We start from the raw sequence: 115343 nt of genomic DNA, 5'->3' as shown, positions 1-115343 counted from the left end.
AGTAGCCAACCATTACCTGCGGTCCATTGACAATAATTTCACCGACTTCACCGACACCAAGTTCCTTTCCAGTTGACGGCTCAATAATTCTAGCATCGACATCATAGGAAGGGATTCCAAGACACTGCATTTTTGGTCGATTCGGCGGATTGAAATGGGTCTGGGCAATCGTTTCTGAAAGTCCGTAGCCTTCGACAAATCGCAATCCCGTCAGGTTAAATAATTTTTCACCAACCGCTTCTGGAAGAGCTGCTCCTCCACCAGCAAGATAGGTTAAGGAAGCAATGTCCTCCACCTTCAGATTTGGATTGGCAAGAAAATCGACAATCATGGTAGCGATTGTGACCCAATGGGTGCAGCCTAAGCTCTTTATTAGTTCCACTGCCGCATCCCGATTCCACCTCGTCATAATGACCATCATACTGCCGCTGAAAATTGGCATGTGCATGCTGTGCACCATACCCGTCACATGGAAAAGCGGCAAGGTCATCAGATGGATGGCATTTGGTGTTGTAGAGGACCAGTGGTAGCAGCCTACAGTATTCGCATTGACTGACCGGTTAGTATGCATACAACCTTTTGGAAGACCTGTTGTCCCTGATGTATAGGGCATAACAGCCAAATCATCACCTTTTGCCGTATGTTCTGATGGAGTGAGATTTGCCTGAATCGCATCAACCCAGTTGTAATGATTAGGATTGTTTACCACTAATCTTGGTGCCTCCACCTCTTTTGGAAGCATTTTTTCAAAGCCTTCACCTATATAATCTGAATAGGCTGTAAGGAGCAGGTGCTCCAAGGAGGTTTTTCCTAACAGAGGCTGAACTCGGTCTAAGAGTTCTTGTCCGGCGATTGCTGTTTTAATTCCGCAGTCGCGAATGTAAAATTCCAGTTCATCCGCAACCAGCATTGGGTTAATTGGGACTACAACAGCGTTGGCCCTTAGAATGGCGTAGAAACCAATCACAAATTGCGGGGAATTTTGCATAAAGAGCAGGACTTTGTCCCCTTTTTTTACGTCTAACTTATGCTCTAAGTATCCGGCCAGGGCATTTACTTCTTCATCTAATTGCTGGTAAGTCAATTTATTCCCATAGTAGAAGATAGCATCCTGATCAGGATAACGGCTTGCACTTACTCTAAGATTGTCATAGAGTGAAGTGGCAGGGACATTCAATGATTTTGGGATATTTGGCCAATGTTGATAATGAAGAGTTAACAATCTCGATCTCTCCTTTTTGCAAGAATGCTAGATGTTAGGTGTGTAAACGCTATCATTGCTAATTCCGTTTAAAATAAGGTCAAGAAATATATCCGCAACCTTTTCTTCAGGGACTTCTCCCTCCGGGTTGAACCAATAATAGCTCCAGTTGGTCATGCCAAGGATAGCCATTGTTATTATATCGGCGCGGCCCTTTTGGAGGATTCCTTGTGTAATACCTTCTTCAATTAATTTTTGGACATTATGACGAAATGCGCTTCGTTTTTCCTTGATTTCGAAGAAATTATCTCTGCTTAAATGCCGCATTTCTCTGGTAAATATCCGGGCACTTCTCAGTTCGATTCTAATGGTGCTAATCTGCATTAAGATAATCTCATGCAGTTTTTTGGCAAAATCATACGAAGAATTATTCATAATTTCTTCCTGCTGTTTGATTATTGACTCAATATACAACAGATGAATTTCCTTTAACAATTCCTCTTTACTGCTGAAATAATAATAAAATGTACCCTTTGTTACACCCAGTTCCTGGACAATATCCTGTACCGAAGTTGACTTAAACCCGTTTTTATCGAATAGTAAAATCCCCGTCTCCATTATCTTTCGCTTCATCGGTTTATCCTTTCAGCATTAAAATCAAAGTGCTGCTGTAGTGGAATGTGGTAGATGGCGTCTGACACCAAGATTGACTTTTCCCCTTTCAATAAGGCGTTTGGTCAAGTTTGGTGCCTGACACCTAGATGAGGACCACCACAGTCAGTACCTTGTTTTTATTCGCTCTCGATGATTGTAGCGATTCCTTGGCCGCCGCCAATGCAGGCGGTGATAAGGGCATATCTTCCGCCGGTGCGTTTTAGTTCGTAGCAGGCTTTGGTGACGAGGATGGCACCTGTTGCTCCCAACGGGTGGCCATGGGCGATGGCCCCTCCGTTAACATTGACTTTTTCCATATTCATTTCAAGCTCGCGGTTGCAAGCAATTACTTGAGCGGCAAAGGCTTCATTGATTTCGATTAAGTCCATGTCTTCTATGGATAATCCTGATTTTTCAAGAACCTTTCTAACAGCCGGAACAGGGCCAATTCCCATGATATTCGGGTCAACACCGGCAACTGCATAGTGACGGATAACCGCTAGTGGAGTTAAATTTAATTCCTCTGCTTTTTCCCGTGACATGATAACTAGGGCCGATGCAGCATCATTTAGACCTGAGCTGCTGCCTGCAGTGACTGATCCATCCTGGAGGAATGCTGGTGGAAGCTTTGCCAAACCCTCAATGGTCGTTTCCGGCCTTGGATGCTCATCACTATTGAAAACAATCGGCTCACCTTTTCTAACAGGTATAGTGATAGGAACGATTTGTTCATTAAAGCGTCCTTCTTCCACGGCAGCTTTCATTCGTTGCTGGCTTTGGAGCGCGAATGCGTCCTGCTCTTCCCGTGTAATATTGTATTTTTTCACGAGATTTTCAGCCGTAATCCCCATTGGCGGATCGCCTATTTCTTTAGGAGAGAGCTGCGATTTCCGGAAACTTGGAGGATTCGCACCATACGGTTTTTCCGGCCGGTCCATCAAGTAAGGAGCACGGCTCATACTTTCTGTTCCGCCGGCAATATAGATATCTCCATCCCCAGCTTTAATTGCCTGGGCTGCTAGATTAATAGCATTAATTCCAGATCCACACTGCCTATCGACTGTCACGCCTGGAATTTCGATGGACAGTCCCGTTTGCAATGCAGTTAATCTCGCAATATTTCCACCGCCTGATAAAACATTTCCCAAAAAAACGTCGTCTATCATGTCAGGCGTGATATTTGCCCTTTTAACTGCTTCTTTAATTACTTCAGCTCCAAAAACATGTGCTGGAACGCTCGCTAGTGCGCCTCCCTGTCTGCCAATGGCAGTTCTAACTGCCGAAACAATGACAGCATCTCTTTTCATTAAGCAAATCCCCTCCTGCTTTTTTATATTTACGATTCTATTAATTTCTTACATTACATGTGAGCCGCCGTCTACAACGACGATATCCCCGGTTACAAAGTCCGAAGCTCGCGATGCCAGGAACAACGCTACACCTTTCATATCTGTATCAGTCCCAAACTTACGTAATGGAGTGCCTTCTAAGATGGCTTCACCACCAGCATCAAGCAGCCCTTTTGACATTTTTGTTGGGAAGAATCCTGGTGCAATTGCATTAACATAAATACCATGCTGGCCCCATTTCACAGCTAAATCCTTGGTGAAGGTAATAACTGCCCCTTTGCTAGCGTTATAGCCAATCGCATTCATGTATTTTGGGTTCGACCCCTGAAGCCCAGCGACAGAAGCAATATTAATGATTTTGCCGCCCTTTTGTTCGATCATCACTCTTCCGACTGCCTGGGACATTAAGAAGGTTCCGGTAACATTCGTATTCATTACCTTATTCCAAGCCTCAAGCGGCATTTCCTCGACAGGCGCTCCCCAAGATGCACCGCTGTTGTTGACAAGAATGTCGATGCGTCCGAATTTTTCCATTGTTCGTTCCACAACGTTTCTAACATCTTCAGGATTGGAGACATCACATTTTAATGCTAGACTCTCGACTCCAATCTTTTTTAAGCCTTCACTTACTTCCTCACAGGCCTCAAGTTTACGGGAACAGACCACTACATTGGCGCCTGCCTCCGCAAATCCTTCAGCAATTTGCTGGCCAAGACCTCGGCCGCCGCCTGTTACAATGGCGACTTTACCTGTTAAATCAAAAAGCTCTTTAACATGCATCTATTTTTTCCTCCTAATACGATTAACGGTATTTTTTCAATTCATAGCGGGCAATCGCACGCTTATGCACTTCATCCGGACCATCAGCAAGTCTTAGTGTACGGATATTGGCCCAACTTGCGGCAAGAGGAGTGTCCTGGCTTACACCGGCGGCGCCAAATGCCTGAATGGCACGGTCAATTATCTTTAATGCCATGTTAGGCGCAACCACTTTAATCATGGCAATTTCGCCTTTTGCCTCTTTATTTCCAACTGTATCCATCATGTAGGCCGCTTTCAATGTAAGTAAACGGGCCTGCTCGATATCTATTCTCGCTTCGGCAATCCATTCTTGAACTACGCCTTGCTCGGCAATTTTTTTACCGAATGCTGTCCGTTCCTGAACGCGTTTGCAAAGAAGCTCAAGTGCACGTTCAGCTGCACCGATGGTTCTCATGCAATGATGAATTCTTCCAGGTCCTAGACGTCCCTGCGCGATTGCGAAACCTTTACCTTCGCCCCAAAGCATATTTGAAGCCGGTACACGAACATTGTTGTATTCAATTTCGGCATGGCCATGCGGTGCATGGTCATAACCAAATACAGTTGTAACTCGTTTGATTGTGACTCCAGGAGCATCGAGCGGTACTAGAATCATCGATTGCTGCTCATGTTTTGGTGCATCAGGATCATTTTTACCCATAACAATCGCAATCTTACAGCGAGGGTCTCCAGCGCCCGATGACCACCATTTTGTTCCATTGATAACGTATTCATCGCCATCACGGACAATACTTGCTTGAATATTGGTAGCATCGGATGAAGCAACATCCGGCTCAGTCATTGAAAAACAGGAGCGAATTTCTCCATTTAATAACGGCTTCAGCCATTTTTCTTTATCTTCTTCAGTCCCGTAACGGACCAATACTTCCATATTTCCGGTATCAGGCGCAGCACAGTTAAACACTTCTGGTGCAAAATGGACACGTCCCATGATTTCACAAAGCGGTGCATATTCAAGGTTCGTTAAACCGGCTCCATATTCACTCTCTGGTAAAAATAAGTTCCATAGACCAGCTTGCTTTGCCTTTTCTTTTAATTCTTCCATTATTGGCGGGATCTTTGAAAATGGATCGTTTTTATCAATTTGATCATGATAGAGCTTTTCATTTGGATAAATATACTCTTCCATAAATTCAGTAAGTTTTTTTTGCAATTCTACTACCTTATCGGAATAACTAAAATTCATCCTTACCACTCCTCTTTTTTCTACATACTAACTAGTTGGTATGTCGAATAACCTAATATTATTAAAAATTTTTCGAATATTCAATTCGATATTTTCGACAATTTTCTCATCGTTATAGTAGAATCATATTTTTTGCATATTTTTTAGGGGCATCTTTTCAAATTGCTATAAAATTCCGTAATTTAGCTGATTTATAATAGATCAGCATGGACACACAGTGATAGAAATTTCTATATTAATCTACTATTTTTAGTCGAAATTTTTTGAAAACAATATCAGGAACTTTCTTCTCTATGCATTTCTGACTATCTTATAGGTACCGGTTCCTTTGGCAATTAATGTTGCATTCTCGTCAATAATTTCCGCTTCCAGCACAGCCATTTTATAGCCCTTTTGGAGAAGTTTAGCCCTTGCAAAAAGATGACCGGTATTTGCTGGAGCAAAATAGTGAACATCCAGATTCATAGCTGTAACCGGGCATTGATATACGGAACGGAGAGCAATTGATTGCACCGTATCAAGCATCGAGGCGTGAACTCCTCCATGCAGGCTTTTATTCGTATTTAGCAGGTCGGTTTTTATTGAGAGCTTCAGCAAAATCTCTTCCTCTGAGGAATTTACGAGTTCAAATCCGATATGCTTGAAAAATGGATTCCTTTCCATCATTTCATATATCTCCCAATCCAATCGGGACACCCTATCACCACCTTTCAATTTCTTCATTGTTTAACAGGACTTGCCTTGAACATGCCTATAGCCTTGGCAGCAACAGCACCATCCTGCCCATAAACGATTCCCTCGGCTGTTATGACTTTTTCCTCGATATTAAGTATATTTGTTTTCGCATGATAGTTTTCTTTCGGTCTTAGGTCAAAAAAGGAAACGTTAAGGTTAATCGTCGTTGCAAACGAATTTGTTTCCAGGGAGGCAGTCGCCCCCATGGAAATATCCAGCATTGTTGAAAAAACGCCTGGATGGACAGTGCCATCATCCTGCAGCAAAATAGTCTGAAGCGGCAAATCAAGATGAAACGTGTCGGTTTTAGTGCTGTTAAAACCCAAGTATTCAAAAAATGTCGATCTCGTAACTGGTAATTTCACATTTCCTGCCCTTTCCTATTGATTAAAGGCTTCAACCAGGATTGCCATTCCTTGGCCGCCGCCAACACAAAGAGTGGCAATTCCGTATTTTTCACCACGGCGTTTCAATTCATAAATCAGAGTCGTCATAATCTTCGCACCAGTGGCACCAAGCGGATGGCCCAAAGCAATTGCACCGCCATTGACATTCACTCGGGACGAATCTAAGTTTAACTCACGAATAACAGCAAGTGATTGCGAAGCGAACGCTTCATTCAGTTCGATTAAACTAATTTCGCCAAGCGTTAAGCCTGTACGTTCAAGGAGTTTTTTCACTGCTGGAACCGGACCGATGCCCATAACTTCAGGTGATACACCAACAGCTGTCCAATCGACAATTCGCGCCATCGGTTTTAAGCCTAATTTCTCGGCATGGCTGCCTGATGTTAGTACAAGCGCAGCTGCCCCGTCATTCCGCCCGCAGGCATTACCAGCCGTAACCGTGCCATTTTGTTTAAACGCCGGCTTTAGACGGCTTAATGCCTCGATGGTTGTATCAGGTCTTGGATGTTCGTCCTCCGTAAACCAAACGGACCCTTTTTTCCCTTTAACTTCTACAGGGACAATTTCGTCCGCAAAGCGTTTCTCACTGATGGCAGCTGCTGCTCTACGCTGACTTTCTAGCGCAAATGCATCCTGGTCCTCGCGAGAAATCGAAAATCTTTCAGCGACATTTTCCGCCGTTATTCCCATTCCAAGCCCGCTGCCGTATGTTTCCTGAGGCTGTTGGCCAGCCTCGGCATTGGAATCAACCAGCTTTGGATTGTCACCGCCAAAGCGGGAGTTTCTTAGGTAAACAGGAGCATTACTGAGGCTTTCAGTTCCCCCAGCGACTACAATATCTGCTTGACCAAATGCGATTTGCTGCGCCCCTGAAGCAACTGCCTGCATTCCTGAGGCACACAAACGGTTAATCGTAAATGCCGGAGCTGTTTCCGGAACCCCAGCCCGAAGCGCAGCGACTCTTGCTACATTGGAGGATTCTGTCGTTTGTCTAACCTCTCCTAAAATCACTTCATCGACTTGCTCAGGCTTAATACCGGCGCGATCAATAGCCTCTTTAATCGCAACCGCTGCCAACTGCCCGGAATTAAGACTTTTTAATGTGCCGCCATATCTCCCTACTGGTGTTCTTACTGCACTTAAAATGACAATATCATTTTGCATATTAAATCACCTGTCCCTAGATTAATAGTTTAGCTGTATTCCTTCTCTAACTGCGCAGCAATAATGTTTTTCTGAATCTCTGAAGTTCCTTCATAGATTCTTGTGATCCGCGCATCACGATAAAAGCGTTCAATCGGATAGTCTGCAATATACCCAATTCCTCCATGGATCTGAACTGCCTTATCAGCAACACGATTGTATACCTCGGAACCGTATAGCTTCAGCATCGCTGCTTCTTTGATGACCTTCATTCCCTGATCAACCATCCAGGCAACGCGATACGTAAACGAACGCAGTGCTTCGATATCTACGGCCATCTCGGAAAGCATATGACTGACAGCCTGGTTCCTGATGATTGGTTTGCCAAATTGGATTCTCTCAAGCGCATATCGCGTTGACATGTCGAGAAGCTTTTGGCAGGAGCCCAAATTCCGGGAGGCCAAACCAGCACGTCCGTTGGCAAGAATTTTCAAGGCATTCATATAGCCCTGCCCTTCTTCACCAAGCACATTTTCCACTGGAACCTCGCAATCTTCAAAAATTAATTCTGCTGAATGAGAACCTCTTAAGCCCATTTTTTTCTCAACGGACCCCACCCTGAAGCCGGGGAAATCCTTTTCAACAATGAACGAGGTGATGCCCTTGGCCCCTTTACACGGGTCGGTCACAGCCATCACAGTGAAAACGCTGGCCTCAGTAGCATTGGTAATATAATGCTTCAATCCATTTAGGATATATTTATCACCCTTACGAACAGCTGTTGTTTTTAAGTTAGCAGCATTGGACCCCGCTTCAGGTTCGGTTAAGGCAAATGCGCCAATTTTTTCACCGCTTGCCATTTCCGGCAAATACTTACGCTTTTGCTGCTCATTTCCCATTTCAACAATCCCGACCGAACCAATGCCAGTATGAGCGCCAATTAACGTGGTATAGCCATTGTGTGTCTGGCCGATTTCCTCATATAGGGCACATTTGCCGACCATCCCAATTCCAAGCCCGCCATATTCCTCAGGAATACTTAAACCGAAAAGCCCCATCTCTTTTGACATATTGATAATTCTTTCCGGAATTTGGTTCTCCTCTTCAATTTGCATCGCAACCGCTTCGACTTCGGTTTGAATAAATTCTCTTACATTCTTTTTTAAAAAAAGAATATCCTCATCCAGTTCAAAGTTCATGACTAAATCCCTCCGTTATGCTTTAAGCCTTTTTTGCTTCTTCTTCTACAAGGATTCTTTTTAAGAGCTTTCCTACTGTGTTTCGAGGCAGGGATTCTCTTATTTCAAATTGTTTTGGTACTTTGTAGCGGGTCAGGTTTTGGTAGCAATGTTCCTTTAATTCTTGAATATCGATATCTTTGCCGGCTTTCGGAACAATATAGGCCTTGACGATTTCGCCGGCTTCCTTATCCGGAATCCCGACAACAGCTGCTTCTAATACAGCAGGATGTTCATATAAAACTCCTTCAACCTCCTGGGGATAAACATTAAAGCCACCGACAATCACCATTTCTTTTTTTCGTCCGACAATATAAAAGTAGCCCTCATCATCCATCGTTGCTAAGTCACCGGTATAGAGCCAGCCATCCTTTAGTGCTTGGGCGGTTTCTTCTGGTTTATTCCAGTATCCAAGCATGACCTGCGGCCCCTTAATTAAGATCTCGCCGACTGTCTTTTCCGGTACATCCACACCATTTTCGTCAACAATCCGGCAGTCTGTAGCTGGCAATGGAATCCCGATGCTGCCTATTTTGCTAACGCCATCAGGAGGATTGCGATGGGTAGTAGGAGAAGTTTCCGATAGTCCATAACCTTCCCCAATCGGCACTCCCGTCAGGTCCTTTAATTTTTTCATAATTTCAATCGGCAATGGAGCCGACCCGCTTGTACAGACCTTAAAGCAGGTTAAATCATATTGATCAATTTCCGGGTAATTGGCAAAAGCATTATACATTTTTGGAACACCCGGGAAGAACGTAGGCCTGTAAGTTTGAATGAGTCTTAGAACCTTCTCAAGCTCAAAACGGTTTACTAATAGAATGGCTGCCCCGAGATAAATCGGCAGATTCATGCCGCTCGTCATTCCGTAAACATGGTAAAGCGGGGTTGCGGTCAAAATGATTTCCTGTCCGTAAACCATTTTACTTCCATAAAGAACCTTGCTCTGCAACACATTCGCACTCAAGTTAAAATGCGTCAGCATGGCACCTTTCTTTTTACCGGTTGTTCCTCCGGTATATTGAATTACTGCAATATCCTTCTTTGCTGAAATTGAACATGTTTCCTTTAGAGGAACGGCACTTTCAATCAATTCCGAAATAGTTGGAATGTCATTGGTTTGCGAATCACCTGCAGAAAATATCTTCTTAAATGAATAAATTTCAGAAATTTTCACAATTTTCTCGAGACCATCCGGCTCAGCTACCAAATAAGCGGTTTCAGAATCATTGAATATTTCAAGCAGTTCCCTTGGTGTATAATGCGGATTGATTTGCACGACAATCATCCCAAGCTTCAGGGCAGCATAATAGGATACAACATATATAGGGTGATTTCCGACCATCAACCCCAGACGATCTCCTTTTGCTGCGCCAAGCTCTTTCCAAGCCGCTGCCAGCCGGTCAACCTTATCCTTCAAGTCATGGTAGGTCAGCTTTTCATTTTCATAAATAATGGCCGTATTCTCAGGGTATTTTTCAGCTGTGTGATCCAAAAATGTGTAAAGGCTCATTTCCGGAAATTCAATGGAAGATACCGCAGTTTCAGGATAGTGGCCGAGCCAAGGACGTTTGTGTTGTATTTGCAATTCGAACACCTCTCTTAGCACATTGATTACTCAAACGTTCCTCGTTTGAAAGTTTAAAAGATGATAAATAGTATTGAGGACTTGGGTTTCTACCCCTAATTCTTTTCCTTTTTTCACAATATAACCGGCAATAGATTCCAGTTCCAGCGGTTTCCCTTTAAGCTTATCCTGCAGCATCGAGGTTTGGTGATCTTGGGCAAACTGCCCTTGCATCATCACTGTTTCATACTGGTCTTCCTCGATCTCAACCCCTGCTGCTCTTGCAACAGCAATAGCTTCCTGACAGATTTTTATCGCCGTTTCTTTTAATCCCTTGTCCTCATAAATAGCCCTAACCTTTGCTTCTATTAAGGCTGTCAAAGGGTTAAAGGTGACATTCCAAAGCAATTTTTTCCACTTGATTTTTAAAATGTCACGAGTTGAATAGGCTTCAATATTAGCAATGTTAAATAGCTCTTGAATGACACTGAGTCTTTCCCGTAAATCTTCCTCTAAAGCTCCAAATACCAGCTTTGGCGGGACACCGATTTGTTTTACAGTTCCTGATTCCGTCACACCTGCCTGAATATAAGCAGCAGCAGATAAGATCCGGCCGCTGCCAAATACCGAAGCGAGAAATTCTTCATTATCTACCCCATTTTGGAGAGTCATAATCATGCATGATTCCTTTAATACACGGGTAAACTTCTCAGCCATTTCCATTGTGCTTGTTGACTTAACACAAAACAACAGCAGGTCTACATCCATAAAGTCCTCATAACAATCGGTAAACGTTGCCTCCACTGTGAATGATTCGGAATCGCTTTCAATAGTCAGCCCATTTTCCCTCATTCTTTCGAGATTGTTTCCCCTCGCTAAAAAAATGACCTCATTACCCGCCCTTTTTAAAAGGCCGCCAAAATAACCACCGACCGCACCTGTACCGGCCACGCCAATTTTCATGCTGCTTCCCCCTGCTTATTCCATATGTATGGCTCTGAAAGGAATCGCTCCCTTCAGAGAACATGATTAATCTAGTAAATCCGGCTGTTCCTTGACAATCCGATTCCATAATGGCTGGAACTGGAACCATCCCGCACTGGAAGTACCGACAGTATTATAGGTATTGCTAGCACTTTCATTTTCAATAATTACCGGTTTACCAACTGCCTCAGCAAGAAGCTGTGCCTGACAGGAGCGCTCCATCGTAATAAACCACCAGGCTGCCTCATCAACGGACCTTCCGACCGTTAAAAGACCATGGTTTCTTAGGATACAGGCTTTCTTATCACCAAGCGCTTGGCCAATCCGTCTGCCTTCTTCAATTTCATGAACAACTCCAGTGAAATCATCAAACAAGGAATGATCCTGATAAAATGCACATGCATCCTGTGTGATTGGATCTAGAAGGCGTCCTAGCGAAGACCATGACTTCCCATAGACTGAATGGGCATGGGCAGCTGCGATAATGTCCGGCCTTGCAGCATGGACCTGCGAGTGAATAGCGAATGCGGCCCGGTTTACCGGATAATTTCCTTCGACAACTTCACCTTGATGATTGCAGAGAATTAAGTCAGAAGCGCTGATTTGGCTGAAATGCATGCCGAACGGGTTTACCCAGAAGTGATCCTTCAGTTCGGGGTCGCGTGCGGTAATATGTCCTGCGACACCTTCATCAAATCCAAATTTTGAAAATAAGCGGAAGGCAGCAGCCAGTTTTTGTTTTAAATGCTGGCGTTCCTCTTCGACTGAGGAAAATACCGGCGGCTTATAACTTAATTTTAATTTGACCGTCATATAATCATCCCTTTTTAAATTTAACTTTGATGTGATTTAAGCTCCAATCAACAACCGATAACAATAAACCCAGCATTCAGAGGGGAGTCCATCTTTCGTGCCGGGTCTATTCCTTCAATCTGCAATTCTGTCTCTTATGTTAGTAAAGCTGGTATACAACTTCTCCTTTTATTACATCCTTCCCTTGCTGGTTCACAGCCTGGACATCGAAGCGAAGCTGATTATCTTCCTTATCCTTTAAAGAAGCCTTTAATGTAATCACGTCATTTAAGAAAACCATGCCTTTAAAACGGATTGAGTAATCCTTGACAAAGCCCTCTTCATAATATTCCGTAAACAACTTGGCCAGATTTCCCATCGTCCACATTCCATGGGCAATGATTCCCGGCAGACTGGCTTTTGTTGCTTCTTCGTCAATTGTATGGATCGGATTAAAATCTCCGGAAGCGCCTGCATATTTAATCAGGTCAATCCTGGAAACAGGTGATAACTGGATTTCCTTTAAGGAATCACCGGTTTGCAATTGAGTTAGTAAACTCATCTCGCCAACACCTTCCTTACAGCTTCAGATATGACTACAGTGGAACTAGAAGTGAAAATGACATTTCCTTCTGAATCCTCACCACAGTTTTCCATTACCAGGAAGCCCATTTCTCCAAAGTTCCCTTTTTTCTCAAAGTAATTTTTCACCTGAGAATAACAATAAATTTCCTCACCTACATATAATGGGCGCTCATAATGGAAAGACTGCTCCCCATGTATCAAGCCTTTATTAGGCAGGTACAGGTCTTCTATCACCCCATAATCAAATACCCTTGGGAAGGTTGGCGGGGCAATGTTCTTTTGATAACGTGAGAGTCTGCCGGCATCCTCATCAAAATAGATAGGATGCAAATCGCCAATGGCTTCAGCAAATTTCTTAACGGCTCCTCTTTCTACGGCATTTTTCACTTTATTAGATCGCTTGCCAATTTGATCTTTGAACAATTTAGCTCACCCCTAAATTAACATTTTGGTCCGCCGGCAACATAGATAACCTGGCCGTTAACAAACCCTGATTTCTCATCTGCAAAGAATGCAACAGCATTTGCGATATCAGCAGGTTTTCCGCTTCTGCCGACAGGAATATTGGCTACACTAGCCTGAATCATCTGGTCAAAGGAGATTCCAATTCTTTCAGCCGTTGCTTTTGTCATATCGGTTTCGATAAATCCAGGAGCAACCGAGTTGGCTGTGATTCCATAACGTCCTAGTTCAAGTGCAAGGGTTTTCGTAAAGCCCTGAAGTCCGGCTTTTGCTGCTGAATAGTTTGCCTGACCGCGGTTACCTAATGCAGAAGTTGAAGAGATATTGATGATCCGGCCATATTTTTGCTCAACCATGTATTTTTGAGCAGCACGGGCAGCATTAAAGGAACCTTTTAGGTGCACATCCATGACAGTTTGCCAGTCGGCATCAGTCATTTTGAACAATAAATTATCGCGGATTACCCCAGCATTGTTTACAAGAATATCAATGCGGCCAAAAGCATCATGAACCTCTTTAACTGCAGCCTCTACCTGCTCAGGGTCGACGACATTGGCTACCTTTGCATAGACTTGATATCCTTTTTCTTTCAGTTCGCTAGCTGTTTCGCTTAATGCCTCTTCATTTAAGTCGATAAGAGCAACACTAGCTCCTTCTTCTGCAAAATACTCGACAATCCCTTTGCCGATTCCACGGCTTCCGCCAGTGATAAACGCAACTCTTCCTTCAAATCTTCCTGCCATTATTGTTCCTCCTTACATCTGTATGTTTATTTTTTTAGACAACGCTTACAATAAGCTTATTAAATACCAAGTTTCACATGGCCCTTAAGCAGGTTACGAGAAATAATCAGGCGCTGAATTTCATCAGTTCCATCGTAAATTCTCCAAAGTCTGGCTTCACGGTACCAGCGCTCAATTGGCAATTCTCTTGTGTAACCCATACCGCCATGAATCTGCATAACTTTGTCAACTACACGGTTGCCCATATTGGCACCATAAAGTTTTGCCATGGATGCATAATGACGATTATCTTCGCCTTGGTCAAGTGTCCATGCTGCGTTTAACACAAGCCATCTTGCTGCTTCAATATCAACAGCACTATCGGCAATCATCCATTGAATTGCTTGTCTTTCTGCAATCGGTTTGCCGAAAGTCTCGCGTTCTTTTGCATAATCAATTGCCATTTGCAATAAGCGTTCTGCTGTACCAACAGCTCTAGCGCCAACAACCCATCTTGCAAAGCCAATCCACTCAAGTCCAAGATTGTAACCTTTATGCAGTTCGCCAAGAATATTTTCTTCCGGAACGCGGACATTATCAAATACCAAACCGGCTGGACCCCATTCTCCCATGGTATGTATAAATTCTGATTTCCAGCCCATATCGCGGTCAACGATGAAGCATGTTACACCTTCACGGCCTCTAGTTTTTTGGTGCAATTCTTTATCAGTAATCGCAATGGCCATAACGAAATCTGCTTCATTTCCGCCTGTAATGAATGTTTTTTCGCCATTTAGGACCCATTCATTGCCATCTTTAACAGCGGTCATTTTAATATTTGTTGTATCAGATCCAGCACCTGGCTCTGTCATAGCGAAACATGATTTCTTTTCACCGTTAATAGTTGGAATTAGGTATTTTTTCTTTTGTTCTTCATTACCATAGTAGAGGATGTTATCAGCAGAGCCGCCGAATGAGAATGGTACAAATGTTTTGGAAACCTCCATGTAAACAAGCGCCATCATCATTTGTCCAAGATCAGCACCGCCGTATTCTTCTGGAGTGTTAATTCCCCAGAATCCGGCTTCCTTAGCTTTTAGCCGCAATTCCTGCAGTTTGCCCTCCGGTAGGCTTGGCTTACCTTCCCGCTCTCTTCTTAGGACTTCATTTTCAAGCGGCATTAGTTCTTTTTCAACAAATTTTCGAATCGTTTGCTGAACCATTTTTTGTTCATCTGTTAGACGTAAATGCATGTCTTTCACTCCAATCTAGGATTCTAGTATTTTTTACTGCTATTAATATTATGCCGGTTTAGTTTATCACATACCTACCGGTTGGTATGTTTAAGATTATTTTATTTCGAAATTTCAGAAAAAACAAGTTTAAAATTAAATTTATATTTAAAATTTTTTCAGATAGACTATTTTTCATTATCTTTACAAATGATAAAGATGATATTCCATTCGAATATCATCGTTTCAAAATCCTATTTTGAGGTGATTTGATGAGCTACAGAGAGCGTATGGATGCACACTCGGATATGTTTGTAAAAAATTCGACAAGGCATAAGCGTCAGAAATCTCAGGTGAATGGCGAAACGCAAATGTCGCAAAACAACATCATCTTAAGGAGTAATGCCAAAGCCCACCGTTGGTAGGGATTTGCCAATGAAACGAATCAGGGAAAACCTTTTTCCAGGATTGCATTCCCGGGAAAAGGTTTTTCTTTTTAATACTCGACAGGATATTGATTTTGCTTGATAGAAGGTTTACCATAAAATCTAGTTATTTATTCAAGTTATTGGGGTGTTAGGTCATGTTTGAAGAATTCATAATTAGAGATGCAGAAATAAAAGATTTAGAAGATATTGTTCACATATATAATACAACCATTCCAAGCAGAATGGTGACTGCTGATATAGAGCCTATCAATGTTGAAAACCGGACGCAATGGTTTCACGATCATTCACCTGAATTTCGGCCATTATGGGTAGTAGAACATGATGGGAATATTTGCGCATGGGTAAGCTTTCAATCCTTTTATGGGAGACCTGCCTATAATGGCACTGCTGAAATCAGCATTTACATTCATCCTGATTATCGAGGCAAGAAACTTGGTAAATATCTGATCCAAAAAGCAATCGACTTCTGTCCAAATATCGGCATCAAGACCTTACTTGGCTTTATATTTGCCCATAATGAGCCAAGCGTTAAACTCTTTAACAGCTTTGGTTTTGAAAAATGGGCCCATCTTCCAAATGTAGCCGAATTAGACGGAATTGAAAGAGACTTGATGATCCTCGGCAAAAGAATTTACTAGATAATTGCACTTTGCCTGTTTTTCCATGAATATGATGTTTCTAAATCATCCATTATCAAGTAATATAGATAAAAGATAAATATATAACCCAGTAGAGGGAATTGGAGATTTTCATGCAGAAAAAAAAGCTGATTATCATCTACTTTTTTACTAGTTTAATATGGATTTATGGTTCCAACTATTTAGTTGAACATTTTGTGCCAGCTTCTTATATGGAAATATTAGCAAGAATCAAAGAAATTTTTTATTTAATGGTCACTGGGGCATTCATTTATTTCTTTATGAATAAAGCAAATGAATTGAATGAGTCCAAGGAAGACCAGCAGCGCCTTTCTACCCTGATTAATTCGATGGTGGATTTTGTCAATTTTAAAGATGGGCAAGGCCGATGGATTGAGGCCAATGATTTCGGGTTACAATTATTCCAGCTTGAAAATGTTGATTACCGAGGTAAAAAAGATTCCGAGTTAGCCGAGCATACAGACTTTTATGCCGATGCTCTTAGAAATTGTGAGATTTCAGATGAAGAAACTTGGAAAAATAAAAAAATTACCCGTGTTGAAGAGGCCCTCCCCCTTCCAAATGGGTCAACAAAATTTTTTGACACGATAAAGGTCCCTCTATTTAATCCTGATGGTTCTAGACAAGGACTGGTTGTTATAGGTCGCGATATAACAGAAAAAAGGGACATGGTAAATAAACTTGAAGAACGGGAAGAGCGCCTGAGAAGGACCGAAAAGCTGTCAGTTGTAGGAGAACTGTCGGCGAGCGTTGCCCATGAAATACGTAATCCGCTTACCTCCCTTAAAGGCTTCGTACAGCTCCTTAAAGTCGAGGATGAAAGACACCAGTTTTATTATCAAATCATGCTTGATGAGCTAGACCGAATTAATCACATTGTAGGTGAACTTCTATTACTGGCGAAGCCTCAAGCCGTAAAATTCACAAAGGCGGATGTTAAAAAACTCTTAAAAGATGTCATTTCATTACTAAGTTCTGAAGCCAGTTACCATAATGTCCAGATTGAATCTCGTTTTCCAAACGTCGAAATGACGATTGAATGTGAGCCAAACCAATTGAAACAGTTGTTCATAAATATCATAAAAAATGCGATTGAAGCATCTGGGAATGGCGGCATGGTTACCATTTCTTTTAAAAAGATGGAGCCTGAAACGATTTCAATTGTTATCGAAGACAATGGCTGTGGTATTTCTGAGGAAAGGCTTGCCAAAATTGGCGAACCTTTTTATTCATCCAAAGAAAAAGGAACTGGTTTAGGATTAACTGTTAGCTTTAAAATTGTTGAATCACATCATGGCACCATTCATTTTGAGAGCAGGGAAAATCAAGGTACATCTGTTCATATTGTCCTCCCTATCCTACAGGCAAGCAGTGTCCCACCCCATCAAGATAACAAAAAACAGCCTTCACTGCGTTAAGGAAGGCTGTTTTTTGCATTCTATGCTAAAAGAAATTATTACTGACTGGATTGTTGATTAGGCTGTTGGGTCGATTGCTGTTTCGGTTGCTTCTTTCTATTTCTAAAAAAAGCGATGACTAGTAAAAATAATGGAATAATAATTTGGAAGGGCCAATGTAAGTAGATGGTAACAACGTTTATCCCTTCCTCGATATGTTCTGCAAAATTTGAGGCAATCATTACTGATGACAGTAATATTAAAAAACCGATTGGAAAATTCAGCTTTTGATGGCTTTTAAACTTGAATAAATCGGCAGCTCCAATCACTGCCGCATAATAATAGATGGTTATTTTAAAAAAGCCGCCAATCACCAAATAAAGCATAAAAAACACATCCAGCCGTTCAATAAAATTTGCTAATTGAATTTTCCCAATTGTGGTTAATAACGGGAAATTGGATCGTACAAAAAGATCTGGTCCCAATACTGCTACGTTAACTAATGCGGTAATAGCGATATTGATACCTGCTAAACTCATTCCCCCAATACAGGCGATTTTGACCTTTTTTGGATTGTTTAAATAAGGCAGAAGCATGGTAAAAACAATCATCTCCCCAAATGGGAAAACGAGGGTTTCTTTAATAAATGTGCGAAGTACAGGTTTAAATCCATTCTCCAGCATTGGTCTAAGATTTTCAAAGTGGATAAGTCCAGAACCTGTAACAAGGATCATTCCGATAATTGCCATGATGTAAATTAGGGCGAAGTACAACTCACCAATTCTGGCAATTACCTCAAAACCTTTATGAATCCCATAAATGATGGTCAAAATCATTAAAGAGTTGATGACAACTAGAGGAGTAGCTGTGTAAATAGTCGTTGTTAACAGCTCTCCGAAGTCCCGTAATACTCTTGTCGCAATATAAATAAAATAGACAATGTACAACAAGGCAAGTATTCTGCCAATCCATTTTCCCATTATTTTTTGCAGATAGCCTGTCAATGGAAGTTCCGGGTAATATATAAAAAGCCGGTAATAAACAAAAAAGATTAAAATTCCTCCCGCCAGCCCTAATAAAATGCTAATCCAAGCATCTTGCCTTGCACTTGCTCCAAGCCCAACAAGTAATGAGCTTCCCATTTCAAATAGGACCACGAGGACAAACATCTGCGATGCTTTTATTTTTGCGTTTTCCATCCCTATCCCCTCACTAAGGGTTTATTGATTGATATCAAACCAAAATGGCTTCGTCCGGATTCCTTCACGACGTGTATAGGAATCTACCTTAACATTTACTTCAAGGTCCGCAAATCGTTCGTTCCAATTCCCTTTTAATTCTTTCCAAAGCTTTGGATTTTCCCGGTGAATTCTTTCACCGAATCCAAAAATATCACTTTTCTTCTTTTGAACTTCGGTTATAGTCGACTTAATTTGTTTTTCTATTTCTTTTGCTACGGACTTATCAATTTTTTCGATTTCCTTCGGGTCTGTTAAATCCACCGTCGTATTTGCTTCACTTATCCACCCTTCAAATTCGATCGCTACATTTACAACAGGCTTCCCCTGTTTAATATTTACGCTAACTTTTGTTTTAGATCGGATCGGGGCCATCGTGATAGCATTTTTTTTTCCATTCCAATCAACATTAATAGAAGTGCTTTTAACTTTATTCATAAGCCATACCACGCCGCGGGCCTTTTCTCGGTCGATCCACCCTGAAAGCTTACCATTCTTAAAAATCGCCAATCCTGAAGAAGCAAGAACGGCCTCTGATTTTGTCTTCTTTAGATCATCTGATGATCCAGACATATTTTGGTTGCCGGAAATTTTATAACCATTTACGAACGGCTCTCTCCCATGACTTATAAGGGCGTTTATGAACTCATCAATATCTACGCTCATATTTTCACCTAACTGCATTTCGGTAGATTCTATTTCTTTTGTAACCTTATTGACAGGCAATTTATCAAGATTAGCCAGTGCTGAGACCAATTTTTCTGCACTGGTTTTTCTTGCTACGACTATCTCTGTTGTCGTTCTAAATTCCGGATCACGATCCAAGGCATCAAGAATATCAAGGAGTCCATCTTTCGCCACTTCCTCACTTACGGCAATTAAATTGGTATGGGCATAATAAAGACGCCGAGAAACTTTTTGGGTCGCTCTTCTGGCAGCTTCAGTAAGTGTATCGCCTGAACTTGTATAGACCGCAATGGGAAGGCCCTGTCCCCCGCCTCCGCCTCCTTGCCCGGAAGTTACATTTCCCGGATTAACAATTTGAAATGAAACTTGAAACCGCCGATTTTCTCCTTTATCAACACCGATAGCCATTACAAATGCTAAATCTGTCAGCTCCTTTTGATTCCAGCAGGCGCTGAGAATCGGAAGGAACAAACCGATGAGTAAAAAAATCACCATGGTTTTTTTCATCATGATTCACCTTTCGAATCTTGACTATCCTCCTGTTTAGGAGGCATTGGTTTCTGATTATCTCCAGCTCTTACCGTATTTCCCTTACTTATAAATTTAGGGCGGTATTTCATAGCCCAAATAGGATAACGGATAAATATATCCTGCTGATTTTGAACATTGAAAGGTGCAATCGGCATCATATAAGGAATCCCAAAAGAACGTAATGCACATAAATGGATGGACATAAACATTAGCCCTAATACAATTCCATATAAGCCAAGGAAAGTAGCCAATGCCATCATTGCAAAGCGAATTAATCGTGCAGCAATGGCCATCATAAAGGTTGGTGTCGAAAAATTGGCAATAGCTGTAATTGACACAACAATAACCATTATAGGGGAGACAATTCCCGCCTGAACAGCTGCCTGCCCAATAACTAATGCTCCTACAATGGAAACCGCCTGACCCACCGCCCTCGGCAGCCTTAAGCCTGCTTCCCGTAATATTTCAAACGTCACTTCCATGATTAAAGCCTCTACAAATGCAGGGAAAGGGACATTCTCTCTTTGAGCAGCAATGGCAATGGCCAATGTGGTAGGAATCATTTCCTGATGAAAGGTTGTCGCTGCAATATATAAAGCCGGACCCATCAGAGCAATTAAAAAGGCTAAAATTCGTAGTATGCGAAGACTTGTCGAAATATCAAAGCGGGCATAATAATCGTCAGGCGCTTGAAAAAATTGAGCAAAAATAGCCGGCACTGTAATAACAAAGGGTGTTCCATCCACTAAAATGGCAATTCTCCCCTCCAATAAATGAGACGATATCACATCCGGTCTTTCGGAATGATGGGTCGTCGGAAAGGGTGTCCAAGTTTGGTCCTCAAATAATTGCTCAATATAACCTTCCGCCATCACAGCATCAATGTTAATTTGATTAAGCCGTTCTTTCACTTCCCCAATAATTTTTTCATTAGCGATTCCCTTGATATACATAATGGCAATATCGGTTTGTGCAACGGTACCCAGCTTCATCGATTCCAGCCATAAATTTGGGCTTTTTATCCGCCGACGTATTAATGCGGTATTAGTTCGAATTGTTTCCGTAAAGGAATCCTTTGGACCACCGATAGATAATTGAGTACTTGGTTCGGAAATGGAACGTTTATCCCAGCCCTTTGTTTCCACATTGATTGCTTGATTATAGCCGTCTAAAAAAAAGAGTGTATTTCCCGAAAGAAACGAATCAAAAACTTGATTCCAGTCAGTGGCAAACTGAAAATTTCCTAAACCCGCTGCTTTCTCAATTAAAAACTGAAACGGATCTTGAGTACCATTGAAACTTGAATTTAAAAGGGTCTCATTAAAAAAATCATTGATTAGTTGACCATTTGCCAGTCCATCCACATATACAATGGTTCCTTTAAGACCACCAATTTGATACTCACGGAACAACAAGTCCGTGCTGTTACCTAATTCTCCTTTAATTCGTGAAACATTGTCTTCAAAATTCCTATGGATAGGTTGTTCTTCAGGTTTTTGCGGATCATTGTGCTGTCTTACATTATCATTCTTTCGTCTTTTTTGTTTATTTTTCAACATGGTAGACCAAATCGACACAATTTCCCCCACCCTTTCAGAACAAAATGGATATATTAGGTAGATTGCCCAAAAATAAATGGGTTATCCTATATTTACATAGTATTAATTGGTTAAGCATAACTAACTGATAATAATAAAAGAATCATGATAATATTATTAGAAGGTGACCTATTTGAAAATATTACTCGCATCCGTTCTTATAACGCTAACCCTAGCAATGTTAATTATTTCAATAGATATGATAATGGGCACTAAATTTTCTGGAATTGTCACGAAAGAACTAAATCCTTTTAGGGTTATGGAACCTGCGGAAAATATAATCATCTTCTTGTTTATACTCTATTTTTTCATTAAATCGGTTGTATATTTTTTTAAGAAAAGAAAAGAAAATACAAAAAGCTCGCCTTAAAGCGAGCTTTTTTCATGATTATTTGGTTCTGTAGTTTCAGTATTTTTATGCTTCCGTCTAATCAGCATTACTAAAATGGGAAACCGATTCTTCCATATTTCTATTCTCTGAACATTTGGTCCGTAAACATATCGATTCCAAAAATAATAAGTCGTTTCCTCAATCACGAAAATCGACAAAATTACCATCACCATCCAGAACATTTACAGGACCCCTTTTTAAAAGGATTAATTAATCCTATTCAAAAAAAGTTTTTTCTTTCCTATTATTTATCAAATTTTACCTAACGGGAGATTTTTCGGCAATCAAAATCTGTTAAAATGATTCAGCTTTCACAGTCTTTGACTCCATAAACGTTTTGTTTCCTGCTGTGAAGAAAATAATGCTGGCTAGGGTTACTAACGAAATTATCAAAAACATGAACTGTCCTTGAAGGTGGCTTAGTAGATATCCACCGAGGATTGGACCGAAGAAATGACCAATCTTTCGAAACTGTCCGGCTCCGAAGTAGGTGCCGCGTAAATGTTCTGGGGCAAGTTTGTCCATCATCATGCTGTTGGCCGGGAAAATCAATATTTCACCAACCGTTAAAAGCACCATGGCAATAATTGCTGTTACCCAACCATTAATGAAGCTAAATCCGATTAATCCGGCTGTCATAAAGATAGCACCGAAAACCATTCCCTGCATCAAGCTCAGCTTCTCCGCGATATGGCTGATTGGCATTTGCAAAAACACCACCATGACAGCATTGATGGTAAGAAGCACAGAGAAAATCAGCACGCCATTCTCCACCGACTTTTCCAGGTACTGCGGCAGGTTCGAGTCTATTTGGGAATATCCCATGTTTATCAAGATAATCCCAACTAATAAATATCTTAATGCCTTATCCGTCTTTATGATTTTAAATGCATCTGCCGCAGAAACTACTTTCTTCGCAGCAGCTTCATTTGAGATAACTAGTTTATTCATTAGCCATAACAAGACTATGGCATACAATAGATAGGTACTGCCTGTAATGGCAAAGGAAACTTTTGCAGATGTATTCGCAAAATAGGCCCCAAGAAGCGGACCAACAGATGCCCCGATATTGATGGCTGTGTACCGTAACGAATAAACCTTCATGCGTTTCGTCTTGTCAGTTAAATCTGCCATAAGAGCTTGAGAGGTTGGTTCGAAAAAGGATGTACAAAGTCCATTAAGGGCGTTAAGAATAATGAACCAGATTTGCGCATTTGCAATAGTAAAGCCGAAGTAAACAAGTGTCAGCGTAAATAAAGCAGTCAGCATGATTGGCTTACGGCCAAAACGGTCCGACAGATGCCCACCGATAAATCCCCCCACCGTTCCCATTAACGGGCTCATCCCAACTGTAATCCCGATTACAATTGGAGAAAGCTCCAAATGCCTTGATAAATAGATAGACAAAAATGGCAGAGTCATAAAAGCGGAGCCCCTGGTTAAAACGGTTCCTAATAACAAGACCCAAACGATAGGATGAAACTGTCCAATATACTGTTTTATTCTGGTCATATAGATGTCCTCGCAAATTTTTAGATACATACTAGTAAACTATTTTATTAGAAAAATGTAAAGAATTTTCTTGAAGATATTGGAATGTGTTTCATTATACGAATACTTGGCAATAAAAGAATGTAGTATGAGTTTTGATTGGAGCATTGGATTATGAAACTGGCTTACATAACAGCTGACCTGATTGTTGGCTTTATCCTTCTCGTTCTTTGGATAAAAGTCATTGGAAGAAAAATTATTAAAAGGGCAACTCCCTTTACCTTTATTTCCTCCATTGTTCTAGGCGAAATAATTGGTAACGCCATCTATAATGATAAAATCAGTTTTTACTATATTATGTATTCGATGGTCCTATGGGGGGCTCTTCTTATAACTGTCGAATATCTTGGACAGAAGTTTCTAGTCTTTCGCGGCATGGTTGAAGGAAAGCCCTCAGCACTGATTAGAAACGGTGTGGTAGACCGGCAGGAATTGAAGAAAAACCGTATGAATATCAATCAGCTGCAAAGCCTGCTCCGGCAAAGTGAAACTTTTTCAATCCGTGAAGTCGCTTATTGCTATCTTGAGCCAAACGGGTCATTAAGTATTTTAAAAAAGACAAAATATCAAAAAACCACTCAAGAGGACTTTAATATGCCTCCCAAGCCGGTCTGTGTCCCCGTAACAATTATACGGGATGGGGAGGTTTTATGGGATGAAATTACCGATTTAGGGTATGATGAGGCTTGGCTGACAACTCAGCTAAATTCCCATAATATCACGGACTACAAGAATATTTTTATTGCTGAATGGCTGGAAGGGGAAGGTTTATTTGTACAACCCATTTCATAACACAGCGAAAAAGAGGCTGTCTCGCTTGACAGCCTCTTTTATGGTTAATTTGGATCTTTATAATTTAAGGCTCGGGTACTGTCGCCATACCCTTTGGTCGTCGGGTCTTGCACAATACCTAGCAATGATAGCAATACAAAAACAGCATTTGCCAAGGTAATTACCCAATCCTGAAGTGCATCCGAAAGCTGGAAACTAGTTATGCCCATGGAATTTAATCCGCCTAGAATCATTTGCGCGACAATAAATAGCTGCGAGATAAATGCAATCACCCAGTTCCGGTTCTTGAACCGAACTTTCCAGTTAATCATGACACCATCCCTTTCCATAAAAATGTTTTATCTTTCTACTAACATATGCTTACATTGGAATTGGTTGTCCACGATTGTCTTGGTATTAAAAGATTTCTATTCAAAGGTCTTTGTTGGTCTTTTTTAACTTGAATATTTATAATAGGAAGAAGCAAAAAATCACACGAAGGTTAGGAGATAATTATGGACAAGCTGCGCCCAATCTGGGAATTAGTCGTCCGTTTCTGGAAAAAGAAACATTTAACTCAAATTCTATTGTTGATTTGTCTAGTAGTCGTGCTTTCAACTATTTCATATTTTGGCTGGCTCGCCTCGAGAGCGAATGTACAGTCATTAAAGGAAGGCCTTAGCCAACCGACAGTTGTTTATGATAAAAATGGCAATGTTGCTTCAAATGTTGCAACAAACCGGACAAAAGGTGTCAAAATTGAAGAGCTGCCCAAATATGTTCCGAATGCAGTGGTAGCAATAGAGGACGAGCGATTTTATGAGCATAGCGGTTTCGATATTCAAGGGATCGCCCGTGCCTTCTTCGGTAACTTATTCGCCGGAAGGATTACTGGAGGAGGAAGCACCCTTACGCAGCAGCTCACCAAAAACGCGCTGCTTTCGCCAGAACGAACCTATAAACGGAAGGCTGAGGAATTATTTTTAGCGGTAAAAATTGAACAAGTTTATACTAAAGACGAAATTCTGCAAATGTATCTGAACCAAGTTTATTTCGGCAGCGGTGCCTGGGGAATTGGCAATGCCTCAAAGAAATATTTTAATAAGGATGCCAAGGACATGACCATTAGCGAGGCGGCAATGATTGCCGGTCTTCTGCATGCGCCGAATTATCTTGATCCTTATAGAAATTATAAGGGAGCAATGGACCGAAGAGATGTCGTGTTGGGTAAAATGAAAGAACTCGGGATGATAACCACAGCCCAGTACAGCCAGGCTAAAAAAGAAAAAATCCGCCTGCATGACGGTGGTGGCAGCTTCGTAGAGCGGAAATACCCTTATTATGTTGATGCTGTTTTAAACGAAGCCATTTCCCGATACGGCCTGACACAGGATGAAATTTTAACAAGAGGCTACAGAATTTATACGGAAATGGATCAAAATTTACAGGCGGGCCTAGAAAAGGTTTATGCTAATAAATCCTTGTTTCCTAGAGGGATGGGGGGAGAAACCGTCCAAAGCGGCTCTGTCTTGATGGACCCAGCATCAGGCGGTGTGCTTGCCCTCGTTGGCGGACGCGGTGAACAAGTGTTTCGCGGCTTTAACCGGGCGACGCAATTAAAGGCGCAGCCAGGTTCTTCAATCAAACCGTTGGCCGTCTATACAGCAGCTCTTGAGGAAGGTTATACTTATTCGTCTGAGCTGGTCGATGAGCCGCTTACATTTGGCAATTACAAGCCGGAAAATTTCACAAAAACATATCAGGGCAAGGTTCCTTTGTATAAGGCTTTGGAAGACTCCTTAAATGTTCCGGCCGTATGGCTGTTGGATCAGGTTGGTTTAAACAAGGGGCTTGATACCTTGAAACGTTTCGGAATTCCTGTAGAAAAAGAAGATAGAAACCTAGCAGTTGCACTTGGTGGGATGAGTAAAGGCGTTTCCCCTCTGCAGATGGCCAATGCTTACACTGTTTTTCCAAATGGCGGGAAGCGTCAGGACAGCCATTTGATTACAAAAATTGTCGGCCCAACAGATAATATTATTGCTGAGCGGGAAGCTAAAACAACCAAAGTGACCTCCAAAAAGGTGGCAAATGAAATGACCTCCATTCTTCTAAATGTGGTTGAATCTGGAACAGGTCAAAAAGCCCGCATCCCGGGAGTACAAATTGCCGGGAAAACCGGTTCAACTCAGCTTCCGTTTGCTGATATAAACGGCACGAAGGATCAGTGGATGGTCGGCTATACGCCAAATCTGGTAGGGGCCATTTGGATTGGTTTTGACCAAACGGACCGCCAGCACTACCTGCCAAGCTCAAGTTCTTCAAATGTCGTGCCTATTTTTAGAGAAATCATGAGAACATCAACAACCTCTCTTCCAAAAGAAAATTTTGATGTTGTGTCCATAAATGCTAAGCTAGCCGGGGAAACAAACCCTGCTGCAAACATACAAGACCAGGCAGAAGAAATTGGTAAAGAATTAAATGATAGTGCCAAAAAGATTGGGAACACGATAAAAGAACAAGCACCTGAATGGAAAAAGGGTTTGGAGGAAGTACTCTATAATGTTGGCGAAAAGGTCGACTCGTTGATTCAAAAACTGCAGAGTATGCAAAAATAGCACGCCGCTTGGCGTGCTATTTATCATCTGTTAACTCGATTGGGTTTTGATGAAATGTTTTTTCCTTATGCCTTTGTAAAAGCTTTAGCAGGACTGGACCAAGAGTTAAATAAAACAAAAAGTTGCCGGCCGCATGATATAAATCAAACGGGATCCCTCTTAGGTAGTAAACCCAAAAAGCAGCCGGGCCGCCAATGATGAAAACGTTTAAGGATACCATGAATCCAAAAAACAGCCCGGTAAAACCGGCGTATACCGATAAAAGCAGATGGGGAATTTTCTCATAAAACCTTCCAATTACGCCCGATACAACGGCAACTGCTCCCCATGCTATCAGCTGCATAACAACAAAAGGACCAAAGCCCAACACCAGGTTTGAACCCAAAACCGTCAGAACTGCAATAATCAGACCAAACCTTACTCCATAAATCAAGGCAGAGCAAATTATTATAACCGTTGATGGCTGGACGTTTGGAATCATCCCCATATAAATCCTGCCAACAATACTCAAGGTTGCTAAGCACGCCATCAAGGTCATGTTTCTTAACGTTAAAAGGTTCCGCACCCTGGGCCTAAATATGGAAAGAACGCTTTCCATCACTTGTCCTCCCTATAATCAACAACATAATTCCACTCTAATGTGTCGCCAGGATTAACATCCTTTACGCCGGATGAGCGGTCTCCTTTGACTCCATTTATTCTGTAGCTCCATCCGCTGTATGGCCCTTTGTCAAACTCACGCCAGCCGCCAATACCTTTTGTATATAGCGTGGCACCTGAACCAGTAGTTTCCAGCTTTATGCCGGCCTCTTGACAGACTTGTTTTAAAACATCAGCCGCTTTCGTTTGATCGTTTATTTCAACTGACCGCGGTGCAATTAAATAGCCATCAGGCGTCTTTACTGAAACAGTTACTGTGTCTTGCTTTTTTTCTTCGACCGGTGCAGATGCTGGTGCCATACTGCCCGCTGGCTGCTGCGTTACCGTTGAAGTTTGTTTTACAGGCTGAGTAGTAATTACTTTTACGGTTGAATTCTTTCCAGCGGTATCAGATGACGTTGCTTCTGCATTTGAAACAATCCCTTCCACATTCTCTACAGTTTCGGCAGCGGTTTGCTGATCCTGCTGGACTTGTTTAACCTGTGGGGTGGTTGTTGTTGTTGTAATCGTTTTGCCCGGAGTATAGCCATATAAAGCATAGCCAATCCCGCCGATAACCAAAAGCCATGATGCAATATCACCGATGATTTTCTGCCAGCCTTTCATGGTTACACCCCCAAGAACTTTCTTCTAAGAACTAAAGCCAGTGCCCCAATAAATGCGGTAGTGCCTCCTACCTTAAGGTTATTGGAATTGATGGTACCACTTTCTTTTTCAACTTTTACCTCAACTTTGGGTTCACCCGCTGCTGTTTGAACCGCGGCAGGCTGCTGGACGACTATCACTTGCGGCTGTGAAGATGTATTTCCTGCAGCTCCAGCTGTGCCAGCATTATTGTTTGTAATGATTTCTCTAATTACCTCTTTCGTTGACTCTGGGACAGGTAATTTTGAAACGTCTGTTGTCGGCGTAACAGTCACATAATTATTGTTGTTTACTACTGTTGGTGTTGGAGCAGGTGTTGATGGTTGGGCTGGTGTTGATTCAACTGGCAGTGGTGCAGCGAAGTGAAAAAGCCTATCACCATTCTTAAATAGGTCATATGCTACTAGCGCTTGAAATGCCTGTTCAGTTGCCATTGAGTTTTCGGCTGTTTCACTTTTCAGCCATTTAAAACCATCTTCCCATGGCTGTGTCTTATATGACAGCAATGCTTTAACTGGATTAGTTGACCCCTTAACAAAATCACCTGCGGTCGGGTCAACTCCTACTGATGATAAACCAATAATTGCTTGAGAGGTAGAGTTGGCGTTATCACCACTGTAAGAATCGCCGAATTCCGCGTTAGCACCTTCTGAAGTCTTTAAGAAATTTACAGCATTATCAATATCAGCCTTTACAACAGGATCTTCTTTGTGGGCAGATAAGGCGGTAAGCGCCATACCTGTAGAATCAACGCTAGCCGTACCATCCCAGCCTGCCCATCCGCCTGTTGGCAGATCAGAGGCTGTAATCTTATCAATCAGCTTCTGCTTAGTCCATAGTGCATCAGCTGGAATATCGTACTCACCTGAATCTAAAGCGATTAAAGCGTAGATATAAGCTGTTGTAGAGGTTAATGTTGTATCACTATAAGCCTTATTAATTAGGTTCTGACCTTTATAATTTTGCGGGTTTTCCCCTAGTGCACGAAGTGCTAATATAATCTTATGCAATTCAGTACCCTTCACATCTCCTGTTAAACGAACATCTAACTTATCAAGATAAGCTGTCTTATTAGATGCTGTCAGCTTACCTGCTCTACCGAGAGTTATTATATGCCAATCTGAGTCTAATACTGACGATTGAACATGCAGTGCTGTCTTGTGAATCTGGTCTGAAACATTCTCTTCGGCGTACACATTAATTGGCAGCGAAAGGGCCAGTGCACCAATTAACATGATTGATTTAATCTTGGTTAGTTTCAATTTCTTCTCTCCCTTTCTATCTTTACCCCAAAATTGGCATAAAAAAATCCTCCTATCAGTTAGGAGGAGGTGTTATGTATGCTAAGTAACAAACGAGTGACGTTTCCTGCTTAACACTCTCCTATCCACGTAGGCATTTGTGTTTAAAAACAGGCAGGTTTCCTGGCTCATGGTCATTGCTTCCTATGTCTTCCCATCTATTAAGACAGTGACATCGTATAGGTTGCTCCCATTTACAGTGGCGGGACCGCGTTGGCTTTTAACCAACTTCCCTATTAAGCTAAGAGTCTTGTTTTAAGACTTTAGCACCTGTTTTTTAAAGATTATTTTTTTATGCTGTTATTATTATAGTAAAAGTCTGGTTCATTTGTACATGTTTTTGTTTTTGCTTTCTTTTTTATAAATCAATTTATTGAATTAAACAAGCAAGGAGCAACCCTAAAAAGGTGCCCCCTTGGCCTTCTGTTATTCAAAATTTCTTGTTAGGTTGGCCATTTCGATGGCGCCAGAAGCAGCATCCCAGCCTTTGTTGCCTGCTTTTGTACCAGCCCGCTCGATTGCCTGCTCGATTGAATCTGTGGTTAATACTCCAAAAATAACCGGAATGCCAGTATCAAGCGTGATGCGGGATACTCCTTTAGCGACTTCATTACATACGAAATCAAAATGTGGTGTGGAACCACGGATAACTGTACCTAGTGTGATAACTGCATCATATTTTTTACTGTCTGCCATTTTTTTAGCGATTAATGGAATCTCAAATGCGCCTGGAACCCACGCGACATCCACATCAGATTCATTCACTCCATGGCGCTTTAAAGCATCCTGTGCCCCAGACAATAATTTGCTTGTAATAAACTCATTAAAACGTCCTACTACAATTCCGACTTTCAGTCCTGTACCAACTAAATTTCCTTCAAAAATATGTCCCATTTCTATTCCTCCGTATTTTTAATAATGAAGCAGATGGCCTAATTTATCATGTTTGGTTTTTAAATAGCTTTCATTTTCGGGTCTCATTTCCATTTGCAGCGGTACCCGCTCGACGACTTCCAGGTCGTAGCCCTTTAGGCCCTTAATTTTACGCGGATTATTCGTTAATAGCATCATTTTTCTGATACCAAGATCTCTTAAAATTTGTGCACCAATTCCATAATCCCTTAAATCAGGCTTAAAGCCGAGTTTTTCATTTGCCTCTACCGTATCATAGCCTTGTTCCTGAAGCTGATAGGCCTTCATTTTATTAAGGAGCCCGATGCCTCTGCCTTCCTGGCGCATATACAACAGCACACCATTTCCGGCTTGTTCAATCTGCATCAGGGCGGCGTGGAGCTGCGGACCACAGTCACAGCGGTAAGACCCAAAAACATCACCCGTTAAGCATTCCGAATGAACCCTGACCAGAATTGGCTTCTCCGGGTCAATTTCACCTTTAATGAGAGCAACATGCTCTTTGTCGTCTACCATATTTGAATACCCGATTGCTTTAAAATCGCCATATTCAGTCGGCAACTTGATTTCCACTTCCCGCTTTACCAATTTATCCTTTTGATTTCGGTATTCAATTAGATCTTTGATCGTAATCATTTTCAGGCCTAGCTTATCGGCGATTTTTCTTAGCTGCGGTACCCGGGCCATCGTCCCGTCTTCATTCATGATTTCACAAATGACGCCAGCAGGCTTGGCTCCAGATAGGTTTGCAAGATCTACTGCTGCTTCTGTGTGACCTGTTCTTCTAAGGACGCCGCCTTTTTTAGCGATAAGCGGAAAAACATGGCCAGGTCGTTTAAAATCGGCAGCTTTTGACTGAGGATCAATCAAATTCATGATTGTCGCAGACCGTTCAAAGGCCGAAATACCTGTTGTAGAATTTTTATGATCAATGCTGACTGTAAAAGCAGTCCCATGCGGGTCGGTATTGTTCGCTACCATCGGCATTAAATCCAGTTTTTTTGCTAATTCTTCCTCAATCGGAACACAGACAAGGCCTCTCCCATGCGTTACCATCAAATTGATAACCTCAGGAGTCGTTTTTTCGGCAAGCGCTATGAAATCTCCTTCATTTTCCCTGTCCTCATCGTCGCAAACAATGATAACCTTCCCTTGTTTCAATTCTTCGATTGCTTCTTCAATCCTGTCAAACATACCGTATCACTCCTTTGTTCAGTTTTTTCATGCAATTTTATAAAAATCCATTCGCTTCTAAAAATTGAGCCGTAATACCTGATTGGCCTTTAGGCTTCTGATTGTTCGAAAAATTATTCATAAAATGAGCGACATACTTTCCAATCATATCGCATTCCAAATTTACAATCTCACCCGGTCCTTTGTTACCGACCACAGTTTCCGACATCGTATGGGGAATTAGCGATAAGGTAAACGAGTTTTCGGTTACTCCAAATACCGTTAAGCTTGTCCCATCCACTGTTATGGAGCCTTTATAAATGATGTATTTCAATATTTCCGGCTCGGTCTCAATTTCATAATAGACAGCATTTTCAAGGGCATTTTTACTTTTAATAACCCCGGTGCCATCGATATGCCCCGACACAATATGACCGCCAAACCTTCCACCGGCCGCCATTGCTCTCTCAAGATTTACTTTTGAGCCGCGCTTTAACGAATTTAAACTAGAGGCTTTAACCGTTTCCGGCATGACGTCGACCGTAAAACGGTTTCCCGTAAAGGAGGTGACAGTTAAGCAAACCCCATTGACAGCAATACTGTCTCCAAGATGAACATCGGCGAGAATTTTTTTCGCTTCAATCGTCATCACAAATGAATTACCAGTCCGCTGTATAGCCGAAATAGTACCAATCTCTTCAATAATTCCGGTAAACATCCTTCTTTCTCCCTTCATTAGGGTTTCCAGGGATTAAAGATTCTTCTAAAAAGCAAAAAGACCCTGAGGTAAAAACCTTCAGGGCCTGTTTAAAGACAATAGAAAATTAAGGCTTAAAAAAGGCTAAATTTCGCCAATTTTAATCCTGCTATTTCCCTTCTCCCATCCAGACTTTAACTGTCGGCTCCGGAATTTCACCAGATCCACCGTTTAACAAAATTGTTAACCGGGTCACGGACTAAGAAGCATGTGCTTCATCACCGCCGGTAAGGATTTTCACCTTGCCCCGAAGGAATTACTGTTAAATTATTTTAATATTATTATACAGAAGTGCATCTGTAAAGGAAACCGAACTGATTAATGAAAATAAACTTTATTTATACACCATTACTGGCAAATAAATTTCAAAATGAAGATCACCGCTGGCATTTTGCTCTTTGTGCTCTTCCTTATAAATCTCTAAACTTAATGCTTGATGATCTTGCTCATAGCCATATTCTTTCATCCACGTAAACAAAAGGTTATATGTATTTTCTACCTCATCAGGTTTTCCTTTATGGGTTGTCACCACATAATTTTTACTTGGAATCGTAAAGCCAACCATTCCTTCCGGGATTTCTGTAATTTTTTCAACAGGTGCAGTGACGTAATAGGTAAACTCCGTCTCCCGGCTATGAAACGGGGCAATAAGAACCGGTTCCTCTGTCTTAAAGGAAATTTCCTCTAGGCGTTGTTCAAATTTTGTAAACAACTTGGGTATCTTGTTAGTTTCAGTATAACTTCCATTCCATGAAATTCCAACTACTCTCAATTCATTTTTTTCTACTACTTGGATATCCATGTTAAAACCCCCTTTTTTTCTATCTTATTTCTAATATTCTCACAATATCCTTAAATTCCTGCCAAAAAAATTCGACTTTTTCAAAAATTTATTATTTTAAAAAAATCAAAAACGCAGCCAAAATGGTGGCTGCACTTTGTTTCTAAATGTTGGAATTAATTTCAAAAATATTCCACAAGAACTTCTTGAAATTTATCTCTTAGGTAGTTTGTTTAATAGAATCCTCTCCCATCGGCTCCATGGGATCAGATTTTTAATGAGGATGGCCATTTGTACACCCTTACCAATAGGAAAACGTAATGCTGGTTTTTGCATTTTGGCTATTACTGCGATTTTTTGGGCTACCTCCCGTGGATCGCCAAACTTTTCTTCTCCGGATAGAATGTAATTTTCCATACCTTCCATTAGTCTGTAGTACGGTGAGTCAGGTTGGGAGCGGGTAATTTGTTTTCCTGAAGACCAAATACTGGTCCTGTACGATCCAGGCTCTACCAGTACTACATCCACGCCAAATGGCTTCATTTCTAGGCGGAGGCATTCACTCCAGCCTTCTAGGGCGTGCTTTGATGCCACATATGGTGACATTCCTGGAAAGGCGACAACGCCGCTGATGCTGCTAAGATTAATGATTTTTCCATGACGCTGCTGTCGCATATATGGCAAGATGGCTTTGGTAACTGCCATCACTCCAAAAACGTTTGTTTCAAATTGTTTGCGGTATTCCTCCATCGGGAGCTCCTCGACAAACCCGGCAGCGGCGTAGCCCGCGTTGTTTACGAGTACATCGATATGGCCTAGAGATTCCGTTAGTTTGGCGAGTTGGTTGATTGAGTTTTGTGAGGTAACGTCTAGTTGGTGGATGGTGAGTTTATCTTCGATGTTTTCTTTCTTGGCTTCTGAAAGGAGTCCTCCGCTTTTTTCAAGATTTCTCATCGTCGCAATAACATGAAAACCCGACCGAGCAAGCTCCAGAGTTGTTAAAAGGCCGAATCCGCTTGAAGATCCTGTGACAATAGCAATTGGTTCGTTCATGGTAATCTCCCCCTTTAATAAAAATGTAACAAATTTTTGATAAATATCTACAAAATTCAGCAAGAAAGTTATCTTTTTAAAAAAACCAACCAAAAAAGGCCGTTCGCACCCTAAAACGCGAACGGCCCAATTTATTTTTACGAAAAAAACAGACCCTTTAAAAGAGTCTGTTTAATTTTTAACAGTTATTAAGCTTTACGGACATTTACCGCTTGCGGCCCACGCTGGCCGTTTTCGATATCAAACGTAACTTCTTGTCCTTCGTCTAAGGTTTTGAAACCCTCGATTTGAATTGCAGAGTAATGAACGAAAACGTCTTCTCCGCCATCTCTTTCGATAAATCCAAAACCTTTTTCACTGTTAAACCATTTTACCTTGCCATGTTCCATTTCTTTCGGTGCCTCCTAGCATAATCCCATAACTAAATTTTGCAAAATAATGCTTGCACATATATTTTTACCCGTATGCATTCCTCATATACCAATACCAAACAAAAAAATTTTATTTATCCAAAACCCATTTGCGAATAGCCTTCGCCACGCCATCTTCTTCATTGGAAGCTGTCACCCAGTCAGCCGTTTCCTTTACAATCTCCTGTGCATTTCCCATGGCTACGCCCATGCCAGCTTCTTTAATCATGGCCAAATCATTACGGGAGTCTCCAACAGCCATTACATTTTTCATCTCAATTCCGAGCCGCTCGCACACAAGCTTTAATCCTTGCGCTTTGTTAATACCTGAAGCGTTAACCTCTATGTTGAATGGCGTGGAATTTGATAGTTCAAATTCACCTCTAGTTTCTAGCTCTTTAATCACAATTTCGCGAACGGCATCATCATGAATATTGAAGCCAAATTTCATCCACTCGACCGAATGCAAATCCTCTGGCATTTCATTGTGCCAGTTTCGTTCCGTACTGATTGCCCAAAATGTCGCTTTGTGCTCATTGGCAAGCTTCAGCATCCATTCAATTTGTTCAGATTTTACAAGCGATCTTCTCACAAGTTCGCGTTTTTCATCCCAAATCTCACTCCCATTTACCGTCACCAAAAAGGACGAAAGATTTAGAGAATCGGCATGATTATTACTATTTAAAAAAGATCGTCCTGTACTTAGAACAACAAATACGCCCTTATCCTGGGCTTCTTTGATTGCCTCACGGTTTGCCACAGAAATTTCATGCTGATTATTTAATAAGGTCCCATCCATATCAAGGGCAATTAATTTAATATCTATATGATTATTCAATTCCTCTTGCTCCCTTCTGTTCTGCTCATTACATTAGATTACCATTTTTGAATATGTCTTTTCAAAGAAGGAGACTTTTTAATTTACATAATATTTTTATGGGAACTACAAAAAACTCCCTGCGATATTCCGCAGGGAGGGAGATGAAAATAAAAAACTGATAGTTGCTCCTGATGATTAATGATGATGGTGATGGCCGCCTCTGGATGGGTTGGTAATTACCCACTCTTCATTAGGTACTTGGAAAAATTGAATCCAAACACCATCCAACCATTCATTATCCTTTTCCAGAATAAAATCAATATCCTTATCGGATTTTACCACTTCGTCCTTGTCGGTTGGTGTATCAAGCATCAGGTCATAATGGGCATGATCGCCGTGGATGTTGGAAACATAAACACGAAACAATTTACCCTCCGCTTCCTCTTGTCCAAGCATTTTTTTCAATTCCTTTGCAGCACTACGATTTACTTTTACCTTCATTTCTTCTAAGCCCTCTTTCTAAAATAATTAACGAGTATTTCGTTTTCTTTTCTCTCTAACCAGCTGGAACCAAATAAACGCGATGTATAGCGGTATAGCTACATAGAGAAAGTACGGAAAACGATATTGTTCTTTTTTGAAAAATAAATAAATGGCGCAGCCTAAAAAAGCAGTGACAATAATTCCGTATTTGGGCAGGGGAACGTCCTTCAGGCTTGGGATTTTAACGGTGCTTACCATTAAGAAACAAATCACAAAAAAGGCGATAGGGAGAACAATTGATGGCATTTTGCCGTGAAACAGCGTCAACAGCGTTAACACCCCGCCCCCAGCCGTGATGGGTACACCCGTAAAATACTTTAATGAAGATTTCACCGCATTTATGTTGAAGCGGGCTAATCGATAAGCTCCGAATAATGGAAACAAACCTGAAATCGCCATGCCCACGATGCCATATGTAGAAAAGTAGGAGTAATAAGCCATCATCGCAGGCGCAACACCAAAGGTAACGATGTCAGCGAGTGAATCAAGCTCTTTCCCCAGCTCACTTTCCACACGCAGTATTCTGGCAATCCGTCCGTCCATGCTATCGAGCATCATCCCGATTAAAATCAGAATGGCCGCATTCTTATAATCACCCTGGGCCGAATACATGACCGACAAAAAGCCAAAAAATAAATTAAATAGCGTAAACAAATTTGGAATACTGTTTCTAATAATATGTATCACTCCAATTTAAACTATAAAAAGGATTAAATTAATACCCTTTTATTCAAAATCATTCCTCTCTTAATAATATCTGTTAGGTTACGTTACTATGTCAATATTATATCATAACATATTTTAACAAAATTAATTTCAAAAACCTAGAAGAGGCTGTTCCGTAATGAAACAGCCCCCCTTTTATGATTTCATTATGATGCTTCTTTTTCTGACGTTTTTAATACTTTATCCTTTGAGAAGAGCCATCCGACTGCTGCAATTCCAACTAATACAACATAAAAACTTACCTTCCACTCGGTTGAGTGGGCAAAATCTTCATTTAATATTGCTAGTTCAGGATGGGAAAGTGTATAGACAGCCAGTTTTACCCCCACCCAGCCAACAATCGCAAACGCGGCAATCTCAAGGCCTGGGCGTCTTTCGAGAAGCTTAACAAACATATTAGCTGCAAAACGCATAATCACTAGACCAATAATTCCGCCGGCGAAGATGACCAAGAACTTTCCGCCATCTAATCCGCCTATATTCGGAAGCGACGTATTGGGAAGAACGACAGCCATGGCAACAGCTGCAAGAATAGAATCAACAGCAAAAGCAATATCCGCCAATTCCACCTTAAACACGGTGGTCCAAAATCCACTTTTTTTACTTATTTCCTTTTTCTCTTTTCCTTCAGCGTTTCTTTTCACTACTTTACGGAAAATGTGATTGCCGGCCATAAATAATAAATAAAGGGCACCAATGGCTTGAACCTGCCATACATCCACCAGGAAGGAAATGGCGAAAAGAGAAGCAAAACGGAAGATAAATGCACCAGCCAACCCGTAAAATAATGCCTTTTTTCGTTCTTCCTCTGGGAGATGTTTTACCATGATCGCCAATACCAAAGCATTATCCGCCGCTAGTAAACCTTCTAATGCCACCAAAATAATTAAAACCCAGCCGTACTCCAACAATAGAGATAAATCCACTATACAATTCCTCCTTTAAAAGGTTTTGGTTCATAAAATACCCTTTTGCCAAATAAAAAGGCCTTTACCGAATACAGTAAAGGCCTAAAAAAGCATATAAAAAGACCTTTACAGTAAAGTAAAGGTCTTGCTAACAACGTCCAGGTTGCCAATAAAGCCGGAGAATAAATTCTCGGAATGACGACTTTATTGTAGCAGCTACTCCCCTTTAAAAAGGAAATATTCTATTACTTATACTATATTAAACTTTTAAAAAGATGTCAATGTAAGTTTCTAAGAATGCAAATATTTTACAGTTCATAAACTGCGGAGTATTTTTTCTCGAGGTATTGCACCAGGTAGTCAGCATTCAATTCTTCACCTGTTACCTTGACAATTAATTCATTCGGTGTATAAAGCTTCCCATATTGATGAATATTTTCCTTTAACCAGTCCTGAATCGCATCAAACCTGCCATTTTCAATAAGCTGATGAAATTCCGGCAAATCCTTTTGAATTTTCCTTAGAATTTGCGCCGAATAGAGGTTTCCTAACGAATAAGATGGGAAATAACCAATGCCGCCAAACGACCAGTGAACATCCTGCAACACTCCCACCGTATCAGAAGTCGGAGTAATTCCTAGGTAATCCTCGATCTTTTGATTCCAAATGCTTGGCAAATCCTTTGCTTCGATTTCACCAGCGATTAGGGCCTTTTCGATTTCATAGCGGACCATAATATGCAAATTATAGGTCAGTTCATCTGCTTCAACTCGGATGAACGATGGCTCAACTGTGTTAACCGCTCGATAAAACTCATCGACAGAAACATTTGCAAGCTGCCCTGGGAATGTTTCCTTAAGCTTGGGATAAAAATAATTCCAAAATTCCTTGCTGCGGCCGACCATGTTTTCTAAAAATCTTGATTGAGATTCATGAATCCCAAACGAGGCACCGCTTTGAAGGACAGATTCCTCATATTCCGGATTAATATGCTGTTCGTAAATGCCATGACCCGCTTCGTGGATCGTGCCAAATAAGGCAGAGCGCACATTTTGTTTTAAATAACGCGTCGTCAAGCGGACGTCCCCAATATTCACTGTTTGAGCAAACGGGTGAACAGTCTCATCCAATCTTCCGGCCTCCATATCAAAACCAATGATTGGCAGGATATAGCGATTAAATTGTTTCTGCTTTTCAACTTCAAAAGCCTGGTTGAAAATTTCCGACCTTGTTCCTTTACCATTCTTTTGAATCCGATTCAATAACCGTACACTGGATTCTCTTAGCTTTGCAAATAGCGGATCCAGTATTTTTACGGTTAAACCAGGTTCAAATTCATCTAGCAAAGCATCATATGGATGGTCCTTATAGCCATAGATTTCAGCGAACTTTCGCTTGTACTCTACAATCTTTTCCAGATACGGCAGGAAACGCCCAAAATTGTTATTTGCTCTTGCCTCCTCCCAGGCATCATTTGCCTGTCCTGTCAGCACCGAATAGTCCTGGAACATGTCAGCGGGAATGCTTTTGGATTTTTCATAAAAAGTCTTATATTCTCTTACCTTCGCTTTTGTTGCTTCATCTAAAACTGCAGAATTCGCAGAAAGTGTTAAAGTAGTAAGCAGTTCACCCATTTCCGGCGAAACCGATAATTTAAAGACCTCTGTCCTTAATGTGCCGGCTGCCTTTGCAAAAACGTGTCTCCCTTTTTTCGGTGCCATCACCTTCTGATCCCAGTCAGCCAAACCGATAATACTTGAGTAATGCGTTATTTTTTCATCTAATGCCTTAAATTTCTCCAATGCCTGTTGTATTTTCGGCTCCAATACCTTCTGTTCCATATTAGCCCCCTTCTGTTCTATTTTCCAATTGATGAAAAAACTGTTAGTTCATCCCCATTTATTATAAAGGAAAACTGGTCATTATGGAAAAAATTTGAAAGCCTTTTCAAAATGATTTTTATTTCTTTTCTCCCTCATTTTTATGTCTGTATAAATTTTACAAATGGGCGGAAAATACAAACATTGTTCAAAAGATTTCCGAATTTATTAATGGAATTTTATTTCCTTACTCCAAGGAGGGCAATAATATGCAGGAAAACATTTGGATGTCGGTCGGAAAGCCTGAGCATCGAATAGATGCTTTGGAAAAGGCTTCAGGCAACATCAAATACCTGGCCGATTATTCCGCGCCCGGACTTGCCCATGCGAAATTAGTTACAAGTACTCATGCCCATGCCAAAATTAACGCAGTAGATGTTACAGAAGCCTGGAAGGTATCTGGAGTTCGAGCGATTGTGACCGGCGACATGTTCCCATTTCATATTGGCCCGATACTCGCAGATCGCCCACCGCTTGCTTATGAAAAAGTACGCTATTATGGCGAACCTATCGCCATTGTAGTGGCTGATCATGAATATCAGGCAAAAAAAGCGGCTGGCCTTGTTAAGGTCTACTATGAACCACTGCCGATTGTTAATTCCGTTAAGGAAGCATTTCAGAGCGGCGCACCCCTAATCCATGAAAAATCAGGACAGTATATGAAAATTATCAGTAATGTTTATCCTGTTCAAGGAACAAATATCGGAAGCCATATCAAAATCCGCAAAGGTGATTTCATAACCGCTTGGGAAAACTGTGAAGTGAAAATAAAAGAAACCTATTCTTTTAACCTTTCAGACCATGCCGCTCTAGAACCACGCTGTACAAGAGTGGAAATTAGCCCAAACGGGAAGGTTATTGTCCATTCCACCACCCAGTCGCCCTATACGATAAAAAAGGTGTTAAATCAGTTTTTTAATATTGAGGTTGGTAATGTTGTCGTTCACGTCCCAATGCTTGGCGGTGCTTTTGGCGGTAAAGGAACCGTTCAATTAGAACCGCTTGCTTATCTGGCCTCAAAGGCGGTAGGCGGGAAAATGGTTAAACTTGAGTATGACCGGGAAGAAGATTTAATAACAGCCCCCTGCCATATTGGCTTAGAGGCTACGATTTCTCTTGGAGCTGATAAAGACGGCAGACTTATTGCAGGGCAATATAACTTTTTAATTGATTCAGGTGCCTATACTGATCAGGCTGCCGGGATTACTAGAGCCATGGCTCTTGATTGTACAGGTCCATACAACATACCAAACGTTTGGTGTGACTCCTATTGTATGTATACAAACCATCCTTTTGCGACATCCTTCAGAGGTTACGCACATCCAGAGCTGACTTTTGCTGTGGAGCGGACGATGGACCAGCTTGCCAAAAATTTAAATATCGATCCGATTGAGCTACGAAAAAGAAATATCATCAAGCCGGGCGATACGAGCCCTACACAGACTGTCATTACTGCGAGTAATATTGGCGATGCGGAAAAATGTATGGAAAGGGCGAAGGAACTCATTCAATGGGATCAAGGTCAGCGGCTTGAAACCAACAATGGCAAGGTGGTAACAAAGGGCATCAGTATCTTTTGGAAAACTTCGACAACCGCAACAAATGCGCAGTCAGGTGCCATCCTGACTTTTGAATCGGATGGCAGCGTTAATTTAAATTGTGCTGCGATTGAATTGGGACAGGGCACTAAAACAATCCTGGCACAAATGGCAGCGGAACGTTTAAAGATGGAACTAAATAAAGTCCACGTTACAATGGAGGTCAATACCCAAAATGATCCGCATCAGTGGCGAACAGTTGCTAGCAGTACCACATTTTTAGCAGGCCGGGCAGTTATAGCAGCTTGTGATGATGCTATTTCACAGCTCAAAAAAACAGCTTCAATCGCAATGGAATGTTCTGCCGAGGATTTAGAAGTCGGCGGCGGCCGGGTATATTTAAAACCAAACCCGGAATATGGCATAAAAATCGAAGATATTGCCCTTGGATATAAATATCCCAATGGCCATGCAGTTGAAGGACAAGTAGTCGGGCACGGGAGATATGTCCAAAGACATCTAACCCCGATGGATAAGGAAACAGGCTTCGGAAAGCCCGGCCCCTGGTGGTCAGTTGGAGCCCAGGCAGTTGAAGTGGAATGGGATTCCAAAGACTGTACGTACAAAATTTTAAAAGCAGTAACAGTGCTCGACGGCGGCAGAATCATTAACCCCGCAACGGCCACACAGCAAATGCGGGGCGGCATGTATTTAGGACTTAGTTTTGCCAGTCATGAAGCGTTTATTTTTGACGAAAAGGGAATAGTCCAAAATCCGCAATTACGAACCTATCAAATCATGAGGTTTGGCGATCAGCCAGTAGAATACCTTGTTGATTTCGTGGAAACACCTGCAATTGATGGCCCATTTGGGGCAAGGGGAATTGGCGAATATGGAGTAATTGGCATGGCTGGTGCCTTGGCAAATGCGCTTTCTTCTGCTGCAGAAGTGGATTTAAACCATTTGCCGTTAATCCCCGAACTGATCTGGAGGACCCGGGAGGAAAAGCTGAAATGATCCCATTTGAATTTGAATATTATAAGCCTGCTTCCATTCAAGAAGCTGTTCAGACCTTTAAATCCCTCCAGAATCAGGGAAAAACCGTTATATATTATAATGGGGGCACAGAATTCATTACTTTTTCCAGGATCAATAAGATGACAGCAGAAGCAGTTATTGACCTAAAAGGAATTCCGGATTGCAATGTAATAGAATTCCAGGGAGAGGAACTTGTCATCGGCTCTTCCCTCTCATTAAACAAAATTTCGGAAACAGACCTATATCCTTTGCTAAGTCAAACAATAAAACGGGTAGCTGACCATACTTCACGTAATAAAATTACACTTGGTGGAAATCTGAACAGCCGCCTTATCTATCGGGAATGCCTTTTACCCCTTTTAGTAGCGGATGCAAAGATAAAAATAGCTGGTGATGAGGGTGAGACAACCCTGCCGCTAAACGATATTTTCGATAAGGAAATCAAGCTAAATCCAAGTCAATTCATCGTCCAGATACTGATTAACAAAACAAATGTCAATCTCCCATTTGTCAGCCTGAAAAAAACGAAAATTTCTAAAATAGGCTATCCAATTGTTTCGCTCGCGGCTGTTGAAAAGGACAAGCAGATCCTGGCGGCACTCAGCGGAGTTTGTGAATTCCCGTTCCGGTCAAGCGAAATGGAGGCTGCTTTAAATGATACCTCCCTTTCAATTGATGAACGAATTGATAAAGCGCTCTCCCGTTTGCCTGCGCAGATTATCGAAGATATTCAAGCCTCAGCCGCATACCGTCAATTTGTACTAAAAAATACCCTTAGGGAAATGCTGGATAATTTGGAGGCTGCAAAGGCATGAACACAAATGGTACGGAAAAAACAATCGTAAAATTACATGTAAACGGTGATTCAAAAGATGTTATGGTTCGGTCCGCAGATACCTTGCTGGAAACACTGAGGGAAGAGCTTGGCTTAACCGGTGCTAAGCGTGCCTGTCAAAATGGGGACTGTGGGGCCTGCACGGTTTTAATTAATGGTGAACCACAGCACGCCTGCCTATCTCTAACGGTAGAAACAGTCAATCAACCGGTTACTACTATAGAAGCGCTGATGAATTCGCCGATTCAAAAGATATTTGTCGAAAAATGGGCCATTCAATGTGGATTTTGTACACCTGGCTTTATTTTAAACTGCCACGCCCTATCAGCTAAACATCCAGATGCAGATGATACAACCATCGAGGAATGGATGCAATCCAATCTCTGCCGTTGCACAGGATACCAGGAAATCCGCGATGCGGTCAAAACAGTACTGCAGAATAACAAAAATGATTTTGCCTCTTAAAAAATAAAACCCAGCTTAATGTGATCCATAAGCTGGGTTTAACTATCATTCATCCTTTTTTGAAGCTGTTATTGGTAGTATTCAGCGATTCAATCAAACTTAGGGTTTGCGAGGCCTGTTCAATCTGCTGCTGAACCTGCTCCAATTGCTGCTGCTGAGCTGTAGCAGCCTGGGTTACAGCTGTACCCTGCATCAAATCAAGCTGTTGGACGGCCTGCTGAAGCTTTTGTTGTGCTTGCTGCATGCTTTGTGGATTTGCCATTGAAACATTTTGCTGAATGGTTTGCGAAGCTTCCTGCATAGTTTGCAATGCCTGTTTCTTTTGTGCCTGAAATTGCTGCTCCATGGCAGGCTGGTTTTCCTGCAGCTGCTGAGTCGCTTGCTGCATTTTCTGCAGTTGATCCATTTGGGATTGCCTTTGCTGCTGTTTTTTCACAACCACTGCACCCTTTCTTAATAGTTGTCTATACGTAGTTTTCTAAATTTAACATGATAATATCCAAATGGATCATTTCACATTATGAAAATAATTTACCAATATATTCGTTATGCGCCTTTTTACAATAAGGCATAATAATTTTAACAATTCGTAGGAAAAAGGAAGTGAAAGCTAATTGGAGAAGGAAAAAAAGAAAAAATCCCACTTTCCCTTTCGTTTAAATTTCCTTTTTTTCAGTGTGTTTTTATTATTTTCCATCCTCATCCTAAGGCTTGGCTTTGTTCAGATTGTCTATGGAGAAAATTTCAAGAGGGATTTGGAACGAAAAGAAGGAATTACAGTAAGTAACCCTGTCCCAAGAGGGAAAATGCTTGACCGCAATTACCGAGTTATCGTGGATAATATCCCTAAGAGTGCCATTACCTTCAGCAACGAAGGATTTACGCTAACAGAAATGCTTGAAACAGCTGAGAAATTAGGAAAACTAATCGATAAAAATACAGATAAGCTAACTGACAAAAATAAAAAGGATTATTGGATTATAAAAAATCCAAAGCAAGCCGATGCGAAAATCACCAGAGAAGAAAAGGAATTGTTTGCTGCAAAAAAATTAATGGATCAGGATTTATATAAATTAAAACTGGAACGTATAACTGATGCGGACATGAATCTATCCAAAGAGGAACTAGAGGCAGCAGCCATATTCCGAGAATTTACAAGCGGGTATAAATTCACTTCACAGCTTGTAAAAAATGAAAATGTCAGTGATGGGGAATACGCAGTTGTCAGCGAAAATCTCGAGTCCCTTCCTGGCGTAGATACGACCACCGATTGGGAGCGGTCCTACCCTTTTGATTACACACTGAGGTCTGTCCTTGGCAAGGTGACCAATTCGGATGAAGGACTCCCGGCCGATCAATTGGATTATTTTTTAGCAAGAGGATACAGCCGCAATGACCGGGTTGGCAAAAGCCAACTGGAACTGCAGTATGAGGAAGTATTAAGGGGATATAAAACAAAAGTTAAAAATGTAACCGATAAAGCCGGAAGGGTCATTGAATCGCGTCCTGTTTCAGACGGCCAAAAAGGGAAAGACCTTGTCTTAACCATTGACATGGACCTGCAAAAAGCGATTGACCAGATTATTGAAGAAGAACTCTGGGCTGCCAAAAAGATGCCAGGTACTGCCTTAACAGACAGGGCTTATGTTGTTTTAATGAATCCCTTTACAGGCGAAATATTGGCCATGTCCGGAAAAAAAATCGTCAAGGATTCTTCCGGGAGAAAAGCAATGGAGGATGATGCCCTTGGCACGTTTACAACTACATATAATGTCGGTTCCACGGTGAAAGGGGCAACTGTCTTAACCGGATATAAAACGGGAGCGATTACACCGGGAACATTATTTGATGATGCCGGAATTAAAATTAAAGACACTCCGCTTAAAAAGTCTTATGCCTATTTAGGAAGATTAAATGAAATTCAGGCGTTAAAAAAGTCCTCGAACGTATATATGTTTCATACAGCGTTAAGAATTGGAAACGCGCATTATGAATACGATCAACCATTAAATCTAAAAAATCTGCAAGCGTTTGAAACCATCAGAAATTCCTTCGCTTCATTTGGCCTTGGGACAAGAACGGGTATTGATTTGCCAAATGAGCAAACTGGATTTAAAGGAATGAGCAGGCTTCCAGGGTATTTGCTCGATCTGGTCATCGGGCAGTATGATACCTATTCAGCTATGCAGCTTGCCCAATATGTTTCGACCATCGCCAATGGCGGCTATCGGATGCAGCCACATGTCGTGAAGGAAATCCGCCGGCCTGCTTCGGGAACGGAGGAGCTGGGTTCCGTGGCACAGGAAATTTCTCCTGTCGTTTTAAATACAATTGATGCCAAAAAGGAGTGGCTGAACCGAGTACAGACGGGCTTTCGCAAAGTCATGCAGGAACCGGGCGGTACGGCTTTTAAATTTTTCGAAGGTGCTGCATATGCACCTGCCGGAAAAACCGGTACTGCGGAAGCCTTTTATGATGGGCCATTAAGAAGCCGCTTTGGAGAGATTCCTCCATCAGTTATGAATCTGAGCCTCGTCAGTTACGCTCCAAGTACTAATCCTGAGGTGGCGATGGCTGTTTTAGTTCCATGGGCGTTTCAAGGAGATGAAGATAACAAGGCTAATTTAAAAATTGGCCGAAGAGTTTTGGATACCTACTTCCAATTGAAAAACCGATAAGGGTAAAGGGTGCTCTGATATGCTCCCAATAAGGTAGACAGATGAAATAATAAAAATCTGTTTACTTTATTGGGGGCTTGTTCTATGGCAAAAAGTGCTTATACTGCACGAGAAAAATATGAGTTAATTATGGCGTATGAGGACAGGCAAACTTCAGCTAGAGATTTTTGTAGTCAACACAATATATCTAGAAAAACCATAGAAAGATGGATTTATTTATATTGCACATATGGAATGGATGGACTTCAAGAGGCAACTGGATGGAAACGATACTCAAAAGAGGTAAAAACAGCTGCCGTTCTTGATTACCTTTCCGGGGCCTATTCTTTGACTGATGTTATACAAAAATATGAAATATCAAGCCACTCAGTGTTGGAAAAGTGGATAAGGAATTATAATGATCATAGAGAATTAAAAGACACGCAAAGGATGAGTAACTCTATGATCAAAGGTCGGTCTACTTCGCTTGAAGAACGTTTGGAAATTGTGATGTATTGTCTTCAGAACGGAAAAAATTATAACCAAGCATCAGAGCACTTTAAAGTCTCATATCAACAGGTGTATCAATGGGTAAAGAAGTATGAGAAAGAAGGAGAAACTGGTCTAAAAGATAATCGAGGTAGAAGTAAGTCAGATCTAGAGTTAACTACCGAGGAAAAGATTCAACGTGAAATGAAGCGGTTGGAGCAGGAAAATGAACGTCTCCGGGCAGAAAATGCATTCTTAAAAAAGTTAGAGGAACTCGAAAGGAGGCGTTTAAAGAAGCGTCCTTAAGCCACACCCGATTTACGGATAAATACGTAGCTATACAGGAACTTCATAAAGAAGAGAACTTTTCTATTGTACTATTATGTGAGATTGCGAGAATTTCACGTGCAGCCTACTATAAGTGGCGCGATCGCTCTCCCTCAGAAAACGAGAAGTTGAATGAAGAAATTTTGAAGGAGATAATCCACCTATATAACAAAGTGGATGGCATATATGGATATCGCCGAATTACAATGAACCTGAATCGTAGCTTACCAAAGGCAATTAACCATAAACGTGTGTATCGATTGATGGGAATTGCCGGACTTCAGGCGATTATTCGACGTAAGCGCAAAAATTATAAGCCTAGTACTCCACAACATGTGGCAGAGAATGTATTAAATAGAGATTTCAACGCAGAGAAGCCAAATGAAAAATGGCTGACTGATGTCACTGAAATGAAGTTTGGAGCATCACAGAAGGCTTATTTAAGTGCGATTTTAGATTTACATGATGGGTCTATAGTAAGCTTTGTATTAGGGACTTCAAATAATAATCCGTTAGTGTTTAAAACCCTTGATCTAGCGTTGGAGGCTAACCCAGGTGCCTGCCCTCTTCTACACAGTGACAGGGGATTTCAATACACTTCGCCTGCATTTAAAAGAAAAATTGAAAAGGCAAAAATGGTGCAAAGTATGTCGAGAGTCGGAAGGTGTATTGATAACGGACCAATGGAGGCATTTTGGGGAACCTTAAAATGTGAAAAGTATTACCTAAATAAATACAGTACTTTTGAAGAGTTGAAAAAAGACATTGAGGATTACATAAACTTTTATAATTATGAAAGATTACAAAAAAGATTAAACGGCCTTAGCCCCCTAGAATACAGAGCTAAAGCCGCTTAAAATCGTTTTTTTATTTCCACTGTCTACTTGACAGGGGGCAGTTCACTCCTTAAGCACCCTTTTATTTTTTCTCTAATACACTTTTTACTGCCTTCTCAATTTCAGCATAACCGGTGCACCGACAAATATTTGATTCAAGCCATTCCTTGATCGTATCATCTCCCGCATCTGGATGCTGTTTAATTAGTGCATGGCAGTTCATGATAAAGCCTGGTGTACAATATCCGCATTGAAAGGCGAAATTTTCTACAAAGGCTTTTTGGATAGGTGTATCCTTTAACCCTTCAATTGTCGTTACCTCTTTTCCAATCGCCTCAACGGCCAGCATCAAGCATGATTTCATCGGCCAGCCATCCACATTTACCGAACATGCCCCGCAATCACCATTTAAACAGCCTGGTTTAGCGCCTGTCAGCCCGAGTCTTCCGCGCAGTACAAATAAAAGGGTGTCCGCAAATCTGGCGGTCACCATCCGCTTATCTCCATTAACATTCAATGGAAAAGTGTGCAGGCTCATTAAAAGCTCCCCCTTTTACACTGTCATTCCATCCAAAGCTCGAAGGATATCAATAAACAAATTCTTTAATACAAATAGGCGGTATTCAGCCGATCCTTCAATATCATTTAAAATCGGCCGAGGCAAAACAGTAAGTGCTCTTTCGACTCTTTCTTCTCCCGTCACTCCCTGTCTGTTTAATGCTTCCTCCATTTCCCTTGAACGGAATGGAAACGGGCAAAGTCCGCTAATGGCGACGCGAATTTCCCTATCGATTTTGAGAGCTGTAATGGTAATCAGCGGATAGCCTGTATCCCACTGTTGACGCCGTTTTATGCTGATAAAAGGTGCCTCGACAAACCTTCTTTCAGTGGCTAATTGAACGAGAAATTCTCCTTTTTCCAACTGAAGTTCCTTGTTAAAAACATCATGAATAAATGCGGTTTTCACACCTTTAGGGCCAATAAGAACTACCTGGCTATCTGCTAATAAAAACGGCAGTACTGCCTCCCGATAAAAAATTTGTCCGCATATATTCCCTCCCACTGTTATTTTTCCACGGGCGGTGTGATCGGCAATTTCACTTGAGGTCTTTGTTAAGAGCGGGAAAGGGTTTGCCTCTTCGATATTTGTTAAAGACAGGGTACTTCCTAAAACCAAGTAATCCCCATCCATCTCTATAACTCTACCTTCTGCTATCCCCTTAATATCAATAACAGCATCGGCATGAGCCAAATCAATTCTTCCAAGTGTAATCAGCTCCGTTCCACCGGAAAAAAACATCGGCTTCTTTCCTTGCTGTGCCAAGTATTGGTATAATTCAACAGCTTCACTGAGCGATTGCGGCCTGTAATAATCAAAATCAAATGGAAGCATTTCTTGCTGCCTCCTTTGCCTTCCATACTAATTCTGGAATGAGCGGCAAATGGTGCAGGGATACTCCCGCCGCCAGTGACAATGCATTCCCGAGTGCTCCAGGCATCCCCATCAGCCCATGCTCTCCAACACCACGGGCACCGTATGCGGAATCAAGGGCAGGCGTTTCTACAAAGCCAACTAAAAACTCAGGGTTTTCGCCGTAGCGAAGGGGACGATACGTACGCAGCTGAGGATTTAGAACTCTGCCAAGCTCATCAAAATAAAAGGTTTCTCTGCCGGCAAAAGCGAGCCCCATGCTCATCGCTCCCATTACCTGGCCGAGGGCTGCTTTCTCATTCATTACTTTCCCGATATCGACAACCGTACAGGCCTTAACCAGTCGGTAGGTATAATCCCGGCGGTCAAATTCAATTTCAACACCATAAGCCGCAGGCGTCCATTCCGGCCCTGGTTTTCCGGCGCCAGTCTCAGGATCTAAATGGCTAAGATGCCTTAATACAATATTGCCCTTGCCAATAATTTGTCCGCCAATGGCGTTCCCATTTGGATACAGATAGCCGTAGCCAATATCTTTGAAATGCAGTCCGATCGAAGGATCATCGCGTAAATATACCCGGCTTCCGCCCACCTCTAAATCTTGGATCGGCGCCCTTAACACGCAGGCTGCAATCTCTTTTAACTGGCGAATAACATTTTCTGCCGCCTCGAGCACCGCCCGGCCGCCCATATAGGTACCGCGGCTGGCCACCGTTTTCCAATGTTCAGGTGTAGTCTGCGTATCCACCTCCATCCGCACATGTATCTTGTCAACATCCATTTTCAACCGTTCAGCAAGAATCTGTGCGAGAACTGTTTTCGTCCCAGTACCAATTTCAATCACACCAGACATCAAATTGATGCTCCCGTCGCGGTTAAACGTCAAAATTACCCCTGAAGGTGCATCAGGGTCGATCGTTGATGTTTTCCAGCTGCAGCTTATCCCTTTTACCCTTACATACCGCTCATTTATTTCTTTTACGGGTCCTTCATTCCAATTAAACAGTTCTCTTAATTTCTCAATACATTTTCGCAGGTCCCCGACATTGCTTCTGTTCAAAAGAACCCTTGTCGGCGTTGTATCCCCTGGCTGAATGGCGTTGATATACCTGAGCTCCAGCGGGTCCATGTTTAATTTCCCGGCAAGGATATCCATGGTCCGCTCGATTGCAAAGGAAAGCTCTGAATGGCTGAAGCCCCTGAATGGTGCAGCATACGGGTGGTTTGTATACATACAATAGGAATCGCACCAGACATTATCAAGCTTATAGGGCCCGGTACAATCTGCCGCACCAGACCTTGTCAAATCAATCGCTTTATCGGAATAAGCGCCCCCATCCCATAAGTATTGAATCTCAGCAGCCCTTAGTTTCCCGTTGCGGTCAGCACCCAATTTTACGGTGGCATCCAGGCCGATATGGCACGGGGAGGTAAGTATATCTTCTTCTCTTGTATTTAAAAGCTTAACCGGTTTACCGCCGACTTCCTTTGAGGCAAGGTAGGCAAGCACCTCGAGCTGTACAGATGCCTTCCCGCCATAGGCACCGCCGACAAACGGGGTATGAACAATAATTTTTCCCATGTCCTCCCCAAAGTAATCGGCAATTAACCGTTTTGCCATAAAGGGCGCCTGTGAAGAGGTCATAATAATAATTTGTCCATCAGGCAAAATCTCTGCGGTCGAACACCTCGTTTCCATCGCTGCGTGATCGGACGGGGCAAATGAGAAACTGGCCTCCACCACAACCTCGCTTTCCGACCACCCCTTCTCCATATTCCCCTTTCTAATTTTGATATGAGTGGCAATATTGGTCCCAGGCACTGGATGGGAATCCTCTTCTTTTTTGTATTCACCCAACCGTTCATGGACCAAGGGGGCATCGCTTCTAAAAGCTTGGGTAGGCGAATTAACAACAGGCAATGGTTCATATTGAACATGAATCAAATCTGCAGCCGTTTTCGCCTGCCCAGGAGTATCTGCCACTACGAGGGCAACCGGTTCGCCGTGGTACCTTACCTTATCAACGGCAATTGGCGGCCGGTCGCGAATTGCCTCACCCGTCAACGGATAGCGTTTTCCCGCAATAATCGCCCTAACGCCCGGGACCTGCTGGGCCTTCGAGGTATCAATGCTGACAATTTTGGCATGGCCATATGGGCTGATGACCATTTTTGCTGACAGCATCCCGCTGGTTTGATAGTCATGTGTGTATCTGGCCCGGCCCGTTACTTTATCGAATGCTTCCTTGCGAATGACACTTTTACCGACAACCTCCAACTCGGGTCCCTCCCCCAACTCTATCTTTCTTTTTCTGAGTCCGGTAAATGCCGGCTAATCAGGTATGGTCCATAAGTGCTCTACTTTTTCACAGACTGGTTTTCGCCACGCTTCAATCATTTCCGCAATGATACTAATGGCAATTTCAGCTGGCCCCTTTGCCCCGATTGACAATCCGACCGGTGAATGAACCCATTCCGGAATCTTTTCTCCATTTAGGAGTCTTGCAGTTCTCTCTCTAGGTCCAAGAACCCCTAAGTATCTAATATTCTCATCTAGCAGCGGCCAGAGAATTTCCTGATCCCTTTGAAAATGATGTGTCATAATCACGACAAAATCATAGGGTGAAAAAGAGACATTCCGTAAAAGCTCCCTGGGGAACCCTATTAAAAGCTCGTCTGCTGCAGGAAAGTTTTGCTCCTGACAAAGCACTTCCCGCCAATCGCACACCGTAACGGAAAAACCGGTTTCTGCCGCCAAAGAAACGAGCGTTTTTGCATCCGGCCCCGCTCCAAAAACGATTAACCTTGGCTTTGGCAGATAAATGTGCTGAAAAATGACGCCATCTGTCATCAGCCCACTCTTAGAGGCAAAATTAATAATCGGAAATGAGCTTTCCCAACAGCCAAATGCTTCACCTTTTTCAGGAACAAAAACATACTCCCCCAAATGGCCCAAACTCTTTAACCCTGCCACCTTGATATTGTTATCGAGTAATTTTTTCACCAATTTCATATCTTCTTCTAACTTTCTGTTAATCGGCTCAAGCAAAATATCAATGGTTCCGTTGCAGCCCTTTCCCCAGCCGATGTCACCCTCCTCAGTCAAATCGTACCGGACAAGCTGGGGCTCTTCGCTTTCAAGCACTTTTTTTGCCCACTCCGCTAAATCAGCTTCCACACAGCCGGCACTTACCATCCCGACCTGGGTTCCGTCGTCCATAAAAATCATTGAAGATCCTTCTCTTTTATAGGCAGATCCCTTTACATCAACGATTGTTGCCAGCACTTTTTTTCTGGGATGGTTAAGTACATTGATAGTTTGAAAAAAATCCTCCATGACTCTCCCCCGCTTCAACACGTAAAGTCCTACCCTATTTATATGGCCGGGTAGGCTATTCCTAGAATGAAAATTCATTATTTAACGGCTAGAGACAGTGGGTTAAGGAAATGCTAAAACAAAAATACGGGAATGATTCGACTTGAAACAAACACGTGCGTTGTTTATAACTGGCGTTGCCTCGGGAACTATGCTGAATCCCCTAAATTCATCAATGATCGCCCTGGCCTTACATAGCATTCAGAAGGACTTCCAACTTTCCTTTTCAACCGTTTCCTGGTTAATTACCGCCTTCTATTTATCTAGTGCTGTAGCACAGCCGGTAACAGGAAAAATCGGAGATATCTTTGGGAGAAAAAACACCTTTTTGTTTGGACTAGTCCTTGTTGCCCTTTCCGCCATTGGCGCTCCCTTCTCTTCGACCTTCCTATTATTAGTGGTAATGAGATTAGTTCAATCGATTGGCAGCAGTGCGATTTATCCATCAGGGATGGCGTTAATCAGGGAGCATATTAAAGAGCGGCAAGCATCTGCACTCGCCGTTTTGTCTATTTTCGCTTCGGCAATGGTTGCGCTCGGACCGACGATCGGCGGCTTTTTAATTGTTTGGGGAGGTTGGCCGGCGATTTTTTGGGTGAACCTGCCTTTTGTTTTCCTTAGTTTCATGCTTGGCTGGCACATGTTTCCTAAGGATGTGAAAAAGGATAAGGAAACGGTTAAAAGGTTATTTTCCAACCTTGATTTTTGGGGAATGGTTTTTTTTGCTGCAGGAATGGTATTATTTTTATGGTTCTTGCTTTCCTTTGAAAAAAGTGTCCATTATTCAGCAGGGATTGGAGGCTTACTCTTTTTTGCTTTATTTGCATGGAGAGAATTGAAGGTTAAAGAACCATTTATTGATATTCGTATTTTTAAAACAAACCCTCAACTGACTTTGGTTTACGTGCAGTTTATTTTGTTAAATATCTTTTTTTATTGCTTATTTTTCGGTCTGCCTGCTTATTTTCAAGAGGCAATGGGACTGGGCGTAGAAAAAAGCGGCATGCTTATGCTGTTTATGTCGGGAGTCAGCATTATCATTTCAACGGTTGCAGGGAAATGGGCTGATAAATCCGGTGTGAATCAGCCCATTATGGCGGGGGCATTTTTATCAATTATCGGGGCGTGCGCATTTACATTCTTTTTTGTTGATGCCTCCTATATCGTGATTGGGATCCTGTTATCGATTATGGGGCTAAGCTATGGTATTGGCAATGTTGTGCTTCAAGTGGCGATGTTAAAGGAAAGTCCCAGAACCATAATCGGGACTACTTCCGGATTGTTTCAAACCTGCCGTTATCTAGGCTCGATTTTTTCCACCATCATTCTTGGCATGATATTTGGCGCTGAAGCCTCACCTGAAAAAATGAAAATCGTTGGCGGTATCATGATTATTCTCGGAACGATCAGCTTTTTAATAAGTGTATGGTTTTCTAAGCAATCATTACGATTCGGCAATTTTAAACAAGTCTGAAGAAAAGGAACAAGAGCTTCTTTTGGGCTTTGTTCCTTTATTTCTTGTCCATCAATTTCTTAATTTCTTCCCTTGGACTCCAGCAATTGAATTTATAGCTGGACTTTGTCTCATATCCCAAGCGTTTGCAAAAATAAAACATTCCTTCCGCTTTTTTCTCAGCTCTAAAATGCTGACAGGTGGCGCAGCAATGATAATCTTTCATCTAATTTTACTCCTCTTGAGAAGGTTTCTTAATCTATTAATTTTTCATTCATAATTTTTTCATATTTAACCATTATGCTAGTAACAGGTTCGATAATGAACCATTCAACCTCCGCCCCCTTTTAATAGATATTTGTTTTTGCCCGGCCTTTCTTGGCCGGGTATTTTTTTATGTATAGTATAATGGCAAAATATATTTTCATAAACGATTACTTTCTAATTTTTAGATAAAGAAAAGACCTTTACCGATATGAAAAGGTCTTTACTGTCTTTATTAAAACGCTGTTCGCGCACCAAGGTAGCGAGATTTCCAGTAGGTAAGGCTCATATCGCTGATGGTGACCCCTTTTGACCCTGCATTAATAAATTTATTGTCTCCAATGTAAATGCCTACATGCGTTGGACCTGGTGCATATGTTTCATAAAACACTAAATCGCCGGGTTTAGGACTTGTGATTGGAGTTAATCCGGACCACTGTGTCGCAGCCGTACGCGGAATGGATATCCCTACTTTATCAAACACGTATTTTGTAAAACCACTGCAATCAAATCCCGCAGGCGTATTTCCACCCCATAAATATGGAGTTCCAATCAATTTCTTCGCCTCGTCGACTACCAATTGCGCTTTTGAAACTGTTGGCGCAGGTGCTGGTGCCGGAGCTGGAGTAGGAGCTGCTGCTGTTTCCGGCACCCAAAGCTTCAGTACTTGTCCCACATAAATAGTGTCAGAAGTTAAATTATTGATAGATTTAAGCTGGGCAACTGATACATTGTTGTTGACGCCGATTCGGTAAAGAGTGTCACCCTTTTGAACTGTGTATTCATGAGAATGAGGAGCAATTAATGATAGTTTTTGATTTACGTAGATGGTATCGCTATTGAGGTTATTCCATGCTTTTAAGTCCGTAACTGAAAGATTGTTTGTGTGCGAGATTCTCCAAAGGGTATCGCCAGATTGAACCGTATAGGTCATTTCGTGGGCGCTTGCGGCTCCCGCATAAGAGGATAAGAAGATGCCGGCTGCCGTGACGGCTGTCAGTAGCTGTTTTTTCATTCTTGTTGCACTCCTTCAAGATATTTGTATTTACATGGTATCGAATAGTTTAGTTGGATAAAATGCCAAAGATATGGTTTACATGGAAGTCTTCTACACAATTGGAAATAAACAGGCCAAATATAACAAATGATAACTACTCTAAATTAGATTCAATCCTTGATTTTTTTACAGTTTTGCTATTTTCATATAACTATTTGTGACATCAATGTAACAAAATTGTAATAGTTAAAAGACATTACTAGTAATGTAGAAATATTGTAACAAAGCACCCATGCACTAGAAGACTACAATTTTATAATGAACCTATAGAACGTTTTCAAGGTTACAAAAATATCTATGAAACATGGTGATGAAAATGCAAGGATTTAGTAAGGGACATCCTCAAGAAATGGGTCACGGCCACCCGCAAGGTAGAGGAAAATCAATTGATTATGATCAAAATCCGTTTATTGTCATTTGGGAGGTTACTAGGGCCTGCCAACTAAAATGTGTACATTGCCGGGCAGATGCACAGCTAACACCAGACCCGCGGGAGCTGACTCACGAGGAAGGAATCAATCTCATTGATCAAATCTATGAAATAGACAACCCGATGCTTGTGTTCACCGGTGGGGATTGTATGATGAGGGAAGATTTGTTTGAGTTGGCTGACTATGCTATCAAAAAAGGTATGCGTGTTTCGATGACACCGAGTGCAACACCAAATGTCACCATCGAGAAAATGAAGCGTGCCAAAGAAGTCGGCCTTTCACGCTGGGGTTTCAGCCTTGATGGTCCGACACCGGAAATTCACGACCATTTTAGGGGCACTCCTGGTTCCTTTGAATTAACTCTTGAGAAAATAAAATACTTAAATGAATTACATATGCCGCTGCAAATTAACACGGTTATCTCACGATATAATTACGACCATCTAGAGCGAATGGCCGAGCTTGTCGGAGAACTTGGTGCTGTCATGTGGTATATCTTCCTGCTTGTTCCTACCGGAAGAGGACAATTGGATGCCTGCATTTCACCTGTTGAGCACGAAAAGGTTTTCCGCTGGCTCTATGATTTGAGCAAAACAGCGCCATATGATATCAAAACAACGGCTGCCCAGCATTACCGCCGGGTTGTCCTCCAACAGAAAACACGTGATCATTTGATTGAAAAAGGAGAAATTCGCTACGAGGATTCGATTACAACCGATTTCGCCTCGATGCATGATGGGCTGAAGCGGGCGCCAAAAGGCGTCAACGATGGAAATGGGTTTGTCTTCGTTTCCCATATTGGTGATGTGATGCCAAGCGGGCTTCTGCCGATTGTCGGCGGGAACATCCGCGAGGAGCCTTTGGCAAAGATTTATCGTGAGGCAAAAGTATTTAAAGAGCTTCGCCAGCCTGATAATTATAAAGGAAAATGCGGTATATGCGAATACAATAAAATCTGCGGCGGTTCCCGCTCCAGAACATATGCTGTCACCGGAGATTATTTAGAAAGTGAGCCATTCTGCGTTTATATCCCGCAAGCGATGCGTAACAAGGAAACAACACCTGTAATTTAATGAAGTATAAAAAGGGCCTTCCGTGTGGGAAAGCCCTTCTTCATTCAATTAATCCTGTATCCGTAATTTTAACCTTCGTATCTACCTTAAAGACTATTTCTGGATAAATCTTCTGCCATTCTTTCCAATCATTTTCATTAAAATGGCGGGAACGGTAGCGCAGTCCAAAGCCAATCGGGTCCAGGCCCGACTTCTGGATTTTTACTAAAACGTCATTTACAAATTTGTTTGTTTCCTTTTCTACCTCCTTCTCATATTTGGCTAATCTGGTATTGGGAATTTTTCTACTGGTCTCCTCCACTATCCCTTTTATTTTTATGTCAAATTTTATATATGGCGGTTTCCCTTTTGGCGTATAAATTTTATATGTCGACTTTATTTTCTGCGTATCTATAAAAAACCTGGTTTTGCCCTTTCTTGCCCATATCGCTGATTTTTCTTCCTTATTCAAAAGGAAGTTAAGGGCTTTTGTTTCCTCAGGAGTAAGAGTGAGTTCCATATGACTTTTATTAAAAAGACCGGTCGTATTTATTTCAACAAATTCCTTTTTAGCTTCCACAATCGGCAGCATCGGGTCCACCCCCCGTTCAATCAGCCTCATTTTAAAATCAAACAGGAAATCCGGCAGAATATACGGTGTTTCTGAGCCGTCTCTTCCCATAGCGAGAAACAAAGAGTTCGACGGAATTTGTTCTGATTTTGGTTTGACCTTTAGCACCTCAAGTGCACTAGGCTTGGCAACCGCCACCCAGGCAATCATTTGAATATCTCTTCTTCTTGACAGCCAATAGTAAATCCCGGCATTACCCTTTTGTTTCGCCAGCTTCTCACCAATCAAAATCATCTTTGCGTGACTAAAATCGATTTCCTTATCCACTTTTGTTTTAATAATTCGGACTGCATCCGACATTGAGTCCGCTTGTTCCGAAACTATCGTGAATTCGTTTGGCTGTTGTTTTGACCCACTTGGAATGGCAAATTTAAGGTGGACATCATATTTCTTCGAACTATTCTTGGCAAGATCGACCCCAATACTGACAACAAACAATCGTTTATCGATATCCTTGAACCCACACCCAGTCAAAAGTAAAGAAACGATTACAACATGGAATGCAACAGACCATTTTACAATCCACTTCATGCTAACCGCCTCCTTGCCCATAGGCTAAAAGAAATAACAATAACTACTTCCAGACCTAATCGGGCAATCATCCAATAGACCGTAATTTGATTTAAAAGGATTGTTTCAATGAACATGACCGCAATTACTGCGCACCCACAATAGGCTGAAAGGATAATCCATTTCAGCTTTTTGTTTTCCTTTTTCCTAAATGTCCCTTTAAATAATTCAAATGCGACATGCCAATGCATCGTGATACTCATAAGCGTGATACTCATATAAAACATTAAAAATATAAAAATGACTCTCTCTATCGGACTGTATACGAGGCGCAATGAATCTGACGTCGATATCCAGGGGTATAGATATTCCTGGGCACCGTCCGATCCATGAAACCCGATTGGAATAAAAAAAGTAGTAAACAAATTGAAAAGGCTCATAAAGAAGATGATGATAAAGTTCCAAACTTTAAGTTTTTCTTTAATTACTCGATTAAAAATAACAAGATTGGCATAACCGCTAAAAACGTAAGAAGCTGCAGCAATAGCTTTAAGGCTTGGCCGATCGAACAGATGGGTGCCAACCTCAAGAATTGAATCCCAGCTTAAATAATCACTGGTGAAGGCTTTAAATACGATGAAACCGATTAACGGTGTATTCATAAACAGGATAATTTCTAAAATATACATAACCCTTTCAGTAGGAAGCTGAATAATAAATAAAATAGCGATTAGATAAATCGTCAGCAGTAATAATCTTGGCATTTCCGGATTGATAAAACGGGTTAAGATATCGATAAAACCAACCAGCGTAATGAGCCCAGCAGAAAACGCGGTAAGCTGAATGCTGCCAAAATGGAGAATTGTTAACCACCGGTGCTTAAAAAATTTATCAGCGATTTCAGGGAGTCCTTGCCCTGGGAATTTCGTGATTGCCTTGCTATATAGGCAGGCAAGGGTAAAACCAATCGGAATGGCAATCAACATTCCCATTACCGCCCCTTCATACCGGTATTCGATTAAGATTTTCGGTACAAAAATGATTACGTTAATTATCATATTGATTAATATTAAATAGAGAAAATATCGGTTCAATCCCCTCCCTCCTAACCTAAGTTATTTTTTATTTGGCTTTGATTGTATTAATGTAAGAAATGGCTGGCCAAAACTATCAAGTTTAACCATATACGCGATAAACAATAAAAAGCCGATGACCACACCAACCAGCCCAAACACAGTGGCCAGTCCCAAAACGATATATTTGACAACTCTTACCGAAAAGCTAAAGGCGTTAATGGGGACAACAAAGTTGGAGATGGCAACAGTAGATACAATGATAATCATAATATTACTGACAAGCCCAGCCTCCGTAGCTGCCTGTCCTAAAATTAAACCTCCTACAGTTGTGGCTGTCGGACCAATCGCTTTCGGCAGCCGAATGCTGGCCTCCGTCAACATCTCCATCATAAACAGCATCAACAATACTTCCACGAATGAAGGATACGGAACGAGATTTCGACTCCCGGCAATCGATAAAGCCAACTGCACGCGATATATCTCCGGGTTATAACTGGTGGTCGCCACATACAGACCTGGTAAAATTATACTGACAAGAAGTCCAATATAACGCATGGTTTGCAAGAATCTTCCGACCCAATAGGTTTGATAAATATCAGCCATCGAAGCCATAAAATCCTTCATTGAAGTTGGCAAAACAACGGCAAATGGCGAACCGTGGATTAATAAAATTATTTTTCCTGTTGACAAGTTTATGGCGACCCGGTCCGGTCTTTCTGTCACCAACATGACCGGAAATAGGGAACGATTACTTTTTTTGATACTGTCAAGCAGCTGTTCCCCTGTTTGAAACATATTAATCTTGACATTACCCAAAAATTCTTTGATACGGCCTAATGTGTCCATATCAGCAAATCTAGTGTCATAAAGGAGCATCACCTTCGTTTTGGAAATGGTTCCCACTTGTGAGGATTCAACTTTCAGTGTTGCTTCCGGATAACGGTGCCGGATCAGTCCCAGATTTGTCGGTAAGCTTTCACTAAAACCGGATTGAGGCCCTTGAATCGTCGTTTCCACCGTTGTATCCTGAACGGCATTATTATGGTCAACCTTGCAGTCAAATAAAAAAATATAGTCCTGATAAAAAAGGACTGCCTCCCCCCTAAGCACGCTTTCGACCGTTTGCTCCTCGGTCTTAAATGCTGTTATTTTTGGATGGGATTGAAGATAATCCAAAAATAACTCAGCGCCTTGTATTTCAAAAAAGGGTTTAAGTACATATTGGCCCAAAACCTGTTCATCACTTATTGATTTTATATAATAGGTTTCAAGATATTTTTCCTTGGTGAAGTTTTCTTTAAAAACTACATCTTCCGTCTTTTGAATTTTGTTCATTAGACTTTTTTTGATGGATTCCACTTTAGTAGTCGGCATATGTCTCCCTCTTTAACAACTGCTTTGTACGTTACTGTCCCACAATGGCTGGTATTTTATTCTAAAAAGAGAGGGTATTTATGGGTGATGCTTTATGGTTTTTCGTTGTAATTAGTGGTATTATCGTAATAGTTTTTAAACATTTGTGCGCTTTTTAAGGAGTCTTTATGATAAGAACCATTGCTATAAAAAACAATAAGGAAATCGTCAAAGACGTGGATATCATTCACTTGGTGAAGGGAAATTTCAAGTGGTACTGGATTGATTTTAATCAGCCGACGGAAGAGGAAATCGAATTCCTGAGGGACCCACTCTCTTTTCATCCATTGGCGATTGAGGATTGTATTCATCATTTACAAAGGCCAAAATTAGATTATTATGATAACTATACTTTTTTTGTCACTCAATCCTTAAATCAGGAAACGATTTCAAAAGAAGAGGTGGATTTCTTTCTTAGCGGGAACTATATTGTTACATTTCATTACAGCCCCTCAATGGAAATTAATGAAGTATGGAACCGTTTAAGTCAATCTCCACATATTCAAAAATGGGATCCCTCCCACGTCCTTTATAATATTATCGATAAAATGGTGGACAACTATTTTCCTCCCATTTATAAGATTGAAGACCGCTTAAGTGAGATTGATGAGAATTCAACAGGCAGATCAATGGAGGTGTTGTTGGAGGATTTGTTTGATACCCGGCATCAGCTTCTATCGTTACGACATACGATTACACCGATGCGCGACCTAATCTATCGAATGTTAAATTCGCAGCGGATGACGGAAATGCAAGGGAAAATGGTTTACTTTTCCGATATCCATGACCATTTATTAAAATTAACAGAAATGATTGAAGCAAACAGGGAGTTAACGACGGATATCCGGGACAGCTATATATCCATCAACTCCCACCAGACAAATCACGTAATGAAGGTCTTGACTGTCATCACAACCATTTTCATGCCACTGACTTTTATTGCCGGCCTCTATGGAATGAACTTTCATTATATGCCAGAGCTTAATTGGAAATATGGTTATTTTGCTGTCCTTTTTCTGATGTTCCTAGTCGGGCTTTGGATGTTCTTATGGTTTAAGAAAAAAGGATGGTTTAAGTAAATAAAGGGGTGTCCTTGATACTTTTGGGACACCCTCTTTAAATCTCCATATGATATCATTTAACTATCTTCTCCCGGATTGTAATAGTAAGGATCCCCCTTATGTTTCTTTATTACATCATTATCAATAAATAACTTCCCGTTTTCTAAATAAGTGGCTAATATGATGTTCTCCACTTTTTCACCTGTTTTTTCTACCTCGTTCATCAGCCAGCCTTGTTCTAGTTGGAGATATTTTAGATTATGATAAATAATTTGCCCGTCCATAATTAGTGGTATTGGGACATACTCCTTCTTCACCTTTAAATTTAAATCATTCGGCTGAATTGGCCGGTATTCTGATTTGGGTATCACACTAATGCTGCCCGTTTCCTCCATTACAGCAAGATCAATATTTTGCGTATCTGTATACCCTTGCACCCTTAAATGTGATAATAATTCGTTCATCGGCATACGCACCTTTTTCAGTCCTGTTCGATCAATATCACCATTACGAATTAACACGGTGGGACTTTCGTAGATGATCCATCTTAATTTATTGTTTAGGGATAAACGGATCAAAATTTTATATAAAATAACTAAAATGGCTCCATAAATTATTGCTTTACCTAAATCATTTACTTCAACGGGAGTACTGATAATATTGGTCAGGACAAAGATATACAGTAAATCAAATGTATGCATTTGCGATACGGCCTTTTTACCTGTCATCCTCAAAAATACATATCCTGCTAAAAAAACAATAATTGTACGGTAGATTAATTCCAAAATATATCTCCCCTAGCAATAGTAAAACGACCATTTGGCTCCATATTAGTATTAGATTTTTTTTTGCATCTAAACCAGAAGCATTTTTATTAACATAGAAATTTAGATGTATAATAAAAAGGATCGCTATTATAGAGAGGAGAACATAATTGTGGCATATCCAAACACGGAAGAGACGATGAAACTATTAACAAAGTTAGTCTCCATTCCAAGCCCGTCCGGAAATACGAATGAAGTGATTACCTTTGTTGAAAAATTCTTTGCTGAACTGCAGATTGAAACGAAGAGAAATCGTAAAGGCGGCCTTATTGCAACACTGAAAGGCAAAGACAAAAGCCAGCACAGGATGCTGACCGCGCATGTGGATACACTCGGTGCCATGGTAAAGGAAATAAAATCTAATGGCAGACTGAAAATTGACCTGATTGGCGGATTTAAGTACAATTCGATCGAAGGTGAATACTGCCAAATTGAAACATCGAGCGGCAAGAAATTCACTGGGACCATCCTGATGCATCAAACATCCGTCCACGTTTACAAAGATGCCGGAAAAGCGGAACGGAATCAGGAGAATATGGAAATTCGAATTGATGAGAAAGTACATACAGCAGAAGAAGTCCGCTCGCTTGGAATTGAAGTAGGAGATTTTGTTTCCTTTGACCCGCGCGTTGAGGTGACACCGAGCGGATATATCAAGTCGCGCCACTTGGATGATAAAGCGAGCGTGGCTGTTCTCCTGCAATTAATTAAACAAATTAAAACGGAGAATATCCTTTTACCTTACACCACACATTTCCTCATTTCGAATAATGAAGAAATTGGCTATGGCGGTAATTCCAATATAACACCGGAAACGGTTGAATACTTAGCGGTGGATATGGGGGCAATGGGAGACGGACAGTCAACCGATGAATACACGGTTTCAATCTGTGTGAAGGATTCAAGCGGCCCGTATCATTACGGCTTACGTAAACATTTGGTGCAGCTTGCAGAAGCTAACAATGTTGGATATAAGCTTGATATTTATCCGCACTATGGGTCAGATGCCTCCGCCGCCATCCGTTCCGGACACGATATTGTCCATGGATTAATCGGCCCCGGCATCGATTCATCACACGCGTTTGAACGGACCCACAAATCGTCGCTAGAAAATACAGCCAAGCTTTTGTATCATTACGTTCAATCGGATCTAATTTTATAAAAACCTTCTTAATAAAAAGACCAATTGGTGCCCCGATTGGTCTTTTTGCCGCTTAGTTTCTTAATAAAATTTAATAATTTATTAAGTTTTTATTTATTGAGGCGGGAATAAAAGCTATTTATGATTAGTTAGTAGATTAAAAAAATGGTTCATTTTAACTACATCAAAACAACAATACTGGAGGATTCACCAATGTTTGCTAGGTTAAAAGTTTTCTTTGCCAATCAAAAGATAAAATGGTTTGGCAGATTTTTTTATTACTTACTTATCCTCCTTCTATTATTCTTCATGTATGGCTTCAACGACGCAAGCGCAGGTGCTTATATTTATAACGATTTTTAACGGGAGGCATCCAAGATGAAAATGTTATCAACCATTCAGAGCTTTGCAATTTCAAATCCAAATACATTGGCATATATCTCTCCCACTGAAGAAATCACTTATGGTGAGTTATGGAGACAATCTGAACAAGTAGGAGCATATCTTCTTAACGAAATGAACGAAAGAAAAACTCCTGTGATTGTTTACGGCCATATGGATGCTTCCATGATTAGTTCCTTTTTGGGCTGCGTAAAAGCAGGATTAGCCTATATCCCTGTTGATACCTCCATTCCAATCGAAAGAATCATGACGATCATCAGCCGTTCCCATGCGGAATTCGTAATCAATACAACTGGGCTGGACCTTGATTTTGACAATCTTCCTGTCACGACTGTTAATTTTGAAAAAATCATGGCTGAACAGATAACAACTGCCCCAATTCATGTTGAAAATTGGGTTGACGGTGACGAAAACTATTACATTATTTATACATCGGGCAGTACGGGCAATCCAAAAGGTGTGCAGATTTCTGCCAATAACCTGCAAAGCTTTGTCAATTGGATGTTGAACGACTTTCCAATCACAAGAAATCAGCGGTTTTTAAACCAGGCTCCCTACTCTTTTGATCTTTCCGTAATGGACCTATATCCAGCGCTAGCAAGCGGTGGGACCATTTTCGCGATTACAAAAGAGTTGATTGCCAAGCCAAAGCTGCTATTCGAAGCATTAGCAAAATCAAAAACAGAGGTCTGGACCTCAACACCATCTTTCGTGCAAATGTGCTTAATGGATCCATCCTTTAACCAAGAGCTTTTACCCGAACTGCAGATATTCTTATTTTGCGGTGAGATCTTGCCGGCAACGATTTGCCAGCAGTTAATGGAACGATTCCCTAAAGCTAGGATTTATAATACCTACGGGCCTACTGAAGCAACGGTTGCGGTCACTTCAGTTGAGGTAACTGCAGAATTGCTTGAAGCAAATCCCAATCTGCCAATCGGAAAACCTAAAGCAGATACCCAGATTTTCATTGTCGATGAAAACGGCACCCTCGTCTCACCGGGAGAAAAAGGTGAGATGATTATTATCGGTCCAAGTGTAAGTAAAGGCTATCTTGGAGAAAAAGAGCTGACTGAAAAAGCATTTCTTCGAATCGATGATAAACAGGCCTATCGAACAGGTGACGCTGCCTTTATCGACGAAAAAGGTTTTATTTTCTACAAAGGCAGAATGGATTTTCAAATCAAACTGCATGGCTATCGGATGGAATTAGAGGAAATTGAACATCATATTGCCAATTCCAAGTATGTGAAATCAGCTGCGGTAGTTCCTGTTTATCAAAATGACAAAATAGATTATTTACTCGCAGCCATCATTCCTAATGACCATGATTTTGAAAAAGAATTTCAGTTGACCAGTGCAATCAAAAAAGAACTCGGTGAGGTATTGCCAGCCTATATGATTCCAAGAAAGTTTTCTTATTTTGAAGAATTGCCAATGACAGCAAACGGAAAAATGGATCGCAAAAAATTTAAGGAATTGGTATTGCAATGACACCATATGGTTCTTTTACATTCTTTATCATCCTTGCTGTACTTTTAGCGCCGACTGCTGTTCTGGGACTTATGGGAAAAAGATTTCACACTTACAATATGGTTATAACGGTTGTTGCACTAGGGTTAATCTTTGCTTCATCCCTTAAGCAGGCTGCGGCCTTAAGTCTATTTACCGTTTGGCAGGTAGTATTAATACAGTCATATATTTCGTACCGAAAAAACAGAAATAGCAATGGCGTCTTTTACGGGGCCGTGATCCTATCAATTTTACCGCTTGTTCTTTCCAAGCTGCTGCCCTATTTTTCGGATGTTAATTTCATCGGTTTTCTAGGTATTTCCTATTTAACGTTTAAGGGCACACAATTAGTGATGGAAACAAGGGATGGACTGATCAAGAAAAACCCTCCCCTTTCCCGCCTGCTCTATTTTATCTTGTTTTTCCCGACTATTTCGTCAGGCCCGATTGACCGCTATCGTCGATTTGAAAAGGATATGGCTCTTGAAATGCCAGGGGAACAATATAAATTGTTACTATATGAAGGAATCAATAAAATTTTTCGTGGTTTCCTATATAAATACATTATCGGCTACTCTATTAATCACTATTTTATAGCCAATCTGAGATTTATTGCTCACAGTCATCTTGAGAATCATCTTTATTATATGTATGCCTACAGCCTTTACCTATTTTTTGATTTTGCCGGTTATAGTGCGTTTGCAGTTGGTGTCAGCTATATTATGGGGATTAAATCGCCGGAAAACTTTAATAAGCCATTTATCAGCCGTAATATAAAAGATTTCTGGAACCGCTGGCATATGAGCCTTTCTTTTTGGTTTAGGGACTATGTCTATATGAGATTTGTCTTTTGGATGACTAAGAAGAAGTGGACAAAAAACAGAAACCTGCTCTCAAACCTTGGCTACATTCTGCTGTTTTTATTAATGGGAGTCTGGCACGGCCTTGAGATGCAATATATCATTTATGGGATTTACCACGCTGTATTAATGGTAGCCTATAATTCATTTGAGCAGTTGAATAAAAAGCATAAATGGTGGCCGCAAAATAAATGGACAAATGCCATCTCAATTGTGATTACCTTCCATTTCATTTGCTTTGGTTTTTATATTTTCTCTGGACAATTATTTCATAAAGGAGCTTGATTAAGATGGAATTCAAAAATGAAGTGATTTCTTTGTTGGCAGAAATTTGTCAGGACGATATTGTGAAGGAAAATCCGGATATTGATTTATTTGATGCCGGTTTATTAGATTCATTCGGAACAGTCGAACTGCTTGTCCAAGCCGAGGAACGTTTCGGTATTACTGTTCCGATTACAGAATTTGATCGTGAAACATGGAATACACCGAATCAAATTGCCATTCAGCTGGCTGATTTAAAATGAAAAAAGCCTTATTTTCTCCCATCCTCATAGCCTTTCTTGGATTGGTTATGATCATTGGGATACCCAATAATTGGATTATCAATATGATTCCCAAAAACAGGGTAGCACAAGCTGCAACAGAATTAAACCCATTTATGTTTCAAGGTAAGTATATTCAAGATAAGATGCTTGAAGATCCTCGTTATTTACCTATTTATGGGTCTTCTGAGCTTGCAAGGCTGGACCGTTTCCACCCAAATAATTATTTTCAAGAAACCGGGGCAGATTTTACCCCTTTTCTTGTTGGCCGGGGAGGAATGGAATCATTAATCCATTTTCTTAATTTTTCAGAACATGCCCAGCAGCTGAAAGGCAAGAAGTTAGTTTTTGTTCTATCGCCACAATGGTTTCAGCCTGACGGTACAGATGAAACCCATTTTGTTCCAAACTATTCCTCTTTACAGGGATATGATTTAGCCTTTAACAAAAATATCAATCCAGACCTTAAGAAAAAGGCAATGAAACGTCTTTTACAGTTCTCGCCTGTACAAGACGATCCGATTCTTTCTACTATGTACCGGGCGGAATTGACAAAAGATCCGTGGATTAAACGAGAAAGTTATCTGGTGCGTCCGATTGCGTTCACCTATCGGGAGTTATTAGAGAAGAAAGACCTCTATTATACGTTAGCGGGTGGGTTTTCAAGCAAACGGGACATTAGTCCCTCGGTTAAAAATAAATCATGGACTGAATTAGCGGAACAGGCAGACCGATATGGTGAGAAAAGAGCAACGAATAATGCCTTCTATATTAGTAACTATCAGTATGATAAAATTCGAAAATTATTGCCTTCATTGAAAAACTCAAAAACAGGTGCTTCTTATGGCGAATCACCTGAATACGATGATTTTGAACTTGTTCTTGATCTTTTAAAGGATTCAGGAGCAGAACCATTATTTATATCTGTTCCGGTCAATGGTAAATGGTATGACTATACTGATTTCCCTCAAGAGGGTCGAACTGCCTACTACGATCGTATTAAGAAGCAAATTGAGGCGAACGACTTTCGGATTGCCGATTTCTCCAATCATGAATACGACCCCTACTTTATGAAGGATACTATTCATATAGGCTGGAAAGGCTGGGTTTATGTTGATAAAGCCATAAAAGATTTCTATGATGGACATGAAAATACATCGGTAGCCTTGGAATAGACAGTGCTAGAATAATGGCGGATAAATCTGTATAATATATCTGAACAAATAATCATCGCTAGGAGATGAAGGAATGTTTTCCAACATTGGAGTACCCGGATTAATTTTGATCTTAATTGTTGCGTTAGTTATTTTTGGTCCAAATAAACTGCCGGAAATTGGCCGTGCCTTTGGTAAGTCCATCCGTGAATTTAAAAATGCCACCAGCGGAATTGCTGAAGATATTAAAGCGGAAATACATGAAGACATTAAAGAGGCGAAAAAAGTCGACATTACAAAATAATCCTAAAAACAAGGCTGTCTCAAAACACAAGGGCTTGACCCGTGTTGAGGCAGCCCTTTTTACTTTGTCATTATCTTCTTGATTTTGCCAGTCCCTGAAGTTGATTCATAAGTTTTTTACGGGACTTGTCATTCCGCATTAAATACGCTGCCCCTAATGCTACGGTTGTCATCATTAATTTTTTTCGATCCATACCTATACCTCCCTTTCATGTCTCCCTTTTAAAATTCCCCTTTGACTGTCTTTTAATAATGTAATTTTTATATTGTATAAACACTCAATAGAAAAAGCCAACTACAAATAATTGGCTTTTTCTTTGAGATTTTTTTATTCACCGAGTTTTTCTTTGAGCTTCGCATTATGTTCCTTAAATTGTAATAATAATTGATTAAGGGTTTCTGCTGCCTTTTTCGAATCGTTCTTCTCTACCGCAAGACTAAGGTCATGAAATGTTTTCCATTTCATCATATCTTTTTCACCATGAGCCTTTTTGATAAATTCTTCTTTGGTAATTTTCCCTTCATCTAATTGTTTCTTAAGCTCAGTCATTTTTTGCATTTTCTCTTTCTTCCATTGCTCCCGTTTTCCGGCATTTTCCGGACTCATCCATTTGGTGCGAAGAGCATTTCTCTCCTTCAGAACAGCCTCCCATTCTTTTTTCTTATCTGGAGTATACTTCTCTACCGATGATAAAAGCTGCTTCTGCCGTTCTGCCATTTCAGCCTGCCAGTCACGATGCATCCCATGTTCATGCTTAGTCTCTTCCGCTTCGCAGTCACATGGTTTTTCAAGCTGTTTCCCAGTGGTGTCAGGCACCATATTCGCGTTCCCAAGACCGGGTACCGCCAAGAACAGTCCTAATAATAAACAAACTATTTTACTTTTCATAAAAATCTCCTTTCAAAATCTTTTATATTGTTTCGAAACCAATAAATGTAATTTGGCACGAATTTATAATGCCCAATTTATGAAAAAAAATTTACCATTTTGACAAAATTTTAGTGATTATTAGCTTGTACTCTTTTACAAAATATCGTACTCTAAATACATAAATCACTTGTGAATATCTTCACATACAAAAAATAATAAAACGAGGTTTGCCTTATTTTTTAAAAATTACATGTGAAACATTTCACAAATCAGATATTTTACTGGGAGCTGATGACATATGACAAAGCCAAAAATTGTGATTCTCGGTGCTGGATACGGGGGCATTATTACAAGCAAACGACTGGAGAAGTTGTTAAAAGACGGGGAAGCAGACGTAACCCTTATTAATAAACACGATTATCATTACATAACCACCCAGCTCCACAAAATTGGCGTTGGTACGGCGGCAGATCGGCAATTTGCCATTTCCATTCCGGATTTAGTTGACTCCAACAAAACCCGATTTATTAAAAGTTCAGTATCCACTGTCGATATCCAAAACCAGTTAGTTCACCTAGATGGCGGGGATACCATCGAATACGACTATTTAGTGACGGCATTGGGCTTTGAAGTAGAAACATTTGGGATTCCAGGCATTAAAGAAAATGCCTTGGCAATCCGCAGCTTTAGAAGCTCAAAAGCAATTTATCATCATATCACAAAGCAGTTGAACCTCTATAAAGAGGACCAAGACCCTTCTCGGTTAACCTTTGTGGTTGCTGGCGGAGGATTTACCGGGATTGAGATGCTAGGAGAATTAGCTGAGGGACTGCCAAATCTTTGCAGACAACACAATATTCCATTTGAAAAAGTAAAAATTATTGCCGTGGAAGCGGCTCAATCTGTTATTCCCTTCTTTCCAAAACAATCAATAAAGTATGCAACTGAAACATTAGAGAAATTTAATGTTGAATTAATGACTTCGAAGAAGATATTGGAATGCACTCCAGAAAAACTATTGTTAGAATCCGATTTGGAAATTCCTGCTCGAACTATCATATGGTCCTGTGGCGTAAAGGCAAATTCCATTGTCGAAAAATTTGGATTGCCGCTTGAAAAAGGAAAGATTCCTGTTGATTCGTACCTTAGGGTAAAAAATATCACAAACGTCTTCAGCGTTGGGGATTGCTCACTATTCATGAAGGATGAAAAAAGCTATTTACCCCCTACTGCCCAGGTTGCCCTCCAGCAAGCACCTGTTTGTGCACAGAACATTGTGTCTACACTCCGCGGCAATGAATTGAAGGTGTTTGAATACCATCATAAAGGGACAGTTGCTTCCATTGGCAATTTTGCCGCAGTTGGCTTAGTCGGTCGCTTCCGCCTTTCCGGTTTATTTGGCGCCTTCATGAAACAAGTGATTGAAGCACGATATTTGTTCAATCTCGGCGGACCTGCATTAATCCTAAAGCAGCACTTTAGAATCGACCGCGATCCTGTCAAAATCACTGCAAAACAATAACCTTATGATTAAAGGACGCAGCCAACTTACCTGTCTCGATTGATCAGAAAGACAGAATCTCATCAGATATAGAAAACAGCCCGCTTGTGACAGCGGGCTGTTTTTTATATCCATTCTAATAACTCAAGGCGGTTTCCGAATGGATCATGCAGGTGGATTCGGTTTGCACCAGGGAGATTGTCGTCTGTAGTAAAAGGTATATTGTTATTATTTAGATGCTCTTTTAAGGCATCGATGTTTTCCACAACAAGGGCAGGATGTGCTTTTTTAGCAGGGCTAAAGGGCTCCTCTACTCCAATATGAATTTGGAACGTACCAAACTCAAACCAAACGCCGCCGCGTTTCTTTAATTCCTCCGGTTTCTCCACCTCGGCTAACCCTAAAATATCTCCAAAAAATTTTCTCGCTTCGTCTTCACAGCCTTTTGGAGCAGCCAGTTGAACATGATCAATTTTTTTGACGACAAATGACATATTGATTCCCCCATTTTCTTCGTTTACACCTTTTATTTTATAAAATTTAAAAATTTCTATCAAATTTTAATTTAGTAAACATCCCTCTTTGTAAAGACCATAAACGATACCATTAATGCTGCCGCCCACCACACTAACAGGGTGAGCAATGAAAACGACAGCGTCATACCTTCAATTGGCGGTGCGTTCCCCTTCATATAGTCTGTCAGTCTTAAATTCACCATAAAAAAGAATTTGGCTGATTTCCATGATGAAACCATATTATTTAATATCGCCCCGGAAATTAAGGCCGCCAGCATAACCCCCATCCCTGCCGCGGTACTGCGGATTAAAACCGATAACATAAACGACAAGGTGCCAACGACGATAGCTACGAACCAAACAAGTCCAAAATCCATTAATAAAAACTTCCACAGACTTAACAGCCTTACTTCAGATGTATTTAACCCGGTTTCGGTAACGCTGAATCCAGTCAGGATCGGTGCGCCCCACCCTTTGTATCCGAAAACAAGTCCGGAAATACCATATGAGAGAATTCCGGCAATGGCAATAATTAATGAAACGGCAAGGCATAGTGTTATGTATTTGCTTAAGAGGATTTTCCATCTTTTGACGGGCCGGGTTAAGAGCAGTTTGACAGTGCCAAGACTATGCTCAGAGGAAACCAAGTCACTGGCTATAACCATCACCATTAAAGGAATAAACAGGTCAATCGAATTTTCCAGAAAAATCCGCATAAAAGTAGGTGCCCCGGGTTCTGAGGGATTAATATCATGTTCAAGGTAATACTGCTGCTGCTGAAGCGAGATTTGCAGCTGTTTTTTCCATTCGTCTGAAATCCGGCTGCTCGATAAACGGTTGGTGGTGTCGACAATCTGCTGCTGAAGGATGGTCCGCCAATCACTGGTGCCCAATTTCTCCCGCTGTGTTTCAATCTGCTTATATTGAGCATAAGTAAACAACATGACAAGAACGCCAATGATGATGGCAATAACGATTAATCGTTTCTTGGCGATCAGCTTGAGCATTTCATTTTGAATCAATTTATGCAATTGTCTCACCCCCAGTAAGCTCAAGGAACAAATCTTCGAGCACAGGAAGCTTTCGATGGAATTCAATTACCGAAACCCCAGCTTCAACAAGCTGTTTATTCCACTCAGGCGTTCTTTGTTCGTCAAACTCTGTTAAAATGGTGCCGTCTTCTTTTTCCTCTATTACTGTCATCGCTGCTAATACTTGTTTTCCTTTGTCAATCGGCGCAAGCCGCCAGACGACTCTTTCACGATTTGATAACAACTTTTCAACTGTATCTATGCGTATGATGGCACCCTTTGAAATAATGGCAACCCGGTCACACAATAACTGAATTTCACTTAATAAATGGCTCGAGACAAGGACACTCAATCCTTCCTGTTCGGCCAAAAAGCGGATAAATTCCCGCATTTCACGAATTCCGGCGGGATCTAGTCCGTTAGTAGGCTCATCCAGAATCAGCACCTTCGGATTTCCTAATAGTGCTTGGGCAATTCCCAGGCGCTGCCGCATACCAAGTGAGTAAGTTTTTACTTTATCATGAATTCTTTCGGTCAAGCCAACAAGCTCCGTCACTTCCTTAATGCGTTCTTCGCCGATCCCATCAAGCATGCGAGCAAAATGAAGCAGGTTATTATAACCCGACAAATATGGGTATAATTCTGGATTTTCGACAATACAGCCCAAATTTTCCATTGCCTTTTGAAAATGCTCTCTAATGTTAAAACCACAAATGTGAATAGTTCCGGAGGTCGGTTTGATTAGACCGACTAGCATACGGATTGTCGTTGTTTTGCCTGCGCCATTTGGCCCGAGGAAGCCAAATACTTCTCCTTCCCGCAAGTCAAAGCTCAATCCCCTGATAATCTCTCTACGCCCGATTACTTTTTTCAAATCCTTAACGGACAATGTTATTTTTTTCTCCATCGGTTTAACTCCTTACCATGTCATCAATGCAGCAACTCGTTCAGCTATTAACCGATACCCTTTTTGATTCGGATGGAACTTATCCGAATATAAATAATCATTTACCTTCAATTCAAATAAATCGAACGTCGGAACAAATACGATTTTAGGGAATAAGGCACTAATTTCAGCGCTATCGTAATTCCATTTCCGAACAACTTTTGACATTTCTTTTCCTTGATGTAATTCAATGAAAGGATTGTACAAACCAACAAAGAACACATTGGCAGTCTGATTGTGTTTGCGGATTTCTGTGAAAATAAAATTCAAATTATCCAGATATTTTTTCTCAATAGCGGTTATATCCTCCGCTTGAAAATCCATTAACCCCTGTCCGCCTCGAAACAAATCGTTACCGCCGATTGTCACTAGCACAACATCTGCTTTTTGGATTTGTCTTCCGACTTCCTCCTCCTGAACCTGGTTGCGAAGCTGGTCCGATCTTTGGCCATTAATGCCGAGGTTGGTCAGTTGGACAGACTTTTTGGTTTTTTCCTTGATTTCGTCGACTAGGACACCTACATAGCCTTTCCCCGTCTCATCACCAGTTCCTCGTGTTAAGGAATCCCCGAGAGCCACTACTGTTAATCCCTTTTTCTGATCAACTTTCTGCTCCGAAACGGATGGCTTAGAGATATTTTCCGATGTACCTGCATAATACTCCCCAACTGCCCAACCGAGTCCTCCCAGCCAGAGGAGACAAAGGAGGGCTGCCACGCCCGTTATCGCCCGAATTGAATTCTTACTCATATATTCATCCTTTCTGCCCTTCTTCTATCTTTAATTTAAACACTAATTGTTTGGGAAGCAAATTTGAGAATATGAATTTTAAGCGAAACTTAAAATATTTATTGACTCTACAATACGATTCTAGTATCTTTTATGTAGTTATGAAAACTACATGATTTGCTATTTTGAAATGTAAGCTATTACATCTATTGAATTACGCGGAAGGAAGAGGACTTATGAACAAGGCAAAGATCGCATGGATTACCGATACAACATCTTCTCTCTCTAAGGAATTTATTGAGAAGAATGACATACATGTTATCCCGCTGCATGTTGTTATTAACGACGAATTTTATAAGGAAACGATTGATATTACTCAGGAGGAATTTTACGAGCGAATGAAAAATGAGGATGGGAAATTCCAATCTTCCCAGCCGTCCATCAATGATTTCGTAGAGCTCTATGAGAAGTTGAAAGAGGAATATGATTTCGGGATTGCTGTCCATGCATCAAGTGTTCTAACCGGTACCTATCAAACTTCCGTTTTAGCCGCTAATATGGCTGGCTTTAAACTTTACGCTATTGATTCTCTTACAGGTTCTTATCCACTTTCCTTTATTGTTAAAAGAGGGATTGAGCTTGTTGAACAAGGACTGGAGATTGAAGAAGTTGTATACCAGCTAAATGCTTTGCGTGACCATACGCGACTATTTTTAGTCCCTTCTAATCTCGATCAGCTGCACAAAAGCGGCCGCGTCTCAGGCGGACAAAAAATATTAGCATCGCTTCTAAATATTAAGCCGATATTAGCCATCGAGGAAGGTACGGCAAAAATTAAAGACAAGGTCCGTTCCGATAAAAAAGCCTTTGCTTGGCTAATAAAGACATTAAAAGAAGATTTGGAAACAAAAAAGGTTCAAAAAGCAGCTATTCTTCACGCAAACGATTCAAAAAAGGCTTCAGAACTGGAGAAATTACTTAACGAAACCTTCCCAAATTTAAAAACTGAGATTATGATGTTGATAACCGTTGCAGGAGTTCATACTGGGGTCGGGACAACAGGTCTTTCCTGGGTATGCGAATAAATGAAAACTCGCCGATTGGCGAGTCCGATAGGACGAAGACAGAGGCGTAGTTGAATTTATGCGTTAGGAAAGTATAAATTTGTGAAAATTTATACTTTCCTATTAGCTAAAAATAAAACCCGAATTCCGTTCTTGGAAATTCGGGTTTTTTTTATTAAACTGTAACTAACTCCTCAGACCGTTCGGCAATAGCTGTATCCTTTTCGTTATTTTCTAAACTTCCCATTGGTCCAAAGAATTCAAAGTGGATTCTCTCTTCAGTTACCCCAAGTCCTTTTAAAGAGCCATTAACGGCCTTCATGAATGGAACCGGTCCGCAGAAATAGAATTCAGCATCTTCAATTGCTACATTCTCTTGCAGCCATTCGCGTGTCACATAGCCTTCAACATCGAAACGATTGTTTTGGCGATCATCTTCTGTTGGAGAATCATAAAAAATGCAGCTATTTACATTGTCAAGCTGTGCAAGTTCTTCAACTTCTTCCCTAAGCGCATGGACATTACCATTTGCAGCCGCATGGACGAAGGTAACCTTTCTTTCCGGCTGAAGTTCTACCACTGTTTTTAACATGCTCATCATTGGCGTTAAACCTACACCGCCGCTAAGTAATACGACCGGATTCGTTTTTTCAGTATTTAACACAAAATCTCCTGCTGGCGCACTTACCTTTAAAATGTCTCCTTCTTTTACTTCATCATGAAGGTAATTAGATACGACTCCATCCGGATTTGGAGTACCAGCCTCGCGTTTCACGCTGATACGATAGTAATCTTTTCCTGGAGCATCTGAAAGGCTGTATTGACGGATATGGGTAAACTTTTCCCCTTTAATCTCTAGTAAAATACTAATATATTGACCTGGTTCAAAGCCGGCAATCTCTTTTTGGTCTTCAGGCTTTAAATAGAAGGATGTAATGACATCACTTTCGATCACTTTTCGGTCAACAATAAAGTTGCGGAAACCGTCCCAGCCGCCTGTTTGATTAGCTGCTTGACCATACATTTCTGCTTCCACACCGATGAAGGCACCTGCGATTACTTCATAGGCTTGAGCCCAGGCATCGATGATTTCATCAGTTGCTGCATCTCCTAAAACATCCTTGATAGCAAGCAGCAAATGTTTGCCGACAATCGGATAATGCTCAGGTTTGATGCCGAGGCTTCTATGCTTGTGGGCAATTTGTTTGACCACAGGAATAATGGCTTCAAGATTGTCAATATACATTGCCGCAGCATAAACCGTTCCGGCAAGAGCTTTTTGTTGTCTTCCCTGTTTTTGGTTGGCGTGATTGAAAATGTTCAATAATTCAGGATGGTTCCCGAACATAAGCTGATAAAAGCGTGTCGTAATTTTTTCACCGTGTTGTTCTAAAACTGGAACTGTTGATTTAATAATCTCGATTGTTTTTTGGTCTAACATTATTGTCACTCCTCTTTATGTTTCCACTATAAATGTAGTGAATTATATATCCGTAGTGAATTATATGATAGAAATCACTAAGAAAAAGTGATGTAAATCACTTATTGTTATTTTTGAATAATTCGGACTATGACTTTAGTCGCAAAATTTCCCAGTCAATTCATTTATAATGTAAAATAAAAAGGATTGGTAAATTGTTGAGGTGCGAAATCGATGAAAAGGATTCGAAAAAAAGTAGTTTTATTTTGTTGGATAATATTTGCGGCGGGGATCATTTATGCAGCCTTTTTACAATATAAGATATCCTTAAATTATGGTGTAGTTCCTGCTAAAAATGCGGATTACCTAATTGTTCTTGGCGCAAGAGTGAAAGGCACCGAACCATCGTTAACATTGGCTAGCCGAATAGATGCAGCTGCCCTATATTTAAAGAAAAACCCAAGCACGATAGCCATTGCTTCAGGAGGGCAAGGTCCCGGAGAGGATATATCTGAAGCTGAGTGTATTAAAAGAGAACTGCAGAAACTTGGGATTAAGGAATCTCGGATTGTTTTAGAAGGTAAATCAACTGATACATATGAAAATATTCGTTTTTCAAAAAAGCTCATTCCGATATCTGCTAAAGATGGTGTTGTGGTAACGAATGACTTTCATCTCTATCGTGCCTTGTCACTTGCCGCTGACGCCAACCTTAAGGTACAAGGGCTTCCAGCGGAAACACCGTTGATCAGTGTGCCAAAATCATATATTCGTGAATATTTGGCGATTACAAAATATTATTTAGTTACGTCCCCCTAGCTAATTTAAAAACTCGACTTTTGGTCGAGTTTTTTTGATACTTTATTTTATTTTGGCAAAAACACATGTATCTCTTGGTTCATTTCCAACAACAGAAATACTATCATTTTTTAAAATGCCTTCCAGGTCAAATCCCAGACGTTCCGGAATGGCCCGGCTTTTCACGTTTTTGGAATCGCAGCGGATTTCTACCCGCTTGGCGTTCAATTCTTGAAAAGCAAAATTGGTAATACCCTCAACCGCTTCCGTTATGTAACCCTTTCCGCTATGCCGCGTAACAATCCAGTAGCCAATTTCAAATTTGGGAACATCCCATTTGATCCTATGCAATCCGGAAGATGCAATAAATTCACCGGTTTCTTTATGAAATATATGCAATCTTAGATCTTCTCTAGTGAGAAACTTCGCATGCGCTTCACGCATGTTGGCCTCTACCTCTTCTGGCGTTTGATCGCGGTGGGCCCAAGGCATCCACGGCTTCAGTTCGGTCAAGGAAGCCTGCATTGCCTCATAAACCGCTTTTCCGTCACCCGGCATCGGCTTACGAATAACTAATCTTTCTGTGTAAAATTCTTCTGGGAAATCTATTAAGATAGGTTTCATTTTGTGCACCTCCTAAAAATGGGCTCTTCCGTCTTGAAAGAGCCCCCCCAAAAAGGTAATTTTTAATATGCTTTTGCCCAGTAAACCATCTGATCTGCATCTTTTCCGCAGCAAACGCATTTATCTGATACTTTTTCTTGTTCAAATGGGATACAACGTGACGTAGCGCTGGTATCTTCTTTGATTTTTTCCTCGCAGGCTAACTCGCCGCACCACATTGCTTTGATAAATCCTGGCTTTGCTTCTAAAGATTCCTTTAATTCAGCAAGTGTAGTCGCAACCGATGTTCTTTCTTCACGATGCTTTAACGCTTTGTTGTACAGGTTCGACTGAATCTCCTCAAGCAGCGCTACAAGCTTCTCTTCTAGTTGATCCATTGAAACGACGATTTTTTCCAAAGTGTCCCGGCGTACCAAAACTACCTGCTTGTTTTCGATATCCTTTGGACCAACTTCCAAACGGACAGGAATACCTTTCATTTCGTACTCATTGAACTTCCAGCCTGGCTTTTTGTCGCTGGCATCGATATCGACACGAGCCACTTTGCCAAGGGAATTTTTCAAGTCATATGCAAAGTCCAGTACGCCCTCTTTATGCTGTGCGATTGGCACAATCATGACTTGAGTTGGTGCTGCCTTTGGCGGAATCACAAGACCGCGGTCGTCGCCGTGCACCATGATTAAGGCGCCGATTACACGGGTTGTAAAGCCCCATGATGTTTGATGGACATATTGCAGCTTTCCGTCTTTGTCGGTGTATTGGATGCCAAATGCTTCTGCGAAGCCTGTGCCAAAGTGGTGGGAAGTACCGGATTGCAATGCTTTACCATCATGCATTAAGCTTTCAACCGTAAAGGTATGTTTTGCCCCAGCGAATTTTTCCTTTTCCGTTTTTTCCCCTTTTACAACAGGAATCGCTAGAGTGTTCTCAAGTACATCAGCATACACATTCAGCATTTTGATGGTTTCTTCCATCGCATCTTCATCGGTTGCATGGGCAGTATGGCCTTCTTGCCATAAGAATTCTAATGTCCGTAAAAATGGACGGGTTGTTTTCTCCCAGCGGACGACGTTTGCCCATTGATTATAAAGCTTTGGTAAATCGCGATAGGAGTGAATAATATTTTTATAATGCTCACAGAACAGAACCTCAGAAGTTGGGCGGACAACTAATCTTTCTGCCAACTCTTCAGATCCGCCATGGGTAACCCATGCAACTTCAGGAGCAAAACCCTCTACGTGGTCCTTTTCTTTTTGCAGCAGACTTTCAGGGATAAATAATGGCATATAAACATTTTCATGCCCTGTTTCTTTGATCCGACGGTCTACTTCATTTTTGATATTATCCCACAATGCAAACCCATATGGGCGGATAATCATCGAACCGCGAACACTTGAATAATCGATTAAATCTGCTTTAGTAACAACATCTGTATACCACTGCGCGAAATCCTCATCCATCGCAGTAATATCTTTTACAAATTCCTTAGCCATTTTGACACCTCATCATTTTCTGAAAAATATTTCCCGCTCCAGCGTCTTTTTTAGACGCATTTAGCTTTTTGCATATAAAAAGGCCCTGATCCTAAAAAAGGGACCAAGGCCTGGCGGTACCACCCTAAATTCATAAAGCAAATGCTTTAAACTCTTTGCATGATAACGGATTTGATCCGCATGTATCTTCAATCCATCCGATACAGAACTCGGGAGGCAGGTTCAAATGACCGTCTTAAGAAACCTCGCACCAATGGTTTCCTCTCTTGGTAAGACCTTTTCATTTTACTAATCCCCGTCATTGTTTCTAGTTATATTTTTGAAAAAATTATATATTTCCCTTAGCTAAAAGTCAATTCCTTCATAAGAATATTTTTCTCAGCATTAACCATTATTGGCTTTTTTAAATTTTTAATACTACTTTAATCGACGTTCCGAATCAGTTAAAATGCTATTAATAGCTAAATTGGGGTGATTTGCATGAAAAAGGATAAAAAGGATGAACTTGAGCTCGATGAGGAAGAAAAAGAAGCATTGCTTGAATACATGAGAATGCAAAATGAAGCCCTGAAACGTATTTTTAAAAATGCCGTTGATAAACAAAAAAATGAAGGATGATTCCTCAATTTGTTTCATAAACCTCTTTTTTAAAATCTAGCATTATTTCCCCCGCCCTGAATATGATTAATAGAGAAATGATAGATTTTAGGGGGCATGCTAGTGGTAAAGAGAGAACTGGAGATTAAAAGTGGTCCTTGTACAACAAACAATAAAAATGATATTAAGGTGAATAACCAATTCAGTTTAACAATTAACTTAGGCGATTCATTAAATGTGCTGGCATTGATAGCCGGTATATATCTAATCAAAAGAATCACGAAAAAGAAAAAACTACAAAAGCATATGGAGCAATGGCCTTGATTGTTATTCAATCAGGGTCTTTTTTCGCTGTTTGTTCCTAATTGACACAATATTTACTTTGTTATATAGTTTAACAGGTGAATAGTTCACTAAGTTAACTATTTTTTCGAAAAGTAATGGGGTGCAGGCAAAATGGATAACAACACAATCCAGGATTTAATTGACCGCTATGTAAACATTTCCTTTCAGGTACATAAAAAGGCGGAAGCCTTAATTAAAAATCAACTTGGAAATGAATTGACCAATGACCAGCACTACATCTTAAGGTATATCCACCAGACAGGAGAATGTACCTCAACGGAATTGGCCGAAGTGTTTCAGGTCAATAAAAGTGCAATAACAGCCATCATCACTCGAATGACGGATAGAGGCTTGATACAAAGAACTAGGGACGAAAAAGATCGCAGAGTGGTTTATTTAACACTAACAAAAGAAGGCATCGAACTGTTTCAAAGTGCCCAGGAAAAGGTCCATCAATTAGTTGAGTCTATCATTACCCAGTTCGATGAAACCGAAATCACAACTTTTATTAACACGTATGAAAAATTAGCACAAATTTTAGACAACAAGAAACAGGAAGAACTGGGGGAATAACAAGTGAGAGCCATCATTAAGGGGAAATGGTTTATCTTAATCGCTTGGATTGCAGTCATCGCTGCGCTTTTTATGGCTGCGCCAAATATGGAAAATCTCGTTCGAGAGAAAGGACAAATTTCCGTTCCAGAAGGCTACCCCTCCACCCTTGCCGAAAAAATTCTCAAGGATGTTCAATCAAGTGAAAATAAGGGTAATTCCCTGCAAACGGCGCTTGTCTTCCATAGTGAAAAAAAATTAACGACGGACGACTTCGCTGATGCTGAAAAAGCTGTCAAAGAACTAGAAAGAAGTAAGGAGACGCTCGGAATCACTGAAATCCTCACCCATTTCACTCAAGAGGAACTGAAGGACCAGCTGGTTTCAAAGGACGGCAAAACAATCCTAGTTTCCATTAAAGTGACTTCGAATAATAGAGAAGCAAAGGAAATTGTCAAAGAATTAAATAAAGCGATTGATGATGTCAAACTTGATCATTACTATACAGGCGGCTGGGTGATTGGCGAGGACCTCGTCACAAACTCTCAGGAAGGACTGAAAAAAACCGAAGGCATAACGGTAGTTTTCATTTTAGCCGTGCTGCTGCTTGTCTTCAGATCAGCAGTGGCCCCTATTATTCCTTTGATAACGGTAGGATTTAGCTATCTGACAGCTCAATCCATTGTTGCTATTTTAGTAGATAAATTGAACTTTCCATTATCAACCTTCACACAGATTTTCTTGGTTGCCGTCCTCTTCGGGATTGGAACGGATTATTGCATCCTGCTCTTAAGCCGCTTTAAAGAGGAATTGTCTGCGGGTGAAAATGTTACAGAGGCCATCGTTAAAACATACAAAACAGCTGGAAAAACGGTCTTTTTTAGCGGTGTCGCTGTTTTAATCGGATTTGCTTCGATAGGTTTATCCACCTTCCAGCTATACAAATCCGCCGCTGCTGTGGCCGTTGGAGTAGCGATTTTATTAATCGCACTCATCACGGTGGTGCCATTTTTCATGGCAGTCCTTGGAAAAAAATTGTTTTGGCCGGCAAAAGGCAAGCTTGAGCATGGCGATAGTAAGCTATGGGGTGTAATGGGGAACTTTGCCCTGAAACGTCCATTGATTGCGTTTATTCTTGTTGCCATTATCGCAATACCTTTCTTATTCACGTATAAGGATCAATTATCATTTAATTCGCTTGAAGAAATTAGCGATGAATATCCATCTATTAAGGGTTTTAATTTAATTGCGGATTCATTCGGTCCTGGTGAATCTATGCCGACACAAATTGTCATTAAAAATGACGATAAAATGAACACTACGGAATATTTGTCAATTACCGAAAAAATCAGCCAAGAACTCAAAAAAGTAAATGATGTCAAAACCGTCCGTTCTGTCACCCGCCCGACCGGCAAACCAATTGACGATTTTTATATTTCCAAGCAGGTGGCAAGCCTTGAGGACGGACTTGGCAAAGGAAATGACGGGATTAAACAAATCAGCGGCGGGCTATCTGAAGCAAGCAGCCAGATGGCAGCTAATCAGCCAAAAATGGAGCAGGCAACAGCTGGAATCAGCCAATTAATCTATGGCACGAATGAAATCAAAACGAATCTGGCCAAGGTTCAAAGCGGCCTTTCAGATATCGAAACTGGACTTAAACAAGGTTCTTTAGGTTCAACACAAATAAAAGAAGGCTTAACCCAAATCAAAATTAATTCTCAAAAAGCTTTAGATGGAAGCAAACAATTACTTGCAGGCTATCAACAAACAGAAACTGGGCTGGGCACCCTACTAAGCAATTATCAAAAAACGGCCGCTGGGTTGGAATTACTAAGCAGCAGCCTTAATTTGCAAGCTAATTTTAATCAGTTGGAAACGGAATATCCGATTGTCCAGAATAGTCAAGACTACCAAACTATTAAGGCAACAATTGAAGGCATTCCAGGTAAGCCGGATGCCCCTGGAGCCTATGCGGCAGCACAGCAGCTAGCTGCAGGCTTGAATCAACTTAACGCAGGCCTCAAAGAAGCACAAAACGGTCTTAATACGGCCAATAGCGAATTTGCGAAACTGATTTCCGGACAAGAACAATTAATCAGAGGTATGGAACAGCTCCTTCCGGGAATTACGGCACTTGAGTCTGGTTTATATCAAATGGAAGACGGCCAGGGACAAATCGTCGCAAACATGCCGAAGTTTACAGGCGGTCTGGATGGCATCAATGATGGCCAGCAGGAACTGCTTTCCGGGTTTGAAAATATCGGCAGCCAAATTAACCAGCTTTCAGACGGGTTAAATCAAAGTGCCGATGTATTAAACCAAGTCTCAAATGGGCTGGTAAGTGCCCAAGATTATTTGGCCGATGTATCCGAGCAGCAGCAAAATGGTTTTTATATCCCCCAGGATGTTTTGGACAGCAATGATTTTTCAAAAGTGCTGAATGCCTATATGTCAAAGGATCGCAAGGTCATGACGATTGATGTTGTCTTTAATAAGAATCCATACTCTAATGAGGCGATAAACAGAATACCAGTCATAAAGGAAGCTGTAAAACGTGCTGTTAAAGACACCAAGCTTGAAAATGCAAAGGTTGCAATTGGCGGTGTATCAAGCATGCACCATGATTTGGATACCATTTCCAAAGGCGACTATTCCAGAACCGTTATTTTAATGCTTGCAGGAATCGGAATCATCCTGATCATCCTGCTCCGTTCATTGATAATGCCAATTTACCTAATCGGCTCTTTGGTCTTAACCTACTATACATCAATGTCAATCTCTGAATATATTTTTGTAAACTGGCTAGGATACACAGGAATCAGCTGGGCTGTACCATTCTTTGCCTTCGTTATTCTCGTTGCGCTTGGAATCGACTACAGTATTTTCTTAATGGATCGCTTTAACGAGTATCGTGATTTACCTGTTGAAAAAGCCATTCTTGAATCAATGAAGAAGATGGGGACAGTCATCGTTTCAGCAGCTGTCATCTTAGGCGGAACGTTCGCAGCGATGATGCCTTCCGGTGTTTTATCATTACTAGAGATTGCTACGATTCTATTAATTGGTCTTGCCTTATACGCCCTAGTGGTTCTTCCACTGTTTGTACCAGTTATGGTGCGCACCTTTGGAGAAGCCAACTGGTGGCCATTTAGAAAATGACGCCAATGTACTATCATACGAACGAAAAAGCACGCTGAATCCAGCGTGCTTTCTTTATTATTTCATTTTATCAAGGCTGACATCGAAAACAAAAATTAAGAAGAAGCTGAAGATTACAGAAATAAATAATGCCAGCAGTGGTTTGGAGTAATGAATTCTCAGTACTAGGAACATGACAATAACAAATATGCCTGACCAAAATAAATTCCAATTATGATGATAAGTGATTGCCCCTATTTTTATTGACACATATTCGAGCACGAGGAACATCACTACATAAAAACCGATATACATTGCTTGAATCGATAATTTTTTCCCAAAAGGGTATTTTGATAAAAAAATCCATGTAGACAAGGGCATTCCTATTAATATAAGTAACATCATCGGAATGATGGCTGCCGGCAATCCATTCGGTTCCATCTGCCAAAGCTGATATTTATAGCAAATAATTTCGTATAATGCATTCCCTAGTGAGGAAAATAAAATAGTGGGATAATATTGTTTCCATTCCCTATCTGCCACTTTAAAAGCAGCAATTATCCAAAGAATCGAATAGATAATGGCAATCATAAAATCTCTCCTTCAGATTTTATAATCCCAGTAAATGTAAATTTTTATCCCCCCTCAAAATTTTTCTTCATGGTATTCTTTATATTTCAAAATGAAACTTTTCTAGACTTGGTCCGTAAATATACTTATGATCTTATATTAGGAATTTCCCCACGATTAAAAAATAGAGATAAAAAGAGTGAAATAATAAGGAGTGAAAAATGTGGGTGTTACATTAAGCAAAGGTCAAAAAGTGGATTTAACCAAATCTCACCCAGGCCTTCAAAAAGTTGTTGTGGGATTAGGTTGGAATATCAATCAAAACGGATCGAATTTTGATTTGGATGCATCCGCTTTTTTATTAGGTCCATCAGGAAAAGTACAAGGCGATCAGGATTTTGTTTTTTACAATAATCCATCCGGAGGGAATGGAGCCATTATTTATAGCGGCGATAATCGGATTGGCTCCGGCGTTAAGGACGACGAACAAATACGAATTGATTTAAACCGGGTACCGGCTCACATCCACCGTATCGCCTTTACCATTACAATTCATGATGCCCAGGCGAAGCGACAAAGTTTTGGACAAGTATCAGATTCCTATGTTCGAATATTTAATGAGGAAAACAATGAAGAATTATTGAGATTTAGTCTAGGTAGGGATTTTACAGTTGAAACCGCGATTGTCGCAGCGGAAATATATCGTCATAACGGAGAATGGAAATTTAATGCCATTGGCAGCGGATTTCAAGGCGGATTAGCGGCCCTTTGTGGAAATTTTGGGGTAACAGTTGATGATGCCCCTGTCAATTCGTCCTTTTCTGCTCCAGTTCAGCAGTCTGACCGCCAGTCCGGGAATTCAGTTCAACCAGGCTCACCCAATCAGTTTGCGGGAAATCCTTATCAAAGTCAGAGCAATAATTCTTATCAAACGCAGTCCTTTTCCCCGCAGAACGGGAGCCAAAATTATAATAATTATGATCCGTACCGCCAAAGTCAAAATCAATATGATCCATACCCGCAAAGCCAAAATACATCCCAGCAGCCGATCCATCTTCAGCCGGATTCTGCACAGCGACAACCTGCTTTTGGCTTTCCGTCTCAAACATTCCCTTCTTCAACAAACTCGCGGTCTACATATGGGGGCGATGATATCGTTTGCCCACGTTGTCATTCTTCAAATGTACGTACCGGCAAAAAAGGGTTTGGTTTGGGCAAAGCGGCAATTGGTGGCTTAATTCTTGGTCCTGTCGGTTTGCTAGGCGGATTTATTGGACATAACCAATTAAAATTCACCTGCAATAGCTGTGGTAGTAATTGGTCCCCTTCGCAAACAGACTACGCGGAATGGGCAAACACGCAAAAAAGACGAGCCCAGGAATTATTTAATCGCTACAAGAGTCAGGATGTATTAGATGCCGTCGTTGCCGCTTGTGCATTGGTAGCCATGGCAGATGGTTATTTAGATGCTTCTGAACGGCAAAAGATGGTCGATTTTGTTAATCAAAGTGAAGAATTGCGGGTATTTGATACCACCAAAGTCATTCAAAGATTCAACTTTTTCGTCTCCAGGATTGAAAATGACCGAATGCTTGGCCGTGCCGAAGCATTACGGGCACTTGGGAAAATTCGCACCAAACCGGAAATTGCCCGCCTGGTCGCCCGCTATTGCATTGCCATCGGCTATGCTGATGGGAACTTTGATCATAATGAAAAGCAGATGGTCGTTGATATCTGCCACGAACTCGGGTTAAACCCAGCTGAGTTTTTATCGTAAGAGTGAAAAAAAGCCTCTGCACTTTGGGATTTGGCAGAGGCTTTTCTCTATTTATTTTTCCAAACTCGCTTATTCTCGACTCGTTTTGTAAAACCTTTTGCATCTAGCTTTTCCAAGAACGGAATCATGTACTTGCGTGAAAGGTCAAGGACCTCTTTCGCTTCACCCACTTCAAATTCGGGCCCTGTAGCATTTTGAAGTTTATGAACGGCTTCTTTAAAAACATCTCCATGATAAGTAAACTGATCATCGAGCAACACAATCAACTCTTGGTCTTCTAGGAATCTTCGTAAATCCCCTTCCAGAGAATCCGGAATGCCTGCATCCGATAAATAGTCTTTTAAATAGCGAACTTTTAACTCATCCTTTTTCAATTCAGCAAGCAGATTTTCCGTCCGTTTTGCCCAGTTTTTTGGAACATGCGGTGAAAACTCAGCCAGCGAGACAAACTGTTCCCTCCGGTTAAATACCTTTTTAGAAATAGCATTTTCTACTACATAATCAAGAAGAGATTTTGAGAATTTTTTTTGCATCGATTGTAGAATTTCAGCTTTATTGACACCTTGTTTCATTGGATTTATATGATGATAATCCTGCAGTTTGTCATAAATATCTTCCTCGATAGACTGGATTAACTGTTGTAATGTATATTCCTTTCCATTAAAAAGAACAAATTCATCATCCTGGAGATGCTCTGATAAGGTTTCTTCGTCCAAGGCAGTCCGTTTGATTAATTCTGGTAATGAGAGGCTTTTCGCTTCCAACAGAGCGGCTGTTATCCGTTCTTTAGGCGTGCCAACTTTTTTCTTCTCTAGTTCCCCTATCGTTTGCTCTCCAAAGCGATACTTATTTCCCCTAGGATCAATAACCCAGCCGCCGCCAATCGTTTCTGTCGGGCTTGGCCGTCTTAAGATGAAACGATCACCGCGTTTGGTAAGGATTTCTTCCTCAAGTCTCAGCTGGCAAAGGATTTCACCGTTCTCTTCTTTGATTTCATTTCGGTCAAAAAAGACAATCCGTCCCATTACTTCAGCTGTCCCAATATGCAGTTTAATCGGCATCCGCTGCTTGATTAAATGCTCCAATTCCTCTACTACACGAATGGCGACATCTATTATTCTGGTTACAATAAAATGCTCCGAGGAAACAAGAACTTCACCGCGTTCCAAATCCTCTTTTGAGACTCCTGACAGGTTAATTGCCGCACGTTGTCCGGCGTAAGCTCTCTGGGAAGGTTTGTGATGAACTTGAATCTGCCGGGCTCGGACCTCCAGCCCTTTAGGCATGATTTTTAAAGCCTGCCCCTCTTCCACCGTGCCTTCATAAACCGTGCCGCGGACAACTGTCCCCTGCCCTTTCACAGTAAACACCTGGTCAATCGGCAGGCGGAACGCTCCTTTGGCATCGCGCATCTCTTGTTCCTTGAGCTTTTTAATGATTAACTGTTTTATTTCTTCAATTCCTTTTTTGGATAAACTGTCAATTAAAACAAATGGTGCATCCTCAAATACAGTGCCTTGCAGTTCTGCTAAAATATCATCCTGTACAAGTTCAATAAATTCTTCATCGACACGGTCTATTTTTGTAATAGCGACGATTCCGTTTTTGACACCAAGAAACTTTAGGATTTCGAGGTGTTCTTTGGTTTGCGGCATGACGCCTTCATCCGCCGCCACAACCAGCACGACTAGATCAATTCCAGCCACACCGGCAATCATTTGGCGAATGAAGCGTTCGTGCCCTGGTACATCGATAACGGATATTTGGATTTCTTCATCTTCATATAACGGTGCAAATCCAAGTTCAATCGAGATTTGCCGTTCTTTTTCTTCTTTTAATCGGTCTGTATCAACATTGGTCAAGGCCTTCGTTAGGGATGTTTTCCCATGGTCAATATGCCCCGCCATTCCAATCGTAAAATATCTCTTTTCCAAGCTTGCCACCTTCTTTAACGGTCTTCTTCTCTACTGTAGCCTTTATATGGGGATTGTTCAAGCGAACTTTATTAGACAAGTATTAATATGTCTTAAATTGAAAGTAATGCCCCAACCGCACCACAGTACTCCCCATTTTTTAAAAACGTTGGCTGCAATCCAAGCATCTTCATATAGGTCTCAAGAATCTCTGTCAAAAACGGATTTCCTATCAATGAACTCCCGATGAACACGATTTCTTTCACCTTATGTTTGGCTGCAGCCTGCAGCGTTAATAACATGATCGTTTCCCCAATCATATTAGTCAAAGCAGCCATCCTGTCTGCATTGGTATGCTTAACATTCAAGCCTTTCGCAAAATTAGCCGCAGTAAGGTCACCGTTAATTGGAGGCTTGTCGGACTCATATATATCCTTTACTAGCAAATCAAGATTTTCCTTCTGTCCTTTTGCCGCCAATGTGGTTAATTGCTGAAAGCCCGACTCATTGGTTAGAATGGTGCCAAGCCCCATGAATGTTCCACCACCAACCCCACTGCCGAGTATACGTTCATACCTTTCCCCCTCCACCAAATGCCAGGAAGTTCCTGTCCCTACGTTAACAATGATATATGGATCCGGCATTTTCTTTCCCTCTTCAAGTAAAAATAGCCTGACCCCTTCACAGGTTGCCTGAAACTCAGGAACAATCGTGCCGTTCGGGAAAAATTCCCCTTGCAAAATATGAGCCTTTCCGCCTGTTAACGCAGCCATTACATTCGGGGCGACCGCTTTTAACCAGGAAATAGCTGACTCTAATTCACCGATTGGATATTTTTTATAATGCATTACACCACGTTCTTGAAAAGCAATTTTTATTAATGAACCGCCTGCATCGATTCCCACCTTTTGTACCGTCAATCCTATCACCCCTTCAAGAAATACAATTATTTAATTCATTTTAAAAGGATATCAACCCGCCATGTCAAATCCTATATGTATCAAGACTAGGAGGACCAAAAATGATTAAACTAGTGAAGGTTTTAAAGAAAGAAGAACAAATCCTGCATAATCTCATGCAATTTTATATTTACGAATTCAGCCAATTTATACCTGCTATCACTCTGGAGGAAAATGGCGCTTATAAGCCCTTTAATTTAACGCCATATTGGAACAGTCCTAGCCATCATCCTTTTTTTATAAAAAAAGATGAAGAATTCATAGGCTTTGCTTTAGTAGAAAGTGCCACAGAATCGGAACCAAATACCATTCTAGAATTCTTTATCATTCGCAAATATTCAGGGAACGGCTTTGGAAAATTAGCCGCAAATGATATTTTCACTCTTTTCCCTGGGAAGTGGCGAGTCACTCAAATCGAGAAGAACGAACCGGCCAAGGCTTTTTGGAGGAGTACCATTTCAAAATTCACTGGAGGTAGATTCAACGAAACTATTGATGAAAGAAGATGTACTATACAAGAGTTCGTAACAGTTTGATAAAGGGGTGCCTTTTAGACACCCCTCCTTAAATTCTTCTGTTATGGTCTTCTTTTTTCAAAATGACTAATGAAAAAGCCTGGTGCTACCTCCATATCCACCACCAATTTGAAGCCATTTTTTTGATATAAATTTTTGGCAGGTTGATTGTCTTTACCAGTGGAAACCTTAAATACCTGTATATTCTGATCGATGTCCTCAACGGCATTTAAAAGTTTCTTGGCAATTCCCTTTCTGAAGTGTTTAGGGTCGACTACCATTCGGCAAATCGTCAGTTCTTTGCCTTCGATTTCATAAGAAACTGCTCCAGCAAGTTCCCCCATTTCAAAAAAGCCTAGAAAAAATTCACCGGAATTCAGAAATTCTTCAAAGCTCTCCTTTAGAGGCGGGATATCTTCAAAGCCTACTATTCTAGCTTCCACTAGATAAGCGGCCCTTTGCAGGTTATATAGGTCCTTAGCTGCACTTAAATTTTTCATGTCTATTATTTGTATCATAAAGTTAATTCCTTTTAGTAATTTTCTATTTTAATTTCAGCATAAACTGGCGATCGCCTATTCATTATGAGAAAGATGTTCAACCCGATTATAAGCTTTAATGATCCAGCCATTTTCCTCAAAATGAATATCATTAAGACAAGCGTTATCAATCCTCGACTTTCCGTAGCCTAATTCCCCATCTGACAAATGGGCGAGAATGGCATTGATAACGGCGCCGTGGGCGACTAGCAAAACGTTTTTATCCTCGTAGTTGTGTTTAATTTTTTCCAGTCCTCCGATAAGACGTTTAATCAGGGCATCTGCACTTTCTTGATTCGTATAATTTCTGTCAGGGAAAGCAGTCCTAATTTCTTCAATTGTCATTCCTTCTGCGTCACCAAAGGACTTTTCCTTAAAATCGTCCATCACAACTAAAGGAACATTTATATAAGTATTGATAATTTCCGCTGTCTTTTTTGCTCGTTGTAATGGACTGGTTATAATAACATCCCATTGTGAATTTTTTAGGTATTCTCCACTTTCCTCGGCCTGCTTGATCCCTTTCGCGTTTAAGGGGATATCCGATCTTCCTTGTAGTCTTCCTATAGCGTTCCATTCAGTTTCCCCGTGTCGTACGATGCAAATCTTCGTAATGTTAATCCTCACCTTTCAATCATTAATGGGAACTCTTGCTTTAAGCGGCCACTTCTTTAATCCATTCATTTGTTTATTTATATATAGTTTAAAAATCAATTGCTTATACAATTTAACCTTCCAAACTTAGCCACCGCAATCTAATTATATTTTCCTTCAAATTTTTATAATTGTAAATTTCCTGAAGTCATTCAAATGTAAATTGGACTGCTTTTTTACCAATTATAAATACACCTCAAGTCTTAGTTGAAAATAAACCCCTGGTACATCGTGGAAAATCAAAGGATTTCTTATGCTATATATAGAAGATGTATGAAAGATAAGGGGATGGAAATGATGAAGAGAATTTTAATACTACTATTGGTTATAACCGGCTTATATATTGTTTTTAACCAATCCTACACATTCGATGTATTTGGTTCAGGTAAAAATGATGGGCAAGTTGCCATTACCAATGATACGAAGGTGATCAAGGTAGATGTGGGCAGTGTCAAGACAACCATTATTCCTGAAGACCGGAAAGATTTAAAGGCGGTTTATGAAGGCAAACAAAAGCTGACTGTTAATGACAATGGGGATGCTGTAGAGGTTTCGCTAAAGAGCAAATGGTTTACATGGTTCAATTGGGGAAATAACAAAAGCAACCTAAAAATCTACATTCCGGAGGAATACAATAGAGATATGACCATTGATCTTGGAGCCGGATATTTAACTTTTTCCGGGGAATCCAAAACTAAACCAATGCAATTACAAAAATTAACTGTTGATATCGGATCTGGATATATAAAGCTTAACAATCTCGATGTGAAAGAGCTTAATCAGGGCGTCTCATCAGGAAAGGCAGACATCAATTTTGTTAAAGCTGATAAAGGTATATTTGATCTCAGTTCTGGAGTTCTCGACATTAAGCATTATTCTGGTGCATTAGCTGCCGACGTCAGCTCGGGGAAGCTGGCGGTTCAAGTTGATAAATTAAGGGATTCCGTCAAAATGGATGTCAGCTCAGGTTTAGTTAATCTTGACCTGCCGGATGATGCTGATTTTAAATTAGATGGCGGGTTTAGCAGCGGCTTGATTAAATGCGACTTGCAATTGAAAGAAAAAGTCCAGGATAAAGACAGCATCAATGGTACACATGGGTCTGGAAAGCATGCTGTTGATTTTGATGTTTCAAGCGGGATCATTCATATATATTAATCACTCTATGTATATGGTTTCCTAACCTTCTAAAAAAGCGGCGCTTGTTAATGAGTGCCGCTTTTTGAATGGTAGTATTCTGCAGCAACCTTCCAATCCTCCAAAAACACTGACCAAAGATTAGGACGGCGCCTGACTGCTAAGGGATGATAGCCGACGGCAGTAGGGTAACCCTTAATTTCATGAATGGCACCACGAAGCAATTTTACCTCTGCTTCCGGATTGCCGAAAAAGGATTGAACCGCTACGTTTCCAAAGCAAAGAATCAACTTAGGCTGCTTTTCCTCCAGCTGCTGCTTTAGATGAATCATGCATGTTTCACGCGTATGTTCTTTGTCATAGGCTCTTACCGGTTTTCTTTTTAAAATAAAGGTCACGTACAAATCGTCCATGGTGAAACCAACATGATGGGCAGCCTTTTGAAGAGTTTGCCTAGTCCCACATACGAATGGATTTCCTTCCCTGTCCTCGCGGGCTCCCGGGTTATCAAGAATTATCATAATCGGGGCTTCCGGGTTCCCCTCTCCCCAAACCATCCGTGAACCATGCTTATCTAAGCCGCACTCACTGCAGTTTTTTAAGTCTTCCGGAGTTGGCTCTTCCGGCCACAATATTGGACAAAAGTCTGACATGTTATCCCTCCAGCCATTTTAAAAACTAATGGTAGTTTAACCTTTTTCCATTTATATAAATACGAAAAATAGCGAGTGGGTTTCCCCACTCGCTTTTGGTTAATTCGTAAACACAAACTCCGTCCGACTCCCGGCTTGCCCCGCGATAACCTCAAGTCTTGCATCAATTCGTTCCTTTAATTCCGGAACGTGCGAAATGATTCCGACCAAGCGCCCGCTGCTTTGGATATCCATTAACGCTTCAATCGCCTGTTCAAGTGATTCAGGGTCTAGTGTACCGAATCCTTCATCGATAAACATGGTTTCGAGCGAAACCCCGCCGGCATAGTTTTGTACCACATCTGCCAGACCAAGCGCAAGTGACAAGGAAGCCTTAAAGCTTTCTCCGCCTGATAATGTTTTAACGTGGCGTTCCTGGCCTGTGTATTGGTCAAATACCAGCAATTCCAAGCCGCTTTGGGCATTCCCTTTAGCACGGTCTGTTTTTCGCAGCAACTGGAAACGGCCTGACGTCATTTTCTTCAATCTGTGATTAGCTTCTTGTAAAATATCATCCAAGAAAGCTGCCAACACATACCGTTCAAAGGTAATCCGAAAGCTATTCTGGCCCTTCGTAATCTCGTAAAGATGTCCAATCAGCTTATACCGTTCCTCAAGGACCTTCATATTTTCATTTAATTTTTCCACACGGTTGAAGATTTCTTCGTTATCCCGTTTTTTCACAAAAAGGTCCGTATAATTGCGGTTTAACGCCGCTATTTCACTGTCAATGATCGCAAGCTCATTTTTAAGCCCGTCCACATCTGGAGTTTTCACATTCATTAATTTTTCCGTTAATTCATTCAATCGGTCGGAAACAGAACGTAATTCCTCCCTAAACCCGCGAATCTCTGCTTCAAGGCCGCGAATCACAGCTTCAGAAAGTTTTGACGCATGATAGACATTATAGTTTTCAAAGCCCTGTTCCACCAATTTATTCTTAAAAATCTCACGTTCAGTGGTTAATTCCTGCTGTTTAGAATCAAAGTGCTTTTCGGCGTCCTGCAATCTTGCAGATTCGGCAGCAAGCTTTGCATTTACGGATTGCAAATGCCGTTGTGCCTCTTCTAACTGTTTAATTAGCGCATCATAGCGGTTTTTAGAGATGGTGAGTGCTTTTTCATACGCTGATTCAGAACGGAGATTCTCCGGAATTGTATTCATCATTCTAGTCAGAATTGTCTTCTTCTCAGTATATTGAACTGTCAGTTCCGAAACTTCTTGTCCTAATAGTTGAATCGCCTTTTGCAGCTTTTGTTTTTCTAATTCCTGATTCCCCAGATCCCTCTTAACCAAATCGAGCCTATTCATTTTTTCCGCTAATTTTCGTTGCGTTTCCTGCAGACTATTTTTCTCAGCGAGAAGCTCCGATTTCAGAAGTGGTAAATCAGGTTCGGAGAACTCAGCACGGTAACCGCGAATTTCCTTTAGGACTTCCTCTACTGTTTCCCTTTGTGTATTTTCTGCAGACTGACACTGGTAAAGCTTTGCTTCATCAAGAGATTTTTCTTTTTCCCATTTAGCCGCTTGTGCTTTCGCTGCCTTCATGTCTTCTTCACTTGGAACACTTCCATCGTGCAGGACGGCTTTAGCAGGGTGATGTTCAGAACCGCAAACCGGGCAAGCTTCCCCCTTGTGCAATTGTGCGGCTAAAAGAGAAGCCTGTCCATGCAGCCATTTTTGCTCCAGTTCTTCCACAAGGGCCTTTGCATCTTGAAATCTGGCAGCCGTATTTTCATATCGCCCTGTAATTATTTGCAGTTCCTGTTTAGCCTTGTGATGGCGGCCAAGCAAGTTTTCAAATTTGTCAAGACGCTCAAGCTCTGACTGCAGTTTTTCAATCAGCTGTTTATTTTCAACAAATGCCAGCTGGCCTTTTTCAATTTCCTCCTTTTGCTGTTGAAGGAGTTTTAACTGTTGTTCTGTTAATTCAAGATTACGTTCCGTTTTCACCTGGTTGTTTCTTGAGGTTTGCAAGGAGGTTTCTACCTTACCAACCTCTTTCATTAAAGATGCAAATGAATAAACATCCTCTTTCATGTTAACTAACCGGTTTACTTCCTCTTGTACTGATTGCCGGTCTGCTTCTCTTTCGAGTTCCATCTGGAGGCTTATTTCTGACTGTGCCTTGAGGCTAGTTAAATTTCCTACCTCCGCTTTTAGTGTAGCAACATTAGCATTTAATCGATCCAACTCGCTCTTCAAACGATGGCATAACTCTTCCTGTTTGGCTAAAAGGGCCGCTTTTTGGGCACGCTGAACCTGCGTTTCTTTTTCCAAGAACAAATCAACCTGAGATTCCAAAAGAGCCTTCTTTTCCTTCAGTTCTTCCTTCTTTTGCAGCTGTTTAAGCGTCTCTTCTGCTTCAAACAACATGCCTTTAAGAGCATCCTGCTGCTTTACCTTTTCCTTTAACTCTTCAGACAACTGCCCCAATAATTCCCCCATACCGGCAATTTCAGCTGTCAATAACGGCATTATGATGGTGTCATTGTCACTTCCGGCTGCTACATATTCCCGAAGTTCATCATTGGTCACTGCTTGAATCCGACGAATGGCTTCGTTCCTAGCCTGTACTTGGTCTTCAACGGACTTTTTCAGTTCATTCGCTTCCTCTTTCAGCTTATCCTCAACCATTTTATAAAGCTGCGTATGGAACAGCCGCTGCAATATGACTTCCTTATCCTTACTGTCTGATGTTAGCAGCTTGCGGAATTCGCCTTGAGGTATCATTAAGATCTGCCGGAATTGATTGGCATCAATCAGCATGATTTCTTTAATTTTTTCCTCTACATCGTTGATTTTGGAGGCTAACAGCTTTTTCTCCCCTTCGGCGTCCCACATATATAATTCGGCTTTTGCACCAATTGAAGTGTAGCCGTCACCTTTTTCCTTTGGTTTCAACTGCTGAGGCGAGCGGGTAATGGAATAGACCTTGCCCCTTAATGAAAAATCCAGAGAAACCTCGGTCAGCAAATCATCCTTGGCAAATTGACTCCGGAGTTCGGGACCGTTACGATCCTCGCCGCTTGCCTTACCGTAAATGGCATAGCTAATCGCATCGAAAATCGTCGTTTTTCCAGCACCCGTTTTTCCAGATATGACGAACATCGTCCGATTGCCCAGTTCCGTAAAGTCAATCACTTCCGTTTCAGCATAAGGGCCAAATGCTTTAATCGTTAGTTTTAACGGTCTCATCTTGAGCCTGCCCCCTTCAACACTTTATCGATGATTTCTGACATGGCATCTTTTTTATCCACTGTAAATTCAGACGTTGTCATCTCGTTGTAAAATTGTTCAAACAAATCGATTTCCGACTTTTTCTCACTTCGAAGGGCATTGAAGGATTGTTTTTTCTTTAAATCGGTCATCTCAATTTTCCGCTCTAAATGAAGCACGTTCGGGTATACTTGGCGCAGCTTATTAATTGGGTCAATAAGAGCTCCTTCATCTAATAGGTTAATTTTTAAATAGTCTTGGGTCCGTTCTTTTTCATAAAATTGCGGGTCGAGCAGTTGTTCAAGATATCCCTCCATCTCGCGCATATCATGTGATGGAGTAAGAGAACGGTAACGGTGTTCAAAGTTTCCCTTCTCATCCATTTCAATGATGGAAATAGACTTTCTTTGTTTGGCTTCGGAAAAAGAATATTTTAACAGAGAGCCAGAATATTTAACCTTTTCGTGGGTAATCGCATCAGGGCTGTGAAGGTGGCCCAATGCCGTATAAGAAAATGGCTCAAACAATTCTGCGCCGACGCATCCTGAGCCGCCAACGGATAAGATTCGTTCAGAATCGGATTGAACTCCGCCTAATACAAAGGCATGTCCAACCAAAACATTCGGTTCATTCGGGTTTAAAGTTTCTTCGATTTTGCCAATCATCCTCTTCATCGCTTCTTGATGGGAGTGGATGGAGTCATCCTCTAAAAGCTGGCGTACGACCCCAGGCTCTGCGTACGGTACGAGATAAAAGTTTACCCCGTTAATCCGAACTGGATCAAAGCTGTTCGTGAGTTTGCCTGATAAATAAAATTGGCTGTGCTTGTACCATGAACTGCCAAACGAAAGGCGCTCCGCGCTGTCATGATTTCCGGCAATGGCTACAATCGGGGTATTTAATTCAACATTTATTTTAAAAAGGATTTCGTCAAGAAGTTCAACGGCATCGGTAGGAGGAACAGAACGGTCGTAAAGATCACCGGCAATGACAACTGCATCTGGTTTCTCCTCCGCAACTACGTCCACGAATTGGTATAGGACCTCGCGTTGATTTTCCGTCATGTAAACGCCGTGTACCAATTTTCCTAAATGCCAATCAGCGGTATGGATAAATTTCATCTGCATCACTCCATGTTTTAAATACGTTTATACAATACTATTATTATAGCAAAATATATAGCAGGCTTGCCTTGGAAATGGGTTATGTTTTTTGGAAGATGGGGGGATAATATCCATTGTGTGGGGAGACAATAAAAAACAGTCCGGTACAAGTACCAGACTGTTATAGTTAGTTTGATAAAATTACTTCTTAGTTACGTTAGCAGCTTGTGGTCCACGAGCTCCTTCAACTACTTCGAAAGAAACTTCTTGGCCTTCTTCTAAAGTTTTGAAACCTTCAGTTTGGATTGCAGAGTAATGTACGAATACGTCGTTTCCGTCTTCTCCTTCGATGAATCCGAAACCTTTTTCTGAGTTAAACCATTTTACTTTACCGTTTTTCATAAAAAAAAATCCTCCTATTGGCTTGAAAAAAGCCATGTGTAAAATTCACCAAATTACAACGCAGATAGCTTTACTCATTACTTCATCCAAACTTCGGTCAAAACCTTGATCAAGCATATTACATAAATCTAATCTCGTGCAACGGCTGTTTACAATTTATCATTATTTAGTAGGAAAGTCAAGGAAGGGCAAGACGACATAAACCGACATGATTATTGCCAATCCCATGATTTTTTATTATTCTAACAATAATAATTTACTTATTAATCTATCAGATGAGGAAGAAAACAAGAATCATATGTCGTTTTTTGAAGAAAAATATTTAGGCTTTCCTTTCGGAAAAGTCGTGACTGGTTAACTATTTAAATAGGAAAACCGAAGAATTCAATTCTTCGGCGTAACTGCTGGTACTTCTTCCTCTTCTTTAAACTTATCCAATATGGTGATGGTATCGACCAAATGATTGTTGAAAATCTGTCTTGCTACTGCTAACAGGTCGATAATCATAGGATCCTTTAACGTGTAGATAACTTTGTTTCCATCCTTGGTGCCCGATACGATATTTTTCGCTCTTAGTACCTGCAGCTGCTGTGAAACAGCCGAGCCTTCACTGCCCGCAAGTGTCTGTATTTCATTGACACTTTTTTCTCCCTCGGCGAGAATTTCTAAAATACGAATTCTTAATGGATGAGCCAAAGCTTTAAAAAACTCTGCTTTAAATCGCTGCATTTCTAAATTCAATTCATCATCACCTTTACTGTAAAACTAGAAGGTAGCCGTTAATTTCTGTCTGCTTCCCTCTTTTGCCTCTGTACCGGAAAGCTTCTTACATTCTCTAAATGCAAAATGCTTACAGCCTAGGCATTTATTTTGATTTATTTCCTTCAAAGCATATTGAATGGCTTCACCGGTATGAGCAAAGAAATGTTGTTCACCAACAACCTCGTATAACCCCGTCTTTTTCAATACACTTTCCGGCTGCGGATTTATTCCTGATATTAATACTATACCATTTTTGGAAAAGTGGCGTACAATACTTGCCAAATTCGCTTCCCCTGTTGTGTCCATAAATGGAACCCTGCCCATCCGCAGCAACAGAATCTTGGGACGATAATTGATGGTATTCATGATCGTTTCTTCAAATGTAAGGGCTGCACCAAAGAACAGCGGTCCTTCAATATTAAAGATGCTAACCTGCGGACAGTCGTGTGTGTCGGTCACCATCCCAGTTTCCACCTTGGCCCGATTGGTTTGCGGGTTGGGCAGCGCTTTAGCCGTAATCATGACGTCGCTCATCCGTTTGACAAACAGAATGGCTGACATGACCAAACCTACCTCCACCGCCACGGTCAAGTTCACAAAGACTGTTAATACAAATGTGACGACAAGAACAAGAGAGTCCGTTGATTTTGTTTTAAAAATATGGGCAAAAACTTTTTGCTCGCTCATATTCCAAGCAACGACCATTAATATCGGCGCCATGCTGGCAAGTGGAATAAACGAAGCATATGGTGCAAAAAAGATTAACACAAGCAGTACCACAATTCCATGAAAAATCCCTGATAACGGTGAAACTGCTCCATTTTTTATATTTGTTGCTGTCCGGGCAATGGCACCTGTCGCCGGAATCCCGCCAAATAATGGCGTAATCATATTGGCAATACCCTGCCCGACAAGCTCTTTATTGCTGTTGTGACGACCGCCCGTCATCCCATCTGCGACCACGGCAGAAAGAAGCGATTCAATCCCGCCAAGCATGGCTATAATAAAGGCCGGCCTGATCAATTCTAGGATGATATCCATATTTAACTCAGGCACATGCAGAGCGGGCAGCGTACTAGGAATTTGACCATAGGCCGTTCCAATGGTTGCTACCTCACCAGGATAAAACAATGAAGCGGCGGCCGTTGATACGACTAAACCGATTAAAGGCCCCGGAACCTTTGGCGCGATTTTTGGTGTTATGATAATCGTTGCCAAACAGATCAATGCTGTTAAAATACTGAAAATATTCGTAGATCCAAGGTGCACAACAATTTCCTTAATGTTTAAAATAAATTCCTCATGCTTTTTGATGCCCTCTAAACCTAGGAAACTAGCAATCTGTCCTGTAAAAATGGTTACCGCAATACCTGCGGTAAAGCCGATGGTAACAGGCCTTGGGATATATTTAATCAGCGAACCAAGCTTAAATATCCCCATTAAGACAAGGATTACTCCAGCCATAAAACCCGCAATCAGCAGGTTTTCATAGCCATACGTCATGACGATTCCGAACAAAATCGGAATAAACGCACCTGTTGGACCGCCAATTTGATACTTGGAGCCGCCGAATAAGGAGATAAGAATCCCGGCAACAATGGTCGTATAGATTCCATACTCTGGCTTCACTCCGGAAGCAATGGCAAAGGCCATACCAAGGGGGATCGCAATCACCCCGACAATCAACCCTGAGAGCAGATCCTTTGGTACACTCTTTAAAGAATAATGATGGAATCTTTTGTCTGTAAACATACTCACCCTTCTTATCACCTATTTTTGTATATCTGATTATTTGAATATATAATAATAGATAAAAATAATCAATAGTAATTGTTAAATGAAAACTCGTCGATTGGCGAGTCCGATAGGACGAAGACAGAGACGTAGTTGAATTTATGCGTTAAGTATAAAAATTGGAAAAATTTTATACTTATTATCTAAAAAATATACAATTGTTTTCTTTTTTTGTTTATGGTACAATAGCATAGCGATGAGCTGAATTGCATAAGACGAGAAAACATTCCTTTTAGGAGCGCACAATGTGGAGTGTGGTTTTTTCGCCGCAATACGCAAAGACGCCTGAATTTTTCAGGCGTCTTTTTTATTTTGTTTTTATTAAAATTAGCACTTTTTTCCTAATTCCTTTAAAATATATTTGGGAATTTATTTTTATAAGTGGAGGAATCCTTTATGAATAACCACGAAATAGATTACAAAATTTACGGCGATGATATGCAGTTTGTGGAGGTGGAGCTGGACCCGCAGGAAACAGTTGTCGCAGAAGCGGGAAGTTTCATGATGATGGATGACGATATTCAGATGGAGACCATTTTTGGTGATGGTTCTGGAGGTAGTGTCAGCGGCCTAATGGGCAAGCTGTTTTCAGCGGGAAAACGCGTGTTAACAGGTGAAAGCTTATTTATGACAACCTTCACGAATGCAGGTGCAGGTAAACGCCATGTATCCTTCGCTTCCCCTTACCCTGGAAAAATCATTCCGATGGATTTAAGTCAGTTTAACGGCAAAATTGTCTGTCAAAAGGATGCATTTCTCGCAGCGGCAAAAGGAGTTCAGGTCGGCATTGAGTTCCAGCGAAAAATTGGCGTTGGCTTCTTCGGCGGCGAGGGCTTTATCATGCAGAAGCTTGAAGGCGACGGAATGGCGTTTGTTCACGCAGGTGGAATGATCATTAAAAAGGATCTTCTTCCTGGTCAAAGTTTGCGTGTTGACACAGGTTGTTTGGTAGCAATGACTCGTGATGTCCATTATGATATTGAGTTTGTAAAAGGCGTTAAAACGGCATTGTTCGGCGGCGAGGGCTTATTCTTTGCAACATTGCGTGGTCCTGGCTCAGTTTGGATTCAGTCGCTGCCATTCAGCAGGCTGGCAAGCCGGGTATTTGCTGCAGCACCATCACGAGGCGGCGGCAAGGATGAAGGCAGCATCGCCCGCGGTCTTTTTGATATGTTTAATGGCGATTAATTAATCAGTGGAATTGCCTTAATTCAGCAGAAAACGAAAATAAACCGGGCCGCCCAGCCCGGTTTTTGTATTGTATTATTTAACATGAAGCTTTCTCAGCTCCATAAATGCCTGCTCTCTTTTTAAATTATAGGACTGCCATGATCTATCCTTTGTTAGGGCCTCCTTCTGCCTGACTTCTAAAATTTGCGTCAAACCTTCAATATTCTTATCTTTTTCGTAAAGGTCGATTAACCCCAGAACGCCAGTATAGGACAGGCTGTCAAAGTGGTGAACATCAATTTTCCCTGCTAATTCATAGCGGTCGAGGTTCTTACTTACGACAATTTGATTAGGATCGATGACAGTCATGACTGTGTAATAAAGCAAGGATGAAATAAAGAAAAAATGAAATAACGACAGCCGCTCTATCCAAACTTTCACCAATGTATAGGTAAAAATAAACACTAAAAATATCATAAACGAGTGTGCCATGACTCTTATAAAGGTAAACCCATAAGCAGCTTCATACATACTTAACCTGATAAAAGCCGAGCATAGCATCACAGCACTTGAAAACACCAAAAGTGTCAGCAGGATTTGCGTAAATCTTTTTATAAAATGAGATGTCAAGCCCACGAAAGTCAACACAACCACAATGATCGATAAATTAATGATGGTGACGAATAACAGTTCAAAAAAGCCCTTCCTAGCGTACTCCGCATAGGTATAATCACCCTGAAGGGTTCCACTGAAGAAATATTTAAACTGAACTACGGTAAATAATAGATAAACGATATTTATTAAACAAAGAACCGTTATGGTGATAATCGCATCCACTTTCAATCCCTGTTGGAACTCAGGCTGCTTGATCACCTCAATTTGCTTTTTAATCAAGATTTGCATAAACCCAAAGAATGCTGCCGTAAAAATAAGAATGACAATTAACCTTATTATGCCTTCCGCATCTAATACCTCGAACCAATTCGGAATTCCTCCCATAATCCGTTCAAACTGAGTATCCGCCGACATAAGAAGACTTAAAACCACAAATAGGACTGGGATTGAGATCAGGATACCGATGAAAACCTTTTTCCAGATGATAAATTTATCTTCATCCACTCCTCGTTTTACACCGCTTCCGATCAACTTAGTCATTGCCGCATTATACTTGATTGCATCTAACAGTCTAAAAAACAAATAAGGTATAAACCAGATTTTATTCCACTGCATACTTTTCGGACTTGTTACAATGACTATATGAAAAACAACTAGCGCAGGTATCACTAAAATGTTTAATACATTAAAAAATTTATTATCATTTAAAAAGTAGCTTGCGGCCAGAAGCCAGATGCAGCATAGAACCAGGCAACCGAATCGTTGGTGGGTAAACGTAAAGCGTCGGTACCGCCAAAAAAAGACCGCATAAAAAGCCATCAGAAACACCAAATATGAAATCCCTACTTGCCCACGAAAAAATGATTCTTCAGCTAAAATCCCTAGCAACAAGCACAAACCTAAAAACAGCCAATCCGTTTTTTCCATTTTGCTTTCCATATTCATCCCTCATTTACATTGTTTTTCTATATACATCGTATTACTAGGTAATATCGCAAAAAAAACTGCTTATATCGACGCTTTCCTCCCCCAGCGATAGCCAAGCATACTTATTGGGTACAGAAATATCGTAAAAATGATACAAGCAATAATAAATGTTTTCGTTAACAAAGGAGCAAACCATGAATGTGGGATGATTTCGAAAACAGTTAACATCATTAAAATTAAGTTAGGTATGAGCGATAAAAGAAATGTTTTTCTAAGCAGCTTTCGGCCGCCATGTCCAAAGCCTTTGCCGATTTCATAACCCAATAACGCCCAAAAAAACATATACAAGAAGGCAATTAAAGTGGGAATGGATGTTAGATGATTCCAAATTGATGTCAGCCACGACCATTGGTACAAATTATGTATAAGCGTAAGAAAACTGCCTCCTGCAAAAAAAATAATATTGAGGAGAATGAACAGCCATTTCATATTGCTAGGAGTAACGGAAAGTTCTTCCTTCCATGCGGCAGCTATTTCTTCCGGACTGCCGAGCCTTGCGAATAAAAGGTCCTCAAGCTTCCCATGAGCGGTATCTTCAAAGGATTCCAAGATGATTTCATCAATATGGGTCTCGTATTCGCGAAGAATATTTTCTTTATCTTTGTGAGTACCGAGTTCTTGGGACAGTTTATTAAGAAACTTATTCTTCAGCTGTTCCATGCTTCGATCTCCCAATAACTTTATTCATTACTTTTACAAAGTCCTGCCATTCTTGTGTTTTTTCTGCGAGCACTTCTTTTCCAGCGTCAGTGATGCAATAATACTTACGGGCCGGTCCCTTCTCCTGCTCCTGCCAATAGCATTCAATGTATTCCTGCTTTTCAAGCTTATGGAGCGCGGGATATAATGTCCCTTCCTTTACACTTAAACCATTTTCACTGCGCTGCTCTAATTCCTTTACCAGCTCGTAGCCATACATGTCACGCTCGTTTAATAATTGTAATAAGATTAACGATGTGCTTCCCTTTACCAGTTCGCGGTTAAACATTTTTTCACCTGCCTAGATTTATTAGGTATATAGAAATTCTACAAGACAATTTTTTCCTTGTAAAGGGTTTTTACATAAAAAGTGACGATTTTTAAAAAAATCGCCACCCCCTTAAGTCTTTTTATTTCATTTTGAAATCATCCTGCTGCCGCTCAATATACTCATCACGTTCGCCGCCATCAGACAATTCCTCGGAAAATCCATAACCCGTGTCACTCTGCACCAAGTTGCTTGTCCTGATTGTTTTTGGATGTAAATTGTTATTAGGTGCAGCCTGCTCATTCCACTTTCCCATCGATATCACCTCATTTTTATTATTTGGTGATTTTAAAAGATTATCCACGAAAAAAACGCTTGGATGCCCAAGCGTTTTTGAAAATTAAATAACCATTTTTTTATCATTTTGAAGTTGTAATTCTTGCTCTTCTGTCCCGTCCTGCTCGCGGATCTTTTTAATTTTAAAATGATAAATCAAGTAGCAGGCGATAACAAATGGAACACCAAGATACAATGCCAAGCGCTGCTCTGAGTCAAATGCCAAGCTGGACAATACCACAATGTTTAAGGTTAATCCAATAATTGGCAGGAATGGAAATAGTGGTGTTTTAAATTTCAAATCCTCCACTTTACCTCCCTCACGGATAAATTTACGACGGAAGGCAATTTGTGAAGCAGTGATGGAAATCCAGCCCACCTGTGCTCCTAATCCAGCTACTGACAAAAGCCAAACAAAGACAGTTTTTTCAGCAAAAAAGCCTGATAATAAAGATAGGAGTGCAATCCCAAGTGTTAACAGAAGCGCATTAAATGGAACACCATTCTTGGTTACTTTTGTTAAAGCAGGGCTGGCCATCTTTTCCTTGGACATTGCATACAACATCCGGGTTGCAGCGTAAAGACCTGAGTTTGCTACAGAAAGTAAAGCTGTTAGGATTACAAAGTTCATAATATCAGCAGCATATGGAATACCGATGCTGTCAAATACCACAACAAACGGACTTTCCACGACACCTGCTTTTTCCATTGGAATTAAACCGGCCACGACAAAGATTGCTAACACGAAGAAGAATAGAGTACGCCAAACTGTTTGTTTAATCGATTTTGGAATGGTTTTCTCCGGCTCTTCACTTTCTCCGGCAGCAATCCCGATTAATTCGGTTCCCTGGAACGAAAAGTTAACTGCAATCATGGTAATGATTAAAGCAGTAAAGCCGTGCGGCATGATACCGTGAGCTGTAAAGTTCGATAAGAATGGGGCAGCATGTCCGCCTTTCATATGAATCAGGCCAAACATGGCAGCGCCGCCTAGTGCGATAAACATGATAATAGCTAAAATTTTTATACTTGAGAACCAAAATTCTGCTTCACCAAAAGCTTTAGCAGATAAAGCATTTAGAGCAAATAATACGATGGCAAAAATTGCACTCCATACCCAAACATCTACATGCGGAAACCAACGCTGCATCAGCTGTCCTGCTGATAGTAGTTCGAGAGCAACAGTAACAGCCCAGCCTAACCAATATAACCAACCAAGAGCAAATCCTGTCCCAGGTCCAATAAATTTAGTAGTATAAGTTTGGAACGATCCCGATACTGGCATGGCGACAGATAATTCACCAAGACAAAGCATGGTTAAAAACATTATGAAACCGCCAACGATATACGAAAGAATTGCTCCTGTCGGCCCTGCCTGGCTGATCGTATAACCAGATCCTAAGAACAAACCTGAACCGATGACTCCGCCCAGCGAAATCATGAACAGATGGCGGGACTTCATCGTTCTTTGCAGTTCATGGGTTTGATTGTTTTCAGGTAATTGCATGAAATTTCCCCTCTTTCCCATTGAAGTATACGCTTTCAAATTAATGGTGATTGTAAAAATAGGAGAAAATGTGACTGGCTAGCTGCCTTCACTTTTCTGTCACACAAGAAAGAATAAGTGAATTTAAAATTTTGTACAACCGGCAAATCTTTCTAAAATTATCACTATTTTTACGTTATATTTATTTGCAATTTTCATGCCAAAATAAAAAGCTTAAATTTTGAACATTTTTCGAAATTATAGGGCAAAAATTTTTGGCATAATATTAAATATTTTGCGCTCCATATGCAAAAATACTCTTCCCAGCAAAATGGGAAGAGTATTAAATGGATGTAAAATGAACTATTTTTATTAATCGCAGCCGGTAATTTGTAAATCATCTTGGATGATTCCTAACTTGGTTTGCGGATCGACCTTTTGTCCCTTCTTTACATAAATGGATCTTACATAGCCGCTTATACCGAACGAAATCTCTACAATGGCACCGTTCTCTGCTCTTACTAGAAATAGTTTCTCCCATTCATACACGTGGCTGTTTTCTTTTGTGACAACTTTTTCAACAGTGCCAGAACAAGGACTATAAATAGTTTCATCCTTAAAAATCAATTTTGTTCTCTCCTTATCTAAGATTTCGTCCGATTTTGAAAGCTTCTTACACCCAGCCGCGGAATTGTGCTGCTTCCGCCATTTTTCTAATACCTGTCATGTAGGCGGCCAAACGCATGTCAACTTGATATTCATGCGCTGTCCGATAGATTTTTTCGAAAGAGTCAACCATTACTTTTTTAAGTTTCTCGGCTACTTCCTCTTCAGTCCAATAATAGCCTTGATTATTTTGCACCCATTCAAAATAGGAAACTGTTACACCGCCTGCACTTGCCAAAATATCAGGGACAAGCAGGACTCCGCGTTCAGTCAGAATATTCGTTGCTTCAAGAGTTGTCGGACCATTGGCAGCCTCCACTACGATTGCTGCTTTAATATTGGCTGCGTTTTCCGCAGTGATTTGATTTGAAATGGCAGCAGGAACAAGGATGTCACACTCTAATTCAAGCAGTTCTTTATTGGTAATTGTCTCCTTAAAGAGCTGTGAGAACGTACCAAAACTATCCCTTCTATCAAGCAAGTAGTCAATGTCAAGACCATTTGGGTCATGGACTCCACCATAAACATCGGAAACAGCAATAACCTTTGCACCGGCATCATGCATGAATTTAGCTAAATAGCTGCCCGCGTTTCCGAAACCTTGGATGACTACCCGAGCACCTTGCAGTTCAATACCTTTTTTCTTGACCGCTTCTTCGATGCAAATGGTTACGCCGCGTGCCGTTGCTGTTTCGCGTCCTTGGGAACCGCCCAATACGATTGGTTTACCGGTAATAAATCCTGGTGAGTCGAACTCGCGAAGACGGCTGTATTCATCCATCATCCACGCCATAATTTGGGAGTTCGTATAAACATCTGGCGCCGGAATGTCTTTTGTCGGACCAACAATCTGACTAATCGCACGAACATAGCCGCGGCTCAATCTTTCAAGCTCTCTAAAAGACATCTTCCGCGGGTCGCAGATGATGCCGCCTTTACCGCCGCCATAAGGAAGATTGGTGATCCCGCACTTTAAGCTCATCCAGATGGACAATGCTTTTACTTCTTCTTCATTCACTTCCGGATGGAAGCGAACGCCGCCCTTTGTTGGACCAACCGCATCATTATGCTGGGAGCGGTAACCGGTAAACACTTTAACAGAACCGTCATCCATTCTGACTGGAATACGGACTGTCAACATTCTTAATGGTTCTTTTAATAAGTCAAACATCTCGTTTTGGTAACCCAATTTTGCCAAAGCCTTTTGTATTACTGTTTGTGTAGAGTAAAACAAATTTAATGACTCCTGCTCCTTTTGCTGCTCTTTTTTCATTTCATTTACCACTGCATTAACAGACATGGAAGACACCTCGTCAAATTTTTAAAATATTAATATTAATTAACCTAAAATCTTTTGAATTTTTGCAACTGCCCAATCAATTTCTTCTTTGGAAATGATCAGCGGCGGTGCAAAACGAATAACTGTATCATGCGTTTCTTTACATAACAAGCCTTCTTCTTTCAACTGTTCACAATATGGTCTTGCTTCCTCTGTTAGTTCCACCCCGATAAACAATCCTTTACCGCGGACTTCCTTGATCATCGGATTGCTGATTGTCTTCAATTGGTCTAGGAAATATTTTCCTAATTCAAGTGAACGTTCAGGCAGTTTTTCCTCTTCGATGACATCAAGTGCTGCAAGGGACACGGCACAAGCAAGCGGATTCCCGCCAAAAGTGGAACCGTGCGATCCTGGATTAAATACACCTAAAACATCCGAATTGGCAACCACGCAGGAAATTGGGAATACCCCGCCGCCTAATGCCTTACCTAAAATAAGCATATCTGGTTCAACTTCTTCCCAATCGCAGGCAAACATTTTACCAGTACGGGCTAAGCCAACTTGAATTTCATCAGCAATAAATAAGACATTGTTTTCTTTACATAGTTCAGAAGCAGCCTTTAAAAATCCGTCAGGAGGTAAAATGATTCCTGCCTCACCTTGAATCGGTTCCATTAAGAATGCTGCAGTATTTGGAGTAATAGCTGCCTTTAACGCCTCAAGGTCACCGTAAGGAATTAATTTAATGCCAGGAAGCATCGGGCCAAAACCGCGCTTATATTCTGGGTCGGAAGATAAGGAAACCGCACCCATGGTCCGGCCATGGAAATTGCCTGTGCATGCAATGATTTCTGCCTGATTTTCTGCAATGCCTTTCACATCATAACCCCAGCGGCGTGCAGCTTTTAACGCTGTTTCAACTGCTTCTGCACCAGTGTTCATTGGAAGCGCCATGTTCTTGTTGGTCAGTTTGCAGATTCTTTCATACCAAGGGCCGAGCTGGTCGTTATGGAATGCGCGTGATGTTAGAGTTACGCGGTCTGCCTGGTCTTTCAAAGCTTGAATGATTTTTGGATGACGATGGCCCTGGTTTACTGCGGAATACGCACTAAGCATATCCATGTAGCGTGTTCCTTCAGGATTTTCCACCCAAACCCCTTCTGCCTTGGAAATGACGATTGGCAGCGGATGATAGTTATTGGCTCCAAATTTATGTGTTTTTTCAATAATTTCAGTAGATTTAGTTGATGTCATAGTCATTTTATGTCCTCCCTTTATAGTTGCAAGAGAGCTTGTGAGCCCCCTTGCTATCCTCTTAAAATTACAGCGTTTCTGAAGTCGTTTTTGCTTGCATATGAAGAATTAAATAATCAGGGCCGCCTGCCTTGGAGTCCGTTCCTGACATATTAAATCCGCCAAATGGCTGATAGCCAACAATGGCACCTGTACAGCCCCGGTTGAAATAGAGATTACCTACATGGAATTCGCGGCGCGCTCTTTCAATATGCTCGCGATTATTGGAAACCAATGCACCAGTTAAGCCATAATCGGTGTTATTGGCAATCTGCATCATATGGTCAAAATCACGTGCTTTAGCGATAGCCAATACCGGCCCAAAAATTTCCTCAAGCATAATGCGGGCATTCTCATCAACATCCGCAAAAATGGTCGGCTGAATGAAGTAGCCCTTAGAATCGTCCCCTTCACCGCCGGTCATAAGTCTGCCTTCTTGTTTGCCAATTTCAATATAGCTCATGATTTTTTTGAAGGATCTTTCATCAATGACAGGTCCCATATAAGTATCGGCTGATTCAGGGCTTCCAAGCGTTAAAGTCTTGGTAAGGGCAACCACTTTTTCAAGAACTTCATCATAAACATCTTGGTGAATAACAGCACGTGATCCTGCGGAACATTTTTGACCAGAGAATCCGAAAGCTGAGTAAACGATAGAAGACACGGCTAAATCTAAATCTGCATCTTTATCGACAACAACTGTATCTTTACCGCCCATTTCGGCTATTACACGCTTCAGCCAAATTTGGCCTGGGTTAACTTTAGCTGCGCGTTCGTAAATGCGGCAGCCCACTTCTCGGGAACCTGTGAAGGATACGAAACGTGTTTTTGGATGGTCAACAAGATAATCCCCAATTTCAGCCCCGCTGCCTGGAACATAGTTCAATACCCCATTAGGAAGTCCAGCTTCATGCATCAGCTCTACAAATTTTGCAGCAATGATTGGCGTTGAATTTGCCGGCTTTAAAAGCACAGTGTTTCCTGCAACAATCGCAGCTACTGTAGTTCCGGCCATGATCGCCAATGGGAAGTTAAATGGTGAAATGATAATCCCCACTCCAAGCGGAATATAACCGAACTGATTAAATTCACCGGGACGGCTGTTTACTTGAACACCGTCTATGATTTTCAGCATTTGACGGCCATAGAATTCTAAAAAGTCAATCGCTTCTGCAGTATCAGCATCTGCTTCCTTCCATGGCTTCCCTGCTTCCTTCACCATATAGCTGGAAAATTCATGCTTGCGGCGGCGCAGAATGGCTGCAGCGCGGAATATAATGTTGGCACGATGTTCAGGGGCCCAGTTTTTCCATGTTTCAAACGTAGTTAATGCTGTTTGCATAGCACTTTCAGCTAATTCTAGGTCAACCATCGATACGGTACCGATAACTTCTTCCTTATTTGCTGGATTGATAGACGCAATCTTTTTGTCAGTTGTAATTAGCTCTCCGCCAATGACGACTGGATAGTGCTTGCCAAGTTGTGATTGAACAAAGTCAAGTGCATCTTGAAATGCTTTTTTATTTTTTTCTTCAGAAAAATTCGTAAGTGGTTCGTGTGTATACGGTTGCATGTAATTAAGCCTCCTTTGTTTGTAACACACTTTTAATATGCAAGTTCCGTGCCAACTGTTTTTTTGCAGTTTAACAACGTTTCAATATAAAAAACACGCCAATTTTTTTTGCTATTTTGCATATATTTAAGAATTTACGCAAAATTATTTTGCATTACAGTCTGATTTTTGATTAAATTAGTGCATAAGGGATTTGCAAGGAGAGAAAACGTCATGGAAAATGCAAAAAGAACAATCCAACAGCTGCAATATATAAACAGTATGTACAAAAGGATATTGGACGAGGTCGACGTAGGTGTCCACGCCGTCGATAATACGGGGAAAACAATCGTTTACAATAAAAAAATGATGCAAATAGAGTCGATGGATATTCAGGAAGTAATCAATAAGAATTTGCTGGATGTCTTTAAATTTAAAGATAATCAATCTAGTACACTAGTAAAAGCTCTACAGGATGGGAAAGAAACCAGCAATGTCAAGCAAACCTATTTTAATAATAAGGGCCGCGAAATTACGACCATCAATAATACGATCCCGATTTATCAAAATGAAAATCTGCAAGGTGCAGTAGAAATTGCCAATGACGTGACGAAACTCGAACGCCTGATAAAAGGAAATACCAATAAAAGCGGCACCAGATATACGTTTGATAATATTATCGGGAATAGCCCTGCCCTTAAAGAAGTGATCGAGGCAGCGAAACGTGCGAGCCGGACTGCATCCTATGTATTAATCGTTGGGGAAACAGGTACAGGGAAAGAGCTTTTTGCACAGAGTATTCATAATGCCAGCACTCGGCTTGCCAGTCCATTTATTTCGCAAAACTGTGCTGCCTTGCCTGATAATTTAATCGAAAGCCTTCTTTTCGGAACGAAACGCGGAGCTTTTACGGGCTCTGTTGATTCACCGGGATTATTTGAACAGGCTGAGGGCGGCACACTGTTACTTGATGAAATTAACTCTTTAAATATGAATCTTCAGGCAAAGCTGCTTCGGGTTCTACAGGAACGAATGATCCGTAGAATCGGCGATACAAAGGATACACCTGTTGATGTCAGGGTGATCGCCAATATCAACGAGGATCCGATTGATGCCGTCGCCAATAACAATCTTCGAAAGGATTTATATTATCGGCTGGGGGTGGTAACAATTTTCATCCCGCCATTAAGAGAAAGAAAAGAAGATATTCCATTATTGGTGGAGCACTTTATCGAAAAATATAATGAACGTTTTCAAATGAATGTAAAAGGATTATCTGATGAGGTTAAGCAATCATTTTTTGAATATGATTGGCACGGTAACATCCGCGAGCTTGAACATATCATTGAAGCTGCGATGAACATCATGATGGATGAAGAAATCATCAAGTACTCCCATTTACCGTATCAATACCGCAATAAAATGCAATTGAAGGAAAGAATGCTGCCGCTTTCCACAGTTGATACCTATATTAATGAACAGGCAGATATTGCGATACCACTTAAGGAGCAACTGGAGCTATTTGAAAAATCCTACATCGAGCATGTGTTGAAAAAGAATAATAACAATATTTCAAAGAGTGCCAAATTGCTAGGACTAAGCCGGCAAAGCCTGCAATATCGGATAAAAAAACTAAATCTCAGCATTTAATATTCAAAAAAAAAAGCGGTAATGAACAGGATTACCGCTTTTTTGCATTCACAAACAGGGCTTGTTTTACATAAAAATATTATTATATAAAAGTATTTGCAGCAGCTGTTACCTTTTTAAAAATAAAAGCATAATTATTCCATTTTTACCCCATACTAAATAAAAACGTTGAGGTGAAAAAAATGGGACTACTCAGCTCATTCAATCAATGGAGAGAAACACGCTATCAAAATCATCTCTCCAATATGAAAGACCAAGGCAAATGTCCAGATTGTTTTGGCCGAGGCTACACCGTTTACCCTTACAATGAATTTGCATATTTTAATTCGTTTGAATGTCCGGGATGTCAAGGCAGCGGCCATTACACGGATTGGGAAAGCTATCAATAAACTAGTCCAAAATAGAAAGAGGCAGTCTCACATGGATTCTGATCCACTAGCCTTCGAGACTGCCTTCTTATTTACTTGATTGGAGGTAATGCAATGGCGGTTATTGTCCACCAGACATTCACGATAAAACAGGATAAATTTAAAGAAGGCATTGAAAATTTACGAGAAATAAAAAAATTTAGAATGGAAAATTATAACCATAAGGTTGAGATTCTAACGCCAATTTCCGGGAACGATCATACATATGCATTGCTCTCTACTTACGACGGGTTAGCGGAGATGGAATGGCAAAATAAGAAAATGTTTGATGATGAAGAATATCTGGAATTAATTGGACCATTTTTTCTTGAAAATATAGCAGAAGGCAGCATGTATACGCAGATTTATCGCACGCTTAAAGATAAAAGCAATGAGAAGAAAAATGACAAATAACAGTAGAAAGCGTGCAAAAATTCTTTGCACGCTATTTTCTATTAAAATCATATAGTTGTCGATGGCTGTTTTTCTTTCCAAATCTGTTCAAGTAAGATAGCCATAAAAGTCCCGACTAATAAACCATTTTTTCCCAGAATTTGAATCGCGTACGGAAGTCCATTTAAACCATCAGCAGGTAAAAACATTGTTCCAATCCCTAATAGGAGTGACACTCCAATAATGGCTATATTCCTATCGTTTAATGGGTGCTTTGTCAATGACCTGATACCAATTGCCAGCATATCGATTAGTGTTGCTAAAAGTGCAGCACTTGCAACAGATAATGGCAGCGATGCCAACAAACTCACTGAACCAGGAAAAAAGGAAAAAGCCATTAAAACCCCACATGCTGAAACGAATGGAAAAATCCTGTATTGTTTGGTTATCTTAACAAACCCTGCAGTTGCCGGAAGCGGTACAACGGCAATGGTTGAAAGTACAGCTGATAAAATATGAGAAAGTCCTCCAGCACATGTTCCTTTATAAAGCCTAACTTCTAATGATGTTTGTTGATTTGGAATTGTATCCATTGCAGCACTAATAGCAGCAAATGTGTTTGAAATAAGTAAAAAGGTAAATAGGATCGATGTAATCAAAATACCACTTGTCATATGTGGATATCCCCATGGAAATATCTCAGGAAGTTTAACCCATGATGTTGAATATGATATAGACTGTGAACTCTTACCGAAGATTAATAACAGCCCCCAACCGCATAATATACCTATTAAAATTGCGTAACTTTTCAGCCAGCCCTTTCCTTTTGTGGAAAGGAAGATGATAAGGAAAAATACTAGTATTGCTGCAAAGAAACTCAGTTTGTCAATTTGGCCTGTAAGAGGATTTAAGGAAACCATTCCTTTTATAAATACACCACTTAGCTGGATAGCCAAAATAAAAAGAAAACAACCAGTTACCAATGGAGAGAAGAGGAATAGCAAATGACGTACCCATTTCGACACGCCTAATAACAATAGCAGCATTCCTGCTAAAATTAATCCAGCCTCAAGAGTCTGTAATGTTTCTTTCATTGTTAATCCCTGCTCCGCGCCAACTCCTGCGAAAATAACAAAAATGCTTACCCAGGACCCAGCAGGTCCGTCTGCAATTGGAAATCGATGACCAAATTTCGCCTGAATAAAAGAGCTTAATCCGACAATAAAAAACGTTCTTTGCATAAGGTCCGAAATTGCTGCATCAGAAAGGTGAAATACATTTCCAATCACAATCGGAAGCGCAATCGAATTTGCGAGTAAATAGATAAACCATTGAATGGTACTAAAGAAGTTATTACTTTTACTCATTTGCAAAGCAGCTTACCTCCAAAAATTTTATTAAAATTCAAGGTCCCGTACCATCTAAAGAAAAGTGCCGGACAATCCATTAAAATATTCTTTATTACGTAACAACAAAATACTGGAAAGCTAATCAGTGTCCCGACATCTTGGCTATATGTTCATTTTAGACACATTGCACAAATCCGTCTTTGTACCATTAATCCAAAATATCAGTATTTTTGTTAGGCAACATACACAATGACTTTTTTTACATACTTTGATAAACTTGGCACGTTCTCAATACTTCATGATTGGACGTGCAAATTGATGAAGCAAACAGTTATATATAAGCAGAATGATTCCTTTGAACTAAAAGCAGATTACTATGGAACAAATCGAGAGCATGCACCTGTTGTGGTTTATATTCACGGCGGGGGATTAATTTGGGGAACAAGAAAAGAAATTAGTGACGATATGATCCGGTTATATACCGACAATGGGTTCGCGTTGTTTTCCATCGATTATCGCCTGGCTCCAGAAACGAAGCTGCCGGAAATTCTCGAAGACATTCAAGATGGAATCGATTGGATTATCACAAAAGGGGCCGAACAGTTCTCGATTAATCCCCAAAAAGTCGCTGTAGTTGGCAGTTCCGCTGGCGGGTTTTTAGCACTAAGTACCGGCACCTTTAAAAATAAACCAAGCGCAATTGTCTCCTTCTATGGATATGGTGACATTTTAGGTAAATGGGCAACTTCACCAAGCAAATATTATTGTCAAAAAGACATGGTTCCACAAAATGTAGCAAATACTCTTTTTTCAGATAAGACACTTACCGAAGCCTCTGTAGAAAAGCGGTTCCTTCTTTATGTACATGGCAGACAGCAAGGCACTTGGATTAATTTAATCACTGGCACGATGCAAGAAAGCAACAAAGAAGAACTCAAGAAATATTGTCCAATTCACAATGTTACCAAAGACTATCCCCCAACACTATTGCTGCACGGGACAAAAGACATGGATGTTCCATACGAGCAGTCTGTGTTTATGAGAGCATCCATCATCAAAGAATCTGTCGAAGCAAAGTTAATCACAGTATTAAATGGTGAGCATGTATTTGATCAAGAATTTCATGATCCTAAAGTTCAAAACGCCCTTCTACAAGTTGCTGATTTCCTGCATGCCCACCTAAACACGTAGAATAATGAAAAAAGCCCGGTGCTGAAATTTCACAGACCGGACTTTTTTCGCTTATTTATTACTTCTCGTTAAGCTTATGAAAATGCTCAAATAAGTTATCGCAATCATCTCTATTT

113 protein-coding genes, 2 riboswitches and 1 other annotated feature (2 of these 116 cut by a window edge) are annotated in these 115343 nt (G+C 40.9%); of the genes, 35 read left to right on the top strand and 78 right to left on the bottom strand.

Going from position 1 to position 115343, the window contains the following annotated elements; genetic code table 11:
* The 16 genes from ACFPA1_RS04560 to ACFPA1_RS04485 all read right to left on the bottom strand — a co-directional run.
* Positions 1 to 1222 carry the 5' portion of a long-chain fatty acid--CoA ligase gene (locus tag ACFPA1_RS04560; RefSeq protein ID WP_378581518.1) on the bottom strand. Its footprint begins 455 nt before the window's first position, so only the first 1222 of its 1677 coding nucleotides appear in the window; the start codon lies at positions 1220 to 1222; the stop codon falls past the left edge of the window.
* Between the two features lie 27 nt (positions 1223 to 1249).
* Entirely contained in the window at positions 1250 to 1834 is a 585-nt protein-coding gene (locus ACFPA1_RS04555; protein WP_213140397.1) for a TetR/AcrR family transcriptional regulator, read from the bottom strand.
* Between the two features lie 158 nt (positions 1835 to 1992).
* On the bottom strand, positions 1993 to 3162 hold the full coding sequence (locus ACFPA1_RS04550; protein ID WP_213140398.1) for a thiolase family protein: 1170 nt from the start codon (positions 3160 to 3162) through the stop codon (positions 1993 to 1995).
* A gap of 48 nt (positions 3163 to 3210) precedes the next feature.
* A complete protein-coding gene (locus tag ACFPA1_RS04545) occupies positions 3211 to 3984 on the bottom strand; it encodes an SDR family oxidoreductase (RefSeq protein ID WP_213140399.1) in 774 nt (257 codons plus the stop codon).
* Between the two features lie 22 nt (positions 3985 to 4006).
* Positions 4007 to 5212 (bottom strand): acyl-CoA dehydrogenase, encoded by a 1206-nt coding sequence (locus ACFPA1_RS04540; RefSeq protein WP_378581516.1) that lies wholly within the window; start codon positions 5210 to 5212, stop codon positions 4007 to 4009.
* Between the two features lie 291 nt (positions 5213 to 5503).
* Positions 5504 to 5878, bottom strand: a complete 375-nt coding sequence (locus tag ACFPA1_RS04535) for a PaaI family thioesterase (RefSeq protein ID WP_213140401.1) — start codon at positions 5876 to 5878, stop codon at positions 5504 to 5506.
* Between the two features lie 53 nt (positions 5879 to 5931).
* Positions 5932 to 6312 carry a PaaI family thioesterase gene (locus tag ACFPA1_RS04530; RefSeq protein ID WP_213140402.1) on the bottom strand — a complete coding sequence of 127 codons (381 nt, stop codon included), beginning with the start codon at positions 6310 to 6312 and terminating at the stop codon, positions 5932 to 5934.
* A gap of 15 nt (positions 6313 to 6327) precedes the next feature.
* Entirely contained in the window at positions 6328 to 7518 is a 1191-nt protein-coding gene (locus ACFPA1_RS04525) for a thiolase family protein (protein ID WP_378581513.1), read from the bottom strand.
* A 29-nt stretch (positions 7519 to 7547) separates the two neighbouring features.
* A complete protein-coding gene (locus tag ACFPA1_RS04520) occupies positions 7548 to 8696 on the bottom strand; it encodes an acyl-CoA dehydrogenase family protein (RefSeq protein ID WP_378581511.1) in 1149 nt (382 codons plus the stop codon).
* A gap of 22 nt (positions 8697 to 8718) precedes the next feature.
* Complete coding sequence (locus tag ACFPA1_RS04515) at positions 8719 to 10323, bottom strand: long-chain-fatty-acid--CoA ligase (RefSeq protein WP_378581509.1); 1605 nt, start codon at positions 10321 to 10323, stop codon at positions 8719 to 8721.
* Positions 10324 to 10353: 30 nt separating this feature from the next.
* Complete coding sequence (locus tag ACFPA1_RS04510) at positions 10354 to 11265, bottom strand: ketopantoate reductase family protein (protein ID WP_378581507.1); 912 nt, start codon at positions 11263 to 11265, stop codon at positions 10354 to 10356.
* Between the two features lie 66 nt (positions 11266 to 11331).
* On the bottom strand, positions 11332 to 12099 hold the full coding sequence (locus ACFPA1_RS04505; protein WP_213140406.1) for a class II aldolase/adducin family protein: 768 nt from the start codon (positions 12097 to 12099) through the stop codon (positions 11332 to 11334).
* 139 nt (positions 12100 to 12238) lie between these two features.
* Entirely contained in the window at positions 12239 to 12640 is a 402-nt protein-coding gene (locus ACFPA1_RS04500; protein WP_378581505.1) for a MaoC/PaaZ C-terminal domain-containing protein, read from the bottom strand.
* Positions 12637 to 13086 (bottom strand): MaoC family dehydratase N-terminal domain-containing protein, encoded by a 450-nt coding sequence (locus ACFPA1_RS04495; protein WP_378581503.1) that lies wholly within the window; start codon positions 13084 to 13086, stop codon positions 12637 to 12639. The genes ACFPA1_RS04500 and ACFPA1_RS04495 overlap by 4 nt, the downstream gene beginning before the upstream one ends.
* Before the next feature lie 17 nt (positions 13087 to 13103).
* Complete coding sequence (locus tag ACFPA1_RS04490) at positions 13104 to 13868, bottom strand: beta-ketoacyl-ACP reductase (RefSeq protein WP_378581501.1); 765 nt, start codon at positions 13866 to 13868, stop codon at positions 13104 to 13106.
* 59 nt (positions 13869 to 13927) lie between these two features.
* On the bottom strand, positions 13928 to 15100 hold the full coding sequence (locus ACFPA1_RS04485) for an acyl-CoA dehydrogenase family protein (protein WP_213140410.1): 1173 nt from the start codon (positions 15098 to 15100) through the stop codon (positions 13928 to 13930).
* Between the two features lie 251 nt (positions 15101 to 15351).
* On the opposite strand from ACFPA1_RS04485, the gene ACFPA1_RS04480 reads away from it, so the two are divergent.
* The 3 genes from ACFPA1_RS04480 to ACFPA1_RS04470 all read left to right on the top strand — a co-directional run bounded on the left by ACFPA1_RS04480 (position 15352) and on the right by ACFPA1_RS04470 (position 17605).
* Positions 15352 to 15504 (top strand): YpzG family protein, encoded by a 153-nt coding sequence (locus tag ACFPA1_RS04480; protein ID WP_213140411.1) that lies wholly within the window; start codon positions 15352 to 15354, stop codon positions 15502 to 15504.
* A gap of 158 nt (positions 15505 to 15662) precedes the next feature.
* Entirely contained in the window at positions 15663 to 16166 is a 504-nt protein-coding gene (locus tag ACFPA1_RS04475; RefSeq protein ID WP_378581498.1) for a GNAT family N-acetyltransferase, read from the top strand.
* Positions 16167 to 16279: 113 nt separating this feature from the next.
* Positions 16280 to 17605 (top strand): ATP-binding protein, encoded by a 1326-nt coding sequence (locus ACFPA1_RS04470; RefSeq protein WP_378581496.1) that lies wholly within the window; start codon positions 16280 to 16282, stop codon positions 17603 to 17605.
* A gap of 38 nt (positions 17606 to 17643) precedes the next feature.
* On the opposite strand, the gene ACFPA1_RS04465 is transcribed toward ACFPA1_RS04470, so the two are convergent.
* The 5 genes from ACFPA1_RS04465 to ACFPA1_RS04445 form a co-directional block, all read right to left on the bottom strand.
* A complete protein-coding gene (locus tag ACFPA1_RS04465) occupies positions 17644 to 18783 on the bottom strand; it encodes a GerAB/ArcD/ProY family transporter (protein ID WP_378581494.1) in 1140 nt (379 codons plus the stop codon).
* Positions 18784 to 18804: 21 nt separating this feature from the next.
* The gene (locus tag ACFPA1_RS04460) at positions 18805 to 20019 is read right to left on the bottom strand and encodes a Ger(x)C family spore germination protein (protein WP_213140415.1); all 1215 of its coding nucleotides are present in this window, start codon (positions 20017 to 20019) and stop codon (positions 18805 to 18807) included.
* Positions 20016 to 21599 (bottom strand): spore germination protein, encoded by a 1584-nt coding sequence (locus ACFPA1_RS04455; protein ID WP_213141269.1) that lies wholly within the window; start codon positions 21597 to 21599, stop codon positions 20016 to 20018. Before ACFPA1_RS04455 ends, ACFPA1_RS04460 begins: the two co-directional genes overlap by 4 nt.
* A gap of 405 nt (positions 21600 to 22004) precedes the next feature.
* Complete coding sequence (locus ACFPA1_RS04450) at positions 22005 to 22211, bottom strand: hypothetical protein (RefSeq protein WP_241113637.1); 207 nt, start codon at positions 22209 to 22211, stop codon at positions 22005 to 22007.
* A 112-nt stretch (positions 22212 to 22323) separates the two neighbouring features.
* Entirely contained in the window at positions 22324 to 23541 is a 1218-nt protein-coding gene (locus tag ACFPA1_RS04445; protein WP_378581492.1) for an MDR family MFS transporter, read from the bottom strand.
* A 153-nt stretch (positions 23542 to 23694) separates the two neighbouring features.
* Here ACFPA1_RS04445 and ACFPA1_RS04440 point away from each other — a divergent pair, with 153 nt between their 5' ends.
* A complete protein-coding gene (locus ACFPA1_RS04440; protein ID WP_378581490.1) occupies positions 23695 to 24372 on the top strand; it encodes a DUF421 domain-containing protein in 678 nt (225 codons plus the stop codon).
* Between the two features lie 44 nt (positions 24373 to 24416).
* On the opposite strand, the gene ACFPA1_RS04435 is transcribed toward ACFPA1_RS04440, so the two are convergent.
* Entirely contained in the window at positions 24417 to 24683 is a 267-nt protein-coding gene (locus ACFPA1_RS04435; protein WP_378581489.1) for a phage holin, read from the bottom strand.
* 183 nt (positions 24684 to 24866) lie between these two features.
* Here ACFPA1_RS04435 and ACFPA1_RS04430 point away from each other — a divergent pair, with 183 nt between their 5' ends.
* A complete protein-coding gene (locus ACFPA1_RS04430) occupies positions 24867 to 26969 on the top strand; it encodes a transglycosylase domain-containing protein (RefSeq protein WP_213140419.1) in 2103 nt (700 codons plus the stop codon).
* Between the two features lie 16 nt (positions 26970 to 26985).
* Here ACFPA1_RS04430 and ACFPA1_RS04425 read toward each other — a convergent pair whose 3' ends face one another.
* The 14 genes from ACFPA1_RS04425 to ACFPA1_RS04360 all read right to left on the bottom strand — a co-directional run bounded on the left by ACFPA1_RS04425 (position 26986) and on the right by ACFPA1_RS04360 (position 39499).
* Positions 26986 to 27567, bottom strand: a complete 582-nt coding sequence (locus ACFPA1_RS04425; RefSeq protein ID WP_213140420.1) for an ECF transporter S component — start codon at positions 27565 to 27567, stop codon at positions 26986 to 26988.
* On the bottom strand, positions 27567 to 28235 hold the full coding sequence (locus tag ACFPA1_RS04420; RefSeq protein WP_378581486.1) for a DUF4430 domain-containing protein: 669 nt from the start codon (positions 28233 to 28235) through the stop codon (positions 27567 to 27569). Before ACFPA1_RS04420 ends, ACFPA1_RS04425 begins: the two co-directional genes overlap by 1 nt.
* Before the next feature lie 2 nt (positions 28236 to 28237).
* On the bottom strand, positions 28238 to 29284 hold the full coding sequence (locus ACFPA1_RS04415; RefSeq protein ID WP_378581484.1) for a hypothetical protein: 1047 nt from the start codon (positions 29282 to 29284) through the stop codon (positions 28238 to 28240).
* A gap of 386 nt (positions 29285 to 29670) precedes the next feature.
* Positions 29671 to 29864: riboswitch (cobalamin riboswitch) on the bottom strand.
* A gap of 137 nt (positions 29865 to 30001) precedes the next feature.
* Positions 30002 to 30469, bottom strand: coding sequence for a 6,7-dimethyl-8-ribityllumazine synthase (ribE, locus tag ACFPA1_RS04410; protein WP_213140423.1), 468 nt, complete (start codon positions 30467 to 30469; stop codon positions 30002 to 30004).
* 18 nt (positions 30470 to 30487) lie between these two features.
* Positions 30488 to 31681: a bifunctional 3,4-dihydroxy-2-butanone-4-phosphate synthase/GTP cyclohydrolase II gene (locus ACFPA1_RS04405; protein WP_213140424.1), complete on the bottom strand. Its 1194-nt coding sequence runs from the start codon at positions 31679 to 31681 to the stop codon at positions 30488 to 30490.
* A 37-nt stretch (positions 31682 to 31718) separates the two neighbouring features.
* Positions 31719 to 32378, bottom strand: coding sequence for a riboflavin synthase (gene ribE, locus ACFPA1_RS04400; RefSeq protein ID WP_378581482.1), 660 nt, complete (start codon positions 32376 to 32378; stop codon positions 31719 to 31721).
* 150 nt (positions 32379 to 32528) lie between these two features.
* Positions 32529 to 32676, bottom strand: a riboswitch (FMN riboswitch).
* A 75-nt stretch (positions 32677 to 32751) separates the two neighbouring features.
* On the bottom strand, positions 32752 to 33219 hold the full coding sequence (locus tag ACFPA1_RS04395) for a GyrI-like domain-containing protein (protein WP_378581480.1): 468 nt from the start codon (positions 33217 to 33219) through the stop codon (positions 32752 to 32754).
* A 192-nt stretch (positions 33220 to 33411) separates the two neighbouring features.
* Positions 33412 to 34251, bottom strand: a complete 840-nt coding sequence (locus ACFPA1_RS04390) for an oxidoreductase (RefSeq protein WP_378581478.1) — start codon at positions 34249 to 34251, stop codon at positions 33412 to 33414.
* Positions 34252 to 34439: 188 nt separating this feature from the next.
* Positions 34440 to 34640 carry a cold-shock protein gene (locus ACFPA1_RS04385; RefSeq protein ID WP_213140427.1) on the bottom strand — a complete coding sequence of 67 codons (201 nt, stop codon included), beginning with the start codon at positions 34638 to 34640 and terminating at the stop codon, positions 34440 to 34442.
* A 112-nt stretch (positions 34641 to 34752) separates the two neighbouring features.
* On the bottom strand, positions 34753 to 35499 hold the full coding sequence (locus tag ACFPA1_RS04380; RefSeq protein ID WP_378581476.1) for a Cof-type HAD-IIB family hydrolase: 747 nt from the start codon (positions 35497 to 35499) through the stop codon (positions 34753 to 34755).
* Positions 35500 to 35676: 177 nt separating this feature from the next.
* The gene (locus ACFPA1_RS04375) at positions 35677 to 35982 is read right to left on the bottom strand and encodes an iron-sulfur cluster assembly accessory protein (RefSeq protein WP_213140428.1); all 306 of its coding nucleotides are present in this window, start codon (positions 35980 to 35982) and stop codon (positions 35677 to 35679) included.
* Between the two features lie 27 nt (positions 35983 to 36009).
* Positions 36010 to 36678 carry a CDP-diacylglycerol--serine O-phosphatidyltransferase gene (gene pssA / locus ACFPA1_RS04370; RefSeq protein WP_249366408.1) on the bottom strand — a complete coding sequence of 223 codons (669 nt, stop codon included), beginning with the start codon at positions 36676 to 36678 and terminating at the stop codon, positions 36010 to 36012.
* Between the two features lie 218 nt (positions 36679 to 36896).
* Complete coding sequence (locus ACFPA1_RS04365; protein ID WP_378581473.1) at positions 36897 to 37676, bottom strand: TerC family protein; 780 nt, start codon at positions 37674 to 37676, stop codon at positions 36897 to 36899.
* Positions 37677 to 37966: 290 nt separating this feature from the next.
* The gene (locus ACFPA1_RS04360; protein WP_378581471.1) at positions 37967 to 39499 is read right to left on the bottom strand and encodes a carboxypeptidase M32; all 1533 of its coding nucleotides are present in this window, start codon (positions 39497 to 39499) and stop codon (positions 37967 to 37969) included.
* A gap of 248 nt (positions 39500 to 39747) precedes the next feature.
* Here ACFPA1_RS04360 and ACFPA1_RS04355 point away from each other — a divergent pair, with 248 nt between their 5' ends.
* The 3 genes from ACFPA1_RS04355 to ACFPA1_RS04345 are packed head-to-tail and all read left to right on the top strand — an operon-like array spanning position 39748 to position 43414.
* On the top strand, positions 39748 to 42093 hold the full coding sequence (locus ACFPA1_RS04355; RefSeq protein ID WP_378581469.1) for a xanthine dehydrogenase family protein molybdopterin-binding subunit: 2346 nt from the start codon (positions 39748 to 39750) through the stop codon (positions 42091 to 42093).
* Positions 42090 to 42929: an FAD binding domain-containing protein gene (locus tag ACFPA1_RS04350; protein WP_378581467.1), complete on the top strand. Its 840-nt coding sequence runs from the start codon at positions 42090 to 42092 to the stop codon at positions 42927 to 42929. The genes ACFPA1_RS04355 and ACFPA1_RS04350 overlap by 4 nt, the downstream gene beginning before the upstream one ends.
* Positions 42926 to 43414: a (2Fe-2S)-binding protein gene (locus ACFPA1_RS04345; RefSeq protein WP_213140433.1), complete on the top strand. Its 489-nt coding sequence runs from the start codon at positions 42926 to 42928 to the stop codon at positions 43412 to 43414. The genes ACFPA1_RS04350 and ACFPA1_RS04345 overlap by 4 nt, the downstream gene beginning before the upstream one ends.
* A 49-nt stretch (positions 43415 to 43463) precedes the next feature.
* On the opposite strand, the gene ACFPA1_RS04340 is transcribed toward ACFPA1_RS04345, so the two are convergent.
* A complete protein-coding gene (locus tag ACFPA1_RS04340; RefSeq protein WP_213140434.1) occupies positions 43464 to 43850 on the bottom strand; it encodes a hypothetical protein in 387 nt (128 codons plus the stop codon).
* 178 nt (positions 43851 to 44028) lie between these two features.
* Between ACFPA1_RS04340 and ACFPA1_RS04335 the strand changes: the two genes are divergently transcribed.
* Positions 44029 to 46092, top strand: a complete 2064-nt coding sequence (locus ACFPA1_RS04335; RefSeq protein WP_378581465.1) for a peptidoglycan D,D-transpeptidase FtsI family protein — start codon at positions 44029 to 44031, stop codon at positions 46090 to 46092.
* An 84-nt stretch (positions 46093 to 46176) separates the two neighbouring features.
* Positions 46177 to 47744 (top strand): IS3 family transposase gene (locus ACFPA1_RS04330; protein WP_378581463.1). Its coding sequence is split into 2 segments (ribosomal slippage): positions 46177 to 46807 and positions 46807 to 47744, totalling 1569 coding nucleotides; the frame shifts between segments, so codons are not numbered across the junction.
* A 61-nt stretch (positions 47745 to 47805) separates the two neighbouring features.
* Here the strand turns inward: ACFPA1_RS04330 and ACFPA1_RS04325 are convergent.
* The 4 genes from ACFPA1_RS04325 to ACFPA1_RS04310 are packed head-to-tail and all read right to left on the bottom strand — an operon-like array spanning position 47806 to position 52492.
* Positions 47806 to 48261 carry a (2Fe-2S)-binding protein gene (locus tag ACFPA1_RS04325; RefSeq protein WP_213115979.1) on the bottom strand — a complete coding sequence of 152 codons (456 nt, stop codon included), beginning with the start codon at positions 48259 to 48261 and terminating at the stop codon, positions 47806 to 47808.
* 15 nt (positions 48262 to 48276) lie between these two features.
* Complete coding sequence (locus ACFPA1_RS04320; protein WP_378581461.1) at positions 48277 to 49116, bottom strand: FAD binding domain-containing protein; 840 nt, start codon at positions 49114 to 49116, stop codon at positions 48277 to 48279.
* Positions 49103 to 51433, bottom strand: a complete 2331-nt coding sequence (locus ACFPA1_RS04315; protein ID WP_378581459.1) for a xanthine dehydrogenase family protein molybdopterin-binding subunit — start codon at positions 51431 to 51433, stop codon at positions 49103 to 49105. Before ACFPA1_RS04315 ends, ACFPA1_RS04320 begins: the two co-directional genes overlap by 14 nt.
* A gap of 54 nt (positions 51434 to 51487) precedes the next feature.
* Positions 51488 to 52492 (bottom strand): XdhC family protein, encoded by a 1005-nt coding sequence (locus ACFPA1_RS04310; RefSeq protein ID WP_378581457.1) that lies wholly within the window; start codon positions 52490 to 52492, stop codon positions 51488 to 51490.
* A gap of 190 nt (positions 52493 to 52682) precedes the next feature.
* Here ACFPA1_RS04310 and ACFPA1_RS04305 point away from each other — a divergent pair, with 190 nt between their 5' ends.
* The gene (locus tag ACFPA1_RS04305) at positions 52683 to 54005 is read left to right on the top strand and encodes an MFS transporter (RefSeq protein ID WP_378581858.1); all 1323 of its coding nucleotides are present in this window, start codon (positions 52683 to 52685) and stop codon (positions 54003 to 54005) included.
* Positions 54006 to 54042: 37 nt separating this feature from the next.
* Here ACFPA1_RS04305 and ACFPA1_RS04300 read toward each other — a convergent pair whose 3' ends face one another.
* Positions 54043 to 54210: a hypothetical protein gene (locus ACFPA1_RS04300; RefSeq protein ID WP_378581455.1), complete on the bottom strand. Its 168-nt coding sequence runs from the start codon at positions 54208 to 54210 to the stop codon at positions 54043 to 54045.
* Between the two features lie 273 nt (positions 54211 to 54483).
* Positions 54484 to 55263, bottom strand: a complete 780-nt coding sequence (locus ACFPA1_RS04295) for an NlpC/P60 family protein (RefSeq protein WP_378581453.1) — start codon at positions 55261 to 55263, stop codon at positions 54484 to 54486.
* Positions 55264 to 55621: 358 nt separating this feature from the next.
* On the opposite strand from ACFPA1_RS04295, the gene ACFPA1_RS04290 reads away from it, so the two are divergent.
* Positions 55622 to 56809: a TIGR04053 family radical SAM/SPASM domain-containing protein gene (locus tag ACFPA1_RS04290; RefSeq protein WP_378581451.1), complete on the top strand. Its 1188-nt coding sequence runs from the start codon at positions 55622 to 55624 to the stop codon at positions 56807 to 56809.
* A 40-nt stretch (positions 56810 to 56849) separates the two neighbouring features.
* Here the strand turns inward: ACFPA1_RS04290 and ACFPA1_RS04285 are convergent, their stop codons facing one another.
* From ACFPA1_RS04285 to ACFPA1_RS04275, 3 genes are read right to left on the bottom strand one after another with little or no spacing between them, the layout of a single operon-like run.
* Positions 56850 to 57950, bottom strand: a complete 1101-nt coding sequence (locus ACFPA1_RS04285) for a Ger(x)C family spore germination protein (protein ID WP_378581449.1) — start codon at positions 57948 to 57950, stop codon at positions 56850 to 56852.
* Complete coding sequence (locus tag ACFPA1_RS04280) at positions 57947 to 59023, bottom strand: GerAB/ArcD/ProY family transporter (RefSeq protein WP_378581447.1); 1077 nt, start codon at positions 59021 to 59023, stop codon at positions 57947 to 57949. Before ACFPA1_RS04280 ends, ACFPA1_RS04285 begins: the two co-directional genes overlap by 4 nt.
* A 21-nt stretch (positions 59024 to 59044) precedes the next feature.
* A complete protein-coding gene (locus tag ACFPA1_RS04275; protein WP_378581445.1) occupies positions 59045 to 60379 on the bottom strand; it encodes a spore germination protein in 1335 nt (444 codons plus the stop codon).
* Positions 60380 to 60546: 167 nt separating this feature from the next.
* On the opposite strand from ACFPA1_RS04275, the gene corA reads away from it, so the two are divergent.
* Entirely contained in the window at positions 60547 to 61497 is a 951-nt protein-coding gene (gene corA, locus ACFPA1_RS04270) for a magnesium/cobalt transporter CorA (RefSeq protein ID WP_378581443.1), read from the top strand.
* Positions 61498 to 61556: 59 nt separating this feature from the next.
* Here the strand turns inward: corA and ACFPA1_RS04265 are convergent, their stop codons facing one another.
* Positions 61557 to 62264, bottom strand: a complete 708-nt coding sequence (locus tag ACFPA1_RS04265) for a DUF421 domain-containing protein (protein ID WP_213140446.1) — start codon at positions 62262 to 62264, stop codon at positions 61557 to 61559.
* A 151-nt stretch (positions 62265 to 62415) separates the two neighbouring features.
* On the opposite strand from ACFPA1_RS04265, the gene ACFPA1_RS04260 reads away from it, so the two are divergent.
* From ACFPA1_RS04260 to ACFPA1_RS04230, 7 genes are all read left to right on the top strand, one after another.
* Positions 62416 to 63465 carry a M42 family metallopeptidase gene (locus ACFPA1_RS04260; RefSeq protein ID WP_378581441.1) on the top strand — a complete coding sequence of 350 codons (1050 nt, stop codon included), beginning with the start codon at positions 62416 to 62418 and terminating at the stop codon, positions 63463 to 63465.
* Between the two features lie 192 nt (positions 63466 to 63657).
* Complete coding sequence (gene dltX, locus ACFPA1_RS04255) at positions 63658 to 63807, top strand: teichoic acid D-Ala incorporation-associated protein DltX (RefSeq protein ID WP_213140447.1); 150 nt, start codon at positions 63658 to 63660, stop codon at positions 63805 to 63807.
* Positions 63808 to 63822: 15 nt separating this feature from the next.
* On the top strand, positions 63823 to 65340 hold the full coding sequence (dltA, locus tag ACFPA1_RS04250) for a D-alanine--poly(phosphoribitol) ligase subunit DltA (RefSeq protein ID WP_378581439.1): 1518 nt from the start codon (positions 63823 to 63825) through the stop codon (positions 65338 to 65340).
* Positions 65337 to 66503, top strand: a complete 1167-nt coding sequence (gene dltB / locus ACFPA1_RS04245; protein ID WP_378581437.1) for a D-alanyl-lipoteichoic acid biosynthesis protein DltB — start codon at positions 65337 to 65339, stop codon at positions 66501 to 66503. Before dltA ends, dltB begins: the two co-directional genes overlap by 4 nt.
* A gap of 5 nt (positions 66504 to 66508) precedes the next feature.
* Positions 66509 to 66745 carry a D-alanine--poly(phosphoribitol) ligase subunit DltC gene (dltC, locus tag ACFPA1_RS04240; protein WP_213115992.1) on the top strand — a complete coding sequence of 79 codons (237 nt, stop codon included), beginning with the start codon at positions 66509 to 66511 and terminating at the stop codon, positions 66743 to 66745.
* Positions 66742 to 67938, top strand: a complete 1197-nt coding sequence (gene dltD / locus ACFPA1_RS04235) for a D-alanyl-lipoteichoic acid biosynthesis protein DltD (RefSeq protein WP_378581435.1) — start codon at positions 66742 to 66744, stop codon at positions 67936 to 67938. Before dltC ends, dltD begins: the two co-directional genes overlap by 4 nt.
* A gap of 73 nt (positions 67939 to 68011) precedes the next feature.
* Positions 68012 to 68221 carry a twin-arginine translocase TatA/TatE family subunit gene (locus ACFPA1_RS04230; protein WP_213140451.1) on the top strand — a complete coding sequence of 70 codons (210 nt, stop codon included), beginning with the start codon at positions 68012 to 68014 and terminating at the stop codon, positions 68219 to 68221.
* A gap of 70 nt (positions 68222 to 68291) precedes the next feature.
* On the opposite strand, the gene ACFPA1_RS04225 is transcribed toward ACFPA1_RS04230, so the two are convergent.
* Positions 68292 to 68414, bottom strand: coding sequence for a hypothetical protein (locus tag ACFPA1_RS04225; RefSeq protein ID WP_277398128.1), 123 nt, complete (start codon positions 68412 to 68414; stop codon positions 68292 to 68294).
* Between the two features lie 134 nt (positions 68415 to 68548).
* Positions 68549 to 69109, bottom strand: coding sequence for a hypothetical protein (locus ACFPA1_RS04220; RefSeq protein WP_213140452.1), 561 nt, complete (start codon positions 69107 to 69109; stop codon positions 68549 to 68551).
* A 280-nt stretch (positions 69110 to 69389) separates the two neighbouring features.
* Here ACFPA1_RS04220 and ACFPA1_RS04215 point away from each other — a divergent pair, with 280 nt between their 5' ends.
* A complete protein-coding gene (locus ACFPA1_RS04215; RefSeq protein ID WP_378581432.1) occupies positions 69390 to 70613 on the top strand; it encodes an NAD(P)/FAD-dependent oxidoreductase in 1224 nt (407 codons plus the stop codon).
* A gap of 104 nt (positions 70614 to 70717) precedes the next feature.
* Here ACFPA1_RS04215 and ACFPA1_RS04210 read toward each other — a convergent pair whose 3' ends face one another.
* From ACFPA1_RS04210 to ACFPA1_RS04195, 4 genes are all read right to left on the bottom strand, one after another.
* On the bottom strand, positions 70718 to 71086 hold the full coding sequence (locus tag ACFPA1_RS04210; RefSeq protein ID WP_213140454.1) for a VOC family protein: 369 nt from the start codon (positions 71084 to 71086) through the stop codon (positions 70718 to 70720).
* A gap of 71 nt (positions 71087 to 71157) precedes the next feature.
* Positions 71158 to 72138, bottom strand: a complete 981-nt coding sequence (locus tag ACFPA1_RS04205) for an ABC transporter permease (protein ID WP_378581430.1) — start codon at positions 72136 to 72138, stop codon at positions 71158 to 71160.
* Positions 72131 to 73045: an ATP-binding cassette domain-containing protein gene (locus ACFPA1_RS04200; RefSeq protein ID WP_378581428.1), complete on the bottom strand. Its 915-nt coding sequence runs from the start codon at positions 73043 to 73045 to the stop codon at positions 72131 to 72133. Before ACFPA1_RS04200 ends, ACFPA1_RS04205 begins: the two co-directional genes overlap by 8 nt.
* A gap of 12 nt (positions 73046 to 73057) precedes the next feature.
* Positions 73058 to 73834, bottom strand: a complete 777-nt coding sequence (locus ACFPA1_RS04195; protein ID WP_378581426.1) for an SGNH/GDSL hydrolase family protein — start codon at positions 73832 to 73834, stop codon at positions 73058 to 73060.
* 215 nt (positions 73835 to 74049) lie between these two features.
* On the opposite strand from ACFPA1_RS04195, the gene ACFPA1_RS04190 reads away from it, so the two are divergent.
* On the top strand, positions 74050 to 74898 hold the full coding sequence (locus tag ACFPA1_RS04190; protein WP_378581425.1) for a DegV family protein: 849 nt from the start codon (positions 74050 to 74052) through the stop codon (positions 74896 to 74898).
* Between the two features lie 154 nt (positions 74899 to 75052).
* On the opposite strand, the gene hmpA is transcribed toward ACFPA1_RS04190, so the two are convergent.
* A complete protein-coding gene (gene hmpA, locus ACFPA1_RS04185; protein WP_378581424.1) occupies positions 75053 to 76318 on the bottom strand; it encodes an NO-inducible flavohemoprotein in 1266 nt (421 codons plus the stop codon).
* A gap of 213 nt (positions 76319 to 76531) precedes the next feature.
* Here hmpA and ACFPA1_RS04180 point away from each other — a divergent pair, with 213 nt between their 5' ends.
* Entirely contained in the window at positions 76532 to 77116 is a 585-nt protein-coding gene (locus ACFPA1_RS04180; RefSeq protein ID WP_378581423.1) for a YdcF family protein, read from the top strand.
* 42 nt (positions 77117 to 77158) lie between these two features.
* Here the strand turns inward: ACFPA1_RS04180 and ACFPA1_RS04175 are convergent, their stop codons facing one another.
* Positions 77159 to 77719, bottom strand: coding sequence for a GNAT family N-acetyltransferase (locus ACFPA1_RS04175; protein ID WP_378581422.1), 561 nt, complete (start codon positions 77717 to 77719; stop codon positions 77159 to 77161).
* A 62-nt stretch (positions 77720 to 77781) separates the two neighbouring features.
* Positions 77782 to 79212, bottom strand: a complete 1431-nt coding sequence (gene proS / locus ACFPA1_RS04170; RefSeq protein WP_213140462.1) for a proline--tRNA ligase — start codon at positions 79210 to 79212, stop codon at positions 77782 to 77784.
* 95 nt (positions 79213 to 79307) lie between these two features.
* Positions 79308 to 79523 (bottom strand) — a binding site (T-box leader).
* 169 nt (positions 79524 to 79692) lie between these two features.
* Here proS and ACFPA1_RS04165 point away from each other — a divergent pair.
* The 4 genes from ACFPA1_RS04165 to ACFPA1_RS04150 all read left to right on the top strand — a co-directional run bounded on the left by ACFPA1_RS04165 (position 79693) and on the right by ACFPA1_RS04150 (position 83868).
* The gene (locus tag ACFPA1_RS04165; RefSeq protein ID WP_378581421.1) at positions 79693 to 79830 is read left to right on the top strand and encodes a hypothetical protein; all 138 of its coding nucleotides are present in this window, start codon (positions 79693 to 79695) and stop codon (positions 79828 to 79830) included.
* A 102-nt stretch (positions 79831 to 79932) separates the two neighbouring features.
* On the top strand, positions 79933 to 80133 hold the full coding sequence (locus ACFPA1_RS04160; RefSeq protein WP_378581420.1) for a hypothetical protein: 201 nt from the start codon (positions 79933 to 79935) through the stop codon (positions 80131 to 80133).
* A gap of 132 nt (positions 80134 to 80265) precedes the next feature.
* A complete protein-coding gene (locus ACFPA1_RS04155; RefSeq protein ID WP_213140465.1) occupies positions 80266 to 80727 on the top strand; it encodes a MarR family winged helix-turn-helix transcriptional regulator in 462 nt (153 codons plus the stop codon).
* A 3-nt stretch (positions 80728 to 80730) separates the two neighbouring features.
* Positions 80731 to 83868 carry an MMPL family transporter gene (locus ACFPA1_RS04150; RefSeq protein ID WP_378581419.1) on the top strand — a complete coding sequence of 1046 codons (3138 nt, stop codon included), beginning with the start codon at positions 80731 to 80733 and terminating at the stop codon, positions 83866 to 83868.
* 57 nt (positions 83869 to 83925) lie between these two features.
* On the opposite strand, the gene ACFPA1_RS04145 is transcribed toward ACFPA1_RS04150, so the two are convergent.
* Entirely contained in the window at positions 83926 to 84438 is a 513-nt protein-coding gene (locus tag ACFPA1_RS04145; protein ID WP_378581418.1) for a CBO0543 family protein, read from the bottom strand.
* A gap of 202 nt (positions 84439 to 84640) precedes the next feature.
* Here ACFPA1_RS04145 and ACFPA1_RS04140 point away from each other — a divergent pair, with 202 nt between their 5' ends.
* Positions 84641 to 86194 carry a TerD family protein gene (locus ACFPA1_RS04140; protein WP_378581417.1) on the top strand — a complete coding sequence of 518 codons (1554 nt, stop codon included), beginning with the start codon at positions 84641 to 84643 and terminating at the stop codon, positions 86192 to 86194.
* Between the two features lie 47 nt (positions 86195 to 86241).
* Here the strand turns inward: ACFPA1_RS04140 and selB are convergent, their stop codons facing one another.
* Both selB and coaW read right to left on the bottom strand, forming a co-directional pair.
* Positions 86242 to 88128 carry a selenocysteine-specific translation elongation factor gene (gene selB / locus ACFPA1_RS04135; protein WP_378581416.1) on the bottom strand — a complete coding sequence of 629 codons (1887 nt, stop codon included), beginning with the start codon at positions 88126 to 88128 and terminating at the stop codon, positions 86242 to 86244.
* Positions 88129 to 88220: 92 nt separating this feature from the next.
* Positions 88221 to 89036 (bottom strand): type II pantothenate kinase, encoded by an 816-nt coding sequence (gene coaW, locus ACFPA1_RS04130; protein ID WP_378581415.1) that lies wholly within the window; start codon positions 89034 to 89036, stop codon positions 88221 to 88223.
* Between the two features lie 92 nt (positions 89037 to 89128).
* Here coaW and ACFPA1_RS04125 point away from each other — a divergent pair, with 92 nt between their 5' ends.
* Positions 89129 to 89602: a GNAT family N-acetyltransferase gene (locus ACFPA1_RS04125; RefSeq protein WP_378581414.1), complete on the top strand. Its 474-nt coding sequence runs from the start codon at positions 89129 to 89131 to the stop codon at positions 89600 to 89602.
* A gap of 41 nt (positions 89603 to 89643) precedes the next feature.
* Here ACFPA1_RS04125 and ACFPA1_RS04120 read toward each other — a convergent pair whose 3' ends face one another.
* Positions 89644 to 90099 (bottom strand): GNAT family N-acetyltransferase, encoded by a 456-nt coding sequence (locus ACFPA1_RS04120; RefSeq protein ID WP_378581413.1) that lies wholly within the window; start codon positions 90097 to 90099, stop codon positions 89644 to 89646.
* 57 nt (positions 90100 to 90156) lie between these two features.
* A complete protein-coding gene (locus tag ACFPA1_RS04115; RefSeq protein WP_378581857.1) occupies positions 90157 to 90735 on the bottom strand; it encodes a histidine phosphatase family protein in 579 nt (192 codons plus the stop codon).
* A 333-nt stretch (positions 90736 to 91068) separates the two neighbouring features.
* Here ACFPA1_RS04115 and ACFPA1_RS04110 point away from each other — a divergent pair, with 333 nt between their 5' ends.
* The gene (locus tag ACFPA1_RS04110) at positions 91069 to 91932 is read left to right on the top strand and encodes a DUF4097 family beta strand repeat-containing protein (protein WP_378581411.1); all 864 of its coding nucleotides are present in this window, start codon (positions 91069 to 91071) and stop codon (positions 91930 to 91932) included.
* 47 nt (positions 91933 to 91979) lie between these two features.
* Here ACFPA1_RS04110 and ACFPA1_RS04105 read toward each other — a convergent pair whose 3' ends face one another.
* The 6 genes from ACFPA1_RS04105 to ACFPA1_RS04080 all read right to left on the bottom strand — a co-directional run bounded on the left by ACFPA1_RS04105 (position 91980) and on the right by ACFPA1_RS04080 (position 99841).
* On the bottom strand, positions 91980 to 92564 hold the full coding sequence (locus tag ACFPA1_RS04105; protein ID WP_378581409.1) for a uracil-DNA glycosylase: 585 nt from the start codon (positions 92562 to 92564) through the stop codon (positions 91980 to 91982).
* 99 nt (positions 92565 to 92663) lie between these two features.
* The gene (locus ACFPA1_RS04100) at positions 92664 to 95801 is read right to left on the bottom strand and encodes an AAA family ATPase (RefSeq protein WP_378581407.1); all 3138 of its coding nucleotides are present in this window, start codon (positions 95799 to 95801) and stop codon (positions 92664 to 92666) included.
* A complete protein-coding gene (locus tag ACFPA1_RS04095; protein WP_378581405.1) occupies positions 95798 to 96943 on the bottom strand; it encodes an exonuclease SbcCD subunit D in 1146 nt (381 codons plus the stop codon). Before ACFPA1_RS04095 ends, ACFPA1_RS04100 begins: the two co-directional genes overlap by 4 nt.
* A 183-nt stretch (positions 96944 to 97126) precedes the next feature.
* Positions 97127 to 97327 (bottom strand): cold-shock protein, encoded by a 201-nt coding sequence (locus tag ACFPA1_RS04090; protein ID WP_042463935.1) that lies wholly within the window; start codon positions 97325 to 97327, stop codon positions 97127 to 97129.
* A 384-nt stretch (positions 97328 to 97711) separates the two neighbouring features.
* Positions 97712 to 98068, bottom strand: a complete 357-nt coding sequence (locus tag ACFPA1_RS04085) for an ArsR/SmtB family transcription factor (protein ID WP_213140476.1) — start codon at positions 98066 to 98068, stop codon at positions 97712 to 97714.
* A gap of 24 nt (positions 98069 to 98092) precedes the next feature.
* Positions 98093 to 99841, bottom strand: coding sequence for a SulP family inorganic anion transporter (locus tag ACFPA1_RS04080; protein ID WP_378581856.1), 1749 nt, complete (start codon positions 99839 to 99841; stop codon positions 98093 to 98095).
* 438 nt (positions 99842 to 100279) lie between these two features.
* On the opposite strand from ACFPA1_RS04080, the gene ACFPA1_RS04075 reads away from it, so the two are divergent.
* Positions 100280 to 101071, top strand: a complete 792-nt coding sequence (locus tag ACFPA1_RS04075; RefSeq protein ID WP_378581402.1) for a TIGR00266 family protein — start codon at positions 100280 to 100282, stop codon at positions 101069 to 101071.
* A 75-nt stretch (positions 101072 to 101146) separates the two neighbouring features.
* Here the strand turns inward: ACFPA1_RS04075 and ACFPA1_RS04070 are convergent, their stop codons facing one another.
* The 9 genes from ACFPA1_RS04070 to pruA all read right to left on the bottom strand — a co-directional run bounded on the left by ACFPA1_RS04070 (position 101147) and on the right by pruA (position 110258).
* The gene (locus ACFPA1_RS04070; RefSeq protein ID WP_378581400.1) at positions 101147 to 102607 is read right to left on the bottom strand and encodes a DUF4153 domain-containing protein; all 1461 of its coding nucleotides are present in this window, start codon (positions 102605 to 102607) and stop codon (positions 101147 to 101149) included.
* A 69-nt stretch (positions 102608 to 102676) separates the two neighbouring features.
* Positions 102677 to 103315, bottom strand: a complete 639-nt coding sequence (locus ACFPA1_RS04065; RefSeq protein WP_378581398.1) for an HAAS signaling domain-containing protein — start codon at positions 103313 to 103315, stop codon at positions 102677 to 102679.
* Positions 103296 to 103643, bottom strand: coding sequence for a PadR family transcriptional regulator (locus ACFPA1_RS04060; protein WP_213140481.1), 348 nt, complete (start codon positions 103641 to 103643; stop codon positions 103296 to 103298). Before ACFPA1_RS04060 ends, ACFPA1_RS04065 begins: the two co-directional genes overlap by 20 nt.
* A gap of 121 nt (positions 103644 to 103764) precedes the next feature.
* Positions 103765 to 103938, bottom strand: coding sequence for a hypothetical protein (locus ACFPA1_RS04055; RefSeq protein ID WP_378581396.1), 174 nt, complete (start codon positions 103936 to 103938; stop codon positions 103765 to 103767).
* Positions 103939 to 104022: 84 nt separating this feature from the next.
* Positions 104023 to 105465: an amino acid permease gene (locus ACFPA1_RS04050; protein ID WP_378581395.1), complete on the bottom strand. Its 1443-nt coding sequence runs from the start codon at positions 105463 to 105465 to the stop codon at positions 104023 to 104025.
* Between the two features lie 351 nt (positions 105466 to 105816).
* Positions 105817 to 106071: a hypothetical protein gene (locus tag ACFPA1_RS04045; RefSeq protein ID WP_378581394.1), complete on the bottom strand. Its 255-nt coding sequence runs from the start codon at positions 106069 to 106071 to the stop codon at positions 105817 to 105819.
* Positions 106072 to 106117: 46 nt separating this feature from the next.
* Positions 106118 to 107383 carry a Glu/Leu/Phe/Val family dehydrogenase gene (locus ACFPA1_RS04040; RefSeq protein ID WP_213141276.1) on the bottom strand — a complete coding sequence of 422 codons (1266 nt, stop codon included), beginning with the start codon at positions 107381 to 107383 and terminating at the stop codon, positions 106118 to 106120.
* A gap of 66 nt (positions 107384 to 107449) precedes the next feature.
* The gene (locus ACFPA1_RS04035; RefSeq protein WP_213141277.1) at positions 107450 to 108646 is read right to left on the bottom strand and encodes an ornithine--oxo-acid transaminase; all 1197 of its coding nucleotides are present in this window, start codon (positions 108644 to 108646) and stop codon (positions 107450 to 107452) included.
* Positions 108647 to 108713: 67 nt separating this feature from the next.
* The gene (gene pruA, locus ACFPA1_RS04030; protein ID WP_378581393.1) at positions 108714 to 110258 is read right to left on the bottom strand and encodes an L-glutamate gamma-semialdehyde dehydrogenase; all 1545 of its coding nucleotides are present in this window, start codon (positions 110256 to 110258) and stop codon (positions 108714 to 108716) included.
* 213 nt (positions 110259 to 110471) lie between these two features.
* On the opposite strand from pruA, the gene ACFPA1_RS04025 reads away from it, so the two are divergent.
* The 3 genes from ACFPA1_RS04025 to ACFPA1_RS04015 all read left to right on the top strand — a co-directional run bounded on the left by ACFPA1_RS04025 (position 110472) and on the right by ACFPA1_RS04015 (position 112708).
* The gene (locus ACFPA1_RS04025) at positions 110472 to 111887 is read left to right on the top strand and encodes a sigma-54 interaction domain-containing protein (protein ID WP_378581392.1); all 1416 of its coding nucleotides are present in this window, start codon (positions 110472 to 110474) and stop codon (positions 111885 to 111887) included.
* A gap of 182 nt (positions 111888 to 112069) precedes the next feature.
* Positions 112070 to 112276 carry a methionine aminopeptidase gene (locus ACFPA1_RS04020; protein WP_241113643.1) on the top strand — a complete coding sequence of 69 codons (207 nt, stop codon included), beginning with the start codon at positions 112070 to 112072 and terminating at the stop codon, positions 112274 to 112276.
* 93 nt (positions 112277 to 112369) lie between these two features.
* On the top strand, positions 112370 to 112708 hold the full coding sequence (locus ACFPA1_RS04015) for a hypothetical protein (protein ID WP_213140487.1): 339 nt from the start codon (positions 112370 to 112372) through the stop codon (positions 112706 to 112708).
* A gap of 47 nt (positions 112709 to 112755) precedes the next feature.
* Here the strand turns inward: ACFPA1_RS04015 and ACFPA1_RS04010 are convergent, their stop codons facing one another.
* Positions 112756 to 114054, bottom strand: a complete 1299-nt coding sequence (locus ACFPA1_RS04010; RefSeq protein ID WP_378581855.1) for a purine/pyrimidine permease — start codon at positions 114052 to 114054, stop codon at positions 112756 to 112758.
* A gap of 300 nt (positions 114055 to 114354) precedes the next feature.
* Here ACFPA1_RS04010 and ACFPA1_RS04005 point away from each other — a divergent pair, with 300 nt between their 5' ends.
* Complete coding sequence (locus ACFPA1_RS04005) at positions 114355 to 115227, top strand: alpha/beta hydrolase (protein ID WP_378581391.1); 873 nt, start codon at positions 114355 to 114357, stop codon at positions 115225 to 115227.
* A 58-nt stretch (positions 115228 to 115285) separates the two neighbouring features.
* Here ACFPA1_RS04005 and ACFPA1_RS04000 read toward each other — a convergent pair whose 3' ends face one another.
* On the bottom strand, positions 115286 to 115343 hold the 3' portion of the coding sequence (locus ACFPA1_RS04000; protein ID WP_378581390.1) for a nucleoside deaminase. Its footprint extends 398 nt past the window's final position; the window shows 58 of its 456 coding nt (coding positions 399–456); its start codon lies off the right edge, out of view; the stop codon is at positions 115286 to 115288.

The sequence above is a fragment of the Neobacillus sp. GCM10023253 genome, assembly GCF_042653105.1.
Classification (GTDB): Bacteria; Bacillota; Bacilli; order Bacillales; family Cytobacillaceae; genus Neobacillus; species Neobacillus citreus.
The sequence above is the reverse complement of the archived record's forward strand: the minus strand, read 5'-3'. Positions and strand labels throughout refer to the sequence as shown.

What these genes read in the sequence shown, in the direction of transcription:
- ACFPA1_RS04555 (WP_213140397.1), bottom strand. Translation starts at nt 1,834, where the DNA reads ATGAAGCGAAAGATAATGGAGACGGGGATTTTACTATTCGATAAAAAC.
- ACFPA1_RS04550 (WP_213140398.1), bottom strand. Translation starts at nt 3,162, where the DNA reads ATGAAAAGAGATGCTGTCATTGTTTCGGCAGTTAGAACTGCCATTGGC.
- ACFPA1_RS04545 (WP_213140399.1), bottom strand. Translation starts at nt 3,984, where the DNA reads ATGCATGTTAAAGAGCTTTTTGATTTAACAGGTAAAGTCGCCATTGTA.
- ACFPA1_RS04540 (WP_378581516.1), bottom strand. Translation starts at nt 5,212, where the DNA reads ATGAATTTTAGTTATTCCGATAAGGTAGTAGAATTGCAAAAAAAACTT.
- ACFPA1_RS04535 (WP_213140401.1), bottom strand. Translation starts at nt 5,878, where the DNA reads ATGATGGAAAGGAATCCATTTTTCAAGCATATCGGATTTGAACTCGTA.
- ACFPA1_RS04525 (WP_378581513.1), bottom strand. Translation starts at nt 7,518, where the DNA reads ATGCAAAATGATATTGTCATTTTAAGTGCAGTAAGAACACCAGTAGGG.
- ACFPA1_RS04520 (WP_378581511.1), bottom strand. Translation starts at nt 8,696, where the DNA reads ATGAACTTTGAACTGGATGAGGATATTCTTTTTTTAAAAAAGAATGTA.
- ACFPA1_RS04510 (WP_378581507.1), bottom strand. Translation starts at nt 11,265, where the DNA reads ATGAAAATTGGCGTGGCCGGTACAGGTGCGGTCGGTGGTTATTTTGGC.
- ACFPA1_RS04505 (WP_213140406.1), bottom strand. Translation starts at nt 12,099, where the DNA reads ATGACGGTCAAATTAAAATTAAGTTATAAGCCGCCGGTATTTTCCTCA.
- ACFPA1_RS04500 (WP_378581505.1), bottom strand. Translation starts at nt 12,640, where the DNA reads ATGAGTTTACTAACTCAATTGCAAACCGGTGATTCCTTAAAGGAAATC.
- ACFPA1_RS04490 (WP_378581501.1), bottom strand. Translation starts at nt 13,868, where the DNA reads ATGGCAGGAAGATTTGAAGGAAGAGTTGCGTTTATCACTGGCGGAAGC.
- ACFPA1_RS04485 (WP_213140410.1), bottom strand. Translation starts at nt 15,100, where the DNA reads ATGCATTTACGTCTAACAGATGAACAAAAAATGGTTCAGCAAACGATT.
- ACFPA1_RS04480 (WP_213140411.1), top strand. Translation starts at nt 15,352, where the DNA reads ATGAGCTACAGAGAGCGTATGGATGCACACTCGGATATGTTTGTAAAA.
- ACFPA1_RS04475 (WP_378581498.1), top strand. Translation starts at nt 15,663, where the DNA reads ATGTTTGAAGAATTCATAATTAGAGATGCAGAAATAAAAGATTTAGAA.
- ACFPA1_RS04470 (WP_378581496.1), top strand. Translation starts at nt 16,280, where the DNA reads ATGCAGAAAAAAAAGCTGATTATCATCTACTTTTTTACTAGTTTAATA.
- ACFPA1_RS04465 (WP_378581494.1), bottom strand. Translation starts at nt 18,783, where the DNA reads ATGGAAAACGCAAAAATAAAAGCATCGCAGATGTTTGTCCTCGTGGTC.
- ACFPA1_RS04460 (WP_213140415.1), bottom strand. Translation starts at nt 20,019, where the DNA reads ATGATGAAAAAAACCATGGTGATTTTTTTACTCATCGGTTTGTTCCTT.
- ACFPA1_RS04455 (WP_213141269.1), bottom strand. Translation starts at nt 21,599, where the DNA reads ATGTTGAAAAATAAACAAAAAAGACGAAAGAATGATAATGTAAGACAG.
- ACFPA1_RS04450 (WP_241113637.1), bottom strand. Translation starts at nt 22,211, where the DNA reads ATGTTCTGGATGGTGATGGTAATTTTGTCGATTTTCGTGATTGAGGAA.
- ACFPA1_RS04445 (WP_378581492.1), bottom strand. Translation starts at nt 23,541, where the DNA reads ATGACCAGAATAAAACAGTATATTGGACAGTTTCATCCTATCGTTTGG.
- ACFPA1_RS04440 (WP_378581490.1), top strand. Translation starts at nt 23,695, where the DNA reads ATGAAACTGGCTTACATAACAGCTGACCTGATTGTTGGCTTTATCCTT.
- ACFPA1_RS04435 (WP_378581489.1), bottom strand. Translation starts at nt 24,683, where the DNA reads ATGATTAACTGGAAAGTTCGGTTCAAGAACCGGAACTGGGTGATTGCA.
- ACFPA1_RS04430 (WP_213140419.1), top strand. Translation starts at nt 24,867, where the DNA reads ATGGACAAGCTGCGCCCAATCTGGGAATTAGTCGTCCGTTTCTGGAAA.
- ACFPA1_RS04425 (WP_213140420.1), bottom strand. Translation starts at nt 27,567, where the DNA reads ATGGAAAGCGTTCTTTCCATATTTAGGCCCAGGGTGCGGAACCTTTTA.
- ACFPA1_RS04420 (WP_378581486.1), bottom strand. Translation starts at nt 28,235, where the DNA reads ATGAAAGGCTGGCAGAAAATCATCGGTGATATTGCATCATGGCTTTTG.
- ribE (WP_213140423.1), bottom strand. Translation starts at nt 30,469, where the DNA reads ATGGGACATATTTTTGAAGGAAATTTAGTTGGTACAGGACTGAAAGTC.
- ACFPA1_RS04405 (WP_213140424.1), bottom strand. Translation starts at nt 31,681, where the DNA reads ATGTTTGACAGGATTGAAGAAGCAATCGAAGAATTGAAACAAGGGAAG.
- ribE (WP_378581482.1), bottom strand. Translation starts at nt 32,378, where the DNA reads ATGTTTACCGGAATTATTGAAGAGATTGGTACTATTTCGGCTATACAG.
- ACFPA1_RS04395 (WP_378581480.1), bottom strand. Translation starts at nt 33,219, where the DNA reads ATGGATATCCAAGTAGTAGAAAAAAATGAATTGAGAGTAGTTGGAATT.
- ACFPA1_RS04390 (WP_378581478.1), bottom strand. Translation starts at nt 34,251, where the DNA reads ATGAACGAACCAATTGCTATTGTCACAGGATCTTCAAGCGGATTCGGC.
- ACFPA1_RS04385 (WP_213140427.1), bottom strand. Translation starts at nt 34,640, where the DNA reads ATGGAACATGGCAAGGTAAAATGGTTTAACAGTGAAAAAGGTTTTGGA.
- ACFPA1_RS04375 (WP_213140428.1), bottom strand. Translation starts at nt 35,982, where the DNA reads ATGAAGGTAAAAGTAAATCGTAGTGCTGCAAAGGAATTGAAAAAAATG.
- ACFPA1_RS04360 (WP_378581471.1), bottom strand. Translation starts at nt 39,499, where the DNA reads ATGGAACAGAAGGTATTGGAGCCGAAAATACAACAGGCATTGGAGAAA.
- ACFPA1_RS04355 (WP_378581469.1), top strand. Translation starts at nt 39,748, where the DNA reads ATGCAGGAAAACATTTGGATGTCGGTCGGAAAGCCTGAGCATCGAATA.
- ACFPA1_RS04350 (WP_378581467.1), top strand. Translation starts at nt 42,090, where the DNA reads ATGATCCCATTTGAATTTGAATATTATAAGCCTGCTTCCATTCAAGAA.
- ACFPA1_RS04345 (WP_213140433.1), top strand. Translation starts at nt 42,926, where the DNA reads ATGAACACAAATGGTACGGAAAAAACAATCGTAAAATTACATGTAAAC.
- ACFPA1_RS04325 (WP_213115979.1), bottom strand. Translation starts at nt 48,261, where the DNA reads ATGAGCCTGCACACTTTTCCATTGAATGTTAATGGAGATAAGCGGATG.
- ACFPA1_RS04320 (WP_378581461.1), bottom strand. Translation starts at nt 49,116, where the DNA reads ATGCTTCCATTTGATTTTGATTATTACAGGCCGCAATCGCTCAGTGAA.
- ACFPA1_RS04310 (WP_378581457.1), bottom strand. Translation starts at nt 52,492, where the DNA reads ATGGAGGATTTTTTTCAAACTATCAATGTACTTAACCATCCCAGAAAA.
- ACFPA1_RS04305 (WP_378581858.1), top strand. Translation starts at nt 52,683, where the DNA reads ATGCTGAATCCCCTAAATTCATCAATGATCGCCCTGGCCTTACATAGC.
- ACFPA1_RS04300 (WP_378581455.1), bottom strand. Translation starts at nt 54,210, where the DNA reads ATGAAAGATTATCATTGCTGCGCCACCTGTCAGCATTTTAGAGCTGAG.
- ACFPA1_RS04295 (WP_378581453.1), bottom strand. Translation starts at nt 55,263, where the DNA reads ATGAAAAAACAGCTACTGACAGCCGTCACGGCAGCCGGCATCTTCTTA.
- ACFPA1_RS04290 (WP_378581451.1), top strand. Translation starts at nt 55,622, where the DNA reads ATGCAAGGATTTAGTAAGGGACATCCTCAAGAAATGGGTCACGGCCAC.
- ACFPA1_RS04285 (WP_378581449.1), bottom strand. Translation starts at nt 57,950, where the DNA reads ATGAAGTGGATTGTAAAATGGTCTGTTGCATTCCATGTTGTAATCGTT.
- ACFPA1_RS04275 (WP_378581445.1), bottom strand. Translation starts at nt 60,379, where the DNA reads ATGCCGACTACTAAAGTGGAATCCATCAAAAAAAGTCTAATGAACAAA.
- corA (WP_378581443.1), top strand. Translation starts at nt 60,547, where the DNA reads ATGATAAGAACCATTGCTATAAAAAACAATAAGGAAATCGTCAAAGAC.
- dltX (WP_213140447.1), top strand. Translation starts at nt 63,658, where the DNA reads ATGTTTGCTAGGTTAAAAGTTTTCTTTGCCAATCAAAAGATAAAATGG.
- dltA (WP_378581439.1), top strand. Translation starts at nt 63,823, where the DNA reads ATGAAAATGTTATCAACCATTCAGAGCTTTGCAATTTCAAATCCAAAT.
- dltB (WP_378581437.1), top strand. Translation starts at nt 65,337, where the DNA reads ATGACACCATATGGTTCTTTTACATTCTTTATCATCCTTGCTGTACTT.
- dltC (WP_213115992.1), top strand. Translation starts at nt 66,509, where the DNA reads ATGGAATTCAAAAATGAAGTGATTTCTTTGTTGGCAGAAATTTGTCAG.
- dltD (WP_378581435.1), top strand. Translation starts at nt 66,742, where the DNA reads ATGAAAAAAGCCTTATTTTCTCCCATCCTCATAGCCTTTCTTGGATTG.
- ACFPA1_RS04230 (WP_213140451.1), top strand. Translation starts at nt 68,012, where the DNA reads ATGTTTTCCAACATTGGAGTACCCGGATTAATTTTGATCTTAATTGTT.
- ACFPA1_RS04225 (WP_277398128.1), bottom strand. Translation starts at nt 68,414, where the DNA reads ATGGATCGAAAAAAATTAATGATGACAACCGTAGCATTAGGGGCAGCG.
- ACFPA1_RS04220 (WP_213140452.1), bottom strand. Translation starts at nt 69,109, where the DNA reads ATGAAAAGTAAAATAGTTTGTTTATTATTAGGACTGTTCTTGGCGGTA.
- ACFPA1_RS04215 (WP_378581432.1), top strand. Translation starts at nt 69,390, where the DNA reads ATGACAAAGCCAAAAATTGTGATTCTCGGTGCTGGATACGGGGGCATT.
- ACFPA1_RS04210 (WP_213140454.1), bottom strand. Translation starts at nt 71,086, where the DNA reads ATGTCATTTGTCGTCAAAAAAATTGATCATGTTCAACTGGCTGCTCCA.
- ACFPA1_RS04200 (WP_378581428.1), bottom strand. Translation starts at nt 73,045, where the DNA reads ATGGAGAAAAAAATAACATTGTCCGTTAAGGATTTGAAAAAAGTAATC.
- ACFPA1_RS04195 (WP_378581426.1), bottom strand. Translation starts at nt 73,834, where the DNA reads ATGAGTAAGAATTCAATTCGGGCGATAACGGGCGTGGCAGCCCTCCTT.
- ACFPA1_RS04190 (WP_378581425.1), top strand. Translation starts at nt 74,050, where the DNA reads ATGAACAAGGCAAAGATCGCATGGATTACCGATACAACATCTTCTCTC.
- hmpA (WP_378581424.1), bottom strand. Translation starts at nt 76,318, where the DNA reads ATGTTAGACCAAAAAACAATCGAGATTATTAAATCAACAGTTCCAGTT.
- ACFPA1_RS04180 (WP_378581423.1), top strand. Translation starts at nt 76,532, where the DNA reads ATGAAAAGGATTCGAAAAAAAGTAGTTTTATTTTGTTGGATAATATTT.
- ACFPA1_RS04175 (WP_378581422.1), bottom strand. Translation starts at nt 77,719, where the DNA reads ATGAAACCTATCTTAATAGATTTCCCAGAAGAATTTTACACAGAAAGA.
- proS (WP_213140462.1), bottom strand. Translation starts at nt 79,212, where the DNA reads ATGGCTAAGGAATTTGTAAAAGATATTACTGCGATGGATGAGGATTTC.
- ACFPA1_RS04165 (WP_378581421.1), top strand. Translation starts at nt 79,693, where the DNA reads ATGAAAAAGGATAAAAAGGATGAACTTGAGCTCGATGAGGAAGAAAAA.
- ACFPA1_RS04155 (WP_213140465.1), top strand. Translation starts at nt 80,266, where the DNA reads ATGGATAACAACACAATCCAGGATTTAATTGACCGCTATGTAAACATT.
- ACFPA1_RS04145 (WP_378581418.1), bottom strand. Translation starts at nt 84,438, where the DNA reads ATGATTGCCATTATCTATTCGATTCTTTGGATAATTGCTGCTTTTAAA.
- ACFPA1_RS04125 (WP_378581414.1), top strand. Translation starts at nt 89,129, where the DNA reads ATGATTAAACTAGTGAAGGTTTTAAAGAAAGAAGAACAAATCCTGCAT.
- ACFPA1_RS04120 (WP_378581413.1), bottom strand. Translation starts at nt 90,099, where the DNA reads ATGATACAAATAATAGACATGAAAAATTTAAGTGCAGCTAAGGACCTA.
- ACFPA1_RS04110 (WP_378581411.1), top strand. Translation starts at nt 91,069, where the DNA reads ATGATGAAGAGAATTTTAATACTACTATTGGTTATAACCGGCTTATAT.
- ACFPA1_RS04105 (WP_378581409.1), bottom strand. Translation starts at nt 92,564, where the DNA reads ATGTCAGACTTTTGTCCAATATTGTGGCCGGAAGAGCCAACTCCGGAA.
- ACFPA1_RS04100 (WP_378581407.1), bottom strand. Translation starts at nt 95,801, where the DNA reads ATGAGACCGTTAAAACTAACGATTAAAGCATTTGGCCCTTATGCTGAA.
- ACFPA1_RS04095 (WP_378581405.1), bottom strand. Translation starts at nt 96,943, where the DNA reads ATGAAATTTATCCATACCGCTGATTGGCATTTAGGAAAATTGGTACAC.
- ACFPA1_RS04090 (WP_042463935.1), bottom strand. Translation starts at nt 97,327, where the DNA reads ATGAAAAACGGTAAAGTAAAATGGTTTAACTCAGAAAAAGGTTTCGGA.
- ACFPA1_RS04080 (WP_378581856.1), bottom strand. Translation starts at nt 99,841, where the DNA reads ATGTTTACAGACAAAAGATTCCATCATTATTCTTTAAAGAGTGTACCA.
- ACFPA1_RS04075 (WP_378581402.1), top strand. Translation starts at nt 100,280, where the DNA reads ATGAATAACCACGAAATAGATTACAAAATTTACGGCGATGATATGCAG.
- ACFPA1_RS04070 (WP_378581400.1), bottom strand. Translation starts at nt 102,607, where the DNA reads ATGGAAAGCAAAATGGAAAAAACGGATTGGCTGTTTTTAGGTTTGTGC.
- ACFPA1_RS04065 (WP_378581398.1), bottom strand. Translation starts at nt 103,315, where the DNA reads ATGGAACAGCTGAAGAATAAGTTTCTTAATAAACTGTCCCAAGAACTC.
- ACFPA1_RS04060 (WP_213140481.1), bottom strand. Translation starts at nt 103,643, where the DNA reads ATGTTTAACCGCGAACTGGTAAAGGGAAGCACATCGTTAATCTTATTA.
- ACFPA1_RS04055 (WP_378581396.1), bottom strand. Translation starts at nt 103,938, where the DNA reads ATGGGAAAGTGGAATGAGCAGGCTGCACCTAATAACAATTTACATCCA.
- ACFPA1_RS04050 (WP_378581395.1), bottom strand. Translation starts at nt 105,465, where the DNA reads ATGCAATTACCTGAAAACAATCAAACCCATGAACTGCAAAGAACGATG.
- ACFPA1_RS04040 (WP_213141276.1), bottom strand. Translation starts at nt 107,383, where the DNA reads ATGAAAAAAGAGCAGCAAAAGGAGCAGGAGTCATTAAATTTGTTTTAC.
- ACFPA1_RS04035 (WP_213141277.1), bottom strand. Translation starts at nt 108,646, where the DNA reads ATGACATCAACTAAATCTACTGAAATTATTGAAAAAACACATAAATTT.
- pruA (WP_378581393.1), bottom strand. Translation starts at nt 110,258, where the DNA reads ATGCAACCGTATACACACGAACCACTTACGAATTTTTCTGAAGAAAAA.
- ACFPA1_RS04025 (WP_378581392.1), top strand. Translation starts at nt 110,472, where the DNA reads ATGGAAAATGCAAAAAGAACAATCCAACAGCTGCAATATATAAACAGT.
- ACFPA1_RS04020 (WP_241113643.1), top strand. Translation starts at nt 112,070, where the DNA reads ATGGGACTACTCAGCTCATTCAATCAATGGAGAGAAACACGCTATCAA.
- ACFPA1_RS04015 (WP_213140487.1), top strand. Translation starts at nt 112,370, where the DNA reads ATGGCGGTTATTGTCCACCAGACATTCACGATAAAACAGGATAAATTT.
- ACFPA1_RS04010 (WP_378581855.1), bottom strand. Translation starts at nt 114,054, where the DNA reads ATGAGTAAAAGTAATAACTTCTTTAGTACCATTCAATGGTTTATCTAT.
- ACFPA1_RS04005 (WP_378581391.1), top strand. Translation starts at nt 114,355, where the DNA reads ATGAAGCAAACAGTTATATATAAGCAGAATGATTCCTTTGAACTAAAA.